Source organism: Prochlorococcus marinus str. MIT 9302, from assembly GCF_000759975.1.
In the GTDB taxonomy this organism is placed as follows: Bacteria; Cyanobacteriota; Cyanobacteriia; order PCC-6307; family Cyanobiaceae; genus Prochlorococcus_A; species Prochlorococcus_A marinus_M.
The window spans coordinates 112,855-201,598 of record NZ_JNAM01000006.1; the positions used below are offsets into that span (position 1 = coordinate 112,855).

An 88,744-nucleotide genomic window follows, 5' to 3' on the forward strand; every position below is an offset into this window, starting at 1 on the left:
TTAACTGGCCACACTAGTAGTGATAATGCAGAAACATTTATACTCAATTTAGCCAGAGGAAGTAATTTTGCCGGTCTCAGTAATATTGAGAGCAAAAGATTGCTAGAAAATCAAATTTTTTTAATAAGGCCAATATTAATTTTCAGTAGAGAAGACACAAAACAATTCTGTAATGATATAGATATCCCAGTCTGGGAAGATCCAACCAATTCAGATCTTAAATTAAAAAGAAATTTAGTAAGAAAAAAAATTATTCCTACCTTGGAATTTATCTATCCTGGTTGTTCTGAAAGGATAAATAATTTTTCCCAAAAAATGAGCAACTACAATAATGAACGTAATGATCTTAGTGAACTAGCATACCTCTATTGTAAAGACGTACAAGGTATCAATAGGAATGTCTTAAATAGTATGTGTATTGAAGCGCGGTGCACAATCTTAAATAGATTTTTAAAGGAAATATCTACAAAGCAATATAGTTCTAAAAATTTGGCAAAATTAGCAACTTCAATTTATGAAAAAAATAAAGGTAAAATTAGCTTGCAAGAGTTTTTAAAAATTGTTTGGAATAAAAACTATATAAATTTTGAAAAAAGTTAAGATGTAACTGCTGATCTTCTCCTTCTTGTTCTGCCTTCAAATGAATCTACAGTTTCATTATCAGCTGGAGGAGTCTGGGAAACTTTGGGACTTTTTTGTGTATTTTGCGAGTTATTTGAACTATTCGGATGATTATTGTTTGATTTATTTTGGAAATTATGATTATTTCTATTCCTGTGCGAGTGATTCTGTTCTTCGGTAATCTTTGGAATATATGCACGGGTTCCACTTGGGGCAGGTTGAACTAAACACAAAATAAGTGGCTCAACTTGTAATTCTCTTCTCATTCTTCTAGATAAACCATTTTCAATTTCTCTTTGAACACCAATCCAATCTACTTCAAAATTATTAGGTCCCGTCTGCCTGGATAATTGTTTCCATCTATTTTCTAAGACCCAGCTTATTTCCCGTTCTGTCCACATAGACATTTTTCTTGGTTCTGCAGTAGTAACAACTCCTCTTAAATTAACTCTGGGAGGCGCAACCATCTTCCCATCTGTACTTATAGGAGCTAAAACAGTGACTACGCCATCCCCAGCTAATTGCTGCCTTTCTTTTAAAACTCGAGCATCTACTATCCCATTTCGTGAGTTATCAAGCAATTCTACTCCAGCTTTTACAGGATCGCCTTTTTGAATAGAATCTGGAGTCAATTCAACAACGTCTCCATTTTCAATAATTAAAATGTTGTCTTTTGGAACTCCCATTACCTGAGCACTTCTACTGTGACAAACAAGCATTCTATGTTCTCCGTGAACCGGAACAAAAAACTTAGGTTTAGCTAAAGCCAACATTAATTTTTGATCTTCTTGGAAGCCATGACCAGAAACATGGATATTCTCACCCTTTCCATAAACAACCTTCGCTCCCATTTTCATTAATCTATCTATTGTATTGACAACACCAATGGTGTTTCCTGGAATTGGGCTAGCAGAGAATATAACGGTATCAGTAGTCTTAAGACGAACATGTTGATGGTCCCCACGAGATATTCTACTTAAAGCAGCTAAAGGTTCTCCTTGACTACCAGTCATCAATAATAAGGTTTCTCTATCAGGTAAATCTCTAATTTGTTTAATAGGAACAAATAAATCATCTGGACATTTCATGTAACCAATATCCCTTGCTTTAGCAATAACATTTATCATCGATCTACCTAACAAACCAACCTTTCTTCCATGTTTCATTGCCAAATCTAAGATCATGGTCACTCTATGAACAGAACTAGCAAAGGTGGTAAGGATAACTCGTTCTTTTGCCTCAGCAATATGTTTTTCTAAAGAGGGATAGATAGTCTTCTCAGAAGGACAAAACCCAGGAACTTCGGCATTAGTCGAATCACTGAACATGCATAAAACGCCCTTCTCTCCATAATGCACCATTCTTTCAATATCAAATTGCTCTCCATCTACTGGCATATGATCAAACTTAAAATCTCCCGTGAAAATAATTGTGCCAACAGGTGTTGTAACTGCTAAAGAAAAACTATCGCAAATGGAATGAGTATTTCGAATAAATTCAACAGAAAAATGTTGTCCAACTTTTACAACATCTCTTGGATTTACTGTCTGTATAGTAGTTCTATCTGATACGCCTGCTTCCTCCATTTTTCCTCTTAGCATTGACATTGCTAGTCTTGGACCGTAAATAATCGGAATATTAAAATGCTTTAGATGATGAGAAATACCTCCAATATGATCTTCATGACCATGCGTGACAATCATTCCTTTTATTCTTCTTTGATTTTCTTTTAAAAAAGTTGTATCTGGCATAACAACATTCACACCATGCATCCCATCTGAAGGGAATGCTAGTCCAGCATCAACTAGCATTAATTCATCTCCGTATTCAAATACACAAGTATTTTTTCCTATTTCATGTAAGCCACCTAATGGTATAACTCTTAGAGTCGGAATATTAGTTTTAGATCCCGATGAATTATTTGAAGATCTATTAATAGTTGAATTTGTACTTGATTGCATAATTTTGAAGTTTATGAAGGCCTGCTTGTAATCAAATAAGGTTTATTTAAATTTAATTATCAAGTTAAATATAATCCTTATTATAAGGATTTCAGGATAAAAGATAGTTGCTTTTTCATGTCTGAAGTTAATGGTGACAAAGGACTTCTTGGATTACCTACATTCCATCCCGACAGTTCTAAAGCAGCCTTTATTGGGATTGGATTAGTAGTCATAAAAAGTGCTTTGAAAAGAGGCTGAAGTTTTTCATGAATTGCAAGCGCGTTAGAAACGTTTCCACTTTGAAAGGATTCAATCATCTCTTTCAATTGCAAGCCAACTAAATGACTTGCCACACTTACTACTCCTACAGCACCCACAGATAACATTGGGAGCAACAATGAATCATCGCCACTATATACAGAGAGTTGTGAACCACAAATAGCTCTTAGTTCTGTTACTTCTTCTATTCTACCGCTTGCTGCTTTAATACTGAGAATATTTGAGAAATCCATAAGTTTGTTCACAGTATCAGGTAATAAATTGCACCCTGTTCTTCCAGGTATGTTGTAAAGCATTAAAGGCAAATCCTTTGCAGAATTAGCAATGGAACTGAAATGTTTATAAAGACCTTCTTGAGGTGGTTTATTGTAATAAGGAACTACAACCAGAGCACCGTCAGCTCCAGAGTCGTAGGCTTTTTTAGTAGCTTCTACAGCCTCGCTTGTACAATTACTACCAGTACCAATTATTACTTTACATCTTGAATCCAAAGATCCTTTTACTGCAATAAATAAATCATTCTGTTCCGCCCATGAAAGGGTAGGAGATTCTCCAGTAGTGCCACATAGCACAATGCCATCAGAACCATTCTCAAAAAGATAATTTGAAAGTTTTATTGCTAGTTCATAATCTACATCTCCATTTTCAGTAAATGGAGTAATCATTGCAGTCAATATTCTTCCAAATAATGGATTAGTAAACTTAGTTTTGTTTGTAATCATTTTTTTGGAATTAATAACTCAGCTATTTGAACAGCATTAAGAGCTGCTCCTTTTCTTATTTGATCTCCACATAACCATAATTCTAATCCATTTGGCTGACTTATATCAGTTCTTAACCTACCAACAGCAACATTATCCCTTCCCATAACATCATTTGGCATAGGAAATCTATTATTTTCGTAATCCTCGATAATTTCAATTCCAGGAGATTTCTTTAATTCATCAAGTGCATCTTTAGGTTCAACTGCTCCATCAAATTCAATATTAATAGATTCAGAGTGCGCTCTGAGAACTGGAACTCGAACGCATGTAGCAGAGAGCTTTAAATCAGCAACATTTAATATTTTTCTTGTCTCATTAACCATTTTCATCTCTTCTTCGCAATAATTATTTGCAAGCATAGGTGAATTGTGTAAAAACAAATTAAAAGCCAAGGAGTAAGGCAAAACTTGACTTTTTTGGGGATCACCCTGAAGATATTGTTCAGTTAAAAGTTTTAGTTCCTCCATCGCTAATTGACCTGCACCACTGACAGATTGATATGTTGAGATAATGACCCTTTTAATAGTCGAAAGTTTATTTAACGGAGCTAAAACTAATGTCAACAAAATGGTAGTGCAGTTTGGATTCGCTATTACCCCATCATGATTAAGGGCTTCACTAGCATTCACTTCAGGAACTACAAGAGGGACATTGTTGTCTAATCTAAAAGCACTTGAATTATCTATAAGTAGAGCATTTTGATCCATAATGGTAGGCAACCATTGTTTGGAAATACTTCCACCGGCTGAAGCTAAAACTAAATCAAGATTCAGGAATTCTTCCTTGGTGGTTTTTTTTGTAACTAATTCTTCATCTTTCCAAATAATTTTTTTTCCTTCTGACCGCTCAGATGAAAGTAAGACTAATTCAGATATTGGGAAATCGCGTTGTTCAAGAATTTTTAGTAACTCAGATCCTACGGCACCTGAGGATCCTAAAACAGCAACTTTTAATGGCCTATTAGGCAAAAAAGGAGATTTTCTCACACTTAAAAAAGATTTTTATTAATAGATTGACTATTTTTTTTTACTTTATCAAAAAATTAACTTTCAAGTAAATCACATCATGTGAAATAATTAAGTTCCGGCTTATAGTAATAATTACAAAAAAACATGGCAAAAGAAGCATTAATAGTCAAAACAACTCCTCTGCCTCAAAGTAGAATTTCATTTGAATTAGAGATACCATCTGAGACATGCAAAACGTGTGTAAATGAGACAATCAATGCTATTAGTCGTTCGGCTAAAATTCCTGGATTTAGACTAGGTAAAATTCCTAGGCAAGTCTTAATTCAAAGAATTGGTATTACACAATTACATGCTTCTGCTCTAGAAAAAATAATTGATAAATCATGGCAAGAAGCATTAAAAATAAAATCTATAGAGCCTCTAAGTGAACCAGAATTGGTGGACGGATTTGAATCTTTACTTGAAAAGTTTAGTCCTGAAAAATCACTTAAGATTACCCTTCAAACTGATGTTACGCCAGAATTAAAACTAAAAAAATCCAAAGGACTTAGTGTTGAAATTTCAAAAAATAAATTTGATTCTAAGTCAGTAGATGAAGCGCTAGAAAAATCTAGAAGTCAATTTGCAAATATTGTTCCAGTTACTAATAGATCAGCGAAATTAGGAGATATTGCTGTAGTTAGTTTCAAAGGCAAATATAAAGACTCTGGTAAAGAGATTAACGGTGGAACAAGTGAATCAATGGATCTTGAGTTAGAAAAGAACAAAATGATTCCGGGTTTCGTTGAAGGAATCGTAAAGATGAAAATTGGAGATACTAAAACACTTAACCTTAAATTTCCTGAAGATTATTCTCATGAAGATTCAAGAGGCAAAGAGGCAATATTTGAAGTAAATCTTAAGGATCTTAAAGAAAAAGAATTGCCCGCACTAAATGACGATTTTGCAAAACAGTCTGGCAATAAAGAATCATTAAAAGAGTTAAAGCAAGATATTGAAAAGCAACTAAAAGACAATTTTGAAAAAACTCAAAAAGATATAAAAATTGAAGCTTTATTAGATGCATTAACAAACGAATTAGTTGCTGAAATTCCCAAATCTATGATTGATATAGAAGTTAGGAATAATATTGAACAAACCGCACAAAGATTTGCTCAACAAGGTCTTGATGTTAAATCTACTTTCACTCCTGAATTAGTTAAGTCATTAGCAGAGTCTACAAGGCCTCAGGCTGAAAAAAATGTTCAAAGAAATTTAGCTCTAAAAGCATTAGCAGAAAAAGAAAACATATTAGTTGAAAAAGATGAAATTGATTTAAAAATGAAAGATTATGAAGATGCAATCAACAAATCTTCAAAACAAATAGATATTAAAAAATTAACAGAAGTAATAAGTAACGATTTACTAAAAGAAAAATTAATAATTTGGCTTGAAGAAAATTCCGAAGTAAAAGAAAAAGCTACAAAAACTACAAAAACTACAAAAGCCACAAAAACTGAAACAAAAACTACAAAAACTACAAAAACTACAAAAACTACAAATAAAAAAGAAAAAAAATAATTTATGAAATTTCTTACTAATTAAACAAAAACCTCTTAAATTAATAATAAGACCAAAACTATTTTGTGAACTCAGAAAAAAAACATTTAATCCAAAGCTCAATAAGTTCTTACGAAAGCATTAAAAACACTAGTGCCGCTGTACCTACCGTTATAGAACAATCTGGTAGAGGAGAAAGAGCTTTTGATATTTATTCAAGACTATTGAGGGAAAGGATAATTTTTTTAGGTACTGGAATTAATGATCAGGTATCTGACTCTCTCGTTGCACAATTATTATTTCTTGAAGCTGAAGATCCCGAAAAAGACATACAAATATATATCAACTCTCCTGGAGGCTCAGTGACTGCAGGAATGGCAATATACGATACTATGCAACAAATATCCCCTGATGTAGTGACAATATGCTTTGGAGTAGCTGCAAGTATGGGTGCATTTCTACTTTCTGGAGGAGCGAAGGGTAAAAGATTGGCTTTACCTAATTCTAGGATAATGATTCATCAGCCTCTCGGAGGTGCTCAAGGTCAAGCAGTAGAAATTGCAATACAAGCTAAAGAAATACTTTTTCTAAAGAAAACATTAAATTCGCTTTTAGCAGAGCATACTGGTCAACCTTTAGAAAAGATTAATGAAGATACAGAAAGGGATTACTTCTTATCTCCATCAGAAGCAGTCGAATACGGATTAATTGATAAAGTTATCAAAAAATAACAAGCGACACTTATTTTTTAAGAATATGATGACGAATCGATGTTTATAAGCAATCCTAGTAAATAGGGAATATTTAAAACCTTTAACATTAAACTTTATAATCGATGGCTAAATTCGACGCCCATCTTAAATGTTCATTTTGCGGGAAATCACAAGACCAAGTTAGAAAGCTTATAGCTGGTCCTGGTGTTTATATCTGTGATGAGTGCATAGACCTTTGTAATGAAATTCTCGATGAAGAGCTACTTGATAATCAAGCGAACACAAACAACTCTCCGCAAGTAAAAAAGAAATTACCAACTGAACATCCAAAAAAATCTGTTCCTTTAGAATTAACCTCAATTCCTAAACCATTAGAAATTAAAAGTTTTCTTGATAATCAAGTAGTTGGTCAAGAATCTGCAAAAAAAATATTATCAGTAGCTGTATACAATCACTACAAAAGATTAGCTTGGAAAGTTAAAGAAGAAAGTAAAAATAGCAATTCAAAGGATTCAGAATCAACGAAATTACAGAAATCAAATATCTTGCTCATCGGCCCAACTGGAAGTGGAAAAACATTATTGGCACAAACTTTAGCAGAGTTTCTAGATGTTCCTTTTGCAGTAGCTGATGCAACAACTTTGACAGAAGCTGGATATGTTGGGGAAGATGTTGAAAATATACTTTTAAGACTTCTACAAAAATCAGAAATGAATGTAGAGCTAGCTCAAAAAGGAATTATTTATATCGATGAAATAGATAAAATTGCTAGAAAAAGCGAGAATCCTTCAATTACTAGGGATGTCTCTGGGGAAGGTGTACAGCAAGCATTATTAAAAATGCTTGAAGGAACAATTGCTAATGTGCCACCGCAAGGGGGCAGAAAACATCCTTATAATGACTGCATCCAAATTGATACGAGTCAAATTTTATTTATTTGCGGGGGAGCTTTTATAGGTTTAGAGGATATCGTTCAAAAGCGAATGGGTAAACACTCAATAGGATTTACTACCAATTCAGATCAAAACAAAGTTGATACAAAAAAAATAGTAGACAGTAGAGATTCCTTGAGAAATTTAGAGTTAGATGATTTAGTTAAATATGGCCTAATTCCAGAATTTATTGGAAGAATTCCTGTCTGTGCTGTACTCGATCGTCTGACTAAAGAAACTTTAGAATCAATTCTGACTCAACCAAGAGATGCATTAGTAAAGCAATTCAAGACGTTACTAAGTATGGATAATGTTGAATTAAAATTTGAGCCTGATTCTGTTGAAGCAATAGCGAATGAAGCATTCAAAAGAAAAACAGGTGCAAGAGCATTAAGATCAATAATTGAGGAACTAATGCTAGACATAATGTACACTTTGCCTTCTGAACAAAATGTAAAAGAATTCACAATTACCAAAAAGATGGTAGATAATTTATTCACCTCCAAAATTGTTAAACTACCAGCAGGAACAAAAAGAATCATCAAAGAGTCTGCATAAAAAGTAGAGTTTAATTTTTGCAATTTCAACCCTAATTGTTCTAATTAATGAAGAATAAATGCCTAATATACATAAGCCTTTTCATCAAAAATATAGACCAAACAACCTAGACGAACTAGTTGGGCAAAATTTTATATCTATTACTCTAAAACAAGCATTATTAACGCAAAAGATTGCTCCTGCATATCTTTTTAACGGACCAAGAGGCACTGGCAAAACATCAAGTGCGAGGATATTTGCCAAATCTTTAAACTGCAAGGCATTCGAACAGCCAACAGCCAATCCTTGTGGTAAATGTAACTTATGTAGAGAAATCGCTGATGGGAACGCTCTAGATATTATCGAGATTGATGCAGCATCAAATACTGGAGTTGAAAATATAAGAGAAATTATAGAAAGAGCAAGATTTGCTCCTACTCAAGCGAGATGGAAGGTATACGTTATTGATGAATGTCATATGCTTTCAACAGCAGCTTCAAATGCTTTACTAAAAACTATTGAAGAACCGCCCTCAAGAGTTGTATTTATTCTTGCAACAACAAATCCTGAGAGAGTATTAAATACAATACAAAGCAGATGTCAAAAATTTGATTTTAGAAGAATAAGCCCTAGTGACATTTTTCAACATTTATCAGAAATAGCAGAAAAAGAATCCATTCAATACGAAGTTCAAGCATTGAAAATGATTGCAAAAAGATCTAATGGAGGAATGAGAGATGCACAAAGCCTTTTTGAACAACTTAATCTTCTACCAGAGGGGATAACAATTAAAAATATTCAAAACTTGCTAGGAGAAGTATCAGAAATTGAATTAACAAATCTTATTAAATCATTAACTGATAATAATCCAGAGTCATTAATAGTTAGCTGCAACAACTTATATGACACTGGAAACGAACCCTATCAAATAATTATTGGATTATTGAACATAACAAGAGATTTACTACTTCATACTACAAATAATAAATATTCAGATCTTTATTATACTTCTGACGGCTTTCAAGATGAATTGGATAAAATCTCAAAAACAATAAATAAATCAACAATAATTAATTGGCATAATAATCTTAGAAATATTGAATATCAAATCAAAACAAGTGATAATCCAAGGCTTTGGCTTGAAATACATTTAACTGGACTTCTAGATAAGCAAAAGATAAATAGTCTTGATTATAAGCATGAAAATAAAAATAATTTAATTAAAGAGAAGCATGAAAGCACAAAAAACAAGGAGATAATTAATAAAGAAAAAATTGCAAATGCAATTCAAAAACCAAGCATTAAAGAGGATATAAGTGGCGAGGAATTAATTGTAAAAAAAGATGAAAAATTAGACAAATTAGAAAAATTTACCGATCTTGGACAACAAAGTATGAGAAATAATTCTGATAGTAGCCAAAATGATCCTGGCCAAAATAATCTAAAAGATCAATGGGAATTAATTCTTTCTAAATTAGAGTTACCATCAACAAGAATGTTGCTTTCCCAACAAGCCGAACTTGAAAGTCTTGATTCTGAGAAAATTACAATTGCATTATCTCCAAACTGGGAAAATATGATAAAAAGCAGAAAAGTTATAATTGAAAATACAATTAAAAAGATATTTGGAGACCAAATAATACTTAATTTTTCTACCAGACAATTAAGTAAAAGTAACCTAACAAATTCTTCAGAGAAAACCAAAAATGAAGTCAAGAATATGAACCCAATAAAAGAAATAGAACCAAAAACTAATTTATCAACAAAAATATCTAAAGAAGAAACTTATAATGATAGTTCAAAAAATTTAGCAAATTTTTTTAATGGAGAAATTATAGACCTTGATGAATAAATTAAACTCCAGTATGAAGAGTTTTTCTCCAAAGAATCTTTTTTGGGAAAATAGACATTTTCACTGTTACCCAAGGGATCACGATAAACCAATGTGATAAATAAAAAACAGATAAAAATATCATGAAAAAATTTCTTTTTTGTAATACAGGCACTTCGCTTTTGCAAGAAGAACCGTACCAAAAAGCAATTCCAGATAAAATAAAAGCGGTGAACGAAATAGGCCAGTAAATTGGCGAATCTAATAAAGCAATACTGAGAACTAAATCAAAAATAGAAATTATTGGCAGTGCATATTGCAAGATGAAGAAATAAGTTAAATCAAATTTCTTCAAAAAATCAATTTTATTAGTAAATAATTGATCCCCATAATCAAAGAATCTTTGCAAGCCGCCCTCTGCCCATCTTTGCCTTTGTGATAATAAAGCATTTAAATTTTCAACTGCTTCTTCCATAACTGGAGGATCCCATAAGATTCCAATTCTAGAATTTGACAATAATAATCTTAAACTCAAATCGAGATCATCAGTAACTGTGTCTTCATTAAAGGAACCACATGCCAATAATGTATCTTTTTTAATTAATTGACCATTTCCCCTTAATTCAGAAACTCCACAAACTGATAACCTTCCATATTGAAAGATTGCGTCCATAGCCATCTCCATTGACTGACATGAAGTTAAAAAATTTTTACTTACATTTGTTACTGATTTTCTTAATTGCACAGAAGGCCAATCTCCCTCTTCTACAAAACTAAATAACCTTATAAGAGAATCTTTTTTTAGTTGAGCATCTGCATCTAAAACTAATATCCATTCACCATGAGTAAACTTTAAAGCATAATTTAAGGCTCCTGACTTTCCTCCCCCTGCGTTTGGAGAACGACTAACTACTTTTAGATTTTCAAATTGTCTGGATAATCGATCTAAAATTAAAGGCGTCTTATCAGAACTGCCATCATCGATTATGTAAATATTTAATTTATTTGATGGATACTCTAAATTAAATAACCTTTCAACTAATCTTTCAATAACATTCTCTTCATCTCTAGCTGCGACTAAGATATCAAGAATAGGTAAATCTTTATTAGTAACTTTATTATTAAAAGTATTTAAAAACTTGTTTCTTTTAAAATTTCTAGAAATAACTATTAAACCATAAAAGGCAATCATTAAAGAAAGAGTAAATATAAAGTAAAAAAAACCTTTGATAATATAAACATGAGGAATGATAGCTACTAAAAGACAAGCACTAAGAAATATAAACGACTTCAATCTTCGATTTTTATAAAAACCCTTACTCATAAAATTAAATTACTAATTATTTATGATCATTGAGACAATATCTCAATTTTTTCCAGTTTTGCTCCTCGATAGTAATGATTCAATATTTGTTCATAAGAGAATCCTAATTCAGCCATTTCAATTGCTCCTGACTGAGATAAACCTACACCATGGCCGAAGCCTCCTCCTCTCAAAAGCCATAAATCATCACTTAATTTATTAATAGTAAATAAATTACTAGGTATAAAACTCAATATCCTTCGAATATCATCTTTAACTAGAACAATAGATTTATTAACTTTATTAGTCTGTATTTCTAATTTTGTCACTCTACCACTTGAACCTCGTTCAATAACCTTTAAATCCAAAACATTTTCATTAAGATTGATAAGTTTGTTTTGAATTAACTTATCTTTAATTTTAAGACTAGAAATTTTCTTATCCCAGCGAAAAAGAGAGTGATAGCTCCCATAAAATTGTTCTTTATCAAAATCTAAAAAATTATTTAATTCAGATTCATTTGAAATTGGAAGTTTAAAAATTTTATTTAATGATTTTGAACCATCTATGATTGAATTAAAGTAAAAAGAATCTTTCATTTGCCAAGACTCACTCGCTATAGCAGATACACCACCATTGGAAGCATGATAAAAAGCATTTATTGGTTTATTTTCATATGTGAGAATTAAATTTGAAGTTACTTCGATAGCTTTTTGTACTTTTTTATTTTTAAATTTAGGAGGCTTATAAACTTGGCATTGAGTGCTTATACATAAATGATATTTATCCATATTAAATCTATCAGAATTAAAAATTCCCCAAGTTCTTGCAATAACTGCTTGTGCCTTGAGTGCTTCAATAGGTGAATTTGATCCAATTTCGTGTGGTAAAACACCTTGCAAATAATCAGCAAACTTAATTTTTTGAATTAATGTCCAAGTTCCGTATGAATCTTGTGTTAAATAAAAATTTTTGCCAAAATTAATATCATTTATTTTTATTTCTTCATCTGCAAAAATATGTATTGGTCCCTCTAGTTTCATAAAACTATACTCACTTTTAAGAAAAGGAGTTATTTGTATATTTTTTATTTTTCTGAAAATTTTATTTTTTACTTCAAACTCCGGCAAATTTTCTTCAAATGGAATCCATACCTCCCAATTTTTAGGGTAAGCTACATTACTATGAAATCCTTGATCCTTTAGTTTTTCTGCTTGTTTTTTTGCTGATTCATAGCTAGCAAAAGGACCAAAAACAATTCTTTCAATTGTTTTTGGATTTTTGATGGGTATATGCCTCCAGGTAATATTAATCTGCTTTGATTTATGTTTGATACCATTTGATGAATGCAAATTTAAAAAACCTTTATCAGTTATAAAATTTATATTCCCTCTCCTAGAAAAACTATCATTTTCACCGCCAAGATATTGCTTTAAACCTATTAAAAGTTTTCCTTTTTTAATTTCTGTATTGAGATCAACCTTTAGCGATTCTTCTGCAAGTAAAATAGAAGTAAATTTATCGTTAATTATTAAAAGAGAAATAAAGCCTAAAAATAAATTTAAAAAGGTACATTTAAGTTTCATAAACATCAACTTTCCTTATCAATTAAAAACTTTAATTTGCACCAATGCATATAAAGGTTTAGATTATCCTAATTAAACATATTTGACTTAAATGTCTAAATTAAAAACTCGTAAATCGGCCGCCAAAAGATTTAAGGCTACTGCGACGGGTAAATTCATGAGAAGAAGAGCTTACCATAATCATTTACTTGATCATAAAAGCTCAAAGTTAAAAAGACATCTTTCAACAAAAGCAGTAGTTGATGAAAGAGATGCCGATAATGTAAAATTAATGATTCCATACGCATAAATCTTTCACCCATTTTCCTTAGTAATTCATGGCACGTGTAAAAAGAGGCAATATAGCCAGAAAAAGAAGAAACAAAATCTTAAATCTTGCAAAAGGATTTAGAGGTGGAAACAAAAATCTTTTCAGAACAGCAAATCAAAGAGTAATGAAAGCTCTATGTAATGCTTACAGAGATAGAAGAAGAAGAAAAAGAGATTTTAGAAGACTTTGGATTTCTAGAATTAATGCTTCAGCCAGAATAAATGGAACGAACTATAGCAAGTTAATAAATGGCATGAAAAATTCTGAAATTATCATTAATAGAAAAATGCTTGCTCAATTAGCCTTAAATGACCCAAAATGTTTTGAAAAAATAGTTTCTTCCGTTAGCAATTAAAAAAAAGAATATAATCTTAAAAAATAATTCTAAATAATGGAAATATCTTCCTTTCAATCCTATTTAATAATTCTTTTTGTAGTACTAATAATAATTTCTATTTTTGTTTTAAGACAATTTTTAAGAACAAGAAGTGAAGAATTGAATTTAGTAAAATTTGAACAGAAAGGTTTAGATTCCCTAACTCAAGCCACAGAATTATATGAATTTGGTTCTATTCAGATAAAAAAAAGATTATATTCTGAAGCAACCAAGACTTTTTTAAAAGCTATTGATAATTATGAAAATGAACCTGATGAGGCCAAAGCCATTATAAATAATGCTTTAGGATTTTCTTATGCTGCTCAAAATGAATTCAAAAAAGCAATTAAACACTATAACTCTGCAATAAAATCACTCCCAGAATATCCGATAGCCTTAAATAATCTTGCATCAGCACAACAGCGTTTATTGGAATATGACTTGGCATATGCGACTTATCAGAAGGTTTTAGTTATAGATCCAAAAAACAAAACAGCAATTAAAAAAAGTAAGGAATTAGAAAAAAGAAATAACTACAAACCTTATCAGGGTATAAAAGATAAAGGATTTTAAATATGGACAATTATTCATCTTTACGAATTGGAGGAAAACAATTTTCCAGTAGATTAATGGTAGGTACTGGCAAATACAAATCTACACAAGATATGGTAGAAAGTTTGTCAAATTCAGACACAGAAATTATAACCGTCGCTGTTAGAAGAATTAAACATGATCAGACTGGAGACAATTTACTCGAAAAGATTAACTGGAAAAAATACTGGATGCTTCCTAATACAGCTGGTTGTGCGAATGCCGATGAAGCCGTCAGAATAGCAATGTTGGGAAGAGAGCTTGCAAAATTATCTGGTCAAGAAGAAAATAATTTTGTCAAGTTGGAAGTGATTCCTGACAAAAAATATTTGTTGCCAGACCCAATAGAAACGGTCAAGGCAGCTGAAGTTTTAATCAAAAAAGGTTTTGCTGTACTTCCCTATATAAATGCAGATCCTATTCTTGCAAAAAGACTAGAAGAATTAGGTTGTTCAACTGTAATGCCATTAGGCTCGCCTATTGGCTCCGGACAAGGTTTATTAAATTCATCAAACATAGCGATAATTATTGAGAATGCCAAAGTACCTGTGATAATTGACGCAGGGATTGGAGTGCCGAGTGAAGCATCTCAAGCTATGGAACTTGGAGCCGATGGTGTTTTAATCAATAGTGCAATCGCACAAGCTGAAAACCCACCTCTAATGGCTCAAGCAATAAATTATGGCGTAAAAGCAGGCAGGTACGCTTTTCTTGCAGGAAGAATTAAAAAACAAGACTTTGCAATAGCAAGCTCACCAGAAAAAAACATATCTATCTAATTTTCTAAAGTTAAAAAAGCTTAAAAGATCGTAAAAATTTATCATTTGATTGTGTTGATCCTATTAAGAAAAAAGATTTGAAACTATTTACAATATTTTTTCGCAAATGGTAAGCACTCTGTAGTAATTTAATAAATATACTATGAATCTATTAATTCTGGAGTTCTGAGTGAAAGTTATTGTTCTTGGTGGAGATGGTTTTTGCGGTTGGCCTTGTGCGGTGAATTTAGCAGAGCAAAATCATGATGTAATTATTGTCGACAATTTAAGTCGTAGAAAAATAGATATTGATCTAGAAGTAGAATCTTTAACTCCGATTTCTTCAATAACAGAAAGACTGTCTGCATGGGAAGAGGTTGGGGGTAAACCCATGAGATTCCTCAACATGGATATTTCTAAACAATATCAAAAATTACTTAATTTACTTATTAATGAAAAACCAGATTCAGTTATTCATTTTGCAGAACAAAGAGCAGCGCCTTACTCGATGAAATCGAGTTTTACCAAAAGATATACAGTCGATAATAATGTTAATGGCACCCACAACCTACTTGCTGCAATAGTAGAAAGTAATTTAGATATTCATGTCGTTCATCTAGGAACAATGGGAGTCTACGGATATGGATCACATAGAGGTGCAACAATTCCAGAAGGTTATCTAAAAGTTGAAGTTCCTCAACCAGATGGAAGCCGCTTTGAAGAAGAAATATTACACCCTGCGAGTCCAGGTAGTGTTTACCATATGACTAAAACTTTAGATCAATTATTATTTCTTTATTACAACAAAAATGATCTTGTAAGAATCACTGATCTACATCAAGGTATTGTCTGGGGAACAAATACAGAAGCGACTTTGAAAGATCCTAGATTGACAAACAGATTTGACTATGACGGAGATTATGGAACTGTTCTAAACAGATTTCTAATGCAAGCTGCAATTGGATATCCATTAAGTGTTCATGGGACAGGAGGACAAACAAGAGCATTTATACATATAAAAGATTCGGTACAATGCGTACAAATTGCTCTTGAGAATCCACCAAAATCTGGAGAGAGAGTCAAAATATTTAATCAAATGACTGAAAGTCATCAAGTTGGAGAACTAGCTAAAAAAGTTGCATCTTTAACAGGGGCTGATATCAATTATTTACCAAATCCAAGGAACGAAGCAGTTGAAAACGATCTAATTGTTGATAATAAATGCTTTATAGAATTAGGTTTAAACCCAACAACTCTTGATAATGGCTTATTAGAAGAAGTTGTTGAAGTCGCTAAAAAATACTCCAAGAGATGTGATCTAAAGCGCATACCTTGTGTTTCATCCTGGACTAAAAAACAAGCTGAGGATATAAAGACTAATTAAAATTTCTGAAATAATTACCTGAAGAAAGTGAAAATTGCACTGTTTACTGAAACTTTTTTACCTAAAGTTGACGGCATAGTCACAAGACTGACTAAAACGATTGAATTTTTAATAAAAAATGGTGATGAAGTTATAATTTTTTGTCCAGAGGGGTGTCCAGAATCATATATGGGAGCAACTGTAGTTGGAGTTGCTGCAATGCCCTTACCACTATACCCAGAGTTGAAGCTTGGTTTACCAGGTCCTGCAGTTTCAGATAAATTAGAAAAATTCAACCCAGATTTGATACATGTTGTTAATCCAGCTGTACTTGGCTTAGGTGGCATATGGTTGGCGAAAACTAATAATATTCCTTTAATTGCTAGCTACCATACTCATCTTCCAAAATATCTGGAATATTACGGTATGGGTATGTTAGAGCCACTTTTGTGGGAATTACTCAAAGCAGCTCATAATCAAGCCTTATTAAATTTATGTACTTCCACCGCTATGGTCAATGAGTTAAAAGATAAAGGTATTCAAAGGACTGCTCTATGGCAAAGAGGAGTAGATACTTACAGTTTCCGACCAGATTTGAGAAGTGAGGAAATGAGAGAAAAATTATTTGGGAAATATCAAGATGCTAATTACCTATTGATTTATGTAGGAAGATTATCCGCAGAAAAACAAATTGAGAGAATAAAACCAGTCTTAGAAAGTATTCCTAATGCATGCCTAGCACTTGTAGGTGACGGACCATATAGAAACCAGCTTGAAAAAATATTCGAGAATACCAAGACTAATTTCATAGGATATTTATCTGGAGATGAACTTGCTAGCGCCTATGCCTCTGGCGATATATTTTTATTTCCATCTAGTACAGAAACACTTGGATTAGTTTTACTAGAAGCAATGGCGGCAGGATGTCCAGTTATCGGAGCAAATAAAGGAGGAATTCCAGACATAATTAGCGATGGCATTAATGGTTGTTTATATGATCCTGATGAAAAAGACAATGGGGAACAAAGTTTAATTGAAGCGACAAAAAAAATTCTAGAGAATGAAGATAAAAGAGAAGTTATGAGGAAAGAGGCACGAAAAGAAGCAGAAAAATGGGATTGGAATCAAGCAACGTTACAACTGCAAAATTATTATTCAGATACTCTCAAAGAAATAGATTAAACTTTATCTAAATTATGCTACGTGAGGAGGCGTAGGATTACTATACGAACTTAAAGGAAGTATTAGAGTAGCTATATTTTGATTCTTTTCAGGCCTTTTTTTCTTTGAGAATTTTTTACCAAAAGGTACTCTTATAACATTAGTTCCTTCAATGGAACAAATATCTGAATTATCCCCTGAAAAATTATTGACAAAATTTGGTAAGTTTACGTTTTCAATTGGCAAATGTTTAACATTACCAGATTTAAAATCTTTACTCATAGCTTCAAATACCCCAAAAAATTTGATGCTTGTATATATTAATAAAAAAATTTAAAAAATTTCTATAAGAAAATATTAAATTTTTATCCACACCGATAATAACTAAGTAATTAAGCGTACGCTAGTCCTTTAAGCACATTTTTCTTCTTCTAAAGTCTCTCCTTGATTTACATTGCAAGAACAAATTAAATTGCGATCACCATATGCATTATTAATTCTAGAAACTGAAGACCAAAACTTAATAGTTGTTGGAGTTTTATAAGGGAAAGAAGCTTTTTCTTTTGAATAAGGATAATTCCAATTATCCGCAATTAACTCTTTCAGCGTATGGGGAGCATTGCTTATTACATTATTATTATTTAATTCATTATTATTTTCTATTTCACTTATTTCTTCCCCGATCAGTAGCATAGCCTCACAAAATCTATCCAATTCAGCCAAACTTTCACTTTCAGTAGGCTCTATCATAATAGTCTCTGGAACAGGCCAACTTATAGTTGGGGCATGAAAACTATAATCTATTAATCGTTTAGCTAAATCATTTACACTCAAACCAGTTTTGGATTTTAAATCTCTAAAATCTAAAATACATTCATGTGCGACAAAATTATTTTTTCCTTTATAAAGAATCTTGAATTTATGCTTTAAAGAATGTGCAATATAATTTGCAGATAGAATTGCATGCGTAGTTGCTTTCCTTAAACCACTAAGACCAGCCATTTTTATGTACATCCAACTTATTGGGAGAATACTTGCACTCCCATGCTTGGCAGAAGATACATAATTCGAACTATTAGATAAATTATTATCCATTAAAGAATGAGTAGGAAGAAATGGGCTTAAAGTTTCTGATGCAGCAACTGGTCCTACTCCTGGACCACCACCTCCATGTGGAATGCAGAATGTTTTATGTAAATTCAAATGACAAACATCAACACCATAGTTACCTGGTTTGCATAATCCAACCTGAGCGTTTAAATTTGCTCCATCTAAATAGACAAATCCTCCAACAGAGTGAATTAAGTCACATATCTTTCTGATTTGCAATTCAAAAACTCCATGAGTAGAGGGGTAGGTCAACATAAGGGCTCCTATTTGGTTATCAAATTTGTTGACCTTGATCGACAAATCTTGATAATCAATATTTCCTTCGTCATCACATTCAACCGTTAAAACATCAAATCCTGCCATAACTGCACTAGCAGGATTTGTACCATGAGCACTTTTAGGAATTAAACATTTTTTTCTTGAAAGTTCACCTTTTGATTCAAAATAAGAATTAATTGCCAATAATCCTGCAAACTCTCCCTGAGAGCCTGCATTTGGTTGAAAAGAAACTGATTTTAAACCAACAATATCACTTATCCAGTTTTCTAGGTCAGATATTATTTTTGAATAGCCCTTAGTTTGATCTGGTGGAGAAAAAGGATGAATAGAAGATAAATTAGCCCAAGAGACTGGATTTAACTCTGCTGCAGAATTTAACTTCATGGTACAGCTTCCTAATGGCATCATTCCATCTACCAGAGAAAAATCTTTTTCAGCAAGTCGGAATATATATCTCATTAATTCAGTTTCACTTTGGTTATTTATGAATATATCTTGCTGCATCCATTTACCGGATCTCAAAGCTAAACCTTCAAGATGAAATCTTTTATCAAATTTTATATGCTCTAAATCTTCTTTTTTGTCTATAAGGTTTGCTATGAAAGTCAAAATATCTTTGATTTCTTTTTCATTACTGAGCTCATCTAAAGAGATCCCAAAGCCAGTTGAATTCTCAATAGTTGATCCCAACGGCAAAATTCTTAAGTTATACCCATTTTTTAAAGCTTCATTATGGATCCTCTGGGAGTGCTCAGAATAAACATCAACACTATCAAATCTAATCCCATTAGGAATATGAAAACCTAAAAAAGCTAAACATGATTCTAAATTTAGTCTCAACTCCACTAATCTCTTCGCAATTTGCATTAATCCAGAGGATCCATGATAAATAGCATAAAAAGAAGAAATTATGGCTAACAAAGATTGAGCAGTACAAATATTACTAGTGGCCTTTTCCCGTCTAATATGTTGCTCTCTTGTTTGCAATGCTAGTCTTAGTGACTTTTCTCGATTTTTAGAGAGAGTTTGCCCAACAATTCTTCCAGGTATAAGCCTTTTATATTTTTCGCTACAAGCAAAATATGCTGCATGGGGACCACCAAAACCCATTGGAACACCAAATCTTTGCATACTACCAACTGCTACATCAACACCAAATTCAGAAATTGGTTTAATTAAAACTTGTGCCAGTGGATCAATAGATGCAGTTACAATAATTTCTGATCTATTTACTTGGGATATTAAGAATGTGGGATCACATAATTGCCCATTTTTACCTGGTAATTGCAACAAAAGTCCAAAAACATCATCATGATTAGGAAAGTTGCATTGAGTGAAGCGTTTTAAGGATATTCCCAAAGGTTTTGCTCTGGTTTGTAGAACATTAAAAGTATGATCAAAAACATTTGATTCCACTAAGTACACTTTTGAAGATTTATTTTTTCTTGCCGCAAAACTCATTGCCATAGCCTCCGCAGCAGCAGTTCCCTCATCTAATAAAGATGCATTTGCGACAGGGAATCCTGTTAGTTCACAAACAATAGTCTGAAAATTAAATAGAGCTTCTAATCTTCCTTGTGCAATTTCTGCTTGATATGGAGTATAAGACGTGTACCACCTAGGATTTTCAAGAACATGTCTTTGGATTACTTTAGGCATGTGATTGTCATAATAACCAAGGCCTATTAGTGATCTCATTTTGGTATTTTTCTTGGCAATCTCTTCTAATTCATTTAAAGCCTCAATTTCTGAACAACCTTGTGGCAATATTTCTGAAGATTTATCTTTAAGCTGAATATCTTCAGGAATAACTTGGTTGATAAATTGATCAATATTATTAAAACCAAGCTTGTTTAGCATACTTCTCTCATCATTATCTCCTAACCCCAGATGCCTATCTATAAACAAATCGGACCCAAATTTGGATTTCATATTAGAAATATTTTTCTTTAAAATAGCTCTTTTTAAAAAGTTTGTCTTATTTTGGTACAACCTTTGATTGATATTCCTCAGAAGTCATCAAATCAGCAATTGATACTTCTGATTCTGGTTTCAAAATGACTAACCAACCTTCTCCAATCGGATCATTCTGTAAAAGCTCAGGGTTATCAATAACACTTTCATTTACAGATACTATTTCCCCTGAAAAAGGCAGATAGACTTCCTCAACAGCCTTAACAGATTCTATTGTTCCAAATGTCTCACCTTTCTCTAAAGTCTTCCCTTGATCAGCTAACTCAACAAACACAATATCTCCTAATTGATCTATAGCAAATTCACTAACTCCAATTTTTAAAAATCCGTTTTCTTCTAACACATATTCATGGGTATCAGCATAGTTAAGGTTGTCTGGAAACTGGTAAGACATAATTAAGTTGATAAAGAAAGTAGAGAATCCTTTGAAATTAATTTTTCCTCTAATAGTTCAGATAATAATTGAATTAGTGCAATTTTGATGTGAGCTATGTGAGAACCACCTTGAACAAAAATATTGTAAGGATCTCTTAGAGGGGCATCGGCGGAAAATTCACTTGTACTTCCTTCAATAAATGTACCTCCTGCCATTAATAATTTTGAATCATATCCATCCATTGATGATGGAAAAACATTAAGAAAAGAATCTACTGGTGAAGAATTTTGAAAAGATTGACAAACTTTTTGTACCAAATCAGGATTATTCAATCTTACTGACTGAATAAGATCAGATCTATAAGTTGCTGGCTCTGGCAAAACCTTAAATCCCAAATTTTTAAAAACTGCTGCAACCATATCAGCACCTTTTAATGATTCGTGAACAATTTGTGGTGCTAAAAACAAACCCTGCAAAATTAATCTTCCTAGTCCAAAATTTATTCCTGCAGATGAACCAATACCTGGTGAGGTTAATCTAGAACACGCCATCTCAACCAACTCTGCATCTCCTGCAACATATCCACCAGTAGGAACGATTGTCCCTCCCAAATTTTTAATCAATGATCCAGCAATTATATTTGCCCCTTTAGAAATTGGTTCACTATCTTCAACAAGCTCCCCATAACAGTTATCAACAAAACATATGCAGTTAGGATCAAGAGAGTGAATCAGACTACAAATTTTCTCTATCTCATGATTCGTAAGAGATTTTCTCCAACTATATCCACAACTTTTTTGTATAAATACTAATTTGCATGAATTTTCTTGAAAAGAATGAACAATTTTTTCTTCAAAAGAATCAAAATTCTCACAGATATTTATTTGCTTATAGTCAATCTCAAAATCTTTAAGTGAGCCTATACCTACTCCCCTTATTCCTATCACTTCTTCTAACGTGTCATATGGTTGTCCTGTAAGAGATAACATCACATCTCCAGGCCTAAGAATTCCAAATAAGACAGAACTTATTGCATGCGTTCCACTTACAAATTGCATCCTCACAGCTGCCTTTTCAGCAAGAAACAATCTTGCAAAAACCGCATCAATTTTTTCTCTAGATATATCACCATGACCACTACCAGAAGATTGATTGAAATGACTAGTAGAAACTTTTTCTTCCTTAAAAATTGTCAAAATATTATCTAATTTCTGGAAAACCTGATTGGATCTTTCTTGAAAAACTTGACTTAAACTCTCTTCTATAGAAAGAACAGCGTTTTCAGCCAGTTTAAAGTTATTGTTTTTTATCATTATTATGAAAAATCATCTTGATTCTCGGAAGCTAAATCTCTTAATTCTGCGAGGAAAGCATTAGGTCCTCTCCCAGCAAAATAAGAGAGTTTTTTTGAAGCCTCATATAAATCAAGTAGTTCTCCATCTAATTCTTCTGCTGTATAGTCTCTAATTCCTGCTATTACCTCAGCAAAGCGCTCTCTGCGAGAAGATTTAGTTATAGCATAAGCTTGCATTACTTGAATTTTGCATGATCTCCAAGCCTTATTCTGACAAAAATGCACTGATAAGGCATCACTTAAAGCAGAAGCTTCTTCATCTTCTATGTACCAGTCAAAAGAAGAAGGTAGAGATTTTAATCCTGCAAAAATCTCAAATAACTCTCCTGCCGACAATGGATTACCAGAATCATTTTTTAAGGGTAATGCCGATTCTTGCAATGATTTCCATAACTCTGGGTGATTACCTTCTAAACGATCCCTGATTTTTTCTATCCCTTGATCAAGTATCGTATTAACTTGAGCTAAAGCAAGAAAAACTTCAGGCCCTGGCGAAGATAACTTTCCATTTCTAAGATTGGAGATTTGAGAATTATGTACCTTACCTAAGTCAAGAATTTCAGCAAGTAATGGCAAAACCCTATGTGACCAACCATTTCTCTCATGCCAGAGATGAATCAAATGAGCCATAGCTCTTCGACCTCTAATTAATTTATCGCGATACCCGAGACTCACAGATAATTATACTGATCAATAGTATAGTATGATAATATTACATATCGGTATTTTTGAAAATAGTATTTCAATATTATGAATTCAGTAATTTTCCAAGAAACAGCAAAATTAAAAAAACCTGTTCCAGCTGAAAAAGTTATAGAACTTTCAGAAAAATTACTGGAACCTTCCAGCCATTCAAAAAAATATCCTCCTAGGCTCCATAAAACTTGGGGAACAATTGTTTTCATGGTGGCAATTCATATTCTTTCTCTTATAGCTATACAACCAAAATTTTGGAGTATTCCTGCAGTAGTATCATTATTATTTTTTTACTGGTTAACTGCTTGTCTGGGGGTCACTCTTGGATATCACAGGTTGTTATCGCACAGATCGTTTATAGTTCCAAGATGGTTAGAAAGATTTTTCGCTACCTGCGGAGCCATTAGTTGCCAACATGGACCTATAGATTGGGTAGGTTTACATAGGCATCACCATTCTTTTTCAGATACTGAAGTAGACCATCACAATAGTAAAAAGGGGTTTTGGTGGAGTCACATGGGTTGGATGTTTAAAGACGTTGAAGCACTCAAAACAGTTCCAAAACTAAGTGCAGATTTAATTAAAGATCCATATTATAGATTTCTAAATAAATATTTTTTATTCTTACAAATTCCTATTGGACTATCTTTGTACGCAATAGGTCAAAAATTAGGAGTTGGAGGTTGGGATCTAGTCCTTTGGGGAATTCCATTGAGACTTGTGGTGGTTTATCACATAACTTGGCTAGTAAACTCGGCAACACATTGTTGGGGCAAGTCGCCTTTTGACAGTGGTGATTCTTCCAAAAACAATGCCTGGGTTGCCGCGTTAACATTTGGAGAGGGTTGGCATAATAATCATCATGCATTTCCTAACTCTGCAAAACAAGGATTATTTAGAGGCCAAATAGATTTAACTTGGGAACATATTAAGATTCTTGCAAAATTTGGTCTTGCAAGAAAAATAAAGTTACCCTCAAGGTCTTATTATTAAATATATTGTTCAATATTTTCATGGCTAAAAGAGTACAAGTCGCATTAACTGAATCAATCGCATCGCTCGGTAAAGAAGGTGACCTAGTTGAAGTAGCACCTGGATATGCAAGAAATTTTCTATTACCTTATGGCAAGGCAATGAATGTCACACCAGCTGTTCTTAAACAAATTGAAAGGAAAAAAGAAAAAGCAAAAATTGCTGCAGACAAATTAAAGCAAGAAGCTTTAGATTTTCAAACTTCATTATCAACAATAGGTAGATTTACTATTAAAAAACAGGTTGGTGAAGATGGTGTACTTTTTGGAACTGTTACCAATGGCGATGTCGCCGAAGCAATAGAAGCAGCAACTAAAAAAGAAATTGATAGAAGAAACATCACAGTTCCTGATATTCATAATTTAGGTTCCTTTACTGCAAAAATAAAATTACATCAAGAAGTAAATGCAGAAGTGAATATTGAAGTAACAAGTTAATCAATTTGTTGCATTATTTTGAAAAGTAGCCAGAGTATATATCTAAGCAATTAAATATATGGTTTCCGTACCTTTTCCAAATAATGGGCAAAATAAAAACTTTAAAAAAGATTTTAATAGTGAAAATTCTGGATTAGTACCTCCTCAAAATATTCAAGCTGAGGAAGCTGTTCTTGGAGGCATTCTCCTTGACCCAGACGCGATCGGCAGAATTGCAGACTTAATTAAACCTGAAGCTTTTTATATACATGCTCATCAAGAGATTTTTAGAACAGCATTAATGTTGCATACCCAGGGAAAACCAACTGATTTAACATCAATGAGTGCATGGTTAGCAGATAATGGATCACTAGAAAAAATTGGAGGGAACAACAAATTAGTAGAGCTAGTAGAAAATGTATCCTCTACAGCTTCCATAGAACAAGTTGCTAATTTAATTAACGACAAATTCATGCGAAGGCAACTTATCAGATCTGGAAATGAGGTGGTTCAACTAGGTTTTGATCAGACTCAAGATACTAATGAAGTTTTAGATAAAGCGGAGCAAAAAATATTTGAAATTAGTCAAGAAAAACCTTCAAAAGGTCTAACTCAAGCAGCTGAAATCCTTACAAGTACTTTCAATGAAATAGAGTCGAGATCGTTAGGAACCTCAGTAGCTGGAATTCCCGTAAATTTTTACGACCTTGATGCGATGACTCAAGGCTTTCAGAGAAGTGATTTAATAATCGTTGCTGGAAGGCCTTCAATGGGGAAAACTTCAATAGTTCTTAACCTGGCTAAGAATGTTGCGCAATCTCAAGATCTACCTGTGTGCGTATTTAGCCTTGAAATGAGTAAAGAACAATTGACATATAGATTACTTTCTATGGAAGTTGGAATCGAAAGTGGCAGGCTAAGAACAGGAAGATTACAACAAGATGAATGGCCTTTACTTGGAGAAGGTATCAACTCATTGGGTCAATTACCAATATTTATAGATGACAAACCTAACTTAAGTGTTTTAGAAATGAGATCTCTATGCAGAAGATTAATAGCTGAACAAAAAAAAGAACTTGGATTGATTGTGATTGATTACCTCCAATTGATGGAAGGAACGACCCCGGATAATAGAGTTCAGGAACTTTCACGGATAACAAGAGGTCTTAAAAGCATGGCCAGAGAATTAAAAGTCCCAGTAGTTGCTTTGTCTCAACTTAGTAGAGGAGTAGAGTCTAGAACAAATAAAAGACCAATGTTAAGCGATCTAAGAGAATCAGGTTCTATTGAACAAGACGCAGATTTAGTATTAATGATTTATAGAGATGAATACTATAATCCAGAGACTGAAGATAGAGGAATAACAGAGATTATAGTCACCAAACATAGAAATGGGCCCGTAGGAACTGTTAAATTATTATTTGAACCTCAATTTACGAGATTTAGGAATTTAGCTAATTAAATCGATCCTGAAATGCAAGATCATCAAGCAACAAATGAATCTTTTGACATCATCGTTATTGGAGGAGGACATGCAGGATGCGAAGCAGCTATAACAACAGCAAAATTAGGGTTTTCTACAGCCTTATTTACAATCAATTTAGATAGAATTGCTTGGCAACCTTGTAACCCTGCAGTTGGCGGGCCAGCAAAAAGTCAGTTAGTGCATGAAATTGATGCATTAGGAGGCATTATTGGAAAATTAGCTGATGAGACAGCGATACAAAAAAGAATATTAAATGCAAGTAGAGGTCCTGCTGTATGGGCATTAAGAGCTCAAACAGATAAACGGGAATACTCAAAAAGAATGATCGAAATACTACAAAATACAGATAATTTATCTTTAAAAGAAGCAATGATTACTGAACTAGATATCGCAAAAACTGAAGAAATTGGATTGAACTCAAAAAAAATCGTAAAAAAAAGAATAAAGGGTGTAAAAACATTCTTTGGTAGTTATTATTCAGCGAAATCAGTTATCATCACAGCTGGTACTTTTTTAGAAGGCAAAATATGGATAGGAAATAAATCAATGTCAGCTGGTAGATCGGGTGAACAAGCAGCACAAGGTCTTACTCAAAACTTACACGAAATTGGTATCAAAACAGAACGTTTAAAAACAGGAACTCCAGCGAGAGTTGACAAAAAAAGTATCATTTTTGATGAATTAGATATTCAACCTAGTACTGCAGCCGATAAATATTTTTCGTTTGACCCAGATATTAAAAATAATATGCCCCAAGTTAGTTGTCATATCACAAGAACAACTTCTAAAACACATAAACTAATTCGAGACAATTTACATTTAACCCCTATTTACGGAGGTTTTATTGATAGTAAGGGGCCAAGATATTGTCCATCTATTGAAGATAAAATAGTTAAATTTGCTGATAAAGAATCTCATCAAATTTTCTTAGAACCAGAAGGAATTAATACCCCTGAAATATATGTTCAAGGATTCTCTACAGGTTTACCAGAAAATATTCAATTAGAACTTTTAAGAACCTTACCTGGATTAAGTGAATGTAAAATGTTGAGACCAGCATATGCTGTCGAGTATGAATATATTCCTGCAACACAGCTCCAAACATCACTCGAAACGAAAGAAATTGAATATTTATTTAGCGCTGGACAAATTAATGGCACTACTGGTTATGAAGAAGCAGCAGCACAAGGATTAGTTGCAGGGGTCAATGCGACAAGAAAAATAAACAAAAAAGACCCAATAATCTTCACTAGAGAAAGCAGCTATATAGGAACAATGATCAATGATTTAATTAGCAAAGATCTAAAAGAACCATACAGAGTTCTTACTAGTAGAAGTGAATATAGGTTAACCCTTAGAGGAGATAATGCAGATAGGAGATTAACCCCATTAGGTTATCAAATAGGACTAATTGATGAGAAAAGATGGTCTGCCTATCAAGAAAAAATGAAACTCCTCGAGGAAGAGAAATTTAGATTAAATAACACCCGTTTAAAAAATACCGATGAAATATCAAAAAAAATAGAATTAGATACTGGATCAAAAATCAAAGGCTCAACAACTTTGAAAGAGCTCTTAAAAAGACCAAACTTTCATTATTCAGATCTAATTAAATATAATTTGAATGAAAAAAATCTAGGTTCTTCAATACAAGAAGGTGTTGAAATAGATATTAAATACGAGGGTTATCTTAAAAGACAAAAAAACAACATTGAACAAATAGATCGTCAAAGCTGTAAATCTCTTCCTCAAGAAATAAATTATGAGAAAATAGATACATTATCTTTAGAAGCTAGAGAAAATTTGAATAAGATAAAGCCTAAAAATTTTGGTGATGCTTCAAAAATTCCTGGAGTAAGCAAAGCTGATTTAACTGCATTACTTGTTTGGCTAAAAATAAGAGAAATAAAGAAAGAAAAGGCAAATATTTTTGTCAAAAAAAAGTTATCATCTTAACAGCAATCCGTCAGAGCACTGAATAGTAAACTTTTTAACTCACCAAAAATTTTATGGGAAGAAAAAGCCTCTACTTTTTTAGTGAAAAATTCATTACCAAAAATATCTGGTCCATGGAAATTAATGCTGCTTGGGGATGGAAGTCCAACTAGACATCTACAGCTTTTAACTAATCAAGAGACGAAAATTAAATTAATTTCAATGCAAGTAGATCCTCTATTCATTGAAGAAGGTCCTAAAGAATTAAATCAGTTAAATGGCCCTTTAATTAGAAGACAAGTATGGATTAAAAATAATAATAAAAACCTAGCATGGGCTGAAAGTTGGTGGAATGCAGAACAAGTGAATGAAAATTTAAAAGCCAAAGAAGAACCAATTTGGAAGAATTTGACACAAGACAGATCAGAATTGTTTAGAGAAGTTGATCGAATTTCACTTGTTAATTCAAATTGGTTAGAAGATCAATTTTGTTTTAAAGGCCCATTCTGGTCAAGGAATTATAGGTTTTTTCGAGACAAAAAGCCCCTAACAATTATTAGAGAAGTCTTCAATCCACATTTAGAAAGTTTATTAGGTTATTCAGGAATTAAAGAATTTACGAAACTATACTCTTCTTCTTCTTCTTGATCTGGGAAGATTTCTTGATTTTGATTGACCTTGTTGAATTAATTTATCTCTTGATATAGGATTCTCTTTTTCTGAAGCTCTTTGCCATCTTTCAACTTTGAAATCCATTTCATCTGGCCAATCTTCATCATTACTCTCTTTCACATAAGGTAATTTTTTTTGCTCAGTTTTCTGTAATTTTTTAGGTTGCCTTAAAGATATTGCTTCTAAAAGTCTTTTTGAGTGCGGTTTAGAAGATTGATAAGAATTTGAATCTCTAGTAAATGTCTTAATATCGCTGTTATTATCGTAAAAATTATCATCATACCAATCATCATTATCTTCATCAAAAAATAAATCCACTTTTTCAGATACCCATCTCCCTACTTTTTTAACACTCTTACTTGTTATTCCTTGAAAATCTGAGTTCCTTCTTTTGCCTGGCCTAGCACCAGATACTCCATCAACGAATTGTCTGCCAGTTTCAAAAATTTTATCAACTTGTTTATCAACAATATTTCTATCAAAACTATTTCTAAGATTTCTAATTCTCCTTGAATCCATAAATTATTATGCTTTTTAAAATATAAATTACATTAAAAAAATAAATAATTCCAAATATAGAAACAAAAACACATCTTATATTTTTAATCAAACAAAATTAAACACTTTTTATTCCATGATCCATTAAAGAAATTTACACAACATTTTTTACAGGCAATATTCTTTATTCTTTTCCTATAGAAAAATTGCTCACCACAATTTTGACAAGTTCCTATGCATTTTAATTCTCTCCTTTCGATAGGAAATGAATGCCTTACAGAAATTTGAAAATTCTTCTCTTTCTCATTAATTTCATTCATCTTTTCTAAGAAATTTGGACCATGTATCTCATTTTTTTTTAATATCCTATCTACCCATACATGAATCATTTCATGACATAAAGTGCTGTTTATTTCACTAGTAGATAATTTACTCAAAATAGGTTTCGATAAGATAATTTCAGAATCTACAAGACCATTAATTAGTTTTCTTTTATAACAACCAGCAGTAGTTTTTAATCTATTGTCACTCCATCTAACTTTTACTAAAGGTTGATTATTAACCGCTAAAGAATTTTCAAAATATTGACTATTAAATTTATGAAATAAAGGTAAAAGAGGAATTACAGGCATTATGGATTAAAATTAGTATTATTTTGACAAAAAAAGCCATCAAAAACGATTTCTTTTCTTAAAGTAATAAAAAACTTAAATCAACATGGATGCAACACTAGTTAAAGATATCGGAATTAAAGCATTATTAGTTGGCGGAGCAGTACTAGTTTCTTTTTGGACTTTTAATGCAGTCAAATTAGTTATAAGCGCCAGAGGAATTAACCCATTAGTAAGAAAGTTTTTTGATCAAATCGCTGCTGGCAGAATTGATGCAGCGTATGGTTTGACTACAAAAACTTATAAAACTCATGTTAAGCGCCAAGACTTTCTGAAATTTTTAGCTAGTTTAAACCTCAATAAATACAGAAATTTAAAATCAGGAAGACCTAGAGTCCAAGAAGATCAAATCATAATAACTTTGAATTTAAAATCAGAAGACAAACAAGATGAGCTCCCATTAGATTTTACTTTCGCAAAAACTGACAATGATTGGAAAATAGACAGAATAGCTAAAGTGAATTAATAATTTCTTGTGAGGCAAAAAGAATTGTTTAAAGAAGAAATAATACATCAATTAGAATTACACCCAAGTAGATTAGATAAAGAAAAAATCATCTCAGAAGCAATGGAAGATGGTATAGATGATTTTTTTGAAGGTATCCGTATGGCACTTGATCCATTGGTAACTTTTGGTGTAAAAATTGTTCCTGAGAAAGAGAGTGAAAAAAGTCAAAATTTTTTATGGGAAGATTTTAGAAAATTAGCCAATAAGCTTATGCAAAGAGAACTTACTGGTCACGCTGCTCGCGATGCAATTCTTACAGCTATGGAATCTGCAACAAAAGAAGAGTGGAATGGATTTTACAGACGAGTTTTAATTAAAGATCTTAGATGTGGTGTATCTGAAAAAACAATCAACAAGATAGCAAAGAAATTTCCCAAATATGCTATTCCTATTTTTTCTTGTCCTTTAGCTCATGACAGTGCAAATCATGAAAAAAAAATGATCGGAAAGAAGCAAATTGAAATCAAATTAGATGGTGTACGCGTCTTAACTATTATTAGACAAAATAAAGTAGAAATGTTTTCTCGTAATGGGAAACAATTCCATAATTTTGGGCATATTATCTTAGAAATAGAAAACGTCTTAAAAGAAGACCCAGCACCTTATGACTTAGTACTCGATGGAGAAGTAATGAGCGCTAACTTTCAAGATTTAATGAAACAGGTACATAGAAAAGATGGCAAACAAACCAAAGACGCAGTTCTCCACCTATTTGATTTATGTCCCCTTGAAAACTTCCAAAAAGGGAGATGGAACACCAAACAAACAGCAAGAAGTTTATTAGTTAAAAAATGGGTAGCAAAACATTCTTTGCTTCTAAAACATATACAAACACTTGAATGGGAGAATGTAGATCTCGATACTATTCAGGGACAGAAAAGATTTGTAGAGCTTAATAAATCTGCAGTGGAAGGTGGATATGAAGGAGTAATGATTAAAGATCCAGATGGTATGTATGAATGTAAAAGAACACATAGTTGGTTAAAAGCAAAACCTTTCATTGAAGTCACTTTAAAAGTTGTATCTGTAGAGGAAGGCACAGGTCGCAATAAAGGTAGACTGGGAGCAATCTTGGTAGAAGGGGAAGATGATGGGTATGAATACAGTCTTAGTTGCGGAAGCGGATTTAGTGATATCCAACGTGAAGAATATTGGTCAAAACGCAAGCATCTCCTTGGTCAACTTGTAGAAATCAGAGCTGATGCAAAAACTAAATCTAAGGATGGAGTGGCTTTTAGTCTTAGGTTTCCTAGATTCAAATGCTTTAGAGGATTTAAAGCTGGAGAAAAAGTTTAAATTTTAAAAAATTATTCAACAAAGTAGTCAATGATAAATGTGGTTTTTAAATAAAAAAACTTAAAATATTGGCTATAAAATATAAAAATAATTATGAGGACTTTTGAGAGACTTATGACACAGAAAACAGTTTTCAACTACATAAAAACACCTTGTGGACAGGCAAAATATATCGAATTAGAAGCCAATAAAACTTTGTCAGGTAAAGTTAGGCTATTTTGGTTTATCTTAATTGCATCTATTAGAGATTGGAATATTTAAGATTAAATTCTTAGGAGTTTTCAAAATATTCTCTGGAATATTTAGCTAAAAAATATACGACTAAAGAAGTTGAAATAATTCCAATGATAGTCAAATACAAATTATTTGGTGATTGCACATTTTTTAACTCCTGGAGACTTTTTGCCAAACTACCTATTGAACAATAAAGAAAAGTTCCTGGAATAATTCCAAGAAGGCCAAGGGAGAAATCTCTAAATTTAATATTATTCAAACCATAAAAATAATTTAGAATACTAAATGGAAATATCGGAGATAATCTCGCTAAAAAAATTAATTTAAGTCCGCCTTTTTCTACTACTTTCTCCATAACACTTAATTTTGGATAAAGGCTAAAAAGGTTTTTTAGCTTTTTTGCAAAAAAAGTTTTTGATAAAAAAAATGCAACTGATGCCCCAATGGAAGCGGAAATGAAAACGATAATTGATCCTAAATATGAACCATATAAAAAACCTGATAATAAAGATAACCAAGAAGCTGGAAGTATTAATAAAACAATTAAAATATAAATAAAAACAAACGATAAGATGCCGATTCCAGTATTAAAAAAAAAAGACAAATTATAAATATTTTCTAGGAATATATTCATTCTCAATTCAATAGTTCGAGTTTTTTTGTAATTCTCTCCTTTTGCGCCGAACCCTCATTTAATTTAAATCTGCATTCATCAACAATATCTTTTGGAGCCTTATCAACGAAATTTTTATTAGATAATCTCTTATTTAAATTTTCTAATTCAATAGTCACCTTTTTTAAATCCTTGGTTAACCTTTCCTTTAATGCATCTATATTTACAAAATCCTGAAAAGGTAAGTAAACCTCTAAATCACTAATTATCCCAGAAAAAGATTTAGCAAACTCTTTTTTATCAACAGCATTAGTTTTAAAAATAAATACTTCAGAAGATTTAGTTAAGGTTTGAATATCGTCAACTAAAGTTTTTAAAAAATCAATCAATTCATCATTGTCTGAAATTAAATATACAGGACCTTTTTCTGATGGCTTAAGACCTAATTCAGCTCTCAAATTTCTAATCAGCCTAATAATTTCAAAGAGTTGCTGAAAGGAATTATCAAGCTTATTATCAACAAATTTATTTTCGTGAATTGGCCATTTTTGAAGAGATAATAATGCATTATCTGGTTTTAGTTGCAGCACATGCCAAAGTTCCTCAGTAATGTGCGGCATAAAAGGATGAATCATTACCAAAATATCATTGAGCACTTTTATTAAAACTTTTTCAGATATTTGTCTATTTTTAGTCTCTTTATTATTAAACCTTTGTTTAGCAAATTCTACATACCAGTCACAAAAATCATTCCATGCAAATTCATATAGAAGTTTCGCAGATTCTCCCAATTTATATTCTTTCAACAAAACAGCGACTTTTATATTTACCTGATTCAATTTCGATAAAATCCACTTATCACATAACTCTAAAGCATTTTCATCACTCTCATTAAGCGAATAATTATTGTTAGAAGTTTTATTAATTAACACAAATTTAGTTGCATTCCATAATTTATTAGCAAAATTTCTTGAAGCTTCAACAGTTGAAGATGTATCTTTTTTCCTATCAAAATCAAGCCGGATATCTTGTCCAGCGCCTGCAACTTCTCGAATTAAAGCAAATCGTAGAGCATCAGAACCATATTTATCAATTAATAGTATTGGATCAATACCATTACCTGAACTTTTACTCATTTTTTTATTGTTTTCATCTCGAACTAGACCATGAATATAAACATCCTTAAAAGGAATATTATTCGTAAAAGTATTCCCCATCATTGTCATTCTGGCCACCCAGAAGAAAATAATATCGAAACCAGTAACAAGAACATTATTTGGATACCATTTTTTAAAATCCGGATCATTTGTATTTGGCCAACCAAGGGTTGAAAAAGGCCATAAACCACTTGAAAACCATGTATCCAAAACATCTTTATCACGAACCAATTTAATATTTAATCCAAATTTTTTATTAGCTTCGATTAAGGCATCTTCTTCATTTCTCGCAACGATATATGGAGTATTTTGTTCTATTGAGTCTTGAGAGTCATCTAAAACATACCATGCTGGTATTTGGTGCCCCCACCACAATTGCCGACTGATACACCAATCGTTAATATTCTCTAACCAATCCTTATAAACTTTCTCCCAGCGTGGAGGAATAAACGATGGTTTTTTAGAATCAATTTCATTAAGACATCCTTGTGATATATCATCCATTTTCAAAAACCATTGTGTTGACAATAAAGGTTCAATTGGCACCTTACCTCTATCAGAAAAAGGAACAGTATGTTTATAATCCTCTATCTTTGTCAAAAGGCCTAAGTTATCCAATTCTTTGATAATTTTCTTTCTAGCCTCATATCTATCTAAATTTTGAAAAATACCTGCATTAATATTTAAAGTTCCATCTTTGTTCATTACATTAATCTGTTTTAAATTATGCCTTTTTCCTATTGCAAAATCATTTGGATCATGGGCTGGAGTAACCTTCACACAACCCGTACCAAAATCTTTATCAACATGTGAATCAGCGATAATAGGTATTTCTCTATCAACAAAAGGGACTTTTACTTTGACACCAATAAATTCTTTATATCTATCATCATTAGGATTAACTGCAACAGCAGTATCACCCAAAAGAGTTTCTGGTCTTGTTGTCGCAACTTCTAAGTACTTATCTAACTGTTCACCACTTTCAGAAATTAAAGGGTATTTAAAATGCCATAAATGACCATTTACTTCTTGCATTTCAACTTCAAGATCACTTACAGCAGATTGAGATTCAGGGCACCAATTAACCAAATATTCGCCTCTATAAATTAAATTCTTTTTATAGAGAATATTAAAAGCCTCAATAACTGCTTCATTTAATTTTTGATCAAGAGTAAATCTTTCTCTACTCCAGTCAACTGAATATCCTATCCTTTTTAATTGAGAAACTATTCTTCCACCACTTTGTTCTTTCCAGTTCCATGCTCTTTTAAGAAATTCATCTCTTCCAATATCCTCGCTTGTTTTACCTTCGCTTTTTAATTGTTTTTCGAGAATAGTTTGAACAGCTATTGAAGCATGATCAGTTCCTGGTAAACACAAAACATTCTTACCTAAAAGTCTTTGAAAACGTACTACAACATCTATCAAAGCGGTATTAAATGCATGTCCCATATGCAAAGATCCAGTTACATTTGGTGGCGGAATAACAACACAAAAAGGCTCTCCATCATCATCAGGGTTAGGACTAAACGCCTTTAGACTTTCCCATTTTTCTTGCCACTTTTTCTCTACTTCAAAAGGTGAATAATTCTCTAAAGATAATTGATCATTCATCTCTGTCATGTGCAAATTTTATTTCAATAAACTTTTTGTTTATTTTATCTTGAGAGCAGCCAATTAATGAAAATAATATTAGTTTGAAAAAAAAGACACATACATTCTACAAAAGTTTGAAGCCAGAACCACAGGAACAACGTTTTGCATTTTTTGGTGTTGAAATAAGAAATCCACCACCGCTCAAATCACCGTAATAATCTAATTTTAAATCTTTCAGTAAATTAAACTTTTTTACATCCGCGTATAAAGTTACTCCTTCAGTTCTTGAAATAGGGGATCCATTAGATGTACCTGGCCTTAATTTAATATGCATCCATCCTTCGGAACAATTTTTATCCTCTACCAAATCAATCGACATTTCTCCTGGAGAACCTCCAAAAGAAGCTTGCCTAGATAGTTCTGAAGCAGCGCTTTGACTGATTGAAAGATTGACGATCTCAGTCATTAGAAAAATAATAAATGGGCGATCCAGGGTTCGAACCAGGGACATCCTGCTTGTAAGGCAGGCGCTCTACCGCTGAGCTAATCGCCCTCATGATAAATCATTCTAATAGATGAAGTTGAAAAATTTATACTAAGTATTTAAATATTTCATGATTGAGGCAAAATTGAATTAATAAAATATATCCTATGTCCTCAAACAATAGATATAAATTGGAAAACAATTCCGATTTAGAGACTATAAATAGTTTTAAAATCTTAATATCTAATATCAAAGCATTAAAAGATAAAACTTGGGGTTGCCCATGGCAGAAAATACAGTCTCATATATCGTTGATCCCATTTTTGTATGAAGAAAGTAATGAATTTATAGATGCGATATATGAAAAAAATACAGATAACATATGTGAAGAGTTAGGAGATCTTTTATTACAAGTAATGCTTCATGCTGAAATCGGTTACGAAGAAAAAGAATTTGAACTAAATGATGTTATAAAAAATCTAAATAAGAAAATTATTAATAGACATCCATATATTTTTAACAAAAAAGAAAAAGTATCATTAAAAAAATCACAACAGATATGGGGAAATATAAAAAATTTAGAAAAAGAAGCACCTCATATGAAATCTTCAATTAGTAGAAATTTAAATTTGAAAATTAAAAATTTACCTCCAACGATTGGTACAGATAAAATCACAAATGTTGTTAAAGAACATGGTTTCAAGTGGGAAAGTACTGATGAGATTTTTAAAAAGTTAGAAGAAGAGATAAACGAATTAAAAGAGGCAATTAAATGCAAAAATGATTCAGATATAAAAAATGAATTTGGGGATATTTACTTTACCCTTCTGAATCTCTCAAACTTTTTAAAAATAAATCCTGATTCAGCTCTTCAAAAAACTAATATAAAATTTTTAGATAGATTTTCAATCGTCGAAGAGCATGCAGGAGATAATATTAAAAAACAAACTCCCAAAGACTTTCAAAGGCTTTGGCAAATAGCCAAGCAAAAACTGGAGGAGAAAATTCCTAAAAGCAAATGAAAAATATTACAACATGGATAGATGAATATCATAAAGGCTCAAGATTCGGCCTAAATGGGAAAATTCTAATTAAAAAAACCTCAAAATATCAAGAAATTATTGTTATTGAAAATGAATATTATGGTAGAGCTTTAATGTTAGATGGTTGCTGGATGACATCATTAAAAGACGAGAAATATTATCATGAGTGTCTTGTGCATCCCGCATTAAGTAGCATTGACGAAAAATCTAGTGTACTAATTATTGGCGGTGGTGACGGTGGTACTGTAAGAGAATGCGTTAAATATTCTCAAATATCAAAAATTGATCTAGTAGAAATTGATGAGGAGGTAATCAAAATATCTAAAAAATTTCTAAAAGAAATTGGAGGCGAAGCATGGAATGACAAAAGATTAGAAATACATATTGATGATGGTGTTAAATGGGTAAAAAAAACAAGAGATAATTTTTACGACGTTATATTTATAGATTGTTCAGATCCCTCAGAATTTTCAAATTTATTATTTTCAGATTATTTTTATGAAGAATGTAAAAGAATACTTACACCAAAGGGGATATTAGCAACGCAAAGCGAATCTCCTGAATCCTTCAAAAATATTCACATAAATATTTTGAAAAACCTAAAAAATATATTTAAAGTTTCTGAAACTATGTATTCCTTTGTACCTATATATCCAAGCGGGATTTGGAGTTGGACATTCGCTTCTTCAGAAGATCTAAATTTATCAAAGCAAAATTATGATGAGGCCCTAAAAATAGAAAAAGGATGTGAAATTTGGAATTTAAATTTTCAAAATGCAGCATTCAAAATGATGCCAAATAAAATTATAAAAGAACTAGATTCATAAGATGACAAAAAATATATTTGATAACGAAAATGCAATTTATATGGGAGCAAAAAGAAGTCCTGAGAATTGCTCAATTGGTATATTTGGAGTTAATTATGATGGGACATGTTCGTTTAAACCAGGAGCAAGATTTGGTCCAGAAGCAATAAGACAAGTCAGTTCTTGTTTAGAAACATATTGTCCAAAAATAAAAAAAGACTTAGAGGATATTATGTATGTTGATTTTGGATCAATACTAATTGATAAAAATGACTCAAAGTCCGTTATTGAATCGGTTAAATCAGCAACAAATTATTTAATTAGTAAAAGCCTAATTCCTATTATGCTTGGAGGCGAACACTCTATAACAAGAGGTGCTATTGAAGCATTAGTAAAAAAATTTCCAGATTTGATATTGGTTCAACTTGATGCTCATGCAGATTTAAGAGAATCATATATAGGAAATGAACATAGTCATGCTTGTACTATGAAAAGATGCCTAGAAGTGCTACCTGAAAAGAAAATTTTGCAAGTAGGAATTAGAAGTGGGACTAAGGAAGAATTTGAAATTATGCATTACAACAACCAATTAGTTAACTTTTGTCCAGGCGAAAATGCACATGAGTTAAAACAAGCTCTTCTACCATACGCTAATTCTCCAATCTATTTAACAATAGATTTAGATTGGTTTGATCCCAGTTTATTAGCAGGGACGGGCACTCCAGAACCGGGAGGATTTTTTTGGAATGATTTTGAAGAAATACTGAAAACTTTAAAAGACTTTAGAATTGTTGCTTCAGATATTGTGGAATTATCTCCAGAAATTGATAAGAGCGGAGTAAGTAGCATAGTTGCAGCCAAAGTACTTAGAAGCTTAATTTTGTCATTAGATAATATGCAATAAAAAATTTCTAAACTACAGTGTAAAAATACTAAATACAAACTAAATATTTCATGGATTTGCTAAAAAGTCCTCTTTATTCAAAATATGTTGAATCCAATGCAAAATTAGTTGATTTTGCAGGTTGGGAAATGCCCATATCATTTTCAGGATTAATTAAAGAGCATGAATCAGTTAGATCTTCAGCAGGATTATTTGATATTTCTCACATGGGTGTGATATCTGTTAAGGGAATCAATCCAAAGGATTATATTCAAAAACTTTTTCCTACTAATTTATACTCCTTTTCTGAAGGTCAGGGGCTTTATACAGTAATGCTCAATGATAAAGGAGGCATAATAGATGACTTAATAATTTATGACCTTGGTATACAAGAAAATGACATATCAGAATTATTGTTAATAGTTAATGCAAGTAGATATGAAGAAGATTTTAAGTGGATAAAAAATAATTTAAATAAATATGAAATTTCGATAACAAACTTTAAAAAAGATAAAGTACTTTTAGCACTACAGGGAAAAAACTCATTCGATATATTTGAAGAATGGATTGAATCTTCGATCTCACATATCCCTAACTTTGGATGCGAATATAAAATTTTTGAACATATTTCGCCTAAAGAAAAAATTTTCTTTTCAAAAACAGGATATACAGGAGAAAATGGTCTAGAAATACTTTTATCTAAAAAAGCAGCAATTAATTTATGGGATTTCTCAATTTCCAAAAATGTTGCACCTTGTGGTTTAGGAGCTAGAGATACTCTTAGACTTGAAGCAGGCATGCATCTTTATGGTCAAGACATAAATGAAGAAACTTCTCCATATGAAGCGGGGTTAGGCTGGCTAGTACATCTAGAAAATAATCACGAATTCTTTGGAAGAAGATTTCTTGAAGAGCAGTCAAGATTAGGTATTCAAAAAAAGTTAGTTGGTCTCTCTATAGAAGGTAAAGCAATAGGAAGAAAAGGTTGTGCAGTTTTTAAAGGTGAAGAAAATATTGGGACTATCACAAGCGGCAGTTGGTCTCCAACTAAACAACAAGCTATAGCTTTTGCATACATCAATAATTCGCATGCCTTAATAAATAATGAAGTTCAAATATTAATAAGAGGCAAAAAATTCAAAGGGGTTTTAACAAAAAGAGCGTTTTATAAAAAAAATTATTAACTAAATTTACCCTTAAAGAATTATTATAAGTTATTGATAAATAAATCATACTTAGATGAGAAACAAAATTTGCAAAGAACTCAATAATACAGATATTGGTAAATTAGTTAATTTATGCGGATGGGTAGATAGAAGAAGAGATCATGGTGGTGTGATTTTTATTGATTTAAGAGACCATAGTGGATTCCTACAAATTACAATTAACCCCGATGATGGTGCAGAACTATTTAAACAGGCAGAAACTCTAAGAAATGAGACAGTAATAATGGTTAGCGGACTTATTAATGAAAGGCCCAAAGATTCCATAAATACAAATTTAAGTACTGGAGAGTTGGAGCTTAAGGTTAAAGATTTGCAAATTCTAAACCAAATTAAAAAAAACTTACCTTTTCCAGTGTCTATACATGATTATGAAAATACAAAAGAAGAACTCAGATTAAAATATAGATACCTTGATTTAAGAAGGGGAAAATTACTAGAAAATTTAAAAACAAGGCATAAGATTATTAAAGTTGCTAGAGAATTTCTTGATAATTTTGGATTTACAGAAGTAGAGACCCCATTACTTACAAAGTCAACTCCAGAAGGCGCTCGCGATTTTCTTGTTCCTGCACGTCTTTCAAATGGAGAATTTTTTGCTTTACCTCAATCCCCACAACTATTTAAACAACTTTTAATGGTTGGAGGCATGGACAAATATTATCAAATCGCAAAATGTTTCCGTGATGAAGACTTAAGGGCAGATAGACAGCCAGAGTTTACTCAATTAGATATTGAGATGAGCTTTATTAGTGAAGAAGAAATAATTTCTTTTAATGAAAGTCTCATAAAAAAAATATGGAAAGAAGTGTTAAATATTAATTTTAATAATGCTTTTCCAAGAATGTCATGGCAGGCAGCAATGGATAATTACGGCACTGATAGACCAGATACTAGATATCAAATGTTATTAAAAGATTTAGGAGGAGTATTAGGTGATATTGGATTTAATATTTTTACCAAGGCAATTAAGTCTGGAGGTTATATAAAATCCATAACAGTCAAAGGAGGTAATTCAAGTATTAGCAACGTAAGAATTAAACCAGGAGGTGACATCTTCCAAGTAGCTCAAGATGCAGGAGCTGGTGGTTTGGCCTTTATAAGGGTCAAAGGAGATGAGCTTGAGACTATTGGGGCAATTAAAAATAATTTAAGTGAAGAGCATATAACTGATATTTTAAAAATCACAGAAGCAAAAGATGGAGACTTAATACTATTAGGAGCTGGAGATAAACAAATTGTCAATCAGTCATTAGATAGGGTTAGACAATATATCGCAAAAGACTTAAATCTCATTGATAAAAGTAAATGGAATTTCTTATGGGTAACTGACTTCCCGATGTTTGAGAGAAATGAAGAGGAAAATAGATATGAAGCTTTACATCATCCTTTTTGTGCTCCAAAAAATATAAAATCTAAAGATTATGAAAACTTGAAAAAAGAAATTGAGAGCTCTACAGCAAATGCTTATGACTTAGTTCTCAATGGATTGGAGTTAGGAGGTGGCTCTTTACGTATTCATGAAGCGAACTTACAAAGAGAGATTCTGAAAACGGTAGGACTTACTGATAAAGAGATTGATGAAAAATTTGGATTTTTAATAGAAGCCTTAGAAATGGGTGCTCCTCCTCATGGTGGAATAGCGTTTGGATTGGATCGTATTACCATGCTGATCATTGGTGCAGATTCAATCAGAGAAACCATTGCTTTTCCAAAAAATCAACAAGCAAAATGTCTTCTCACAAATGCACCTTCAAATGTCTCTGAATCACAATTAAAAGAACTAGATATTGAAATAACAATTGATGAATAAGAATATATATGGATGTTCTAAAAGTTTTTTGTTTAAATAAAATATAAGGAGGCTGTGCTTAATTAAAAATATTTAATGTCAAAATTTGTATTTGTCACCGGAGGAGTAGTTTCTAGCATTGGTAAAGGAATTGTAGCTGCAAGCTTAGGAAGATTATTAAAGTCAAGAGGATATAGTGTTTCAATATTAAAACTAGATCCATATCTAAATGTTGATCCAGGAACAATGAGCCCTTTCCAACATGGAGAAGTATTTGTAACCGAAGATGGGGCTGAAACCGATCTAGATTTAGGTCACTATGAAAGATTTACTGATACTGCAATGACTAGGTTAAATAGTGTAACGACAGGATCAATCTATCAAGCAGTTATCAATAAAGAAAGAAGAGGTAGTTATGACGGTGGAACTGTGCAAGTAATACCTCACATAACAGGAGAAATAAGAGAAAGAATTCATAGAGTAGCCGCCAACAGTAATGCAGATATTATTATTACTGAAATTGGTGGAACAGTTGGTGATATTGAATCTCTACCTTTTTTAGAGGCAATAAGAGAATTCAAAAATGATGTCAATAGGAACGATGTTGCATACATACACGTAACATTACTTCCTTACATCAAAACCTCTGGCGAAATAAAAACTAAACCAACACAACATTCAGTGAAAGAATTAAGATCAATTGGAATTCAGCCAGATTTACTTGTATGCCGAAGTGATAAATCTATCAATGAAGCTCTTAAAAAGAAGCTTAGTGGTTTTTGTGGTGTCAGCATCAACTCTGTAATTGAAGCTTTAGACGCAGACAGTATTTATTATGTTCCTCTTTCATTAAAAAAAGAAGGTTTATGCAAAGAAACCCTGAAGTATTTAGACCTTGAAGATAAAAAATGTGATTTGAAAAATTGGGAGCAACTAATACACAACCTAAGAAATCCTGGAGCTCCAATTAAAGTTGCTTTAGTAGGTAAATACATTGAACTTGGAGATGCATATTTATCCGTTGTTGAAGCTTTAAGACATGCATGCATTGAACAAAAGGCTTTATTAAATTTACATTGGGTAAGTGCTGAAATGATAGAAAAAAATTCAGCAGAAACTTACTTAAATGAAGTTGATGCAATTGTCGTACCCGGGGGATTTGGTAATAGAGGAGTTAATGGAAAAATTTCGGCTATAAAATTCGCAAGAGAAAATAAAATTCCCTTTTTAGGTTTATGCCTTGGTATGCAATGTGCAGTTATAGAATGGGCTAGGAATGTAGCTAATCTTCCAGATGCATCTAGTTCAGAACTAGACCCAAACACTCCCAATCCAGTGATACATTTATTACCAGAACAGGAAGATGTAATTGATTTAGGTGGGACAATGAGACTTGGAGTTTATCCATGTAGATTGACAAAAAATACAACTGGAAAAAAATTATATGATGAGGATGTGATTTATGAGAGACATCGACATAGATACGAATTTAATAATTACTACAAACAAAGTTTTTTAGATTCTGGATACAAGATTAGTGGTACATCACCAGATGGCAGATTAGTTGAGTTAATTGAGTTAGAAAATCATCCATACTTCTTAGCATGTCAATATCATCCTGAGTTTTTATCACGACCTAGCAAACCTCATCCTTTATTTAAAGGTTTAATAAAAGCCTCTCAAGATAAGTTAACTCAATCAAATTAATATTCTTTATTTTTTTGAATGAAAATGACAAATTTTTTACCCTTAGTCGAACAATTTCATTCATTACAAGGTGAAGGTTATCACGCTGGAAAAAGTGCTTTTTTTGTAAGATTAGCCGGATGTAAAGTTGGATGTTCGTGGTGCGATACCAAGAATTCATGGGACGAGAAAAAACACCCTTCCATATCAATTGAAAAAATAATAGATCGCATAAAAATTGCCAGAGAAAAAGGAGCATCTTTTTGCGTTATTACAGGTGGAGAACCTTTACAACATAACTTGGATAATTTTTGCAAAGCCATAAAAAAAATGACAATGGGAGAAGAACAAAAGTCAATGAAGATTCATATTGAGACAAGTGGAGTTAATTCGATATCAGGGAGCTATGACTGGATTACTTTATCTCCTAAAAGACACTCACCTCCAAAAAATTATTTTTTAAAAAACTGTAATGAAATCAAAATAATCATAAATGATATAGAAGATATTGAATTTGCTATTCAAATAAAAAAAGAAACTTTAAAACAATATCAACTCTCTAAAAGCGAAGATGGCTTAAAACAAGAAGATAAATTTTTTTATTTACAGCCAGCATGGAATAATACGAATGGTTTTTCTCTTGCTATTGATTTCGTAAAAAATAACCCCGATTGGAAATTGAGCCTTCAAACTCACAAATACTTAAAAATTAATTGAAATCATATGACTCTTAAAAATAAATCGATAGTAGTTTTATTATCTGGAGGTTTAGATTCTTCTACAGTTACTGGTATCGCAAAAAAATCCGAAGCTAAAATTTTTGGCCTTTCATTTGATTACGGTCAACGTCATAAAAAAGAATTAAATTCTGCATCAATAATTGCAAAACACTTTGATATCGAAGAATTTAAAATCATTAAGCTTGACTTATCTTTATGGGGAGGCTCATCATTAACTGATAGTCAAAAAAATATTCCGATAGAAGGAGTACAAACTAATAAAATTCCTAATACTTATGTTCCTGGGAGAAATACTATATTTATTTCCGTTGCACTAAGTTATGCCGAAGCAATAGATGCTGATTGTATAGGATTAGGAGTTAATGCACTAGATTATTCTGGTTATCCAGATTGCAGACCTGACTACATTAAAAAATTTCAAGAATTAGCAGATTTAGCCAATAAAAGAGGGAGAGAAAATAATCCAATAAAACTTTGGACACCACTATTAGATTTAAATAAAGAAGAAATTATTAAATTAGCTTTTGCTAATCATGTCCCTTTAGATAAAACATGGAGTTGTTATTCGGGTAATTCAAAACCATGCGGTAAGTGTGATAGCTGCAGAATTAGAAATGCCGCTTATAAAAAATGGCTTAATAACAATAATAAATAATGAAAATAAAAAAAATAATTCTAGAAAAATGGATAGATCCAGCACTGATTACACATCATCTAACAAAAAAATTCGGAGATAAAGGATTAGCTTGGCTAGACAGTGATGGCAAAGAAAATGGGGAATGGTCAATAATAGGAATTAAACCTAAAAAAATAATCCAATCAAGAGATATCAATAACGTAGACAAAACTAATAATCCATTTAACAATTTAAAAAATATTAAAAAAGGATTTTGGATCGGATGGTTAAGTTATGAAGCTGGAGTTTACATAGAACCCAAAAACCCATGGCGACCATCTGATATAGCAACTTTATGGATTGCATCATATGATCCAATCATTAAATGTAATTTAATAAAAAAAGAAATAATTATCGAAGGCACAAACTCATCTGAACTGATGAATTATAAAAACATAATCAACAATATAAAAAATATTGAAGAAGAAAATATTATTAAAACAAATTTGAATTTTGATTTTTCAAAAATAAATTTGGACGAAATGGCTGAAAAATTTCAGAAAAATATTCTAAAATTGAAAAAATTAATTTCCTTAGGGGATATATTTCAAGCAAACCTAACAACTAAATGCGAAATTGAATTTTCCAAAAACTATAATCCTCTAGATATTTATTTGAAAATAAGAAGTAAATTAAGAGCTCCCTTTGGAGGAATTATAATAAATAACGATAATTATAAAGAGTCTGTATTATCTACCTCGCCAGAAAGATTTATAAAAATAGATAATAAAAATTTTGTAGAATCAAGACCTATCAAAGGAACTAGATCCAGAGATAAGGATTTAAATCAAGACGCACTTAATGCTATCGATTTAATAACGAACGAAAAAGATAGAGCCGAAAATATTATGATTGTTGACTTAATAAGAAATGATTTAAGTAAAGTTTGCGAAACAGGAAGTATTATGGTGCCAGAAATATTAAAACTTGAAAGTTTCTTAAAAGTTCATCATCTAACTTCAGTAATCAGAGGCAAATTAAAAAAAGACAAGAACTGGATTGATTTACTAAAAGCTTGTTGGCCTGGGGGCTCTATAACTGGGGCACCTAAATTAAGATCATGCCAGAGACTTTTTGAATTAGAAGAATGTGAACGCGGACCATACTGTGGCTCATTTTTGAAGCTTGACTGGAATGGAGAGTTTGACAGCAATATACTAATAAGATCATTTTTAATTAAAGACAAAAAAATCAATATATATGCTGGTTGCGGAATAGTTATTGACTCAAACCCTGAAGAGGAAACTAATGAACTAAAGTGGAAACTTTTACCGTTAATTGATTCACTAAAATGATTGCAACATTAGGCTGGTACAAGGATCAATGGTTGGATATTGATAGAATATTTATTGCTGCTAATAATAGAGGATTAAAATTTGCTGATGGTATATTTGAAACCATTTTGATAAAAGAAAACAAACCTATTCTTTTTGATGAACATCTGCAAAGGTTAGAAAAAAGTAGCAAGATTTTAAATATTAATCTCAAAATAAATAAATTAACTTTGAGACAACTTATTCACGATGGAATTAGAAAATTATCGCTTAAAAATGATCAATTTGCTTCAGTAAGAATAAACTATAGTCGTGGAACTAATGAAGGTCGAACACTAAAAATTGGTAGCACTTTAGAGACAAAAGATTTGGAAAATTTATGGCTTGAGTTCTATAGAATCAAACCAAATTTTAATCCGATAAGCGTTTGCATTAGTCAAACGGAAAAAATGAATGAATTCAGTCTTATAAGTAAATGCAAAACATTTTCATACAATCAGGCAATACAAGTTTTGACAGAAGCCAATGAAAAATCATTTGATGATTCTATCCTTTTGAATACGTCAGGTGAACTTTGTTGTGGAAGTACATTTAATCTTCTAATTAAAAGAAATAATCAATGGATAACTCCTAGAAAAGAGAGCGGCTGTTTAGAGGGGATTATGGTTTCTAAAGCTTTAAACTTGAAAATTGTAAAAGAAGAATTAATTCCTCCAGAATTTCAAAATGATGACATAATAGTTGCAATTAATAGCTTATCTTGCAGACAAATTAATCAAGTTAATGATTTGAAGCTTAAACCTAAATTCGATCCAATTTACTTTTGGGATTTATTATATAGTTGAACTTTATTAATATCTGGTAAATAGACATCAGATACTTTAGTTATATTGTTATTAACCTTAAACTCAACAATTTTTCCAATAATGATAATTGATGGAGCTAAAAATTCTTTGTCTTTGATTTTATCTGGAAGATTATCTAATTTATCTATCAAACATTTTTGATTTTTTAAAGTAGCTTCTTGAATAACAGCGCATTTAGTATTCTTATCTAAACCACCTAGAATTAATTCTTCCACAATAAATTCAATATTTTTTATACCCATAAAAATTACTAAGCTATCTGATGATTTAGCTAAATCTCTCCAATTCACTGTCTTTTTTTCCTTATCTACACGCTCATGTCCAGTGACAAAAGTTACAGAACTTGCAGCATCTCTATGAGTAAGTGGAATACCAAAATATGTAGGAGCGGCTATACCAGAAGTTATACCAGGAACTATTTCAACTGAAACTCCATTTTTTTCTAGGAAGGATACTTCTTCACCACCCCTAGAAAAAACAAACGGATCTCCCCCTTTAAGCCTAACAACATTTTTACCTTCTTTTGCTAATTTCAAAATAAGATCATTAGTTTCAATCTGAGGAACAGAACACTTCCCAGCTCTTTTACCGACATGAAAAATTTCCGTATTTTTTCTTGTTTCTTTTGTTATTTCATCTGGGATTAAAGCGTCATGGACTAATGCATCACAATTTTTTATTAAACGCAAAGCTTTTAGAGTTAAAAGCTCAGGGTCACCAGGACCTGCTCCAACTAAATAAACAATACCGGGCACATTAATCTCCATTAACAAGTATGGTAGTAGAAGTTAATAGGAATGAATGTAAATATTGTGAAAAAAAGTTTATTGAAACCAAACAAGAAATTTACTCTCCTTAGTGCTTTTATCACTCTTCTAAATGATCGATTAAGTGAAAGTATCCTTTTACCTATTTTACCCTCTTTTGTTTTGCTTTTTGACTCTAAAGCTAGTACATATGGCTTATTATCATGTACTTACCAATTAGCTCAATTTACAGCTTCTCCTTTTATAGGAGTTATGAGTGATAGATATGGTAGAAGACCTGTAACTCTTTTTTGTATTACTGGCTCAATAATAGGAATTTCAATATTATCATTTACTGTTCTTTTTAATTGGTCAAATTCTATAGCTTCTATCCCTTTATTTTTATTATTCCTAGCAAGACTAATTGACGGTTTAAGTGGTGGCACAGCAGCCACAGCAACAACAATTCTTGCAGACATTTCAAGCCCTGAAAAAAGAGCAAAAACATTTGGACTGATTGGTGTGGCTTTTGGTTTAAGTTTTTTCTTAGGAAATATTTTCGTTGTAATTTTTGCAAAAAATACAAACAATAATTTTATTATTCCAGTTTTGATAGCTTCAATTATTCCAATAATAAACTTTCTTTTAGTATTTTTCTACTTACCAGAAACAAAACCCAATAGTGCTTCAAATAAATTAAAAACAATTTTCAAAAATCCCTTAAAACAACTATTTACAGTATTCAAAGAAGAAAAAATTAGAAAATTATCATTAGCATTTTTTATTTACTTTATTGCTTTTACTGGATTAACGAATATCCTAATATTTTTCCTTCAAGAATCTTTAAACTGGACAACCAAAGCATCAAGTGGAACTCTTGTGGTAGTTGGAGTTATTGCAATTATTGTCCAAGGAGTACTTATTGGGCCTCTTGTAAAGCAATTTGGCGAAATGAGATTAACACTAATAGGATCAGGCTTCATTCTTGTTGCATGTTCACTTTTAATAACTGCTCCAAAAGAAAATGCAACAATTAATATTTATTCAGCTGTTTCATTTTTAGCCGTTGGGGCAGGTTTAATTACGCCTTCCTTGCGGGCAATTATATCAAAGAAATTAGACTTTGATAGACAAGGATCAATCCTAAGTAACCTACAGGGTCTACAGAGTCTTGGAGGGGTTTTAGGAATAGCAATGGCTGGGAGAGTTTATGATAGCTTCGGCCCTAAATCACCTTTTATAGCTGGTTCCATAATCTTAATTTTCATGATATACCTTATTGCAGAGGGGGAAAATAATAATTCTTTTAATAATCAAAAATCAAAAGCATTTTAATGAAAAACCAGGCTGATATTTTTATTAATAGAGAATTAAGTTGGATTGAATTCAATAAAAGAGTACTCCTAACTAGTATGGAAAAAGGGTACAAAATCCTAGATAAGGTGAAATTTTGTTCAATTTTTAGCAATAATCTTGATGAATTTTTTATGGTAAGAGTAGCTTCCTTAAAAGCTCAAGTTGATGCAGGAATTACTAAAAAAAGTATTGATGGACTTACCCCTAAAGAGCAATTAAACAAAATCAACAAAGAAGTAAAAAAATTAACTTCAATTCAAGAAAACTATGTAAATAATGAATTAAATAATGAACTAAAGAAACAAGGTGTTTTTTTTAAAAAATATAAGGATCTAAGTGAGAATCAAAAAAATTGGTGTAATAACTTCTTTACTTCATCTATATTTCCTTTATTAACCCCATTAGTTGTTGATCCTGCACATCCATTCCCATTTATAAGTAATTTAAGTCTAAACTTAGCGGCTTTAATACAAGATGGGGAGGATTCAAGACATCAGTTTGTCAGAATAAAAATACCTACAAAAAATATAAATAGATTTATACAAATTCCTAATGAAATTATAGAAAGTGATAATGAAACTTCTCACTTTTTCATAAGTGTTGAAGATTTGATTGGGAATAATATAAATGATTTATTTAACGGAATGGAATGTATCAATTACTCTTTTTTTAGAGTTACAAGAGATGCGGATTTAGAATTAAAAGAACTTGAAGCTGATGATCTTCTTTTGGCAGTTGAACAAAGTTTGCAGAAGAGAAGATTAGGTGGAGACGTCGTTAGATTAGAAGTTGAATCGGACATACCAGAAAACATCTTAAAATTATTAATTGAAAGTATTTCAATACAAGAAGAATACATATACTTTTGCAAAAGTTTATTAGGCCTTGACGATTTAAATCAGCTGACAAAAATCAATAGAAATGATTTAAAAGAAAATCTGCTAATTGGGAAAACTCACTCGCAATTACAAACTTTAGATTTGGCTTCAAACAAAAAATTAAATTCTATTTTCAAGATAATTAGAAAACAAAATATTCTTCTTCATCATCCATATGATTTATTTAAAACTTCAGTTGAAGAATTTATAAACAGAGCCGCTGATGATCCTCTTGTGATGGCCATAAAAATAACTTTATATCGAGTTTCGAAGGATTCGCCTATTATCGCAGCATTAATGAGAGCTGCAGAAAATGGGAAAGAAGTAATGACTCTTGTTGAATTAAAAGCAAGATTTGATGAAGATAATAATATTCAATGGGCAAAACAACTTGAACAAGCTGGAATTCATGTAGTATATGGAATTATAGGATTTAAAACACATACAAAAATAGCTTTAGTCGTTCGAAAGGAAAAAGGACGATTAAGAAATTATTTTCATATTGGAACAGGAAATTATAACTCTAATACTTCAAGGTTTTATACAGATTTAGGATTACTTTCAACAGATCCCGATATTGCATCAGATTTACTTGAGTTGTTTAATTATTTATCAGGTTTTTCTAAACAAAAAAGTTATCAAAAATTATTAGTATCTCCATCATCAATGAGAGAAAAATTTGTTTTTCTCATAAAGAGAGAAATTAAAAATGCGGAAGAAGGTAAAAAAGCTGAAATTATTGCAAAAATGAATTCTTTAGTAGACCCAGAATTAATCAAACTTCTTTATTTAGCTTCTGAAGCAGGTGTAAAAATTAGTCTCATCATAAGAGGAATTTGTTGCTTATATCCACAAAGAAAAAATTTAAGTGAAAATATTAAAGTTATAAGTATTATTGGACATTTTCTTGAACACTCAAGAATTTTCTGGTTTTGTAATAACAATGATCATGAAGTTTTTATTGGAAGTGCAGATTGGATGAGAAGAAACCTTGATAGAAGGATAGAGGCTATTACTCCAATAGAGGATTGTGAATTGAAATCTAAACTATATAAGCTTCTGCAAACATACATTAAAGATAATTACTTTTCTTGGATAATGAAAGAGGATGGTTCTTACGCAAAATATGCATTAGATTCAGCAGATAATCGTTCACAAATTAACCTCATAGAAAAATAAAAAAATATTGATTTTTATAACATTTAAAAAAAATACTTAATATTTTAAAAAATTTTTTATTTTCATAAAAGCCTTTCATATCAAAAGATTTCAAGAAATTGGCCTAAAAAAAGATTTTTTTGTCTTTAAAGTTTCAAAGTAAAAGTAGTTTTTATTTCAATTTCAGTGCTAGCTTTTTAAAAAATCCATTATTTAGGAGGCCAGGGTGATGGGGATCCCTCTGGAATCTGCAAAGAGCTCTTCAGATAGTAATTTTGATGAGCCAAGATTACCAAACACTGCGGGCAAGTCTCGCAAAACAAAATCCAGTCTAACTTCAAAACAAAGCCAAAAAAAATCTGGAAGACTCGCTTCGGATTCTATTGGTTATTACTTAAGTAGCATTGGTAGAGTGCCTCTTCTAACTCCAGCCGAGGAAATAGAGTTAGCTCATCATGTTCAAAACATGAAGAAATTACTACAAATTCCTGAAACGGATAGAACGCACCGCAATCTTTACCAAATTAAGATTGGCAAAAGAGCTCGCGATAGAATGATGGCAGCTAATCTAAGACTAGTTGTCTCTGTTGCAAAAAAATACCAAAACCAAGGGCTGGAATTATTAGACCTTGTCCAAGAAGGAGCTATTGGTCTAGAAAGAGCTGTAGATAAATTTGATCCTGCTATGGGATATAAATTCTCAACTTATGCTTACTGGTGGATTAGGCAAGGAATGACAAGAGCAATTGATAACAGTGCAAGAACAATCCGTTTGCCTATTCACATAAGTGAAAAACTATCCAAAATGAGAAAAGTTTCTAGAGAATTGTCTCATAAATTTGGTAGGCAACCTACCAGATTAGAAATGGCAACTGAGATGGGAATTGATCAAAAAGATTTAGAGGATTTAATTTCTCAAAGTGCTCCTTGCGCCTCTCTCGATGCTCATGCAAGAGGCGAAGAAGACCGAAGCACCCTAGGCGAACTTATACCTGATCCAAACTGTGAAGAGCCTATGGAAGGCATGGATAGAACTATTCAAAAAGAACATTTAGGAACTTGGCTTGCTCAACTAAATGAAAGAGAGCAAAAAATCATGAAGCTTAGATTTGGCCTAGATGGTGCAGAACCATTAACACTCGCAGAAATAGGAAGACAAATTAACGTTTCGCGAGAAAGAGTACGTCAACTAGAAGCAAAAGCAATATTAAAACTTAGAGTAATGACAACTCAACAAAAAGCAGCTTAATAAAATTGATAAAATTTGCGGTAATTGTATTATATTTATTTTCAATTTTTTTAATATCAGCGTTTTTTAAAAAATTTAATGAAGATAGCAAAGAAATTGTAAGAAAAATAATACATATTGGAATAGGACCTTTAATACCAATTGCACAATTTTTAAAAATTGATCAAAATTCAGCTCTAATTTTTACAGGAATTGTTTCCTTAATGGTTCTAATCAATTATTCCTATAAATTATTTCCAACAATTGAAGATGTTGAGAGAAAAAGTTATGGAACATTATTTTATTGTATTAGTTTATTTATTTTAATTTGTCTTTTTTGGGATAAAGATCCATATGCATTAATTACTGGATTTTTTATAATGACTTTCGGGGATGGATTGGCTGGTCTAATAGGCAAAAACGTCAACTCAAAGAGTTGGATTTTTTTTAAACAAAAAAAGTCTTTATTTGGTACTTTGACGATGTTTTTAATTAGCTCAATAGTAGTTTTCTCAATAGGATACACAAAACAAAGTAGTTTAAATTTAAATTATTTTGCAATAGCTTTTTTAGCAACTGTTCTTGAACAATTTAGTGTTTTAGGAATAGATAACTTCATTGTTCCAATCACATCAGCATTATGCTTTAATTTTTTTATAACTAATTAACTGAACTATACAAAATAGCGAGCAATTCTTTCGTCGTTTCTATATCTATGCACGCATCTGTAATGCTTCTGCCAAACTCAAGATCCTCTTTTTTTAAAAGTTTTTGATTACCTTCTTTCAAATGACTTTCAAGCATAACTCCTAAAATATTTTTTTCACCATTACGTATTTGAGAAGCTATATTTTTTAGCACTTCCGACTGTTTTCGGAAGTCTTTGTTGGAATTCCCATGACTACAATCAACCATAACTTTATAAGGAAGATTAAATTGCTTTAATTCAGCTGATATTCGTTGAATATGTTGACTTTCAAAATTTGGGCCTTTTGAGCCGCCTCTTAAAACTATATGGCCATCTGGATTTCCTGTAGTATTAACAATAGAAGCCATTCCATTAGCATTTACACCTAAGAAATGATGTGATTTTGAAGCTGACTGCATTGCATTTATTGCAGTACTAAAAGAACCATCCGTTCCATTTTTAAAACCTATAGGCATTGATAATCCTGATGCCATTTCCCTATGAGTCTGACTTTCTGTGGTCCTCGCGCCTATAGCTGTCCAACTTATCAAATCGGCAATATATTGAGGAACAATTGGATCTAGTAATTCTGTGGCAGAAGGTATCCCACGAGTTGCTAGATATGAAAGCAAACTTCTTGCCCTTCTTAAACCGGTATTAATATCATAAGAATCATCTAGATGAGGATCATTGATAAGTCCCTTCCATCCAATAGTTGTTCTTGGTTTCTCAAAATATACTCTCATAATTATTTCTAATTTATCTTTATAAATTTCTCGAAAGTTTTGAATATATTGTGAATATTCCTTTGCCGCCTCTAGATCATGAATTGAACATGGACCAACAATGACTAAAAGCTTCTGATTATTATGATGCAGAATATTTTGTATCGATCTTCTTGTTTTAGATACTGTATTGGCAGAGTTATGATCTAAAGGTATATCATTATGTAATCTGCTTGGAGGTATTAATGGACGTGTTTCAACAACATGTAAATCTGATGTCTTTTCCAAAGCTGAATTATTTGATGATGTCGTCATTGATTAATTAAGAAATTTGAATATTTAAAAAAGCATTTATGAATACTATCCTTTTCAATATTAAAAATAACAATAGATTAGGCTTTAAACCTTACTAATGAAGAATTTGGAAACATTGCTAAAAGATTATGCAGATCACGTAGCTGAAAGAGCTGCCAAAGGAATACCTCCTTTACCTTTAAATGCTGAGCAAACAAATTGTGTTACAAAATTATTGGAACAAGATAGTAAATACGATACATCTTATTTACTTGATTTATTAATAAATAGAGTACCACCAGGAGTTGATGAGGCTGCTTATGTAAAAGCAAGCTGGCTTACAGCTATAGTTAATTCCGAAAAATATTGCAAATCAATAAAACCTGAAAAAGCAATTGAAATATTAGGGACAATGATAGGCGGATATAATGTAAATTCTCTAGTTGAAATAATTAAAGGAGCAAATAGTTTACTAGCTAAAAAAGCAGCAGAAGTTTTAAAAGATATTATTCTTGTTTACGACTCAGCTAATGAAATTTATGAATTATCTCAAGATAATATTTATGCAAAAGAAGTGGTAAACAGTTGGGCAAATGCAGAATGGTTCAAAAATAAAAAAGTTCTAGAGAAGGAAATTACTTGTTTAGTCTTTAAAGTTGACGGGGAGACAAACACAGATGACTTATCCCCGGCTGTTCATGCAACAACACGGCCAGATATTCCAATGCACGCACTGGCTATGCTGGAATTTAAAAAACCAGATGGACTAAAGATTCTTGATAATTTAAAAAAACAAGATTTACCAATAGCTTATGTTGGAGATATTGTTGGGACAGGGAGTTCTAGAAAGTCTGCTATTAATTCACTGATTTGGCATATAGGCAAAGATATCCCTTTTGTTCCAAACAAAAAAACAGGTGGAATAGTAATTGGTAACAAAATAGCCCCTATTTTCTTTAATACCGCACAAGATTCAGGAGCTTTACCTATAGAAGCTGACGTATCTCATATGAAAACAGGAGATGTTATTAAAATATATCCTTATGAAGGCATTATTAAAAAAATTGAAAAAGATTCCAATACTGAAGAATTTATAAGCCAATTCGACTTGAGTCCATCAACTCTTAGTGATGAAATTCAAGCTGGCGGCAGAATAAATCTCATGATTGGAAGATCTCTTACAGACAAAATTAGAAACAAATTAGATTATCAACCGAGTGAAATATTCATACGACCACAAAATACAAAAGAAAGTAATTCTGGCTTTACTCAAGCTCAAAAAATAGTAGGAAAAGCATGCGGTTTAGATGGAGTAAGGCCAGGAATGACTTGTGAACCAATTATGACCACAGTTGGCAGTCAAGATACTACTGGCCCAATGACTAGAGATGAACTAAAAGAACTAGCTTGTTTAGGATTCACTGCTGATTTAGTTATGCAAAGTTTTTGTCATACAGCTGCCTATCCTAAACCAGTAGATATCGTTACTCATAGAGAATTACCTGATTTTATATCTCAAAGAGGTGGGGTGGCTCTTAAACCTGGAGACGGCATAATTCATAGCTGGCTTAATAGAATGCTTCTCCCTGATACTGTTGGGACTGGTGGAGATAGTCATACAAGATTCCCTCTTGGCATTTCATTTCCTGGAGGCTCGGGTATTGTTGCCTTTGCCGCTGCAATAGGATCAATGCCATTAAATATGCCGGAATCAGTTCTAATTAAATTTATAGGAGAATTATTACCAGGCATTACTTTAAGAGATTTAGTTAATGCTATCCCTCTCTTCGCAATTAAAAAAGGACTCTTAACTGTTGAGAAAGCAAATAAGAAAAATATATTTAACGGGAAAATCATGGAAATTGAGGGATTACCTAACTTAAAACTTGAACAAGCTTTTGAACTAACTGATGCTACTGCCGAACGCTCATGCGCTGGTAGCACAATACTTTTATCACAAGAAACTGTTAAAGAATACATTAAGAGTAATATTTGCCTTCTAGAAAAAATGATTGAGAGCAATTATGAAGACTCAAAATCGATTTCAAGAAGAATAAATGATATGAAAAATTGGTTAAAAAAACCCTCATTAATTCAGCCAGATACAAATGCTCAGTATGAAGAAATCATTGAAATTGATTTAGCAAAAGTAACGCAGCCTATAGTTGCTTGCCCTAACGATCCAGATAATGTAAAAGAAATCACTGATGTTTCAAATACAAATATTGACGAGGTTTTTATAGGTTCTTGCATGACAAATATTGGTCATTACAGAGCAGCTGCAAAAGTTCTTGAAGGTGTGCAACATTTAAAAGCTAAATTATGGATTTGTCCACCAACAAAAATGGATGAAGAAACTCTAAAAGCTGAAGGGTATTATAAAATTTTTGAAAATTGTGGTGCAAGATTAGAGTTACCAGGCTGTTCTTTATGTATGGGAAATCAAGCCAGAGTAGATGAAGGTTCTGTAGTATTTTCTACTAGTACAAGAAATTTTGACAATAGACTTGGGAAAAATGCACAAGTATTTTTAGGAAGTGCTGAATTAGCAGCTGTTTGCGCACTGCTTGGAAAAATTCCTACATTAAAAGAATATCAGGATATTACTAAAAATAAAATTAATCCATATTCAGATGAACTTTATCGTTATCTTCAATTTGATGAAATACACGATTTCAGCTTGTCAAAGTGATCATGGACCATGCCAAACCTAATAAAAGAGGATATTCAAAAAACAGGTAATAATTCTTCGAGTAGCATCAAAAAATTATTAAGACAAAGATCTCTTGTCGTTGCATTGTCGCTCTTATTAACAGGCTTAGGAGCTTCAATTACAAGCATATCTTTTAAAACTGGAATCTACTTTATTAACAATTTTAGATTGGAACTATTAGAGCAATTCCCATCTATCACGGTATTACCAATCTTTGGAGCTGTAGGAGGAGCCATTGCAGGATTTTTGATCAAAAATATTGCGCCTGCTGCAAAAGGTTCAGGTGTGAGTCAAATTATGGGTTTCTTAAGGCATAAAAAAGTTCCAATGAATTTAAAAGTAGGATTAGTAAAGCTCACATCAGGAATTATCGCTATTGGTAGTGGCTTCCCTCTAGGTCCAGAAGGTCCATCGGTTCAAATGGGAGGATCAGTTGCTTGGCAAATGGCTAAATGGCTAAAAGCCCCTACAGCCTTCAGAAGAGTAATAGTTGCAGCAGGCGGTGGTGCTGGAATAGCTGCAGTTTTTAGCGCTCCATTGGGAGGATTTGTTTATGCGATAGAAGAACTATTAAACTCTGCTAGACCAGTAGTTTTACTGTTAGTCTTAATTACAACTTTCATCGCAGATTCATCTGCAGATATTATTCAAGCCTTAGGTTTAGATCCTAAAGCAGGGGGCTTTGATTTTAACCTTGGATTTCTGATTCAAAGAGAATATGACCCATCAGTTTTTTTCTTACCTATAGATTTTATTTACCTAGTTTTACTTGGAATAATTATTGGTATTTTCGCGGAAATGTACAGCAGATATGTTTTATTTATGCAAAATATTGGTAAAAAGTGGTATAAAAATAAATTTGTTTTAAAAATGTGTATCTGTGGATTTATTTTAGGAAGTATCTATTCTTTTTTACCTAGTACATTTCATAATCTAGATGAATTACAAAAAATAATAGCTGAGCAAAATACAAGTATTGGCATTGCTTTGTTAGCAGTATTAGTATTATTTATTACTACCGGTTTAGCTGCAGCATCTGGAGCTCCTGGAGGATTATTCTACCCAATGCTTACGTTAGGAGGGTCAATTGGACTAATAATGGGAAGCTGGGTAGAAATTGCCACAGGACATGCACCCAGTACCTACATTTTTGCTGGAATGGGAGCTTTCGTAGCAGGATGTTCGCGAACTCCAATAACAGCGATGTTTTTAGCTTTTGCTTTAACAAAAAATTTATTAATAATGAAACCTGTCTTAATTAGCTGCATAGCCAGTTTTTTGATAGCAAGAGCTTTTAATGAAGAATCAATTTACGAGAGACAAATACAAATTGAGATAGAGGAATAAAAATTATTTTCAATCAAAAACAGCAGTTTTGCTGTTATAAACAAATACTTGATGATTTAGATGTAATCTAACAGCTCTTGCTAGAGCTATTCTTTCAATATCTCTTCCTTTTCTAATCAAATCATCAACTTCATCCCTATGACTCACATTAACTGTGCATTGCTCTATTATCGGGCCTTCATCAAGATCTTGAGTAACATAGTGAGCAGTAGCACCGATTAATTTAACACCTCTCTTCCAAGCTCGATGATATGGTTGTGCCCCCTTAAATGCAGGCAAAAAAGAATGATGAATATTTATTATTGAAGAAAACTTTTTTAAAAACGAATCGCTCAAGATTTGCATATATTTAGCTAATACAACAAGATCAATTTCATATTCTTTTAGTAAATTTAAACATTGATCTTCAATATCAGATTTAGCAAGATTAAAGGTATCAATGTGGACAAATTTTGCATTAAAATCATTTGCAATATTTTCAAGTTCAAAATGATTTGAAATTATTATGGGCACTTTCATCTTGAGTTCACCATTTCTTACTCGCCAAAGTAAGTCAATCAAACAATGATTTTGTTTGCTCACAAAAATAGCAACATTTGGTATTTCATCTGCATAATTTATTTTAAATTTTCCGTTTACGTCCGCTGCAATTTTTTTAAATTGATTATAAATTTCATCTCTATTAACATATGAATTTTTACTATTCCACTCAATTCGACTAAGAAACAAACCTGCATCTTGATCTGTATGATGATCAGAATGCTTTATATTGCCCCCATAATCTGAAATCCAGCTTGTAAGTTTACTCACAAGACCAGGTTTATCAGGACAAACAATTTTGAATATAATTGAAGGATGTTCCAAAAAGAATGTTAACTTTTGTAGTCAAATAAGTAAGTATATCTAATATATCAATGAAAAGCTTAAAAGAAAATTTTCAAACATCACACATACTTATAATTGGATCGGGAATTATAGGAAAATTTAACGCTTTAGAATTATCAGAATTAGGATTTCAGATAACTATTGTAGATCCAGCTCAACATAAAAATAGTAGCAATGCTGCTTTAGGCATCCTAATGGGTAATATCTATCAAAAAAGGAGAGGTAGAAGTTGGAATCTAAGGAAACAAAGCATAGAATTATGGCCAAAATGGATTAAATTCTTGCAAGAATTTAATTATGAGTTAAATATTACAAAGCCATTAATACAATTAACCAGAAATGAAGAAAAATTTAAAAAATTAGAGAAATTTATCAATGAAAATAATGATGATCACTTACGAGTTTTAGAAAAAGACTCAATTTTTATTAAGAATATAAATAAGGCTTTCCAGACAAAAAATATAAAGGGAATTATTTCCCTCAAAGATGGGCGAATAAATGCTAATTCATTACTCAAAACTTTAGATATGTATCTAAAAAATAAAAAAATAAATTATTTAAAAGAAGAAATAATAAAAATCAGAAAATCAAATAATCAATGGATTTCTACAACAAGAGACAAAGATGAAATCAAATCTGACATAGTTATTTTGTGTAATTCTCTAAAAGCGGTTGATTTAATAGATAACCTATCTCACAACCTCAAATTAAAACCTGTTTTAGGTCAAGCAATAGAAGTTGATATCAATGATGCGGAAGTTGATTTATTATCACTTCCAAAACAATTCAATATAGATGGTAAAAATATAATTCCAAAATCAAAAAATAAGCTCATTATTGGTTCAACTGACGAGTATAGTACCAAGCCAGAAAATAATATATTCGAAAAACTTACAAATTTTCTTGATAAAAAACCTAGTTGGCTTTCGAATGGAAAAATTTCTAAAAAATGGTTTGGTATAAGATCTAGACCCGATGGGGAACCATCACCAATAATGAAAAATTTAGATGATGGCCTAATAATATGTACAGGTTTTTATAAAAATGGAATTTTACTTGCTCCAGCTTGTTCTAGATGGGTTGCTAATGAAATTAAACAATACCTTTCTTAATCTTTTGTTTCAGTAAAGTCTGCATCAATTACATCATCTGACCCTTTATCGTTTGAGTCATTCTTTTCTGGACCACCAGCTGAACCAGGTGAAGGAGGTTGATTACCTGGTTGCTGATAAACAGATGAACCGACTGCATAAAGTTCTTGCTGAAGCTCTTCAAGAAGTTTTTTCATTGATTCATAATCTTCTTTTGATGTCGCCTCTTTTAAAGCATTACTTTTTTCTTCAACCTTAGACTTTACTGCTGCATCAACTTTGTCTCCAAGCTCACCAAGTTGCTTTTCTGTCTGATATACAAGTGTTTCAGCCTGATTTTTTAAATCAATTTTTTCTCTTTTTTCTTTATCTACAGATGCATTTGATTCTGCATCTTTTACCATTTTTTCTACCTCATTATCTGATAAAGTAGACGCACCAGTGATAGAAATACTTTGTTCTTTGCCGCTTCCCTTATCTTTAGCGGTAACACTTAGAATACCATTTGCATCTATATCAAATGTAACTTCAATTTGAGGAACACCTCTTGGTGCTGAGGGTATACCGTCCAATCTAAAAGTTCCTAAACTTTTGTTATCAGAGGCCATTTCTCTTTCACCCTGTAATACATGTATTTCTACATTTGTTTGTCCGTCTACAGCAGTTGAATATGTCTCAGATTTTTTCGTAGGTACTGTAGTATTTCGATTTATCATTTTTGTCATAACCCCTCCTAAAGTCTCTACACCTAAAGAAAGTGGAGTAACATCAAGCAACAATATATCTTTAACTTCACCTGCTAAAACTCCTCCCTGAATAGCTGCTCCAACGGCAACTACCTCATCAGGATTAACAGTTTGATTAGGTTCCTTACCTATTATTGTTTTAACTAAATCTAAAACAGCAGGTATCCTAGATGAGCCTCCAACCATCACAACCTCATCAATTTCACTAGTAGAAATTTTTGCATCACTTATGGCTCTCTCTACTGGAGTCTTACATCTGTCGATTAAAGAAGCTGCTAATTCTTCAAACTTTGCTCTAGTTAAATTCAGATCCAAATGTTTTGGTCCTTCAGGAGTCGCAGTAATAAAGGGTAAATTTATTTCACTTTGCGTAGCATTTGAAAGCTCAATTTTTGCTTTTTCTGCTGCTTCAGTAAGTCTTTGTAAAGCTTGCTTGTCTTGTCTAAGGTCAATTCCCTCATTTGATTTAAAAGTACTAGCTAAATGATCTACGATACACCTATCAAAATCATCACCACCAAGATGGGTATCTCCAGATGTGGATAGAACTTCAGTTACTCCATCACCAGCTTCAATAACTGAGACATCAAATGTTCCTCCCCCTAAATCAAAAACAAGTATTTTCTCATTTTCTTTATCCAAACCATATGCTAATGCTGCTGCAGTTGGCTCATTAACTATTCTAAGAACTTCTAAACCAGCAATCTTTCCAGCATCTTTTGTAGCCTGTCTTTGAGAATCATTAAAATAAGCTGGAACAGTTATAACAGCCTGAGTAACTTTTTCACCAAGATATTTCCCTGCATCATCAGCTAACTTTCTCAAGACTTGAGAACTAACCTCTTCTGGAGAAAATTGCTTATCCAAAATAGGGCACTTTAATTTGACACTAGAACCAGATTTTTCAACAGAATAACTGACGTCTTTAGATTCTTCATTAACTTCATCAACTCTTCTACCCACAAAACGCTTTGCAGAATAAAAAGTATTTTCAGGATTCATAACAGCTTGCCTTTTTGCAATTTGTCCAACAAGCTGGTCTTGATTTTTTGTATATGCAACAACTGATGGAGTAGTTCTGAAACCCTCTGCATTTGCTATTACAGTAGGTTTACCACCTTCCATTACAGCGACACAACTATTAGTTGTTCCTAAATCGATTCCTACAACCTTACCCATGGGTAAATTCTCATATTTGATATTCTCCATAATCGGTCATTGGCGTCATTATTGTTACTCAAAGACGGGGTGTGGTTCCCGAACAGATCGCAATTTAAAAAAAAAAATTTCTAAAAATGATCACAAGTAACACGTCTTTTATTGGATTAATTGGCAATCCAGTAAGCCATTCTTTGTCACCAATCATGCAAAATGCCGCCCTTCAATATTTAGGCCTAGATTTAATTTATATTGCAATACCTTGTAGAGATAAAGATCTAGAATTGGTTCTCAGTTCTTTGAAAAAAATTAATTGCAAGGGGTTAAATATTACAATTCCTCATAAAGAAAAAGTATTTGAACTTTGTAGTGAAATTTCCCCTATTGCTAACAAACTAAAAGCAATTAATACCCTCAAATTAAATTTCGAGAAAGAATGGAGCGCAACTAATACAGATGTAGAGGGATTTATTTACCCTTTAAAAAGCTTAGATTTAACTAACAAGCAAGCTACTGTACTTGGCTCCGGTGGGGCTGCAAGATCTGTTATTCAGGGATTAATAAATTTAAATTTTTCAACAATTTCAGTTGTATCACGTAACAAATTATCACTAGATGAATTAATAAAAAATTTTGGAAATCAAATTGCAATTCAAGGTTACTCAAATAATGATAATAGGACTCAAAATTTAATTAAAGAAGCAGATTTAATTGTAAATACAACACCAGTAGGAATGAAAACAACTACAAATGAAAAAAATATATTGCCATATGGGGAAACTTTTTGGAGATCTCTTAAATCGCAAACAATTGTTTACGATTTAATATATAATCCAGCTCCAACCCCATTATTAAAATTTAGCGACAAAAAAGGATGCATGACTATCGATGGATTACAAATGCTTGTTGCTCAAGGAATAAAATCATTATCATTTTGGACAGATGGTTTAGAAGTACCTTTTCACATTATGAATGATGCACTAAAAAAATATCTTTAAAAATAATGATGCTAGTTTTAAGAAACTACCCGTCGTAATGTATCGTAAATAATGAACAGACGCTCATCACATCTATTTATGAGCCAAAGACCTTGTCTGAAACTATGAATGATCAACAACCTTATTACGAAACCATGTACATCCTCCGCCCAGATATTGCGGAAGATGAAGTAACTAATCACATTGATAAATACAATAAACTGTTAGAAGAATTTGGCGGTACTATCCTTGATAGTCAAATGAGGGGCAAGAGAAGATTAGCTTATCAAATAGCAAAACATAGAGAAGGTATATACGTACAATTGAGTCATCAAGGTGATGGACAACATATTTTTAAAATTGAAAAAGCAATGAGACTCGGTGAAGATGTTATTAGATACATGACCGTCAAACAAGAAGGGCCTTTACCAGCCCCAAGACCTTCTAATAAAAGTACAGCTCAATCAGAAAATAAAGATAATCAAGAAGCAAACGTTGAATTGAAAGAAAAACAACCAGTAACAGACCCTGATGACTCAACTTCAGGAAAAAACGATACTAAAATCAAAGAAAATGCAGAATCTTAAATGTTAATCATTTGTTTTTGAATTTAACTCGGCCCATATTTTATTAGACATACCCCACATATAAATAAAACCCTCAGCTAAAGAATGATTAAAGACATCGTCTTTACTATAAGTTGCTAAATCTTCCCTATAAAGTGAATTATTTTCCGACATTCTTCCAATCACTATTGCGTTCCCCTTATGAAGTCTAATCTTTACTCTTCCATTAACTGAATTTTGAGTGGATGAAATAAAAGCATCTAAACTATCCTTCAGAGGTCCAAACCAAAAACCTTGATAAACTAATTGACTCCATTTTTTTTCCACTATTCCTTTAAAATTAATAACATCTGGGTTTAAGGTTATACTCTCTAATTCTTTATGAGCTTTGATTAAAAGTAGGAGGCCAGGTGTTTCGTAAATTTCTCTACTTTTGATTCCTACTACTCGATCTTCAATCATATCTATTCTTCCAAAACCATGTTCACCTGCAAGATCATTAGCTTTTTGAATAATCTCCACTGGAGTTAAAAATGCATTATTAATCCCAACTGGAAACCCATTTTTAAAAACAATTTCTATATCTTGAGGGGAATCAGGTGAATTATCAATTGAAGATGTCATTGCAAAAATTTCTTCAGGTGCTTCTTGCATTGGGTCTTCTAATATCCCCGCTTCAACACTTCTACCAAGGAGGTTTACATCTATTGAATATGGTGATTTTTTTGATACAGGTGCAGGAATGCCAAATTTTTCTCCATACAATATCGCCTCTTCTCTACTCATATTCCATTCCCTTGCAGGAGTAATTATTTTTAAATCAGGCCCTAAAGCATTAATTGCTAAATCAAATCGAACTTGATCATTCCCTTTACCAGTACATCCATGAGCTACTGCATCGGCATTAATCTCTCTTGCAGTATCTACAAGTTTTTCAGCAATTAAAGGCCTAGCAAGAGCAGTAGATAAAGGATATTTATCTGAATATAATGCATTTGCTCTAATAGCTGGAAAAGCGTATCTTTCAACAAAACTATTCACTAAATCACCAACTATTGATTTAGATGCACCAGAATTTAAAGCTTTTTGCCTAATAAGTTCCAAATCTTCGCCTTGTCCAAGATCTGCCACAAAAGTAACCACCTCTGAAATACCATATTCATTCTTTAAATATGGAATACAAACGCTCGTATCAACGCCGCCAGAATAAGCTAGGACAACTTTTTTTACCTGCTGCATTTAAATTTGCTCCATAAATTTTTTATTGTTGACGTAATCAAGAATTTGAAAACTTATTAAAAACTAATATTATTGTAACTAAAAGAGCTGGTCCAAAAACTAGTAATAAGAGAAGAAAGTTATTAATTATTAAAACATTTGGATTCAAGTATCCAATAAGTTTAAATAATCCAGACAGTAACAATGAAATTAGCCAAATAACAAAGTATTTTAAATTTCCTTTATCAAACAAAGTTTTTCGTGTGCATTATTATGTATTATCTTATATATAGAACATAACCTTTAATGGACTCAAATAAACTAAAACTAAAATTAGATGATATTTCTGAGGTTAACCCTGCTTTAACTTGTTATCACAGAGATGATCCAGCTCCTGTTTTACCATTAAGAGATGAACCTGATCTACTATCTTGGCTTGAGAATACAGGAAGACTTGTTGCTGAAAAAGATGGAGATTCACAAGAGATTAGTACGATAGAAGAAGAGGAGCTTTCAGCACTTATGGGAGAAAAAGAAGACTATAAAACTGAAGAAGACACTTCAGAAGATGATTGGGAAGATTAAAAAATTTAACTTTAAATCATTATTTATACTAAATACTTTTGCTTTAATAGTTACCTCCTATTTTTTTAATAGTTTTATTTTTATAGGAGTTTACACATTATTTTTTTTTATTTCTTTATGGATCACAAAAAGTGGTCTAAGAATAATCCAAAAATTAAATTTACTACAAAATATTAGAACTGACGGGCCTTCCAATCACTTTAAAAAAAGTGATACCCCAACAATGGGTGGATTGTTTATGGTCATACCTTTTTTAATTTTTCTTTTAATAATAAATTTACATTTAAGTTCTCCAAAATTATTACTTTTATTACTTACTATTTTTGGTTTCTTCATTACTGGTTTTTTAGATGATTATTTAAGCATTAAAAACAAAGAGAATACAGGATTAAAATCAAAAGAAAAATTTATTTTACAAAGTATCATCTCAATAATTTTTATATTTTTAGCTTATGAAAAAAATTTGATAAATCCATTAGTTGCAGTATCTGACTCTTGGGGAATAAATATGAATATTTTTATATTTCCAATCTCTTTTTTAGTATTAGTTGGATTAAGTAATTCAGTAAATTTGTCTGATGGACTAGATGGACTAGCGGCTGGATGTAGTGCAATTGTCTTTTATGGATTGGGTACAGAAATATTAATGAAAGAACAGCAAGAGCTTATTGTTTTTAGTCTTTTATGTTATTCAATGTCGGGCATTTGTTTAGGATTTCTCAGATATAATAATTATCCTGCAAAAATATTTATGGGTGATACGGGATCATTAAGTATTGGTGCAATTCTGGGATCTATAGCGTTATTAACAAATAGCATTTTTACCTTATGTATTTTCTCAGGAATCTTCATTGTTGAATCTTTATCGGTAATTATTCAAGTAGGGTTTTTTAAAATTACAAAAAAATTATTTCATAATGGGAAACGCATATTTTTAATGGCACCAATACACCACCATTTTGAACTTAAAGGAGTTAAGGAACAGAAAATAGTTGAAAATTTTTGGAAAATCAACATTTTACTTGTAATTTTAGGTATAGTTTTAAAAATCAATCTATAACAAATTTGTTATGAATTTTTTTACATGGAAAGATAATGGATTAACAAGTGACTGCTCTAGTCTTGATGCAATGGCATCAAGATTTGAAGAAACTGCTAATTTAATGAAAAAACTATCTAAGAAAGGCTTCAAACTAAAAAAGACACATAAAAATCAACTAATTATTCACACTGATCCTAAGGAATTTGATCAATGGGGTTTTATAAGTGAAGAACTTCCTTTTAAACAACTCTGTTTAATATCAGATGAAGAATCGCTATTAAACCTTAAAAACTCTTCTTTGAGTATTGATAAATAATTACGAACATGAGTGTTCCAACTAAAATGCCTATGAACACCTTCAATCCCATTTCTGCTCCATAATTTCCACTGAGCATTATTAGTAATTCCTTTTTCAAGAATAACTTTAAACTTGTTTATATCGGTAACATCTACTAAAAGTCCATTTTCGCATTTTGAGCAAATTTCTTTGGGTCCTCCATCGTCTGTTGATATTATTGGCAAACCACATGAAGAAGCTTCAAGGAGTGTTAGACCAAAAGGCTCTGTTAAAGCTGGATTAACAAATACCCCTCCCCTGCTAGCGGCCCATCTATATAAAGCAGGAATCTGACTTGGAAGATGCTTTTTTGGATAAGCAACCTTTCCATACAGATTATATTTATCAATAGCTTCAAAAATATTTTGGAAAACATCTTTTTGTTGAGAGTCAAGTTTCGAAGTACTATCTCGACAACCCAAAATCAAAATTAAATTAGTTTTTCTTTTTAATTTTTCAGATCTTCCATAAGCTTCGATCAAAGAAGGAATATTTTTTCTTCGTACAGCTCTAGAAATAGTCAATAATGGAGGTTTTGTTAAATCCTTTAAAAAAGGTTTCATCATATTGTCAATATCAGCTGTCTCTGTTGTCGAGTGAATATGGTGAAACTTATTATGATCAACTCCAGGCGCAATCACTCTAGCTTTGTGAGGAGAAAAAGAAAAATATTGGGAATACTGATAAACTGACTCTTGTTTAGTACTTGTTACAACAATATCTGCAGACTTTAAAGCTTTTTCTTCTGCCTCAATTCTTTTACTTATGGAATAAAGCTTTTCTATTTGATTAGATTTTAAACCAGTGTCAAGTAATTTCCTTTGTTTTTCTCTCCCTAAGGAATGACCAGTAAAAATAAATGGAACATTTAAGGATTTACTAAGTTTAACGCCTACGTATCCAGCATCTGCATAATGCGCATGAATAAAATTAGGCTTATTATTTTTTTTATAGTATGCAATGAGGCTTTCAGTTAATTCATCTAAATAAGGCCAAAGCAATTCCTTTCTTAAATATTTATTTGGTCCAAATTTAAATCTTAAAATTCTGACTCCAGGCGCTACAAATTCTTCTTCTTGCGAATAATCATTATCAATTTTAGGGTCATTAATTAAACGAGTCACTAAATCTACTTGGTCAACATCAGCAGTATTCGCTAAACTTTTTACTAACTCTAAAACGTATTGTGTTTGCCCTCCAGTATCTGGATCTCTGCCTAATTCAAGATTTTTAGATCGTATCAGACCATGTAAATGTAAATGTAAAAATTTAAACCTCATTCAGCAAATCCTCAGAACAATGCCCTTTAATACAAATAAGCTGAATTTCTCGAAGAAATATTAAGAAACCATTATGTTTTAAAATTTTTGTCGCTAAGTAAATTTTTCAAAAAGAAGTCTCACACTAATCTTATACAACTTTAAAAGAAATTATCTTCGTAATCAATTATTTAATAATACGAAGAAATACAACTAAAAAAATTTATTTTAGAACCTTTTTAAGATATTTTGCTGTATGACTAGTGAGATGTGTAGCTACATCTTCAGGAATACCTTCTGCAATAATTTCCCCGCCCTTATCACCTCCATCAGGTCCTAAATCAATAATCCAATCCGAACATCTTATAACATCTAAATTATGTTCTATAACAATTACCGAATTACCTTTATCTACCAAACGTTGAATTACATCCATTAACTTATGAACATCATAAAAACTTAAACCCGTAGTAGGTTCGTCAATCAAATATAGAGTTTTTCCAGTAGCTCTTTTAGATAATTCTGTAGCCAACTTAACTCTTTGAGCCTCTCCACCAGATAATGTAGGAGCTGGTTGACCTAATTTTACATATCCTAATCCGACATCTACTAGTGTGGATAATCTATCAGCAGCTTGAGGTATAGCAGAAAAAGTTTCTGAAGCTTGCTCAACAGTCATCTCTAAAACATCTGATATATTAAAACCTTTGTATTTTACCTGAAGAGTTTCTCTATTAAAACGAGCTCCTTTGCATACTTCACATTGAACATAGACATCAGGTAAAAAATTCATTTCAATAACGTTGACTCCTTGACCTTTACACGCTTCGCATCTACCTCCTTTAACATTAAAACTAAATTGGCCAGCCTGATAACCCCTTGCTTTTGCTTCAACAGTGGCAGTAAAAATCTGCCTTATAGGATCGAAAGCACCTGTATAGGTAGCTGGATTTGATCTTGGTGTTCTCCCTATTGGAGATTGATCAATAACGATAACTTTATCAATTGCCTTTATACCCTTTAACTCTTTTACCCCTTGTGGAAAAGGAACCTTTAATCCTAGAGAATGACATAAGGCAGGGTGGAGTAATTCATTTATCAAAGTACTTTTTCCACTACCACTTACACCAGTTACAGAAACCAATCTTCCTAAAGGAAATTCTACAGATATATTCTTTAAATTATTTTTAGAACAATTATTTAAAATTAAACTTTTTTTAACAGATGATCTACGTTCTTTTGGAGTTGGAATCGACTTCCTTCCACTAAGATATGCCCCAGTTAATGACCTATCTGATTGCAAGACATCTTGATATGATCCTTTAGCAATAATTTCACCACCATAAACACCTGCACCTGGGCCAATATCTACTAAATAATCTGCCGATTTCATAGTGTCTTCATCATGTTCCACTACAACTAAAGTATTTCCTAAGTCTCGTAAGCTTTTTAATGTTTCTAATAATCTCTCATTATCTCTCTGGTGTAAACCAATACTTGGTTCATCTAGTACATATAAAACGCCAGTAAGGCCTGCACCTATTTGCGTAGCCAATCTAATACGCTGAGCCTCTCCACCAGACAAAGTCATGGCTGGTCTATCTAAAGTTAAATAATCTAAGCCTACGTTAATTAAAAACTTCAAACGTAAACGGATCTCTTTTAAAACCAATTCACCTATCTGCTTTTGTTTTTCAGATAAAGATATATTTTCCTTCTTATTCTTACCTAATCCCATTATTCGCTCGATATGAGTTAAGGTTTCAGAAACGCTTATAGAAGTTAAATCAGTTATGTTGTATGGACCAAGTTTAACGGCCAAAGCCTCAGGTCTTAATCTTTTTCCAACACATGTCTTACAAGGCACTAACTCTAAGTACTTTTCTAACTTTTGTTTAACTGATTCTCCATTAGCTTCATTCAATTGCCTTTCTAATATTGGTAAAATTCCCTCAAAAGGCCTTTCAAAACCACTAGAAGTTTTAAAACGACTATCAGCTTGAATTAATATTGGTTTATCTGATCCTAAAAGTAGAACGTTTTTTTGCAAATCAGTTAAATCTTTCCAAGGAGTTTTTAATTCAAAACCATAAGCTTGTCCTACAGAATAAAGTAAAGAAAAATAATAAGTATTATCCTTTTCACTCCAAGGCGCTATTGCAGCATAAACAGGTAATGTTTTATCAGGTATAACTCTATCAGCAGTAAATTTTTTTAAATAACCAATACCATGGCAGTCTGGACAAGCACCATATGGGCTGTTAAACGAAAATAATCTTGGAGAAAGTTCCTCAACAATAGAACCATGCACAGGACAAGCATAATTTTCTGAATATAATTTTTCTCTCTCTAAGTTAGGAGGTAAGTTTTCTCCTTTTTTTGGAACAACTTCTACTATGGCTAAACCATCGCCTCTTTTGAGACAAGTTTGTAGAGAATCATTCAATCTTTCTTGTATTCCCTCTCTTGAAATTAATCTATCAACAACTACCTCAATATTATGAATTTGATTTTTATCTAATTCAATACTATCGGCAAGTTCTCTTACTTCTCCATTAATTCTTACCCTAGCAAAGCCTTCAGCAGCTAATCCACTTATTAATTTTGTATGCGTTCCTTTCTTCCCCCTTACAACAGGAGCCAATAATTGATACCTTGTACCTTCTGGCAAAAGAATGATTTGATCAACCATTTCATCAATTGTTTGAGGAGCAATTGGGATCCCACAGTGATGACAATGGGGCTCACCAGCACGGCCAAACAACAATCTTAGATAATCTTGTATCTCTGTTACTGTTCCAACTGTTGATCGGGGGTTATGACTTGTAGATTTTTGATCAATTGAAATAGCAGGTGACAAGCCCTCAATATTGTCAACATCTGGTTTATCTACTTGACCCAAAAATTGCCTTGCATATGCTGAAAGACTCTCAACATATCTTCTTTGACCTTCTGCAAAAATCGTATCAAAGGCTAAAGAACTTTTACCACTTCCACTCACACCAGTAAAAACTATAAATTTATTCCTAGGGAGAGAAAGGTCAATATTTTTTAAATTATGCTGACGAGCCCCTCTAATATTGATTGAATTATCTTCTTCAAAACTATAATCAATTTTTTTAACCATGTTTAAATCTATTTATGATTTAAAAAGGTTATTATAGTGGAATTTTTGTTATTTTATGCAGCTGCTCTTTCGATAAGTTTAGAAGCGTAATCATTAGCTTCTTCAAACCCCCCCCCAATCAGTTCTATTAATTCATTTTTTCTTTGTTTTTTTGTTGCTAATTTTGATATTGAAGTATAAGTTAATCCATCAATTACATTCTTTTTCACTTTAAAGTGAGCCGACCCTCCAGCAGCTAAAAAAGGCTGATGTGTAATACATAAAACCTGTTGTCCCTTTGAAATTCTTTTTATTAGATCAAACAAGGAGAATAAAGATTTACCGCTTAAACCATTATCAATTTCATCTAAAAAGAAAGTATTTGTTTTTTTTGAAATACTAGATTTAATCGCTAATAAGAATCTTGACATTTCTCCACCAGAAATCACACTTGATAAGGGAGCAAGCTTCTGATCAGGATTAGCAGAAAACAAAAAATTTATATTATCAATTCCATCGCAGGAAGGCTTACATTCGGCAAATTGAATTGAAAAATTTGCATTTTCTAATCCTAAATTGCTTAAAGTTGAAATTACTGAATACTGTAAATTCTTAGCAATTTTTTTTCTTTCCCTAGACTGAATAGCAAATAAAGAATTTAAATTACTTTGTAAATTTTTTATTTGATCTTCCATATTGCGAATATCATTATGATGATTGTTTTTTTGAAAATATTTTTTTAATTGATCTCGCTTTTCAATTAATTGAGGTAGATCCAATGAAAAAGTTCTCTCCAAGTTTTTTAAAAAAAATAATCTTTTTTGTATTTCTGGAAGATTAGATTCGTGATTTTCTATGTCTTGTAAATATGAGTTTAATGAGAAAATTAAATCTTCAACACCAACTTGAATATTTAATAACTTCTCTCTAAATTTTTGAATCTTTAAATCGAAATCTGCAGTTCTATTTAAAAACTTAATTGATTGATTTATCAAATTCACCACTGATGGTTCATCATGTCTGGAATTATTTAAGTTATCTAAAGATGATTGAATTGAATTATTAATTTCGAGATTATTCACGAGTTTATTTTCTAGTGACTCTAAATATAAAATTTCATCACTGGAAATTAAGTTAGCTTCTTCTAAACTCTTCAACATTTGTTTAATTACTAAGTTATTTTCTTCCTGCTTCCTGGAAGATTCTATTTTTTCACGCATTAGTCTTTTTAAAACTTCACTTTGTCCCCATATATTTTTAATTTTTGAACTAGTATCTCTCAATTCTTGCGAACATAAATCATCAATAATTAATCTTCTCTTCTCTAGAGAATCAAATATAAAAGTATCTGATTGACCTGCAAAATCAATCAACAAATGCCCAAGTTCTACTAATAAAAATTTATTAATTGATAAATTATTAAGGCTATATTTGGATAGGATTTTATTATTTTTTCTATAAGATGTTCTTTTAATTTTTAATTCTGAGGAACTTTTTTGAAAACCATTACTAATTAACCAATCATTAATTTGAGAAGAAGAGGAAAATATCGCCTCAATAGCGCAAAAATCTTTTCCTGGACGTATTAAGTGTTTTAGAGGTATATTAGTTCCACCAAATAAAGCATTTAGGGAATCCAAAATTAATGATTTTCCTGAACCTGAATCCCCGGTTATGATATTCAAACCTTTTTCGAAATTAATTTCTATAATTTCTATTAAAGCAATATTTTCTATTTTTAATTGTATTAACATGATAAATCTTCCATATAAAAAAATTAACTTCTTTTTAAAAAAAATAAAGGCTTTAAATATATAAAGTTATGAAAGAAGATTTTACCGATTTTATTGAGGTATCTGGACTCTTAAATTATGACCCAGATACAATTTCTAAAATTTACAAAAAAAATCCTAAAAGACTATTAAAAAGACTTTGGCAAACGCTCATACCTATTTTTGCTTACATCTTTTCCGTTGGGTGGGATAAATTAACTGGAAGATTAAAAAATGCACAACAAGCAAGATTTAGAGCAAGAGAATTAACAAATTTATTGGTAGAACTTGGACCTGCATTTGTTAAAGCAGGCCAAGCATTATCAACAAGACCAGATATAATCCCAGCTATTCTTCTGGAAGAATTATCTGAATTACAAGATCAACTCCCTGGGTTTGATGGCGATAAAGCTATGGAATTAATAGAAGAAGATTTAGGATGCAAAATAAATGAGATTTTTTTAGAAATTGATAAAGAACCAATTTCAGCTGCTTCTTTAGGGCAAGTGCATAAAGCTAAATTAAAAAATGAAGAGATCGTTGCAATAAAAGTGCAACGACCAGGTTTAAGAGAACAAATAACCTTAGATCTTTACATAGTGAGAAATATTGCTTATTGGCTAAAAAACAATATCGGATTAATAAGAAGCGACCTCGTTGCATTAATTGACGAATTAGGCAAGAGAGTTTTTGAAGAAATGGATTATCTAAACGAAGCTGCAAATGCAGAAAAATTCAGAGATATGCATAAACATAACAAAATGATTGCCGTACCAAAAATTTATAAAGAAATAACTTCAAGAAGAGTTTTAGCAATGGAATGGATAGACGGTACAAAATTAACAAATTTAGAAGACGTAAAAAAATTAGGAATTAATCCTGATGAAATGATTGATATAGGGGTGCAATGCAGTTTAGAACAGCTTTTAGAACATGGTTTTTTTCATGCAGATCCACATCCAGGTAATTTATTAGCCCTTGAAGATGGTAGATTATGTTATCTAGATTTTGGAATGATGAGCGAGGTTTCCAGAGAGTCTAGATCAGGATTAATTCAAGCAGTAGTGCATTTAGTAAATAAAAACTTCGATAAATTGTCTAAAGATTTCGTAAAATTGGGATTTTTATCAAAAGAAGTTAATCTAGAACCTATCGTTCCAGCATTTCAAGATGTTTTCATTAACGCCGTTGAACAAGGAGTTTCAAAAATGGATTTTAAAAGCGTCACCGACGATATGTCTGGTGTTATGTATAAATTCCCGTTCAAACTTCCTCCATATTATGCACTTATAATTAGGTCATTACTTACATTAGAAGGAATAGCGTTAAGCGTAGATCCAAACTTTAAAATATTAGGCGCAGCTTATCCATATTTTGCAAGAAGATTGATGGAAGACCCTGATCCACAATTAAGGGAAAGCCTTAAAGAAATGCTTTTTGATAATAAAGAATTTAAATGGGACCGTTTAGAAGATCTACTTTCTAACGCTGCAAAGCAAACAAATCTAGATTTAGAAAAACTTTTAGACGAAGTTATAAATCTTCTCTTTTCTCCAAATGGAGGGTTTCTTAGAAATGAGATTGTTGAAGGTTTAACAAATCAGATAGATTTACTTAGTTTAAAGATATTGAAAAGTTTAAATAACTATCTTCCACAATCAGTTAAATTTAACACTATCAACGAAAATAACAATTTGAGTGACCTTATAATGTATATAGAGCCATTGAAAAACTTTTTAGAGATTTTACAAAAAGTCCCCGGGTATTCAGTTGATATTTTTTTAAAAAGGGTTCCTCGTCTTATAAATGAGCCTTATACGAAAGAAATGGGCATAGAAATCGCAAAAAAAGTAACTGAAAAAGGAGTAGTTAGACTTGTAAAGATTGCTGCTGGTGCAAATATATAAAATGAAGTTTAGTAAAATATTAATAATTAAATTATTTTTTATTTTTATAAGTTCTCAATTAATTTTTAATGTTACAAAAGCTAATGCTGCTGAAGAAATTAAAATTATATATAGCATTTTTTCCAGAACAATTAAAGTAAATTCATTAAAAGATTTTGCTCAAGAAGGTAATTCAACTAAAAAATTAAAAAGAATTTTAAAAGCAACTGGGTATAAAGATAAAGAAATTAGATCAGTATTAAGTAAGAATTTCGAGATTCCAATTACGATTGCAAGCAAATTAGTATATTCAGAAATTGGAAATGTTTTTTTAACAAGACTTTCCTCTATAATCCACCCGCCCAGAGCAGATGATGAAAGAACGGGTATGTTGGCCCTTAGAGCAAGTTTAGTTCAAGGAATTAACATAGGAAATGGGAAAATAAATATGATAAATTTTTTTGAAGCATATCCAACAAAAACTATTATTTTGGATGTCAAGGCTTTGAGCAAAGTTATGAATAAAGTAGAATCAATTTCAGAACTTTTAGACTTTTTTACAGATTCTCCTCTAGAAAAAATCAAAACAAATTAAACAACTATGGTGTTATTAAATAAAATTAAAAATAGATTACGTATCAATTACAGAAAAAAAAGATGGCCAGGTCTAATTGATGCTTACAAGCAATATCTTCCAGTGACAAAGAAAACTCCAATTATTTCGCTAAACGAAGGCAATACGCCACTAATTCATAGTGACTCAATTAGCAAATTAATTGGAAATGGATCTAAGGTTTTCCTAAAATATGATGGTTTAAACCCTACAGGATCTTTTAAAGATCGGGGAATGACTATGGCAATTAGCAAAGCAAAAGAAGAAGGGCGTGAAGCTGTAATTTGTGCAAGCACTGGAAACACTTCTGCTTCAGCTGCTGCATATGCTTCTAGAGGGGGATTAAAACCTTATGTTTTAATCCCAGAAGGATTTGTTGCACAAGGAAAACTTGCACAAGCTTTAATGTATGGAGCTGAGATAATATCTATCAATGGGAACTTTGATAAAGCTTTAGAAATTGTAAGAGATTTATCTGCTGAACATCCAATTGAACTCGTTAATTCTGTTAATCCATATCGAATACAAGGACAAAAGACAGCAGCTTTTGAAATTGTTGATGACTTAGGTATTGCACCTGATTGGCTTTGTATCCCAATGGGAAATGCAGGAAATATAACTGCTTATTGGATGGGGTTTAAAGAATATTCAAAAATAAAAAAAAATTTAAAATTACCAATTATGATGGGCTTCCAATCTGAAGGATCTGCACCATTAGTAAAAAATATCATAGTCAAAGATCCTGAAACAATCGCAACTGCAATAAGAATTGGAAATCCAGTTAATAGAGACAAAGCAAAAATAGTAAAAAAGGAAAGTAAAGGAGACTTTCAATCAGTAACAGATGATGAAATAATTAATGCTTACAAAATACTTGCTAAAGAAGGAGTATTTTGTGAACCTGCGAGTGCTGCATCAGTTGCTGGACTTATTAAAAATAAAAATAGAATTCAAAAAGAATCGACTATTGTTTGTGTTCTTACTGGAAATGGATTGAAAGACCCTGATTGCGCTATTAAAAACAATGATGCTGTTTTTATAAAAAATATTGAACCTTCTTTAAAAAATATAAGTAAAATATTAGGATATTGAAATCCAAAAAAATTAGTGTCTGTGGAAATCAATTAAAAAGAAAAAACAATTGTTGAAAAATATTTAAAAAATAATTCAATTTGTTGAATATTTTTTTATTAATTAAGAAAATTTAAATTTGATCAACAAATAAAAATTTTTTTCCACTTATTTAAAATCTCGTAAACTAAGTAATTAAAACGTTTCAATTAAAAATTCCACAATTTCCACAATAACTACTACTACTAATTATTTTATTTATTTTTTATATTTATATATTAGAAAATAGAATAAAATACCTTATTGAATTTAATTTACGAAAAAAGTATATTGTGATTGTAAAAAAGTTCCAAATTCCGATGGAGATTATTTGTAATCAAAATGAGTTAAATAATGCTATACAACTAGTAAGCAAAGCTGTTTCTTCACGTCCAACTCACCCAATTCTTGCAAATATACTTTTAACAGCTGACCAAGGAACAAATAAAATTAGCTTAACTGGATTTGATCTCAATTTAGGAATTCAAACTTCTTTTGATGGAACTGTTAAAAATAGTGGTGCTATTACGATACCTTCAAAACTTTTATCTGAAATAGTAAACAAATTACCTAATGAAACTCCTGTTTCTTTAGAAGTTGATGAGAATTCAGATAATATTTTAATAAAAAGTGATAGAGGTTCTTTTAATATCAAAGGTATACCCTCTGATGATTATCCCAATTTACCATTTGTTGAAAGTGGTACTTCTTTAAATATTGATCCTAGTTCTTTTTTAAAAGCTTTAAAATCTACAATTTTTGCTAGTAGTAATGATGACTCAAAACAATTACTAACAGGTGTCAATTTTACTTTTAAACAAAATTATTTAGAGTCTGCTTCTACAGATGGACATAGATTAGCGGTTGCTTTAATTGGTAAGGGAGAACATACTGAAAATAAGGATAACTTATCTTTAAATGAAGGTGATTTATCAGTAACTATTCCAACTAGATCATTAAGAGAAATTGAAAAACTAGTCTCTGTAAGAAGCTCAGAAAATTCAATAAAGCTTTTCTATGATAAAGGCCAGGTAGTTTTTATTTCTTCTAATCAAATAATTACAACAAGAACTTTAGAAGGTATCTATCCTAATTATTCACAATTAATCCCTGATACTTTTTCTAAGATTTTTAATTTTAATACTAAAAAGTTAATTGATGCTTTAGAAAGAATTGCTGTTTTGGCAGATCAGCAGAGTAGTGTTGTTAAGATTAAACTGGATGATACAGATTTAGCTTCAATAAGTGCAGATGCACAAGATATTGGAAACGCAAATGAATTAATACCTGTTTCTAACTCTGGAGAGATTTTTGATATTGCATTTAACGTTAGATATCTTTTAGAAGGGTTAAAAGTTATTGCTTCTGAAAATGTACTTTTGAAGTGTAATCTTTCAACTACTCCAGCTGTTTTTGTTCCAGAAGATAATCTCAATTCTTTTACTTATCTAGTTATGCCTGTTCAGGTTCGTTCTTAATTTGAAATTACCTAAAGAAATTTTATTAAGTGAATTACTAAATTTTAGTATTAAGGGTAATAAGGCTCTTAATTACGGCAATGGTGAAAATGTTTGGATGCATCCTCCAGTTCATCGAATTTTAGGATGGTACTCTCGTCCTTCAAATTTTGATTTAAAACGAAATGTATGGCGATTAAATCAAATTAGTCAAATAATTGATAATGAAATTTATGTTAAAGGTGATCCAGCGATTTCTGATTTAGCAACTTTAAATAGGTTTCCAAATTTAATAGAAGCTAATCTGATAAATATAAATGGCTCAAAAATAGGAGTTATTGCAGATTTTTTATTTGAAATGAAAACTGGTAAAATTAAATATTATTTAGTTTCTCGATCGAATCCTAAGTTTCCTGGATCTAGTAGATGGAAATTAAATATTGAAAATATTAATGATCAACAACCTGGTTTAGTATTTTGTGAAAGTAGTTCTCTAGATGATTTATCTTTAATAAAATCAAGTATTAAAAATCAATTTTTGCAAAAAGGAAAAAAAATTATTGATAGATTTGATGATATGAAAAATATAGCTTCTAATAGATTAGAGGATTGGCTTGAAGAAGATGAAGATATAAACCAAAACTTAGATTTTAAACAAAAAAGTTTTTATAATGAAAATAGAACATCAAGATCTTTTAGTGAAAAAAAAGAAGATGAACCTTGGATCTAAATAATGAGAAATCAAGATAATAATGATCTATATGATCTCAATGAGGTACTTAAATTTGAAAATTTAACAATTAACGATTACGAAGAAATTTGCAATAGATTAAAGAGAAAACCAAATAGGACTGAATTAGGAATGTTCGGTGTTATGTGGTCTGAACATTGTTGTTATAGAAATTCAAAACCTCTTTTATCTAAGTTTCCCACCAAAGGAAAAAATGTTCTAGTTGGTCCTGGAGAAAATGCTGGCGTTATTGATGTTGGAAATAATCAAAAACTTGTTTTTAAAATAGAAAGTCATAATCATCCCTCTGCAATTGAACCTTTTCAGGGAGCGGCAACAGGGGTAGGAGGAATATTAAGAGATATTTTTACAATGGGAGCAAGACCAATAGCAGTATTGAATTCATTGAGATTCGGAAATATTGATAAACCATCAAATGTCGATTTGCTTAGAGGAGTTGTATCAGGTATCGCACATTATGGAAATTGTGTAGGTGTACCTACTGTTGGTGGTGAAATTTACTTCGATGATAGTTATTCAGGTAATCCTCTTGTCAATGTTATGTCTTTAGGACTTTTAGAGACTAATGAAATTGTTTGTTCTGGTGCTAAAAATGTAGGATCACCTGTATTATATGTTGGCAATACTACTGGAAGAGATGGTGTCGGTGGTGCTAGTTTTGCAAGTTCAGAATTAACAGCTACTTCATTAGATGATAGACCTGCAGTGCAAGTAGGTGATCCATTTATTGAGAAAAGTCTTATAGAAGCCTGTTTAGAAGCTTTTAAAACAGGAGATGTAATAGCTGCTCAAGATATGGGTGCGGCAGGTTTAACATGTAGTAGTGCAGAAATGGCTGCAAATGGGAATTTAGGCATATTTATTGATTTAGATTTGGTTCCTTCTAGAGAAGATAACATGTCTCCATACCAATATTTATTGTCTGAATCGCAAGAGAGAATGTTATTTGTCGTGAAGGAAGAAAAAATTAATGAACTTATTCAAAAATTTAATAAATGGGGATTATATGCCAATGTAATTGGTGAAGTAATAGAGACTAAAGAGGTAATTATTTCTCATAAAAGTAAAATTGTTGCTCAAATCCCTACTTCTGCTTTATCTGATGATACTCCTGTGAATATTCATAATGTAATGAATAATCCACCTGATTATTTGTTAAAGAAATGGGAATGGAAAGAAAATAATTTACCAGAAATAAAGGAGGAAAAAATTTTTTCAATGAAGGATAATAAGAGTTTTTCTTATTCACAAATAATTTTAAAACTTCTTTCTAATCCCTCTATAGCTTCTAAAAGATGGATTTATCAACAATATGACTCTCAAGTTCAATCAAATACAGTTTTTAAGCCTGGAGAATCAGATGCAGCTGTAATAAGATTAAGAGAACAAAATGAAAAAAATAAAAATAAAGTATTTTCTGGTGTGGCTGCTTCAGTTGATTGTAATAGTAGATGGGTCTCTCTTGATCCTTTTAGAGGAACTATCGCTGCAGTTGCAGAATCTGCAAGAAACGTCAGTTGTGTAGGGGCAGAACCATTAGCAATTACAAATAATTTGAATTTTTCTTCTCCTGAGACTGAAATAGGATATTGGCAACTTTCATCTTCATGTAAAGGGATTTCTGAAGCCTGTAAAGTTTTAGAAACTCCTGTTACAGGTGGAAATGTCTCTTTATACAATGAATCAAAAAATAAAGATAATAAAATTACACCTATTAATCCTACGCCAGTCATTGGAATGGTTGGGAAGATAGATAATGTTGAAAAAGCTATAAGTAGTGAATGGAAAAATATTAATGATGAAATTTGGTTAATTGGCTCTTATAAATCAGAAACGACAATTGCTGCTAGTTCTTATTTGGAATATTTTCATGGAGAAATTACAGGTCGCCCTCCAAAAATAGATTTGCTGGATGAAAAGTTTTGTCAGAGTTTTTTGAGAAATGCAATTTTAAAAAGTTTTGTAGTGTCTTCTCACGATATTAGTGATGGTGGTTTAGCAATAGCTTTAGCAGAGTGTTGTATTTTGTCCTCAAAAGGTGCAACGATTGAAATACAGAAAGATCCTAATAGAGATGATAATTTATTGTTTGCAGAAGGAGGTTCTAGAATCATTTTTTCAATAGACAAAATGAAAGAAAAAGAATGGCTTAATTATCTAAAAAATATTAAAATAGATTTTCAACCAAGTTTATATTTAAAAAAAATAGGATATGTTTCTAATGAATCTCTTAAGATAAAAATCCAAGAAAAAAATATTTGCAATATTAGGGTTGAGGAATTAACAGAAAAATTTAATAATAGTATTTCAGGTCACTGTTAAATATGAAAAAAAATTCTCAACTATCAAAATTTTTTAGAAATTAAGTTATGTGCGGAATAGTTGGAATCGTTTCTTCAGATGATGTAAATCAACAAATTTACGATAGTCTTTTGTTACTTCAACATAGAGGTCAGGACTCAACTGGTATAGCTACAATGGAAAATACTATTTTCCATATACATAAGGCTAAAGGTCAGGTTAATACTGCCTATAGAACCAGAGATATGAGAAATTTAATAGGAAAAATTGGATTAGGTCATGTTAGATATGCAACAAAAGGCTCAGCAGAAAGTGTAGAGGAAGCCCAGCCTTTTTACGTTAATGCTCCTTATGGAATTGTTTTGATACATAACGGCAATTTGACTAATACTAGAGATTTAGAAAAACAATTATTTAATATTGATAAGCGGCATACAAATTCTTCAAGTGACACTGAAATGTTATTAAATGTGTTTGCAACAGAATTGCAAGAACAAATTGATAATCAAGAATTAGAGCCTGATATTATTTTTGATGCTGTCAAATCTTTACACAAAAGGATTCAGGGATCATATGCTTCAATTGCATTAATTTCAGGACATGGTTTATTAGCCTTCAGAGATCCTTTTGGTATAAGACCTTTAGTAATAGGAAAAAGATTTTCATCGACTAAAATGAAAGAGGAGTGGATGATTGCTAGCGAATCTTTAGTACTTGAGAATAATGATTATCAAGTAGTGAGAGATGTAGATCCTGGTGAAGCTATTTTTATCAATCTTAATGGTGAGTTTTTTGCTAAGCAATGTTCTGAAAACCCAATGTTATGTCCCTGTGCTTTCGAATATGTTTATTTAGCTAGGCCAGATTCAATTATGAATGGAATTTCCGTTTATAAAGCTCGTTTAAAAATGGGAGATTATTTGTCTGAAACAATAAAAGAAACAATTAATTCTGGAGATGTTGATGTTGTAATGCCTATTCCTGATTCTTCTCGACCTGCCGCTATGCAAGTTGCAAGACAGTTAGGTATAGAATATAGAGAAGGTTTTTTTAAAAATAGGTATGTTGGCAGAACATTCATAATGCCTGGTCAGCAGCAACGTAAGAAATCTGTAAGACAAAAATTAAATGCTATGAGTGCGGAGTTCAAAAATAAAAATGTTTTAATTGTTGATGACTCAATAGTAAGAGGGACTACTTCAAAACAAATTGTCCAAATGGCAAAAGATGCAGGAGCAAATAAAGTTTTTTTTACATCGGCAGCACCTCCTGTACGTTTTCCTCATGTTTATGGTATTAATATGCCTAATAGAGATGAATTAATAGCTCACGATAGAACAATAAGTCAAATTGCTGATCAACTTGAAATTGATAACCTCGTTTACCAAAGTGTTAAAAATTTACGAAAATCAATAATAAGTGATTCTCCTATTCAAGATTTAGAGATGAGTTGCTTTACTGGTTCTTATGTAACAGGAACAGTAAATCAAGAGTATTTAAATTGGGTAGAAAATGAATATAAATCTTAGTCGAGAAAGTTTTCGAGTCTAAAACAATTTTCGATATATTCCCCTTTTTCTATTTTTAATGAATCAATTAAAAAATTAGATTTATTAGATTTGAAATTTAATTTATCAAAATTTAACCTAGAAGATTTATTTTTATTAGTTTCAATATCTAGATAATTGTTACTTGGTAAAATTTTGATGAAGTAATCGTTTTTTATTTGGGTTTTTTCATTTAAATATCCCAAACTGTATTCATTAGCATAATAAATTTCATTACTATTTATACAAAAGATCTTTCCTTGTTTAGAAACCAAATAAATATTTTCGCCATTTTGATATGGACAACAAGAAACAATCATTTCAGTGGGCAAAAGTTTTGCAAGCATTAAACCTTGAGATTGTTTAGAAGTCGGCGTTAAAAATTTATTTGATAAATTAAATTTAAAAATTCTTCCTATTGAGGTTAATATTATTAAATTTTTTTCTTCATTAGAAATAAATGAATCAATAGTTTTAATATTATTTTTTAATTTTGTTATTGCGAAAGATCTATTACTTTTAATCATATCATCATCAAATAAAACTTTTTTGAACCTTCCATCCGAATTCAAGATACATAAATAATTTTTAATTCCTTTTTTAATTGAATGAAAATTAATTATTTCATTTGGATCAATATTCCCAAGGATTTTACTATCTAATTTATAGTCATTATTAATATTTGATTCCCAATCAATGTGAAAAACTTTTCCGGTAAAAGTTATTCCAATTATTTTTATATTTTTTTCAATCTTACATATAAATTTTTGAATATTTTTATTTTCTATAATTTTATTTACATCTTCAAACGATTTCTTATAGTTGCTTAAAATAATTCTGCGCAAATATAGTCTATTGTCTATAAATAATTTTGTTTTTCTATTTATAAAGTCTTCTAGTATTTGATTATTAATTGTTTCCAATTCTTCATTCTGATCTATATTTTTAAGTAGTTTTGTTTTTCTTTTAACATTATATTTTTTCTTTAATATCAAGAATTCTTCTATTAGTAATTCAAGTAAAATTTTTCTTTCATTTAATAACGTTTGAAAATAATCTTTCTTTTCTTGTAATTTTTTTATATCATCATCTATTTGATTTCTTTCTAGACTTGTTAATTTTTTTAGTGGCATATCCAAAACTGAATTTGCTTGTTTTTCACTTATGTAAAAATATTGAATTAATTTTGATTTAGCTTCTGCAGAATTTTTTGAATTTTCAATAATCTCGATGACTTTTTTTATGTCTTTTGTTGCTTTAGATAAACCCTCTAATATTTCTAGTTTTTCAATGGTGTTTTTTAGAAAATAATTAGTTCTTTTTCTAATTGTTTCTTCTCTAAATTCAAGGAAATAGTTTAAATATTCTTTTAAGTTTAGTTGGACAGGTTTGCCTTTAATTAAAGCTAAAAAAATTGCACCAAAGTTGGTTTGGAGAGTTGTTTTTTTATATAAGTTAGAAATTACAAGTTCAGGATTAGAATCTTTTTTTAACTCTATGACAATTCTCATTCCATCTCTATCGCTTTCATCTCTAATATCAGAGATTCCATTAATTTTGCTTGAATTAACAAGCTCTGCTAGTTTTTCAATCCATCCAGCCTTACTTATTTGATAAGGAAGTTCTGTAATAATTAATGCATTTCTTTTATGTTTACCTTTGCCTAAATTTATTTCTTCGGTGTTAATCACACCTCTAATTGTTATTGACCCTTTGCCCGTTTCATAAAGTTCTCCTATAGCTTGACTATAAATTAATTCTCCACCTGTTGGAAAATCAGGTCCTTTAATAATGTTAGAAAGTTTTTTATTAGTTAGATCTTTGTTTTCTATTAAAGCAATTAAACCATCTACTATTTCTCCTAGGTTGTGGGGTGGAATATTTGTTGCCATTCCAACGGCAATACCTGATGATCCGTTTAACAATAAAAATGGAAGCTGGGCTGGAAGAACATCTGGTTCTTTTTGTGATCCGTCAAAGTTATTTGAGAAATTTACTGTTTCTGATCCAATCTCTTCAAGAAATCCTTTATGAGCTATTGGAGCTAATCTGGTCTCAGTATATCTCATTGCTGCGGGTGGATCATTATCAACAGATCCAAAATTTCCATGGCCGTCTAGAGTAGGATATTTAGTTGAAAAATTTTGTACTAGCCTTACTAATGCATCATATACGGCTTGATCTCCATGAGGATGGTACTTTCCAAGTACGTCTCCAACAACTCTCGCGCACTTTCTAAATGGCCTATCCGGTGTTAAACCTAATTCGTACATCGCAAATAGTATTCTTCTTTGTACTGGCTTAAGTCCGTCTCTTGCGTCGGGTAGAGCTCGACCAACTATTACACTCATTGCATACTCCAGATAAGAACGTTGCATTTCTTCTTGGAGAGAGATAGAAGTGAATTTTTTCTTATCCATCAGAGCGTAAAATTAAATATGTATTTATTAACTAAATTAAGACTAATAGGTAAACTAATATTTTCCAGTATTGACAATTAAGAAGATGCATTTATTTTCGATTTTGCCAATATTACATCTGTTTGAAGCTGATCATTTTGTAAAAGTATTTCTGTTGAGGCTTGCAATTTTTCCCCCCATAACTGTTCTTTTCTATAATCGTAGTTAACGTAGTTAGGATCTTTATTTAAAGCTTTTTTTGCTAGTTGAAGAGCTAATTTAATATCTTTCATTCTCAAACACGAAGCTAATCCTAGTAATGGCTCTGCGTTGTCCTCAATTGAGATTGCTTTTTCAAAGAGTTTTATAGATAGATTGATGTTGTTTTTCTCGAAATAAGCTAAACCTTGATTATTTATTGCTTGCCAGAAATCAGGTTTGATCTTCACAGATTTATCAAATAACTTGATTGCTTCTGCGTAATTATTTTCCATTAATAAAATATTTCCTAATTGAAAAATAGCTTTATAGTTATTTGATTCAATCCTCAATGCAGTTTTCAAAGCAGTCTTTGCATTTTGTAATTTTGAAATTTTCAGATATATATTACTTTGAAGAATGTATGTTTCGCTATTTTTTGGATTAATTTTTTGTGCTTTATTTAGAGAAATTAACGCATTTTTGTATAAATTGTTAACTAATTGAGCTTCAGATAAAATTAACCATAGTTTTTCATCAGTGTTATTTATTTTTACAGCTAACTTTGCTAAGTTAAGGCCCTGTTCAAATTGTCCAAAATATAAAAGTTGATATGCATTTTTTCCAATAGATAAACCTTCACGTTCTAAATTGTTTTTTGTTGGAAAATAGTAATAGGGTACTATTGATTCAACTTGTTCTATTTTAAAAAAGTAAAAAAAGATAAAAGAAACGCATATTAATTTTTTAAAAAATTTATTCATTTATTTTTTACCTAAATTTGCTTTTATGTTTCTTCTCCACATCCAAGGTTTAATTCTTTTTAATGTGCTTCCTTTTAGATGTTTTGCCCAAGTTTTATCATTCCAATTTAATGAATTTACATTAAGATTTCTTATCCACTCTTTTGGAGTGGTTTCAAAAGTATTGTTGTATGGGACTGTTTTATTCCAAGGGCATACATCTTGACAAATATCACATCCTGCAACCCACCCATTTAAATTTTTTTCTATCTTTTTTGGAATAGTTTTTTCTCTACTTTCTATGGTGTGATAAGCAATACATAGATCTGATTGTATTACGAAAGGTTCTACTATTGCTTTAGTGGGACAATGTTCAATACAAATATCACATTTTCCGCAAAGTGATTGATGAGGTTTATCTGGTATTAAATCCTTTGTAAGTAAAATAAAACCTAAAGTAATCCAAGAACCATTTTTTTTGTTTATAAGATTACTATTTTTACCTATCCACCCAAGTCCTGATTCCTCAGCCCATGCTTTTTCAAGAAGCGGCGAGGTGTCAACACATATTTTCCATTTGCAATCAGGAATTACTAAATTGATCCATTTTCCAACATTCTTTAATTTTTTGTAAATCACTTTATGGTAATCCTCTCCTTGACTAAATTTTCCTACCTTGAAGAGGTTGTTGCTTTTGTGTGAACTAATATAATTAAATCCAACGCTTAGAACACTTTTTGCATTTTCAAGAAGTGAGCCTATATTTTTCCTTCTTTCTGCTTCCATCCATTTCATCTCAGCATGATGGTTATTAGATAACCATCTTTCTAATGCATTAGTTCTTAATTTTATGCGCGAACTGCCTGGTATTGAAGCAATTCCAGCAATTGTAAAACCTTCAGAAATTGCTCTTTTTTTTAATTTCTGACTTATTTCTTTTATGTCTTCGATGGTATCGATCATTTCTTTATTCTTTATAGCATTTCTTTTTTAAAGTTATTTTTAAAGATGAAACTAATAAATAATTTAAATTTATTAATGAGAAATATATCCTAACTCAATAAAAACAGTTAAATTATTAGTAAAGTTAGTATAGTTAAGAACATTATTTTGGTTGAATCTAATCAAAATCAAAATCAAGATTCGAACTTAGGATCTAGGCTCCAACAGGATCTAAAGAACGATCTGATAGCGGGGTTGTTAGTTGTAATACCTTTAGCAACAACTATTTGGTTGTCATCATTAGTTAGTAAATTTGTTTTAACATTAGTAACTTCTGTTCCTAAGCAATTAAATCCTTTTATTACTTTAAATCCTTTATTACAAGATTTAATTAATCTTTCTTTGGGTTTAACAGTACCTTTATTGGCTATTTTGCTTATAGGCTTAATGGCTAGAAATTTTGTTGGAAGATGGTTATTAGAATTTGGAGAAGGTACCTTATCAAAAATTCCTGTAGCTGGTGCAGTTTATAAAACTCTTAAGCAATTGCTCGAAACTTTCTTAAGTAATAAATCTAATCGCTTTAGAAGAGTTGTATTAGTTGAATATCCACGTGAGGGATTATATAGCGTAGGCTTTGTAACTGGTGATGTTGGTCCTTCTTTGCAGCCAGATTTGGAAGAAAAGTTGCTAAGCGTTTTTATACCCACAGCACCAAACCCAACGACTGGTTGGTATACCTTGGTTCCTGAGTCTTCAGTTAAGGATTTGGATATTTCTGTAGAAGATGCTTTTAGAACAATAATTTCGGCTGGTATAGTTAATCCGGATGAGAAAAATAACACTACAAACCCAACATTTTCAAAATTATTTTCTCAATTACGTGCCTCCACTAATACTTCTTCTTAATTGATGCATAATAAATCCCTTTCTAGAGAATTATCTTTAATTTCTCTTGGCCTTATAAAAGATAAAGGTGATTTCAAATTAAATAAATTTCAGATAGAAGAAATTTTTGAATCTGCTTTGGATTCTCTTATTAACCATTGCAGAGATGAATTAGATATTTGTGAATCAGAGTTAGAAAATGCATCACAAAAAATATTAGATAGTGAATTGAAGGAAGGTATTGATTCCTCTTTTTCAAATGTTAGAGATGACTTAAAACAATCTCTTACAAAAATTGAAACTGTAATGAATACACTTTCAATCACTTTAGATTTTCCAAAATTAATAGTTTCTAGTGGTCAAATTGATGTTAGAGATGATGTGAATAATAGGATTAGTAATACTATCAATAATTTTAAGATTATTGATTCTGATATTGATAAAGCAATGGAAGGCTGGAGGTTAAAAAGATTACCAAGAATAGATAGAGATATTTTGCGATTAGCCTATGTGGATATTCATTTTCTTAATACACCTGTTGCTGTTGCTTGTGATGAGGCAGTTAATTTAGCGAATAAGTATAGTGATATTCAAGGAAGAAAACTGATTAACGGAATTTTAAGGAGATTACAAACAGTTAAATTGCAATGATTATTTGATATAAATAAATAGTATTTAAAAATTTATTTAATACGAACTACAAATATCAATGACAAATACTGATTCTGATAATTCCCGAGAGTGGGCTGCTCAAGCTTATGCACTTTTAAAAAAACAACAAGAAGAGCAAAAACAAGAATTACAGAAGAAAGAAGAGCAAAAACAAGAATTACAGAAGAAAGAAGAGCAAAAACAAGAATTACAGAAGAAAGAAGAGCAAAAACAAGAATTACAGAAGAAAGAAGAGCAAAAACAAGTGTTGACTGATAGTGCTAACAAAGAAAAAATTGCTGTCCCGCCTGAAATTATTGCTGAGCCTGAACTAGGAGAATTAGATGACAATTTTACTTGGTCAGCAATGGTATTAGCTGCTCAAGGAAAAAAAAATAAATCAAATATCTATAGATGAAATTGATTGGCTCA

At 31.4% G+C, this 88,744-nt stretch carries 75 protein-coding genes, 1 tRNA gene and 1 pseudogene (1 of these 77 cut by a window edge); 50 read left to right on the forward strand and 27 right to left on the reverse strand.

Annotated features, from left to right (window positions below; all coding sequences use genetic code 11):
* A protein-coding gene (tilS, locus tag EU96_RS05685; protein WP_032526385.1) for a tRNA lysidine(34) synthetase TilS crosses the window boundary here: on the forward strand, positions 1-600 show its 3' portion. The gene continues 408 nt to the left of window position 1, outside the view; only the last 600 of its 1,008 coding nucleotides appear in the window; its start codon lies off the left edge, out of view; it ends in the stop codon at positions 598-600.
* On the opposite strand, the gene EU96_RS05680 is transcribed toward tilS, so the two are convergent.
* From EU96_RS05680 to EU96_RS05670, 3 genes are all read right to left on the reverse strand, one after another.
* Positions 597-2,582, reverse strand: a complete 1,986-nt coding sequence (locus EU96_RS05680) for a ribonuclease J (RefSeq protein WP_032526387.1) — start codon at positions 2,580-2,582, stop codon at positions 597-599. The two genes, tilS and EU96_RS05680, sit on opposite strands and share 4 nt — an antisense overlap.
* Positions 2,583-2,662: 80 nt before the next feature.
* Positions 2,663-3,565 (reverse strand): 4-hydroxy-tetrahydrodipicolinate synthase, encoded by a 903-nt coding sequence (gene dapA / locus EU96_RS05675; RefSeq protein WP_032526388.1) that lies wholly within the window; start codon positions 3,563-3,565, stop codon positions 2,663-2,665.
* On the reverse strand, positions 3,562-4,593 hold the full coding sequence (locus tag EU96_RS05670; RefSeq protein WP_032526389.1) for an aspartate-semialdehyde dehydrogenase: 1,032 nt from the start codon (positions 4,591-4,593) through the stop codon (positions 3,562-3,564). Before EU96_RS05670 ends, dapA begins: the two co-directional genes overlap by 4 nt.
* 126 nt (positions 4,594-4,719) lie before the next feature.
* Between EU96_RS05670 and tig the strand changes: the two genes are divergently transcribed.
* The 4 genes from tig (at position 4,720) to EU96_RS05650 (ending at position 10,148) form a co-directional block, all read left to right on the forward strand.
* Positions 4,720-6,135, forward strand: coding sequence for a trigger factor (gene tig, locus EU96_RS05665; protein ID WP_032526390.1), 1,416 nt, complete (start codon positions 4,720-4,722; stop codon positions 6,133-6,135).
* A gap of 89 nt (positions 6,136-6,224) precedes the next feature.
* Positions 6,225-6,845, forward strand: coding sequence for an ATP-dependent Clp endopeptidase proteolytic subunit ClpP (clpP, locus tag EU96_RS05660; RefSeq protein WP_275040759.1), 621 nt, complete (start codon positions 6,225-6,227; stop codon positions 6,843-6,845).
* A 104-nt stretch (positions 6,846-6,949) separates the two neighbouring features.
* Positions 6,950-8,317, forward strand: a complete 1,368-nt coding sequence (gene clpX, locus EU96_RS05655; protein ID WP_032526392.1) for an ATP-dependent protease ATP-binding subunit ClpX — start codon at positions 6,950-6,952, stop codon at positions 8,315-8,317.
* 58 nt (positions 8,318-8,375) lie between these two features.
* Complete coding sequence (locus EU96_RS05650) at positions 8,376-10,148, forward strand: DNA polymerase III subunit gamma/tau (RefSeq protein ID WP_032526394.1); 1,773 nt, start codon at positions 8,376-8,378, stop codon at positions 10,146-10,148.
* A 1-nt stretch (position 10,149) separates the two neighbouring features.
* Here EU96_RS05650 and EU96_RS05645 read toward each other — a convergent pair whose 3' ends face one another.
* Together EU96_RS05645 and EU96_RS05640 are read right to left on the reverse strand one after the other, a co-directional pair.
* On the reverse strand, positions 10,150-11,451 hold the full coding sequence (locus EU96_RS05645) for a glycosyltransferase (protein ID WP_032526397.1): 1,302 nt from the start codon (positions 11,449-11,451) through the stop codon (positions 10,150-10,152).
* 26 nt (positions 11,452-11,477) lie between these two features.
* On the reverse strand, positions 11,478-13,016 hold the full coding sequence (locus EU96_RS05640) for a SpoIID/LytB domain-containing protein (RefSeq protein ID WP_032526399.1): 1,539 nt from the start codon (positions 13,014-13,016) through the stop codon (positions 11,478-11,480).
* 91 nt (positions 13,017-13,107) lie between these two features.
* Between EU96_RS05640 and rpmI the strand changes: the two genes are divergently transcribed.
* The 6 genes from rpmI to EU96_RS05615 all read left to right on the forward strand — a co-directional run bounded on the left by rpmI (position 13,108) and on the right by EU96_RS05615 (position 17,596).
* Positions 13,108-13,305, forward strand: a complete 198-nt coding sequence (gene rpmI, locus EU96_RS0109080) for a 50S ribosomal protein L35 (RefSeq protein ID WP_011377295.1) — start codon at positions 13,108-13,110, stop codon at positions 13,303-13,305.
* Between the two features lie 28 nt (positions 13,306-13,333).
* Positions 13,334-13,681, forward strand: coding sequence for a 50S ribosomal protein L20 (rplT, locus tag EU96_RS05635; protein WP_011377296.1), 348 nt, complete (start codon positions 13,334-13,336; stop codon positions 13,679-13,681).
* A 36-nt stretch (positions 13,682-13,717) separates the two neighbouring features.
* A complete protein-coding gene (locus tag EU96_RS05630; protein ID WP_032526400.1) occupies positions 13,718-14,275 on the forward strand; it encodes a tetratricopeptide repeat protein in 558 nt (185 codons plus the stop codon).
* 2 nt (positions 14,276-14,277) lie between these two features.
* Positions 14,278-15,072, forward strand: a complete 795-nt coding sequence (locus EU96_RS05625; RefSeq protein ID WP_032526401.1) for a thiazole synthase — start codon at positions 14,278-14,280, stop codon at positions 15,070-15,072.
* 169 nt (positions 15,073-15,241) lie between these two features.
* The gene (locus EU96_RS05620; RefSeq protein WP_032526402.1) at positions 15,242-16,435 is read left to right on the forward strand and encodes an NAD-dependent epimerase/dehydratase family protein; all 1,194 of its coding nucleotides are present in this window, start codon (positions 15,242-15,244) and stop codon (positions 16,433-16,435) included.
* Positions 16,436-16,462: 27 nt separating this feature from the next.
* On the forward strand, positions 16,463-17,596 hold the full coding sequence (locus tag EU96_RS05615) for a glycosyltransferase family 4 protein (protein ID WP_032526403.1): 1,134 nt from the start codon (positions 16,463-16,465) through the stop codon (positions 17,594-17,596).
* A gap of 12 nt (positions 17,597-17,608) precedes the next feature.
* Here the strand turns inward: EU96_RS05615 and EU96_RS05610 are convergent, their stop codons facing one another.
* The 5 genes from EU96_RS05610 to EU96_RS05590 form a co-directional block, all read right to left on the reverse strand.
* Positions 17,609-17,857 (reverse strand): hypothetical protein, encoded by a 249-nt coding sequence (locus tag EU96_RS05610; RefSeq protein WP_032526404.1) that lies wholly within the window; start codon positions 17,855-17,857, stop codon positions 17,609-17,611.
* 129 nt (positions 17,858-17,986) lie between these two features.
* Positions 17,987-20,896: an aminomethyl-transferring glycine dehydrogenase gene (gcvP, locus tag EU96_RS05605; protein ID WP_032526467.1), complete on the reverse strand. Its 2,910-nt coding sequence runs from the start codon at positions 20,894-20,896 to the stop codon at positions 17,987-17,989.
* A gap of 46 nt (positions 20,897-20,942) precedes the next feature.
* Entirely contained in the window at positions 20,943-21,332 is a 390-nt protein-coding gene (gene gcvH / locus EU96_RS05600) for a glycine cleavage system protein GcvH (RefSeq protein ID WP_032526406.1), read from the reverse strand.
* A 2-nt stretch (positions 21,333-21,334) separates the two neighbouring features.
* Positions 21,335-22,627 (reverse strand): methionine gamma-lyase family protein, encoded by a 1,293-nt coding sequence (locus tag EU96_RS05595; RefSeq protein WP_032526407.1) that lies wholly within the window; start codon positions 22,625-22,627, stop codon positions 21,335-21,337.
* Positions 22,628-22,629: 2 nt separating this feature from the next.
* Complete coding sequence (locus EU96_RS05590; protein WP_032526408.1) at positions 22,630-23,343, reverse strand: hypothetical protein; 714 nt, start codon at positions 23,341-23,343, stop codon at positions 22,630-22,632.
* Between the two features lie 75 nt (positions 23,344-23,418).
* On the opposite strand from EU96_RS05590, the gene EU96_RS05585 reads away from it, so the two are divergent.
* Genes EU96_RS05585 through EU96_RS05565 form a run of 5 tightly spaced genes read left to right on the forward strand, consistent with a single transcriptional unit; the run spans position 23,419 to position 28,881 of the window.
* Entirely contained in the window at positions 23,419-24,357 is a 939-nt protein-coding gene (locus tag EU96_RS05585) for an acyl-CoA desaturase (RefSeq protein WP_032526411.1), read from the forward strand.
* Positions 24,358-24,377: 20 nt separating this feature from the next.
* A complete protein-coding gene (gene rplI / locus EU96_RS05580) occupies positions 24,378-24,833 on the forward strand; it encodes a 50S ribosomal protein L9 (protein WP_032526412.1) in 456 nt (151 codons plus the stop codon).
* Between the two features lie 58 nt (positions 24,834-24,891).
* Entirely contained in the window at positions 24,892-26,274 is a 1,383-nt protein-coding gene (gene dnaB, locus EU96_RS05575) for a replicative DNA helicase (protein WP_032526414.1), read from the forward strand.
* A 12-nt stretch (positions 26,275-26,286) separates the two neighbouring features.
* Positions 26,287-28,254: a tRNA uridine-5-carboxymethylaminomethyl(34) synthesis enzyme MnmG gene (gene mnmG / locus EU96_RS05570; RefSeq protein ID WP_032526415.1), complete on the forward strand. Its 1,968-nt coding sequence runs from the start codon at positions 26,287-26,289 to the stop codon at positions 28,252-28,254.
* Between the two features lie 48 nt (positions 28,255-28,302).
* Positions 28,303-28,881, forward strand: coding sequence for a chorismate lyase (locus EU96_RS05565; RefSeq protein WP_193741313.1), 579 nt, complete (start codon positions 28,303-28,305; stop codon positions 28,879-28,881).
* Here the strand turns inward: EU96_RS05565 and EU96_RS05560 are convergent.
* Together EU96_RS05560 and EU96_RS05555 are read right to left on the reverse strand one after the other, a co-directional pair.
* The gene (locus tag EU96_RS05560) at positions 28,858-29,424 is read right to left on the reverse strand and encodes a hypothetical protein (protein WP_032526416.1); all 567 of its coding nucleotides are present in this window, start codon (positions 29,422-29,424) and stop codon (positions 28,858-28,860) included. The genes EU96_RS05565 and EU96_RS05560 overlap by 24 nt on opposite strands.
* 83 nt (positions 29,425-29,507) lie before the next feature.
* A complete protein-coding gene (locus EU96_RS05555; protein WP_032526417.1) occupies positions 29,508-30,035 on the reverse strand; it encodes a SprT family zinc-dependent metalloprotease in 528 nt (175 codons plus the stop codon).
* A gap of 85 nt (positions 30,036-30,120) precedes the next feature.
* Between EU96_RS05555 and EU96_RS05550 the strand changes: the two genes are divergently transcribed.
* From EU96_RS05550 to EU96_RS10210, 3 genes are all read left to right on the forward strand, one after another.
* Positions 30,121-30,540: a hypothetical protein gene (locus EU96_RS05550; RefSeq protein ID WP_011819289.1), complete on the forward strand. Its 420-nt coding sequence runs from the start codon at positions 30,121-30,123 to the stop codon at positions 30,538-30,540.
* Between the two features lie 24 nt (positions 30,541-30,564).
* Positions 30,565-31,878, forward strand: coding sequence for an ATP-dependent DNA ligase (locus EU96_RS05545; RefSeq protein ID WP_032526470.1), 1,314 nt, complete (start codon positions 30,565-30,567; stop codon positions 31,876-31,878).
* Positions 31,879-31,992: 114 nt separating this feature from the next.
* Complete coding sequence (locus tag EU96_RS10210; protein ID WP_193741310.1) at positions 31,993-32,139, forward strand: hypothetical protein; 147 nt, start codon at positions 31,993-31,995, stop codon at positions 32,137-32,139.
* Positions 32,140-32,149: 10 nt separating this feature from the next.
* Here the strand turns inward: EU96_RS10210 and EU96_RS05540 are convergent, their stop codons facing one another.
* The 4 genes from EU96_RS05540 to EU96_RS05525 all read right to left on the reverse strand — a co-directional run bounded on the left by EU96_RS05540 (position 32,150) and on the right by EU96_RS05525 (position 36,031).
* Complete coding sequence (locus EU96_RS05540) at positions 32,150-32,746, reverse strand: TVP38/TMEM64 family protein (RefSeq protein ID WP_032526418.1); 597 nt, start codon at positions 32,744-32,746, stop codon at positions 32,150-32,152.
* Between the two features lie 2 nt (positions 32,747-32,748).
* Complete coding sequence (locus tag EU96_RS05535) at positions 32,749-35,505, reverse strand: valine--tRNA ligase (RefSeq protein WP_032526419.1); 2,757 nt, start codon at positions 35,503-35,505, stop codon at positions 32,749-32,751.
* Between the two features lie 97 nt (positions 35,506-35,602).
* Positions 35,603-35,989, reverse strand: coding sequence for an AIR synthase (locus EU96_RS09775; RefSeq protein ID WP_072014689.1), 387 nt, complete (start codon positions 35,987-35,989; stop codon positions 35,603-35,605).
* Positions 35,960-36,031 (reverse strand) — tRNA-Val (locus EU96_RS05525). The genes EU96_RS09775 and EU96_RS05525 overlap by 30 nt, the downstream gene beginning before the upstream one ends.
* Before the next feature lie 98 nt (positions 36,032-36,129).
* On the opposite strand from EU96_RS05525, the gene mazG reads away from it, so the two are divergent.
* The 10 genes from mazG to EU96_RS05475 all read left to right on the forward strand — a co-directional run bounded on the left by mazG (position 36,130) and on the right by EU96_RS05475 (position 46,930).
* Positions 36,130-36,984 carry a nucleoside triphosphate pyrophosphohydrolase gene (gene mazG / locus EU96_RS05520; RefSeq protein WP_032526421.1) on the forward strand — a complete coding sequence of 285 codons (855 nt, stop codon included), beginning with the start codon at positions 36,130-36,132 and terminating at the stop codon, positions 36,982-36,984.
* The gene (gene speE, locus EU96_RS05515; protein WP_032526422.1) at positions 36,981-37,832 is read left to right on the forward strand and encodes a polyamine aminopropyltransferase; all 852 of its coding nucleotides are present in this window, start codon (positions 36,981-36,983) and stop codon (positions 37,830-37,832) included. The genes mazG and speE overlap by 4 nt, the downstream gene beginning before the upstream one ends.
* A 1-nt stretch (position 37,833) precedes the next feature.
* Positions 37,834-38,715 (forward strand): agmatinase, encoded by an 882-nt coding sequence (gene speB / locus EU96_RS05510; protein WP_032526423.1) that lies wholly within the window; start codon positions 37,834-37,836, stop codon positions 38,713-38,715.
* A 50-nt stretch (positions 38,716-38,765) separates the two neighbouring features.
* Positions 38,766-39,878: a glycine cleavage system aminomethyltransferase GcvT gene (gene gcvT, locus EU96_RS05505; protein WP_032526424.1), complete on the forward strand. Its 1,113-nt coding sequence runs from the start codon at positions 38,766-38,768 to the stop codon at positions 39,876-39,878.
* 55 nt (positions 39,879-39,933) lie between these two features.
* On the forward strand, positions 39,934-41,730 hold the full coding sequence (gene aspS / locus EU96_RS05500; RefSeq protein WP_032526425.1) for an aspartate--tRNA ligase: 1,797 nt from the start codon (positions 39,934-39,936) through the stop codon (positions 41,728-41,730).
* A 75-nt stretch (positions 41,731-41,805) separates the two neighbouring features.
* The gene (locus EU96_RS05495; RefSeq protein WP_032526426.1) at positions 41,806-43,416 is read left to right on the forward strand and encodes a CTP synthase; all 1,611 of its coding nucleotides are present in this window, start codon (positions 41,806-41,808) and stop codon (positions 43,414-43,416) included.
* A gap of 24 nt (positions 43,417-43,440) precedes the next feature.
* A complete protein-coding gene (locus EU96_RS05490) occupies positions 43,441-44,112 on the forward strand; it encodes a 7-carboxy-7-deazaguanine synthase QueE (protein ID WP_032526471.1) in 672 nt (223 codons plus the stop codon).
* Between the two features lie 6 nt (positions 44,113-44,118).
* Positions 44,119-44,790: a 7-cyano-7-deazaguanine synthase QueC gene (gene queC / locus EU96_RS05485; RefSeq protein ID WP_032526427.1), complete on the forward strand. Its 672-nt coding sequence runs from the start codon at positions 44,119-44,121 to the stop codon at positions 44,788-44,790.
* Positions 44,790-46,106, forward strand: a complete 1,317-nt coding sequence (locus tag EU96_RS05480) for an anthranilate synthase component I family protein (protein WP_032526428.1) — start codon at positions 44,790-44,792, stop codon at positions 46,104-46,106. Before queC ends, EU96_RS05480 begins: the two co-directional genes overlap by 1 nt.
* Complete coding sequence (locus EU96_RS05475; protein ID WP_032526429.1) at positions 46,103-46,930, forward strand: aminotransferase class IV; 828 nt, start codon at positions 46,103-46,105, stop codon at positions 46,928-46,930. Before EU96_RS05480 ends, EU96_RS05475 begins: the two co-directional genes overlap by 4 nt.
* Here the strand turns inward: EU96_RS05475 and cobA are convergent.
* Positions 46,903-47,706: a uroporphyrinogen-III C-methyltransferase gene (gene cobA, locus EU96_RS05470; RefSeq protein WP_032526472.1), complete on the reverse strand. Its 804-nt coding sequence runs from the start codon at positions 47,704-47,706 to the stop codon at positions 46,903-46,905. The genes EU96_RS05475 and cobA overlap by 28 nt on opposite strands.
* Positions 47,707-47,763: 57 nt before the next feature.
* Here cobA and EU96_RS05465 point away from each other — a divergent pair, with 57 nt between their 5' ends.
* From EU96_RS05465 to EU96_RS05450, 4 genes are all read left to right on the forward strand, one after another.
* Positions 47,764-49,032 (forward strand): MFS transporter, encoded by a 1,269-nt coding sequence (locus tag EU96_RS05465; protein ID WP_032526473.1) that lies wholly within the window; start codon positions 47,764-47,766, stop codon positions 49,030-49,032.
* A complete protein-coding gene (gene ppk1 / locus EU96_RS05460; protein WP_032526430.1) occupies positions 49,032-51,110 on the forward strand; it encodes a polyphosphate kinase 1 in 2,079 nt (692 codons plus the stop codon). Before EU96_RS05465 ends, ppk1 begins: the two co-directional genes overlap by 1 nt.
* 208 nt (positions 51,111-51,318) lie before the next feature.
* On the forward strand, positions 51,319-52,338 hold the full coding sequence (locus EU96_RS05455; RefSeq protein ID WP_032526432.1) for an RpoD/SigA family RNA polymerase sigma factor: 1,020 nt from the start codon (positions 51,319-51,321) through the stop codon (positions 52,336-52,338).
* Between the two features lie 5 nt (positions 52,339-52,343).
* Entirely contained in the window at positions 52,344-52,985 is a 642-nt protein-coding gene (locus tag EU96_RS05450) for a diacylglycerol/polyprenol kinase family protein (RefSeq protein ID WP_032526433.1), read from the forward strand.
* Here the strand turns inward: EU96_RS05450 and EU96_RS05445 are convergent.
* Positions 52,978-54,045, reverse strand: coding sequence for a 3-deoxy-7-phosphoheptulonate synthase (locus EU96_RS05445; protein WP_032526434.1), 1,068 nt, complete (start codon positions 54,043-54,045; stop codon positions 52,978-52,980). The genes EU96_RS05450 and EU96_RS05445 overlap by 8 nt on opposite strands.
* A gap of 97 nt (positions 54,046-54,142) precedes the next feature.
* On the opposite strand from EU96_RS05445, the gene acnB reads away from it, so the two are divergent.
* A complete protein-coding gene (gene acnB / locus EU96_RS05440) occupies positions 54,143-56,716 on the forward strand; it encodes a bifunctional aconitate hydratase 2/2-methylisocitrate dehydratase (protein WP_080735241.1) in 2,574 nt (857 codons plus the stop codon).
* 9 nt (positions 56,717-56,725) lie between these two features.
* Positions 56,726-58,084, forward strand: coding sequence for a ClC family H(+)/Cl(-) exchange transporter (locus tag EU96_RS05435; protein ID WP_032526435.1), 1,359 nt, complete (start codon positions 56,726-56,728; stop codon positions 58,082-58,084).
* 9 nt (positions 58,085-58,093) lie between these two features.
* Here the strand turns inward: EU96_RS05435 and purU are convergent, their stop codons facing one another.
* Complete coding sequence (gene purU / locus EU96_RS05430; RefSeq protein ID WP_032526436.1) at positions 58,094-58,948, reverse strand: formyltetrahydrofolate deformylase; 855 nt, start codon at positions 58,946-58,948, stop codon at positions 58,094-58,096.
* Between the two features lie 50 nt (positions 58,949-58,998).
* On the opposite strand from purU, the gene EU96_RS05425 reads away from it, so the two are divergent.
* Entirely contained in the window at positions 58,999-60,081 is a 1,083-nt protein-coding gene (locus EU96_RS05425; protein WP_032526437.1) for an FAD-dependent oxidoreductase, read from the forward strand.
* On the opposite strand, the gene dnaK is transcribed toward EU96_RS05425, so the two are convergent.
* Positions 60,078-61,985, reverse strand: a complete 1,908-nt coding sequence (gene dnaK, locus EU96_RS05420; RefSeq protein WP_032526476.1) for a molecular chaperone DnaK — start codon at positions 61,983-61,985, stop codon at positions 60,078-60,080. The genes EU96_RS05425 and dnaK overlap by 4 nt on opposite strands.
* Before the next feature lie 116 nt (positions 61,986-62,101).
* On the opposite strand from dnaK, the gene EU96_RS05415 reads away from it, so the two are divergent.
* Both EU96_RS05415 and rpsF read left to right on the forward strand, forming a co-directional pair.
* Entirely contained in the window at positions 62,102-62,962 is an 861-nt protein-coding gene (locus EU96_RS05415; RefSeq protein WP_032526438.1) for a shikimate dehydrogenase, read from the forward strand.
* Between the two features lie 104 nt (positions 62,963-63,066).
* The gene (gene rpsF / locus EU96_RS05410; protein ID WP_032526439.1) at positions 63,067-63,528 is read left to right on the forward strand and encodes a 30S ribosomal protein S6; all 462 of its coding nucleotides are present in this window, start codon (positions 63,067-63,069) and stop codon (positions 63,526-63,528) included.
* A 3-nt stretch (positions 63,529-63,531) separates the two neighbouring features.
* Here the strand turns inward: rpsF and EU96_RS05405 are convergent, their stop codons facing one another.
* Complete coding sequence (locus tag EU96_RS05405; protein ID WP_032526440.1) at positions 63,532-64,746, reverse strand: argininosuccinate synthase; 1,215 nt, start codon at positions 64,744-64,746, stop codon at positions 63,532-63,534.
* A gap of 285 nt (positions 64,747-65,031) precedes the next feature.
* Here EU96_RS05405 and EU96_RS0109090 point away from each other — a divergent pair, with 285 nt between their 5' ends.
* A complete protein-coding gene (locus tag EU96_RS0109090; RefSeq protein ID WP_032526443.1) occupies positions 65,032-65,310 on the forward strand; it encodes a DUF3134 family protein in 279 nt (92 codons plus the stop codon).
* On the forward strand, positions 65,294-66,370 hold the full coding sequence (gene mraY / locus EU96_RS05400) for a phospho-N-acetylmuramoyl-pentapeptide-transferase (RefSeq protein ID WP_032526444.1): 1,077 nt from the start codon (positions 65,294-65,296) through the stop codon (positions 66,368-66,370). Before EU96_RS0109090 ends, mraY begins: the two co-directional genes overlap by 17 nt.
* A 189-nt stretch (positions 66,371-66,559) precedes the next feature.
* Here the strand turns inward: mraY and EU96_RS05395 are convergent, their stop codons facing one another.
* The 3 genes from EU96_RS05395 to EU96_RS05385 all read right to left on the reverse strand — a co-directional run bounded on the left by EU96_RS05395 (position 66,560) and on the right by EU96_RS05385 (position 72,808).
* On the reverse strand, positions 66,560-67,969 hold the full coding sequence (locus EU96_RS05395; protein ID WP_032526445.1) for a glycosyltransferase: 1,410 nt from the start codon (positions 67,967-67,969) through the stop codon (positions 66,560-66,562).
* Positions 67,970-68,171: 202 nt separating this feature from the next.
* Positions 68,172-71,075 carry an excinuclease ABC subunit UvrA gene (gene uvrA / locus EU96_RS05390; protein ID WP_032526446.1) on the reverse strand — a complete coding sequence of 968 codons (2,904 nt, stop codon included), beginning with the start codon at positions 71,073-71,075 and terminating at the stop codon, positions 68,172-68,174.
* A 53-nt stretch (positions 71,076-71,128) separates the two neighbouring features.
* A complete protein-coding gene (locus EU96_RS05385) occupies positions 71,129-72,808 on the reverse strand; it encodes an AAA family ATPase (RefSeq protein ID WP_032526448.1) in 1,680 nt (559 codons plus the stop codon).
* 68 nt (positions 72,809-72,876) lie between these two features.
* Here EU96_RS05385 and EU96_RS05380 point away from each other — a divergent pair, with 68 nt between their 5' ends.
* The 7 genes from EU96_RS05380 to purF all read left to right on the forward strand — a co-directional run bounded on the left by EU96_RS05380 (position 72,877) and on the right by purF (position 82,473).
* Positions 72,877-74,733: an ABC1 kinase family protein gene (locus tag EU96_RS05380; protein WP_032526449.1), complete on the forward strand. Its 1,857-nt coding sequence runs from the start codon at positions 72,877-72,879 to the stop codon at positions 74,731-74,733.
* Between the two features lies 1 nt (position 74,734).
* Positions 74,735-75,307 (forward strand): alpha/beta hydrolase, encoded by a 573-nt coding sequence (locus EU96_RS05375; protein ID WP_032526450.1) that lies wholly within the window; start codon positions 74,735-74,737, stop codon positions 75,305-75,307.
* A gap of 6 nt (positions 75,308-75,313) precedes the next feature.
* The gene (gene thrC, locus EU96_RS05370; protein ID WP_032526451.1) at positions 75,314-76,417 is read left to right on the forward strand and encodes a threonine synthase; all 1,104 of its coding nucleotides are present in this window, start codon (positions 75,314-75,316) and stop codon (positions 76,415-76,417) included.
* A 338-nt stretch (positions 76,418-76,755) separates the two neighbouring features.
* Positions 76,756-77,913 (forward strand): DNA polymerase III subunit beta, encoded by a 1,158-nt coding sequence (gene dnaN / locus EU96_RS05365; protein ID WP_032526478.1) that lies wholly within the window; start codon positions 76,756-76,758, stop codon positions 77,911-77,913.
* 1 nt (position 77,914) lies between these two features.
* Positions 77,915-78,622 (forward strand): PRC-barrel domain-containing protein, encoded by a 708-nt coding sequence (locus tag EU96_RS05360; protein WP_032526452.1) that lies wholly within the window; start codon positions 77,915-77,917, stop codon positions 78,620-78,622.
* Between the two features lie 3 nt (positions 78,623-78,625).
* Positions 78,626-80,965, forward strand: coding sequence for a phosphoribosylformylglycinamidine synthase subunit PurL (gene purL, locus EU96_RS05355; RefSeq protein ID WP_032526453.1), 2,340 nt, complete (start codon positions 78,626-78,628; stop codon positions 80,963-80,965).
* Positions 80,966-81,012: 47 nt separating this feature from the next.
* Positions 81,013-82,473 (forward strand): amidophosphoribosyltransferase, encoded by a 1,461-nt coding sequence (gene purF, locus EU96_RS05350; protein WP_032526454.1) that lies wholly within the window; start codon positions 81,013-81,015, stop codon positions 82,471-82,473.
* On the opposite strand, the gene EU96_RS05345 is transcribed toward purF, so the two are convergent.
* From EU96_RS05345 to queG, 3 genes are all read right to left on the reverse strand, one after another.
* Positions 82,470-84,911 (reverse strand): DNA gyrase/topoisomerase IV subunit A, encoded by a 2,442-nt coding sequence (locus EU96_RS05345; RefSeq protein ID WP_032526455.1) that lies wholly within the window; start codon positions 84,909-84,911, stop codon positions 82,470-82,472. The two genes, purF and EU96_RS05345, sit on opposite strands and share 4 nt — an antisense overlap.
* A 77-nt stretch (positions 84,912-84,988) precedes the next feature.
* Positions 84,989-85,852 (reverse strand): tetratricopeptide repeat protein, encoded by an 864-nt coding sequence (locus tag EU96_RS05340; protein WP_032526456.1) that lies wholly within the window; start codon positions 85,850-85,852, stop codon positions 84,989-84,991.
* Positions 85,853-86,794, reverse strand: coding sequence for a tRNA epoxyqueuosine(34) reductase QueG (gene queG, locus EU96_RS05335; RefSeq protein WP_032526457.1), 942 nt, complete (start codon positions 86,792-86,794; stop codon positions 85,853-85,855).
* 147 nt (positions 86,795-86,941) lie between these two features.
* Between queG and EU96_RS05330 the strand changes: the two genes are divergently transcribed.
* The 3 genes and pseudogenes from EU96_RS05330 to EU96_RS05320 form a co-directional block, all read left to right on the forward strand.
* Positions 86,942-87,682 (forward strand): DUF502 domain-containing protein, encoded by a 741-nt coding sequence (locus tag EU96_RS05330; RefSeq protein WP_032526458.1) that lies wholly within the window; start codon positions 86,942-86,944, stop codon positions 87,680-87,682.
* Between the two features lie 3 nt (positions 87,683-87,685).
* Positions 87,686-88,312, forward strand: coding sequence for a transcription antitermination factor NusB (nusB, locus tag EU96_RS05325; protein ID WP_032526459.1), 627 nt, complete (start codon positions 87,686-87,688; stop codon positions 88,310-88,312).
* 58 nt (positions 88,313-88,370) lie between these two features.
* Positions 88,371-88,744, forward strand: a pseudogene (locus EU96_RS05320) (signal recognition particle-docking protein FtsY); the annotation flags it as partial.

What these genes read in the sequence shown, in the direction of transcription:
- EU96_RS05680 (WP_032526387.1), bottom strand. Translation starts at nt 2,582, where the DNA reads ATGCAATCAAGTACAAATTCAACTATTAATAGATCTTCAAATAATTCA.
- dapA (WP_032526388.1), bottom strand. Translation starts at nt 3,565, where the DNA reads ATGATTACAAACAAAACTAAGTTTACTAATCCATTATTTGGAAGAATA.
- tig (WP_032526390.1), top strand. Translation starts at nt 4,720, where the DNA reads ATGGCAAAAGAAGCATTAATAGTCAAAACAACTCCTCTGCCTCAAAGT.
- clpX (WP_032526392.1), top strand. Translation starts at nt 6,950, where the DNA reads ATGGCTAAATTCGACGCCCATCTTAAATGTTCATTTTGCGGGAAATCA.
- EU96_RS05650 (WP_032526394.1), top strand. Translation starts at nt 8,376, where the DNA reads ATGCCTAATATACATAAGCCTTTTCATCAAAAATATAGACCAAACAAC.
- EU96_RS05645 (WP_032526397.1), bottom strand. Translation starts at nt 11,451, where the DNA reads ATGAGTAAGGGTTTTTATAAAAATCGAAGATTGAAGTCGTTTATATTT.
- EU96_RS05640 (WP_032526399.1), bottom strand. Translation starts at nt 13,016, where the DNA reads ATGAAACTTAAATGTACCTTTTTAAATTTATTTTTAGGCTTTATTTCT.
- rpmI (WP_011377295.1), top strand. Translation starts at nt 13,108, where the DNA reads ATGTCTAAATTAAAAACTCGTAAATCGGCCGCCAAAAGATTTAAGGCT.
- rplT (WP_011377296.1), top strand. Translation starts at nt 13,334, where the DNA reads ATGGCACGTGTAAAAAGAGGCAATATAGCCAGAAAAAGAAGAAACAAA.
- EU96_RS05630 (WP_032526400.1), top strand. Translation starts at nt 13,718, where the DNA reads ATGGAAATATCTTCCTTTCAATCCTATTTAATAATTCTTTTTGTAGTA.
- EU96_RS05625 (WP_032526401.1), top strand. Translation starts at nt 14,278, where the DNA reads ATGGACAATTATTCATCTTTACGAATTGGAGGAAAACAATTTTCCAGT.
- EU96_RS05610 (WP_032526404.1), bottom strand. Translation starts at nt 17,857, where the DNA reads ATGAGTAAAGATTTTAAATCTGGTAATGTTAAACATTTGCCAATTGAA.
- gcvP (WP_032526467.1), bottom strand. Translation starts at nt 20,896, where the DNA reads ATGAAATCCAAATTTGGGTCCGATTTGTTTATAGATAGGCATCTGGGG.
- gcvH (WP_032526406.1), bottom strand. Translation starts at nt 21,332, where the DNA reads ATGTCTTACCAGTTTCCAGACAACCTTAACTATGCTGATACCCATGAA.
- EU96_RS05595 (WP_032526407.1), bottom strand. Translation starts at nt 22,627, where the DNA reads ATGATAAAAAACAATAACTTTAAACTGGCTGAAAACGCTGTTCTTTCT.
- EU96_RS05585 (WP_032526411.1), top strand. Translation starts at nt 23,419, where the DNA reads ATGAATTCAGTAATTTTCCAAGAAACAGCAAAATTAAAAAAACCTGTT.
- rplI (WP_032526412.1), top strand. Translation starts at nt 24,378, where the DNA reads ATGGCTAAAAGAGTACAAGTCGCATTAACTGAATCAATCGCATCGCTC.
- dnaB (WP_032526414.1), top strand. Translation starts at nt 24,892, where the DNA reads ATGGTTTCCGTACCTTTTCCAAATAATGGGCAAAATAAAAACTTTAAA.
- mnmG (WP_032526415.1), top strand. Translation starts at nt 26,287, where the DNA reads ATGCAAGATCATCAAGCAACAAATGAATCTTTTGACATCATCGTTATT.
- EU96_RS05560 (WP_032526416.1), bottom strand. Translation starts at nt 29,424, where the DNA reads ATGGATTCAAGGAGAATTAGAAATCTTAGAAATAGTTTTGATAGAAAT.
- EU96_RS05555 (WP_032526417.1), bottom strand. Translation starts at nt 30,035, where the DNA reads ATGCCTGTAATTCCTCTTTTACCTTTATTTCATAAATTTAATAGTCAA.
- EU96_RS05550 (WP_011819289.1), top strand. Translation starts at nt 30,121, where the DNA reads ATGGATGCAACACTAGTTAAAGATATCGGAATTAAAGCATTATTAGTT.
- EU96_RS10210 (WP_193741310.1), top strand. Translation starts at nt 31,993, where the DNA reads ATGACACAGAAAACAGTTTTCAACTACATAAAAACACCTTGTGGACAG.
- EU96_RS05540 (WP_032526418.1), bottom strand. Translation starts at nt 32,746, where the DNA reads ATGAATATATTCCTAGAAAATATTTATAATTTGTCTTTTTTTTTTAAT.
- EU96_RS05535 (WP_032526419.1), bottom strand. Translation starts at nt 35,505, where the DNA reads ATGACAGAGATGAATGATCAATTATCTTTAGAGAATTATTCACCTTTT.
- EU96_RS09775 (WP_072014689.1), bottom strand. Translation starts at nt 35,989, where the DNA reads ATGTCCCTGGTTCGAACCCTGGATCGCCCATTTATTATTTTTCTAATG.
- mazG (WP_032526421.1), top strand. Translation starts at nt 36,130, where the DNA reads ATGTCCTCAAACAATAGATATAAATTGGAAAACAATTCCGATTTAGAG.
- speE (WP_032526422.1), top strand. Translation starts at nt 36,981, where the DNA reads ATGAAAAATATTACAACATGGATAGATGAATATCATAAAGGCTCAAGA.
- speB (WP_032526423.1), top strand. Translation starts at nt 37,834, where the DNA reads ATGACAAAAAATATATTTGATAACGAAAATGCAATTTATATGGGAGCA.
- gcvT (WP_032526424.1), top strand. Translation starts at nt 38,766, where the DNA reads ATGGATTTGCTAAAAAGTCCTCTTTATTCAAAATATGTTGAATCCAAT.
- aspS (WP_032526425.1), top strand. Translation starts at nt 39,934, where the DNA reads ATGAGAAACAAAATTTGCAAAGAACTCAATAATACAGATATTGGTAAA.
- EU96_RS05495 (WP_032526426.1), top strand. Translation starts at nt 41,806, where the DNA reads ATGTCAAAATTTGTATTTGTCACCGGAGGAGTAGTTTCTAGCATTGGT.
- EU96_RS05490 (WP_032526471.1), top strand. Translation starts at nt 43,441, where the DNA reads ATGACAAATTTTTTACCCTTAGTCGAACAATTTCATTCATTACAAGGT.
- queC (WP_032526427.1), top strand. Translation starts at nt 44,119, where the DNA reads ATGACTCTTAAAAATAAATCGATAGTAGTTTTATTATCTGGAGGTTTA.
- EU96_RS05480 (WP_032526428.1), top strand. Translation starts at nt 44,790, where the DNA reads ATGAAAATAAAAAAAATAATTCTAGAAAAATGGATAGATCCAGCACTG.
- EU96_RS05475 (WP_032526429.1), top strand. Translation starts at nt 46,103, where the DNA reads ATGATTGCAACATTAGGCTGGTACAAGGATCAATGGTTGGATATTGAT.
- ppk1 (WP_032526430.1), top strand. Translation starts at nt 49,032, where the DNA reads ATGAAAAACCAGGCTGATATTTTTATTAATAGAGAATTAAGTTGGATT.
- EU96_RS05455 (WP_032526432.1), top strand. Translation starts at nt 51,319, where the DNA reads ATGGGGATCCCTCTGGAATCTGCAAAGAGCTCTTCAGATAGTAATTTT.
- EU96_RS05445 (WP_032526434.1), bottom strand. Translation starts at nt 54,045, where the DNA reads ATGACGACATCATCAAATAATTCAGCTTTGGAAAAGACATCAGATTTA.
- acnB (WP_080735241.1), top strand. Translation starts at nt 54,143, where the DNA reads ATGAAGAATTTGGAAACATTGCTAAAAGATTATGCAGATCACGTAGCT.
- EU96_RS05435 (WP_032526435.1), top strand. Translation starts at nt 56,726, where the DNA reads ATGCCAAACCTAATAAAAGAGGATATTCAAAAAACAGGTAATAATTCT.
- EU96_RS05425 (WP_032526437.1), top strand. Translation starts at nt 58,999, where the DNA reads ATGAAAAGCTTAAAAGAAAATTTTCAAACATCACACATACTTATAATT.
- dnaK (WP_032526476.1), bottom strand. Translation starts at nt 61,985, where the DNA reads ATGGGTAAGGTTGTAGGAATCGATTTAGGAACAACTAATAGTTGTGTC.
- EU96_RS05415 (WP_032526438.1), top strand. Translation starts at nt 62,102, where the DNA reads ATGATCACAAGTAACACGTCTTTTATTGGATTAATTGGCAATCCAGTA.
- rpsF (WP_032526439.1), top strand. Translation starts at nt 63,067, where the DNA reads ATGAATGATCAACAACCTTATTACGAAACCATGTACATCCTCCGCCCA.
- EU96_RS05405 (WP_032526440.1), bottom strand. Translation starts at nt 64,746, where the DNA reads ATGCAGCAGGTAAAAAAAGTTGTCCTAGCTTATTCTGGCGGCGTTGAT.
- EU96_RS0109090 (WP_032526443.1), top strand. Translation starts at nt 65,032, where the DNA reads ATGGACTCAAATAAACTAAAACTAAAATTAGATGATATTTCTGAGGTT.
- mraY (WP_032526444.1), top strand. Translation starts at nt 65,294, where the DNA reads ATGATTGGGAAGATTAAAAAATTTAACTTTAAATCATTATTTATACTA.
- EU96_RS05395 (WP_032526445.1), bottom strand. Translation starts at nt 67,969, where the DNA reads ATGAGGTTTAAATTTTTACATTTACATTTACATGGTCTGATACGATCT.
- uvrA (WP_032526446.1), bottom strand. Translation starts at nt 71,075, where the DNA reads ATGGTTAAAAAAATTGATTATAGTTTTGAAGAAGATAATTCAATCAAT.
- EU96_RS05385 (WP_032526448.1), bottom strand. Translation starts at nt 72,808, where the DNA reads ATGTTAATACAATTAAAAATAGAAAATATTGCTTTAATAGAAATTATA.
- EU96_RS05380 (WP_032526449.1), top strand. Translation starts at nt 72,877, where the DNA reads ATGAAAGAAGATTTTACCGATTTTATTGAGGTATCTGGACTCTTAAAT.
- EU96_RS05375 (WP_032526450.1), top strand. Translation starts at nt 74,735, where the DNA reads ATGAAGTTTAGTAAAATATTAATAATTAAATTATTTTTTATTTTTATA.
- thrC (WP_032526451.1), top strand. Translation starts at nt 75,314, where the DNA reads ATGGTGTTATTAAATAAAATTAAAAATAGATTACGTATCAATTACAGA.
- dnaN (WP_032526478.1), top strand. Translation starts at nt 76,756, where the DNA reads ATGGAGATTATTTGTAATCAAAATGAGTTAAATAATGCTATACAACTA.
- purL (WP_032526453.1), top strand. Translation starts at nt 78,626, where the DNA reads ATGAGAAATCAAGATAATAATGATCTATATGATCTCAATGAGGTACTT.
- purF (WP_032526454.1), top strand. Translation starts at nt 81,013, where the DNA reads ATGTGCGGAATAGTTGGAATCGTTTCTTCAGATGATGTAAATCAACAA.
- EU96_RS05345 (WP_032526455.1), bottom strand. Translation starts at nt 84,911, where the DNA reads ATGGATAAGAAAAAATTCACTTCTATCTCTCTCCAAGAAGAAATGCAA.
- EU96_RS05340 (WP_032526456.1), bottom strand. Translation starts at nt 85,852, where the DNA reads ATGAATAAATTTTTTAAAAAATTAATATGCGTTTCTTTTATCTTTTTT.
- queG (WP_032526457.1), bottom strand. Translation starts at nt 86,794, where the DNA reads ATGATCGATACCATCGAAGACATAAAAGAAATAAGTCAGAAATTAAAA.
- nusB (WP_032526459.1), top strand. Translation starts at nt 87,686, where the DNA reads ATGCATAATAAATCCCTTTCTAGAGAATTATCTTTAATTTCTCTTGGC.